The sequence below is a fragment of the Pseudomonas sp. S31 genome (assembly GCF_016648105.1).
Classification (GTDB): domain Bacteria; phylum Pseudomonadota; class Gammaproteobacteria; order Pseudomonadales; family Pseudomonadaceae; genus Aquipseudomonas.
Map to the genome: position 1 here is coordinate 1 of NZ_JACVVE010000007.1, position 111,907 is coordinate 111,907.

102 protein-coding genes and 1 pseudogene are annotated in these 111,907 nt (G+C 64.7%); 39 read left to right on the forward strand and 64 right to left on the reverse strand.

Features of this window, described 5'->3' with window-relative positions:
* The first annotated feature begins 35 nt into the window (after positions 1 to 35).
* Positions 36 to 1,232 (forward strand): MFS transporter, encoded by a 1,197-nt coding sequence (locus IAE37_RS07460; protein WP_236409849.1) that lies wholly within the window; start codon positions 36 to 38, stop codon positions 1,230 to 1,232.
* A gap of 36 nt (positions 1,233 to 1,268) precedes the next feature.
* Here IAE37_RS07460 and IAE37_RS07465 read toward each other — a convergent pair whose 3' ends face one another.
* The 11 genes from IAE37_RS07465 to pilM form a co-directional block, all read right to left on the reverse strand.
* The gene (locus IAE37_RS07465) at positions 1,269 to 1,616 is read right to left on the reverse strand and encodes a YgiW/YdeI family stress tolerance OB fold protein (protein ID WP_201171656.1); all 348 of its coding nucleotides are present in this window, start codon (positions 1,614 to 1,616) and stop codon (positions 1,269 to 1,271) included.
* A gap of 117 nt (positions 1,617 to 1,733) precedes the next feature.
* Positions 1,734 to 2,798, reverse strand: a complete 1,065-nt coding sequence (hemE, locus tag IAE37_RS07470) for a uroporphyrinogen decarboxylase (RefSeq protein WP_201171659.1) — start codon at positions 2,796 to 2,798, stop codon at positions 1,734 to 1,736.
* Positions 2,799 to 2,990: 192 nt separating this feature from the next.
* Positions 2,991 to 4,409 (reverse strand): FAD-dependent oxidoreductase, encoded by a 1,419-nt coding sequence (locus IAE37_RS07475; RefSeq protein WP_201171662.1) that lies wholly within the window; start codon positions 4,407 to 4,409, stop codon positions 2,991 to 2,993.
* Positions 4,410 to 4,532: 123 nt separating this feature from the next.
* The gene (gene gltB, locus IAE37_RS07480; RefSeq protein WP_201171665.1) at positions 4,533 to 8,978 is read right to left on the reverse strand and encodes a glutamate synthase large subunit; all 4,446 of its coding nucleotides are present in this window, start codon (positions 8,976 to 8,978) and stop codon (positions 4,533 to 4,535) included.
* A gap of 373 nt (positions 8,979 to 9,351) precedes the next feature.
* Positions 9,352 to 10,950 (reverse strand): AAA family ATPase, encoded by a 1,599-nt coding sequence (locus IAE37_RS07485; RefSeq protein ID WP_201171667.1) that lies wholly within the window; start codon positions 10,948 to 10,950, stop codon positions 9,352 to 9,354.
* A gap of 15 nt (positions 10,951 to 10,965) precedes the next feature.
* Positions 10,966 to 12,063 (reverse strand): 3-dehydroquinate synthase, encoded by a 1,098-nt coding sequence (aroB, locus tag IAE37_RS07490; RefSeq protein WP_201171669.1) that lies wholly within the window; start codon positions 12,061 to 12,063, stop codon positions 10,966 to 10,968.
* Between the two features lie 90 nt (positions 12,064 to 12,153).
* Entirely contained in the window at positions 12,154 to 12,672 is a 519-nt protein-coding gene (gene aroK, locus IAE37_RS07495; RefSeq protein WP_201171680.1) for a shikimate kinase AroK, read from the reverse strand.
* Positions 12,673 to 12,676: 4 nt separating this feature from the next.
* Positions 12,677 to 13,951, reverse strand: a complete 1,275-nt coding sequence (locus IAE37_RS07500) for a type IV pilus secretin PilQ (protein ID WP_201171688.1) — start codon at positions 13,949 to 13,951, stop codon at positions 12,677 to 12,679.
* The gene (locus tag IAE37_RS29065) at positions 13,869 to 14,879 is read right to left on the reverse strand and encodes a pilus assembly protein PilP (RefSeq protein WP_201171690.1); all 1,011 of its coding nucleotides are present in this window, start codon (positions 14,877 to 14,879) and stop codon (positions 13,869 to 13,871) included. The genes IAE37_RS07500 and IAE37_RS29065 overlap by 83 nt, the downstream gene beginning before the upstream one ends.
* Complete coding sequence (locus IAE37_RS07510; RefSeq protein ID WP_236409846.1) at positions 14,879 to 15,415, reverse strand: PilN domain-containing protein; 537 nt, start codon at positions 15,413 to 15,415, stop codon at positions 14,879 to 14,881. The genes IAE37_RS29065 and IAE37_RS07510 overlap by 1 nt, the downstream gene beginning before the upstream one ends.
* Complete coding sequence (pilM, locus tag IAE37_RS07515; protein ID WP_201171692.1) at positions 15,415 to 16,254, reverse strand: type IV pilus biogenesis protein PilM; 840 nt, start codon at positions 16,252 to 16,254, stop codon at positions 15,415 to 15,417. Before pilM ends, IAE37_RS07510 begins: the two co-directional genes overlap by 1 nt.
* Positions 16,255 to 16,433: 179 nt before the next feature.
* On the opposite strand from pilM, the gene IAE37_RS07520 reads away from it, so the two are divergent.
* Complete coding sequence (locus IAE37_RS07520; RefSeq protein WP_442967780.1) at positions 16,434 to 18,887, forward strand: penicillin-binding protein 1A; 2,454 nt, start codon at positions 16,434 to 16,436, stop codon at positions 18,885 to 18,887.
* A gap of 141 nt (positions 18,888 to 19,028) precedes the next feature.
* On the opposite strand, the gene IAE37_RS07525 is transcribed toward IAE37_RS07520, so the two are convergent.
* The 3 genes from IAE37_RS07525 to rpmE all read right to left on the reverse strand — a co-directional run bounded on the left by IAE37_RS07525 (position 19,029) and on the right by rpmE (position 21,521).
* Positions 19,029 to 20,297, reverse strand: coding sequence for a malic enzyme-like NAD(P)-binding protein (locus IAE37_RS07525; protein WP_201171697.1), 1,269 nt, complete (start codon positions 20,295 to 20,297; stop codon positions 19,029 to 19,031).
* A gap of 169 nt (positions 20,298 to 20,466) precedes the next feature.
* Positions 20,467 to 21,303, reverse strand: coding sequence for a thermonuclease family protein (locus tag IAE37_RS07530; RefSeq protein WP_201171700.1), 837 nt, complete (start codon positions 21,301 to 21,303; stop codon positions 20,467 to 20,469).
* A gap of 2 nt (positions 21,304 to 21,305) precedes the next feature.
* Positions 21,306 to 21,521, reverse strand: a complete 216-nt coding sequence (gene rpmE, locus IAE37_RS07535) for a 50S ribosomal protein L31 (protein WP_201171709.1) — start codon at positions 21,519 to 21,521, stop codon at positions 21,306 to 21,308.
* A gap of 168 nt (positions 21,522 to 21,689) precedes the next feature.
* Here rpmE and IAE37_RS07540 point away from each other — a divergent pair, with 168 nt between their 5' ends.
* The 3 genes from IAE37_RS07540 to IAE37_RS07550 all read left to right on the forward strand — a co-directional run bounded on the left by IAE37_RS07540 (position 21,690) and on the right by IAE37_RS07550 (position 26,466).
* Entirely contained in the window at positions 21,690 to 23,909 is a 2,220-nt protein-coding gene (locus IAE37_RS07540; RefSeq protein WP_201172107.1) for a primosomal protein N', read from the forward strand.
* A gap of 117 nt (positions 23,910 to 24,026) precedes the next feature.
* On the forward strand, positions 24,027 to 25,763 hold the full coding sequence (argS, locus tag IAE37_RS07545) for an arginine--tRNA ligase (RefSeq protein ID WP_201171710.1): 1,737 nt from the start codon (positions 24,027 to 24,029) through the stop codon (positions 25,761 to 25,763).
* 1 nt (position 25,764) lies between these two features.
* Complete coding sequence (locus IAE37_RS07550) at positions 25,765 to 26,466, forward strand: SPOR domain-containing protein (RefSeq protein WP_201171711.1); 702 nt, start codon at positions 25,765 to 25,767, stop codon at positions 26,464 to 26,466.
* Positions 26,467 to 26,535: 69 nt separating this feature from the next.
* On the opposite strand, the gene IAE37_RS07555 is transcribed toward IAE37_RS07550, so the two are convergent.
* Positions 26,536 to 26,952: an NINE protein gene (locus IAE37_RS07555; protein ID WP_201171712.1), complete on the reverse strand. Its 417-nt coding sequence runs from the start codon at positions 26,950 to 26,952 to the stop codon at positions 26,536 to 26,538.
* Positions 26,953 to 27,118: 166 nt separating this feature from the next.
* On the opposite strand from IAE37_RS07555, the gene IAE37_RS07560 reads away from it, so the two are divergent.
* Positions 27,119 to 27,739: a C40 family peptidase gene (locus IAE37_RS07560; RefSeq protein ID WP_201171714.1), complete on the forward strand. Its 621-nt coding sequence runs from the start codon at positions 27,119 to 27,121 to the stop codon at positions 27,737 to 27,739.
* A gap of 136 nt (positions 27,740 to 27,875) precedes the next feature.
* Here the strand turns inward: IAE37_RS07560 and IAE37_RS07565 are convergent, their stop codons facing one another.
* Positions 27,876 to 28,874: a type IV pilus twitching motility protein PilT gene (locus tag IAE37_RS07565; RefSeq protein WP_201171716.1), complete on the reverse strand. Its 999-nt coding sequence runs from the start codon at positions 28,872 to 28,874 to the stop codon at positions 27,876 to 27,878.
* A gap of 66 nt (positions 28,875 to 28,940) precedes the next feature.
* On the opposite strand from IAE37_RS07565, the gene IAE37_RS07570 reads away from it, so the two are divergent.
* The 9 genes from IAE37_RS07570 (at position 28,941) to IAE37_RS07610 (ending at position 35,518) form a co-directional block, all read left to right on the forward strand.
* Positions 28,941 to 29,636 (forward strand): YggS family pyridoxal phosphate-dependent enzyme, encoded by a 696-nt coding sequence (locus IAE37_RS07570; RefSeq protein ID WP_201171718.1) that lies wholly within the window; start codon positions 28,941 to 28,943, stop codon positions 29,634 to 29,636.
* Positions 29,637 to 29,674: 38 nt separating this feature from the next.
* Positions 29,675 to 30,493 (forward strand): pyrroline-5-carboxylate reductase, encoded by an 819-nt coding sequence (gene proC, locus IAE37_RS07575; protein WP_201171720.1) that lies wholly within the window; start codon positions 29,675 to 29,677, stop codon positions 30,491 to 30,493.
* A gap of 10 nt (positions 30,494 to 30,503) precedes the next feature.
* Entirely contained in the window at positions 30,504 to 31,094 is a 591-nt protein-coding gene (locus IAE37_RS07580) for a YggT family protein (RefSeq protein WP_201171722.1), read from the forward strand.
* A gap of 98 nt (positions 31,095 to 31,192) precedes the next feature.
* A complete protein-coding gene (gene metX / locus IAE37_RS07585; protein ID WP_201171724.1) occupies positions 31,193 to 32,332 on the forward strand; it encodes a homoserine O-succinyltransferase MetX in 1,140 nt (379 codons plus the stop codon).
* A 7-nt stretch (positions 32,333 to 32,339) separates the two neighbouring features.
* Positions 32,340 to 32,960: a methionine biosynthesis protein MetW gene (metW, locus tag IAE37_RS07590; protein WP_201171726.1), complete on the forward strand. Its 621-nt coding sequence runs from the start codon at positions 32,340 to 32,342 to the stop codon at positions 32,958 to 32,960.
* Between the two features lie 22 nt (positions 32,961 to 32,982).
* Complete coding sequence (locus tag IAE37_RS07595; RefSeq protein WP_201171728.1) at positions 32,983 to 33,417, forward strand: DUF4426 domain-containing protein; 435 nt, start codon at positions 32,983 to 32,985, stop codon at positions 33,415 to 33,417.
* Positions 33,414 to 34,010 (forward strand): RdgB/HAM1 family non-canonical purine NTP pyrophosphatase, encoded by a 597-nt coding sequence (gene rdgB, locus IAE37_RS07600; RefSeq protein WP_201171736.1) that lies wholly within the window; start codon positions 33,414 to 33,416, stop codon positions 34,008 to 34,010. Before IAE37_RS07595 ends, rdgB begins: the two co-directional genes overlap by 4 nt.
* Positions 34,007 to 35,182 carry a radical SAM family heme chaperone HemW gene (hemW, locus tag IAE37_RS07605; RefSeq protein WP_201171744.1) on the forward strand — a complete coding sequence of 392 codons (1,176 nt, stop codon included), beginning with the start codon at positions 34,007 to 34,009 and terminating at the stop codon, positions 35,180 to 35,182. Before rdgB ends, hemW begins: the two co-directional genes overlap by 4 nt.
* 9 nt (positions 35,183 to 35,191) lie before the next feature.
* Positions 35,192 to 35,518 carry a DUF3392 family protein gene (locus IAE37_RS07610; RefSeq protein ID WP_023378203.1) on the forward strand — a complete coding sequence of 109 codons (327 nt, stop codon included), beginning with the start codon at positions 35,192 to 35,194 and terminating at the stop codon, positions 35,516 to 35,518.
* 625 nt (positions 35,519 to 36,143) lie between these two features.
* Here the strand turns inward: IAE37_RS07610 and trmB are convergent.
* The 4 genes from trmB to IAE37_RS07630 all read right to left on the reverse strand — a co-directional run bounded on the left by trmB (position 36,144) and on the right by IAE37_RS07630 (position 38,398).
* The gene (gene trmB / locus IAE37_RS07615; protein ID WP_201171749.1) at positions 36,144 to 36,866 is read right to left on the reverse strand and encodes a tRNA (guanosine(46)-N7)-methyltransferase TrmB; all 723 of its coding nucleotides are present in this window, start codon (positions 36,864 to 36,866) and stop codon (positions 36,144 to 36,146) included.
* 9 nt (positions 36,867 to 36,875) lie between these two features.
* Positions 36,876 to 37,670, reverse strand: coding sequence for a thiazole synthase (locus IAE37_RS07620; protein WP_008092966.1), 795 nt, complete (start codon positions 37,668 to 37,670; stop codon positions 36,876 to 36,878).
* A gap of 53 nt (positions 37,671 to 37,723) precedes the next feature.
* Positions 37,724 to 37,924: a sulfur carrier protein ThiS gene (gene thiS / locus IAE37_RS07625; RefSeq protein WP_201171751.1), complete on the reverse strand. Its 201-nt coding sequence runs from the start codon at positions 37,922 to 37,924 to the stop codon at positions 37,724 to 37,726.
* Between the two features lie 102 nt (positions 37,925 to 38,026).
* Positions 38,027 to 38,398: a DUF423 domain-containing protein gene (locus IAE37_RS07630; protein WP_201171753.1), complete on the reverse strand. Its 372-nt coding sequence runs from the start codon at positions 38,396 to 38,398 to the stop codon at positions 38,027 to 38,029.
* Between the two features lie 64 nt (positions 38,399 to 38,462).
* On the opposite strand from IAE37_RS07630, the gene mtgA reads away from it, so the two are divergent.
* The gene (gene mtgA / locus IAE37_RS07635) at positions 38,463 to 39,173 is read left to right on the forward strand and encodes a monofunctional biosynthetic peptidoglycan transglycosylase (RefSeq protein WP_201171755.1); all 711 of its coding nucleotides are present in this window, start codon (positions 38,463 to 38,465) and stop codon (positions 39,171 to 39,173) included.
* Positions 39,174 to 39,260: 87 nt separating this feature from the next.
* Here mtgA and rpoH read toward each other — a convergent pair whose 3' ends face one another.
* The 4 genes from rpoH to ftsY all read right to left on the reverse strand — a co-directional run bounded on the left by rpoH (position 39,261) and on the right by ftsY (position 43,434).
* A complete protein-coding gene (rpoH, locus tag IAE37_RS07640) occupies positions 39,261 to 40,115 on the reverse strand; it encodes an RNA polymerase sigma factor RpoH (RefSeq protein WP_201171757.1) in 855 nt (284 codons plus the stop codon).
* A gap of 120 nt (positions 40,116 to 40,235) precedes the next feature.
* Positions 40,236 to 41,264: a permease-like cell division protein FtsX gene (gene ftsX, locus IAE37_RS07645; protein ID WP_201171758.1), complete on the reverse strand. Its 1,029-nt coding sequence runs from the start codon at positions 41,262 to 41,264 to the stop codon at positions 40,236 to 40,238.
* On the reverse strand, positions 41,261 to 41,932 hold the full coding sequence (gene ftsE, locus IAE37_RS07650; protein WP_133325071.1) for a cell division ATP-binding protein FtsE: 672 nt from the start codon (positions 41,930 to 41,932) through the stop codon (positions 41,261 to 41,263). The genes ftsX and ftsE overlap by 4 nt, the downstream gene beginning before the upstream one ends.
* Positions 41,929 to 43,434 carry a signal recognition particle-docking protein FtsY gene (ftsY, locus tag IAE37_RS07655; protein ID WP_201171759.1) on the reverse strand — a complete coding sequence of 502 codons (1,506 nt, stop codon included), beginning with the start codon at positions 43,432 to 43,434 and terminating at the stop codon, positions 41,929 to 41,931. The genes ftsE and ftsY overlap by 4 nt, the downstream gene beginning before the upstream one ends.
* A 231-nt stretch (positions 43,435 to 43,665) precedes the next feature.
* Between ftsY and IAE37_RS07660 the strand changes: the two genes are divergently transcribed.
* The 4 genes and pseudogenes from IAE37_RS07660 (at position 43,666) to IAE37_RS07675 (ending at position 48,165) form a co-directional block, all read left to right on the forward strand.
* The gene (locus IAE37_RS07660; RefSeq protein WP_201171760.1) at positions 43,666 to 45,021 is read left to right on the forward strand and encodes a M16 family metallopeptidase; all 1,356 of its coding nucleotides are present in this window, start codon (positions 43,666 to 43,668) and stop codon (positions 45,019 to 45,021) included.
* Between the two features lie 124 nt (positions 45,022 to 45,145).
* Positions 45,146 to 46,498: pseudogene (locus tag IAE37_RS07665) on the forward strand (M16 family metallopeptidase); the annotation flags it as partial.
* Positions 46,498 to 47,112: a 16S rRNA (guanine(966)-N(2))-methyltransferase RsmD gene (gene rsmD / locus IAE37_RS07670; RefSeq protein ID WP_201171776.1), complete on the forward strand. Its 615-nt coding sequence runs from the start codon at positions 46,498 to 46,500 to the stop codon at positions 47,110 to 47,112. The pseudogene IAE37_RS07665 and the gene rsmD, both read left to right, overlap by 1 nt.
* Before the next feature lie 60 nt (positions 47,113 to 47,172).
* Complete coding sequence (locus IAE37_RS07675; protein WP_201171778.1) at positions 47,173 to 48,165, forward strand: hydrolase; 993 nt, start codon at positions 47,173 to 47,175, stop codon at positions 48,163 to 48,165.
* A gap of 161 nt (positions 48,166 to 48,326) precedes the next feature.
* On the opposite strand, the gene IAE37_RS07680 is transcribed toward IAE37_RS07675, so the two are convergent.
* Entirely contained in the window at positions 48,327 to 49,181 is an 855-nt protein-coding gene (locus IAE37_RS07680) for a sulfurtransferase (protein WP_201171780.1), read from the reverse strand.
* Between the two features lie 35 nt (positions 49,182 to 49,216).
* Entirely contained in the window at positions 49,217 to 49,882 is a 666-nt protein-coding gene (locus IAE37_RS07685; protein WP_201171782.1) for a TetR/AcrR family transcriptional regulator, read from the reverse strand.
* Between the two features lie 151 nt (positions 49,883 to 50,033).
* Here IAE37_RS07685 and IAE37_RS07690 point away from each other — a divergent pair, with 151 nt between their 5' ends.
* From IAE37_RS07690 to IAE37_RS07700, 3 genes are all read left to right on the forward strand, one after another.
* A complete protein-coding gene (locus IAE37_RS07690; protein ID WP_201171785.1) occupies positions 50,034 to 51,464 on the forward strand; it encodes a coniferyl aldehyde dehydrogenase in 1,431 nt (476 codons plus the stop codon).
* Between the two features lie 152 nt (positions 51,465 to 51,616).
* Positions 51,617 to 52,096: a pantetheine-phosphate adenylyltransferase gene (gene coaD / locus IAE37_RS07695; RefSeq protein ID WP_201171788.1), complete on the forward strand. Its 480-nt coding sequence runs from the start codon at positions 51,617 to 51,619 to the stop codon at positions 52,094 to 52,096.
* A 109-nt stretch (positions 52,097 to 52,205) separates the two neighbouring features.
* On the forward strand, positions 52,206 to 52,457 hold the full coding sequence (locus tag IAE37_RS07700) for a YfhL family 4Fe-4S dicluster ferredoxin (RefSeq protein WP_016489663.1): 252 nt from the start codon (positions 52,206 to 52,208) through the stop codon (positions 52,455 to 52,457).
* A 42-nt stretch (positions 52,458 to 52,499) separates the two neighbouring features.
* Here the strand turns inward: IAE37_RS07700 and mutM are convergent, their stop codons facing one another.
* Together mutM and IAE37_RS07710 are read right to left on the reverse strand one after the other, a co-directional pair.
* Positions 52,500 to 53,312, reverse strand: a complete 813-nt coding sequence (gene mutM / locus IAE37_RS07705) for a bifunctional DNA-formamidopyrimidine glycosylase/DNA-(apurinic or apyrimidinic site) lyase (protein ID WP_201171791.1) — start codon at positions 53,310 to 53,312, stop codon at positions 52,500 to 52,502.
* Positions 53,313 to 53,315: 3 nt separating this feature from the next.
* Positions 53,316 to 54,134 carry an HDOD domain-containing protein gene (locus IAE37_RS07710; protein ID WP_201172109.1) on the reverse strand — a complete coding sequence of 273 codons (819 nt, stop codon included), beginning with the start codon at positions 54,132 to 54,134 and terminating at the stop codon, positions 53,316 to 53,318.
* A 181-nt stretch (positions 54,135 to 54,315) separates the two neighbouring features.
* On the opposite strand from IAE37_RS07710, the gene IAE37_RS07715 reads away from it, so the two are divergent.
* Positions 54,316 to 55,512 carry a class I SAM-dependent rRNA methyltransferase gene (locus tag IAE37_RS07715; RefSeq protein WP_201171794.1) on the forward strand — a complete coding sequence of 399 codons (1,197 nt, stop codon included), beginning with the start codon at positions 54,316 to 54,318 and terminating at the stop codon, positions 55,510 to 55,512.
* A gap of 272 nt (positions 55,513 to 55,784) precedes the next feature.
* Positions 55,785 to 57,626, forward strand: coding sequence for a dihydroxy-acid dehydratase (ilvD, locus tag IAE37_RS07720; RefSeq protein WP_201171797.1), 1,842 nt, complete (start codon positions 55,785 to 55,787; stop codon positions 57,624 to 57,626).
* Positions 57,627 to 57,787: 161 nt separating this feature from the next.
* On the opposite strand, the gene IAE37_RS07725 is transcribed toward ilvD, so the two are convergent.
* Positions 57,788 to 58,843, reverse strand: a complete 1,056-nt coding sequence (locus IAE37_RS07725) for a haloacid dehalogenase-like hydrolase (RefSeq protein ID WP_201171799.1) — start codon at positions 58,841 to 58,843, stop codon at positions 57,788 to 57,790.
* 242 nt (positions 58,844 to 59,085) lie between these two features.
* Between IAE37_RS07725 and IAE37_RS07730 the strand changes: the two genes are divergently transcribed.
* A complete protein-coding gene (locus tag IAE37_RS07730) occupies positions 59,086 to 60,477 on the forward strand; it encodes an L-cystine transporter (protein WP_201171805.1) in 1,392 nt (463 codons plus the stop codon).
* A 34-nt stretch (positions 60,478 to 60,511) separates the two neighbouring features.
* Here the strand turns inward: IAE37_RS07730 and IAE37_RS07735 are convergent, their stop codons facing one another.
* Positions 60,512 to 61,027 (reverse strand): dihydrofolate reductase, encoded by a 516-nt coding sequence (locus tag IAE37_RS07735; RefSeq protein WP_201171806.1) that lies wholly within the window; start codon positions 61,025 to 61,027, stop codon positions 60,512 to 60,514.
* Positions 61,028 to 61,081: 54 nt separating this feature from the next.
* On the opposite strand from IAE37_RS07735, the gene IAE37_RS07740 reads away from it, so the two are divergent.
* Positions 61,082 to 62,473, forward strand: coding sequence for a DUF2868 domain-containing protein (locus tag IAE37_RS07740; protein WP_201171808.1), 1,392 nt, complete (start codon positions 61,082 to 61,084; stop codon positions 62,471 to 62,473).
* On the forward strand, positions 62,466 to 63,830 hold the full coding sequence (locus IAE37_RS07745; RefSeq protein ID WP_201171810.1) for a GTPase/DUF3482 domain-containing protein: 1,365 nt from the start codon (positions 62,466 to 62,468) through the stop codon (positions 63,828 to 63,830). The genes IAE37_RS07740 and IAE37_RS07745 overlap by 8 nt, the downstream gene beginning before the upstream one ends.
* A 39-nt stretch (positions 63,831 to 63,869) precedes the next feature.
* Here the strand turns inward: IAE37_RS07745 and IAE37_RS07750 are convergent, their stop codons facing one another.
* The 5 genes from IAE37_RS07750 to IAE37_RS07770 form a co-directional block, all read right to left on the reverse strand.
* Positions 63,870 to 64,895, reverse strand: coding sequence for a putative 2-aminoethylphosphonate ABC transporter substrate-binding protein (locus tag IAE37_RS07750; protein ID WP_201171812.1), 1,026 nt, complete (start codon positions 64,893 to 64,895; stop codon positions 63,870 to 63,872).
* A 30-nt stretch (positions 64,896 to 64,925) separates the two neighbouring features.
* Positions 64,926 to 66,650, reverse strand: a complete 1,725-nt coding sequence (locus tag IAE37_RS07755; protein WP_201171815.1) for a putative 2-aminoethylphosphonate ABC transporter permease subunit — start codon at positions 66,648 to 66,650, stop codon at positions 64,926 to 64,928.
* 1 nt (position 66,651) lies between these two features.
* On the reverse strand, positions 66,652 to 67,710 hold the full coding sequence (locus IAE37_RS07760; protein WP_201171818.1) for a putative 2-aminoethylphosphonate ABC transporter ATP-binding protein: 1,059 nt from the start codon (positions 67,708 to 67,710) through the stop codon (positions 66,652 to 66,654).
* Between the two features lie 157 nt (positions 67,711 to 67,867).
* Positions 67,868 to 68,737 (reverse strand): LysR family transcriptional regulator, encoded by an 870-nt coding sequence (locus IAE37_RS07765; protein ID WP_201171820.1) that lies wholly within the window; start codon positions 68,735 to 68,737, stop codon positions 67,868 to 67,870.
* Between the two features lie 12 nt (positions 68,738 to 68,749).
* Positions 68,750 to 70,972, reverse strand: coding sequence for a heavy metal translocating P-type ATPase (locus tag IAE37_RS07770; RefSeq protein ID WP_201171821.1), 2,223 nt, complete (start codon positions 70,970 to 70,972; stop codon positions 68,750 to 68,752).
* An 82-nt stretch (positions 70,973 to 71,054) separates the two neighbouring features.
* Between IAE37_RS07770 and cadR the strand changes: the two genes are divergently transcribed.
* Both cadR and IAE37_RS07780 read left to right on the forward strand, forming a co-directional pair.
* Positions 71,055 to 71,498, forward strand: coding sequence for a Cd(II)/Pb(II)-responsive transcriptional regulator (gene cadR / locus IAE37_RS07775; RefSeq protein ID WP_201171828.1), 444 nt, complete (start codon positions 71,055 to 71,057; stop codon positions 71,496 to 71,498).
* An 87-nt stretch (positions 71,499 to 71,585) separates the two neighbouring features.
* Complete coding sequence (locus IAE37_RS07780) at positions 71,586 to 72,572, forward strand: type II toxin-antitoxin system PemK/MazF family toxin (protein WP_201171831.1); 987 nt, start codon at positions 71,586 to 71,588, stop codon at positions 72,570 to 72,572.
* 402 nt (positions 72,573 to 72,974) lie between these two features.
* Here IAE37_RS07780 and IAE37_RS07785 read toward each other — a convergent pair whose 3' ends face one another.
* The 3 genes from IAE37_RS07785 to IAE37_RS07795 are packed head-to-tail and all read right to left on the reverse strand — an operon-like array spanning position 72,975 to position 75,603.
* The gene (locus tag IAE37_RS07785; RefSeq protein ID WP_201171834.1) at positions 72,975 to 73,946 is read right to left on the reverse strand and encodes a thymidylate synthase; all 972 of its coding nucleotides are present in this window, start codon (positions 73,944 to 73,946) and stop codon (positions 72,975 to 72,977) included.
* Between the two features lie 51 nt (positions 73,947 to 73,997).
* Positions 73,998 to 74,804, reverse strand: coding sequence for a prolipoprotein diacylglyceryl transferase (lgt, locus tag IAE37_RS07790; protein ID WP_196171317.1), 807 nt, complete (start codon positions 74,802 to 74,804; stop codon positions 73,998 to 74,000).
* A 16-nt stretch (positions 74,805 to 74,820) separates the two neighbouring features.
* The gene (locus IAE37_RS07795; protein WP_201171836.1) at positions 74,821 to 75,603 is read right to left on the reverse strand and encodes a sulfite exporter TauE/SafE family protein; all 783 of its coding nucleotides are present in this window, start codon (positions 75,601 to 75,603) and stop codon (positions 74,821 to 74,823) included.
* Between the two features lie 129 nt (positions 75,604 to 75,732).
* On the opposite strand from IAE37_RS07795, the gene IAE37_RS07800 reads away from it, so the two are divergent.
* Positions 75,733 to 76,479, forward strand: coding sequence for an NRDE family protein (locus tag IAE37_RS07800; protein ID WP_201171852.1), 747 nt, complete (start codon positions 75,733 to 75,735; stop codon positions 76,477 to 76,479).
* A gap of 100 nt (positions 76,480 to 76,579) precedes the next feature.
* On the opposite strand, the gene ptsP is transcribed toward IAE37_RS07800, so the two are convergent.
* On the reverse strand, positions 76,580 to 78,859 hold the full coding sequence (ptsP, locus tag IAE37_RS07805; RefSeq protein ID WP_201171854.1) for a phosphoenolpyruvate--protein phosphotransferase: 2,280 nt from the start codon (positions 78,857 to 78,859) through the stop codon (positions 76,580 to 76,582).
* 22 nt (positions 78,860 to 78,881) lie between these two features.
* Positions 78,882 to 79,361 carry an RNA pyrophosphohydrolase gene (locus IAE37_RS07810; protein WP_201171855.1) on the reverse strand — a complete coding sequence of 160 codons (480 nt, stop codon included), beginning with the start codon at positions 79,359 to 79,361 and terminating at the stop codon, positions 78,882 to 78,884.
* A gap of 141 nt (positions 79,362 to 79,502) precedes the next feature.
* Between IAE37_RS07810 and IAE37_RS07815 the strand changes: the two genes are divergently transcribed.
* Positions 79,503 to 80,159: an HAD family hydrolase gene (locus IAE37_RS07815; RefSeq protein ID WP_201171857.1), complete on the forward strand. Its 657-nt coding sequence runs from the start codon at positions 79,503 to 79,505 to the stop codon at positions 80,157 to 80,159.
* A gap of 130 nt (positions 80,160 to 80,289) precedes the next feature.
* Here IAE37_RS07815 and IAE37_RS07820 read toward each other — a convergent pair whose 3' ends face one another.
* A complete protein-coding gene (locus IAE37_RS07820) occupies positions 80,290 to 80,715 on the reverse strand; it encodes a DUF2269 family protein (RefSeq protein ID WP_201171859.1) in 426 nt (141 codons plus the stop codon).
* Between the two features lie 47 nt (positions 80,716 to 80,762).
* Positions 80,763 to 82,277 (reverse strand): threonine ammonia-lyase, biosynthetic, encoded by a 1,515-nt coding sequence (gene ilvA, locus IAE37_RS07825; RefSeq protein WP_201171861.1) that lies wholly within the window; start codon positions 82,275 to 82,277, stop codon positions 80,763 to 80,765.
* Between the two features lie 134 nt (positions 82,278 to 82,411).
* Here ilvA and rpiA point away from each other — a divergent pair, with 134 nt between their 5' ends.
* The gene (gene rpiA / locus IAE37_RS07830; RefSeq protein ID WP_201171864.1) at positions 82,412 to 83,086 is read left to right on the forward strand and encodes a ribose-5-phosphate isomerase RpiA; all 675 of its coding nucleotides are present in this window, start codon (positions 82,412 to 82,414) and stop codon (positions 83,084 to 83,086) included.
* Positions 83,087 to 83,121: 35 nt separating this feature from the next.
* Here the strand turns inward: rpiA and IAE37_RS07835 are convergent, their stop codons facing one another.
* The 4 genes from IAE37_RS07835 to IAE37_RS07850 all read right to left on the reverse strand — a co-directional run bounded on the left by IAE37_RS07835 (position 83,122) and on the right by IAE37_RS07850 (position 87,274).
* A complete protein-coding gene (locus IAE37_RS07835; protein ID WP_201171868.1) occupies positions 83,122 to 84,024 on the reverse strand; it encodes an SdiA-regulated domain-containing protein in 903 nt (300 codons plus the stop codon).
* Positions 84,025 to 84,112: 88 nt separating this feature from the next.
* Positions 84,113 to 85,027, reverse strand: coding sequence for an SdiA-regulated domain-containing protein (locus IAE37_RS07840; protein WP_201171871.1), 915 nt, complete (start codon positions 85,025 to 85,027; stop codon positions 84,113 to 84,115).
* A gap of 160 nt (positions 85,028 to 85,187) precedes the next feature.
* The gene (locus IAE37_RS07845) at positions 85,188 to 85,853 is read right to left on the reverse strand and encodes a fumarylacetoacetate hydrolase family protein (protein WP_201171873.1); all 666 of its coding nucleotides are present in this window, start codon (positions 85,851 to 85,853) and stop codon (positions 85,188 to 85,190) included.
* A gap of 23 nt (positions 85,854 to 85,876) precedes the next feature.
* Positions 85,877 to 87,274 (reverse strand): FAD-binding oxidoreductase, encoded by a 1,398-nt coding sequence (locus IAE37_RS07850; protein WP_201171876.1) that lies wholly within the window; start codon positions 87,272 to 87,274, stop codon positions 85,877 to 85,879.
* Positions 87,275 to 87,443: 169 nt separating this feature from the next.
* Here IAE37_RS07850 and serA point away from each other — a divergent pair, with 169 nt between their 5' ends.
* Positions 87,444 to 88,673: a phosphoglycerate dehydrogenase gene (gene serA / locus IAE37_RS07855; protein ID WP_201171879.1), complete on the forward strand. Its 1,230-nt coding sequence runs from the start codon at positions 87,444 to 87,446 to the stop codon at positions 88,671 to 88,673.
* Positions 88,674 to 88,821: 148 nt separating this feature from the next.
* On the opposite strand, the gene IAE37_RS07860 is transcribed toward serA, so the two are convergent.
* Positions 88,822 to 89,298, reverse strand: coding sequence for a DUF4399 domain-containing protein (locus tag IAE37_RS07860; RefSeq protein WP_201171882.1), 477 nt, complete (start codon positions 89,296 to 89,298; stop codon positions 88,822 to 88,824).
* 195 nt (positions 89,299 to 89,493) lie between these two features.
* Between IAE37_RS07860 and IAE37_RS07865 the strand changes: the two genes are divergently transcribed.
* The gene (locus IAE37_RS07865; protein ID WP_201171885.1) at positions 89,494 to 90,009 is read left to right on the forward strand and encodes a transporter substrate-binding domain-containing protein; all 516 of its coding nucleotides are present in this window, start codon (positions 89,494 to 89,496) and stop codon (positions 90,007 to 90,009) included.
* Here IAE37_RS07865 and IAE37_RS07870 read toward each other — a convergent pair.
* Complete coding sequence (locus IAE37_RS07870) at positions 89,942 to 90,457, reverse strand: DUF523 domain-containing protein (protein WP_201171890.1); 516 nt, start codon at positions 90,455 to 90,457, stop codon at positions 89,942 to 89,944. The genes IAE37_RS07865 and IAE37_RS07870 overlap by 68 nt on opposite strands.
* Positions 90,444 to 91,079 carry a 2OG-Fe(II) oxygenase gene (locus tag IAE37_RS07875; RefSeq protein WP_201172111.1) on the reverse strand — a complete coding sequence of 212 codons (636 nt, stop codon included), beginning with the start codon at positions 91,077 to 91,079 and terminating at the stop codon, positions 90,444 to 90,446. Before IAE37_RS07875 ends, IAE37_RS07870 begins: the two co-directional genes overlap by 14 nt.
* A 110-nt stretch (positions 91,080 to 91,189) precedes the next feature.
* Here IAE37_RS07875 and IAE37_RS07880 point away from each other — a divergent pair, with 110 nt between their 5' ends.
* Entirely contained in the window at positions 91,190 to 91,942 is a 753-nt protein-coding gene (locus IAE37_RS07880; RefSeq protein ID WP_201171892.1) for a DUF2059 domain-containing protein, read from the forward strand.
* Here IAE37_RS07880 and IAE37_RS07885 read toward each other — a convergent pair whose 3' ends face one another.
* Complete coding sequence (locus IAE37_RS07885) at positions 91,943 to 92,869, reverse strand: alpha/beta hydrolase (RefSeq protein ID WP_201171893.1); 927 nt, start codon at positions 92,867 to 92,869, stop codon at positions 91,943 to 91,945.
* 74 nt (positions 92,870 to 92,943) lie between these two features.
* Between IAE37_RS07885 and IAE37_RS07890 the strand changes: the two genes are divergently transcribed.
* The 3 genes from IAE37_RS07890 (at position 92,944) to IAE37_RS07900 (ending at position 96,856) form a co-directional block, all read left to right on the forward strand.
* On the forward strand, positions 92,944 to 93,516 hold the full coding sequence (locus tag IAE37_RS07890; protein WP_442967781.1) for a DUF6436 domain-containing protein: 573 nt from the start codon (positions 92,944 to 92,946) through the stop codon (positions 93,514 to 93,516).
* Between the two features lie 117 nt (positions 93,517 to 93,633).
* Complete coding sequence (locus IAE37_RS07895; protein WP_201171895.1) at positions 93,634 to 96,000, forward strand: penicillin acylase family protein; 2,367 nt, start codon at positions 93,634 to 93,636, stop codon at positions 95,998 to 96,000.
* 37 nt (positions 96,001 to 96,037) lie between these two features.
* Positions 96,038 to 96,856, forward strand: a complete 819-nt coding sequence (locus tag IAE37_RS07900) for an alpha/beta fold hydrolase (RefSeq protein ID WP_201171905.1) — start codon at positions 96,038 to 96,040, stop codon at positions 96,854 to 96,856.
* 254 nt (positions 96,857 to 97,110) lie between these two features.
* Here IAE37_RS07900 and IAE37_RS07905 read toward each other — a convergent pair whose 3' ends face one another.
* The 14 genes from IAE37_RS07905 to IAE37_RS07970 form a co-directional block, all read right to left on the reverse strand.
* On the reverse strand, positions 97,111 to 97,896 hold the full coding sequence (locus IAE37_RS07905) for a MetQ/NlpA family ABC transporter substrate-binding protein (protein WP_201171908.1): 786 nt from the start codon (positions 97,894 to 97,896) through the stop codon (positions 97,111 to 97,113).
* Positions 97,897 to 98,080: 184 nt separating this feature from the next.
* A complete protein-coding gene (locus IAE37_RS07910; protein WP_201171920.1) occupies positions 98,081 to 98,911 on the reverse strand; it encodes a sigma 54-interacting transcriptional regulator in 831 nt (276 codons plus the stop codon).
* 64 nt (positions 98,912 to 98,975) lie between these two features.
* Entirely contained in the window at positions 98,976 to 99,557 is a 582-nt protein-coding gene (locus IAE37_RS07915; RefSeq protein WP_201171922.1) for an alpha/beta hydrolase, read from the reverse strand.
* Between the two features lie 298 nt (positions 99,558 to 99,855).
* Positions 99,856 to 100,257, reverse strand: a complete 402-nt coding sequence (locus IAE37_RS07920) for an ExbD/TolR family protein (RefSeq protein WP_201171925.1) — start codon at positions 100,255 to 100,257, stop codon at positions 99,856 to 99,858.
* Between the two features lies 1 nt (position 100,258).
* Positions 100,259 to 100,978 carry a MotA/TolQ/ExbB proton channel family protein gene (locus tag IAE37_RS07925; protein WP_201171928.1) on the reverse strand — a complete coding sequence of 240 codons (720 nt, stop codon included), beginning with the start codon at positions 100,976 to 100,978 and terminating at the stop codon, positions 100,259 to 100,261.
* A 42-nt stretch (positions 100,979 to 101,020) separates the two neighbouring features.
* Positions 101,021 to 101,818, reverse strand: coding sequence for an energy transducer TonB (locus tag IAE37_RS07930; protein ID WP_201171931.1), 798 nt, complete (start codon positions 101,816 to 101,818; stop codon positions 101,021 to 101,023).
* Positions 101,819 to 102,119: 301 nt separating this feature from the next.
* Positions 102,120 to 103,109 carry a sulfate/molybdate ABC transporter ATP-binding protein gene (locus IAE37_RS07935; RefSeq protein WP_201171933.1) on the reverse strand — a complete coding sequence of 330 codons (990 nt, stop codon included), beginning with the start codon at positions 103,107 to 103,109 and terminating at the stop codon, positions 102,120 to 102,122.
* A gap of 3 nt (positions 103,110 to 103,112) precedes the next feature.
* On the reverse strand, positions 103,113 to 103,985 hold the full coding sequence (cysW, locus tag IAE37_RS07940; RefSeq protein WP_201171936.1) for a sulfate ABC transporter permease subunit CysW: 873 nt from the start codon (positions 103,983 to 103,985) through the stop codon (positions 103,113 to 103,115).
* Positions 103,986 to 103,996: 11 nt separating this feature from the next.
* Positions 103,997 to 104,815, reverse strand: coding sequence for a sulfate ABC transporter permease subunit CysT (gene cysT / locus IAE37_RS07945; RefSeq protein ID WP_201171937.1), 819 nt, complete (start codon positions 104,813 to 104,815; stop codon positions 103,997 to 103,999).
* Positions 104,816 to 104,999: 184 nt separating this feature from the next.
* Complete coding sequence (locus IAE37_RS07950) at positions 105,000 to 106,007, reverse strand: sulfate ABC transporter substrate-binding protein (protein WP_201171939.1); 1,008 nt, start codon at positions 106,005 to 106,007, stop codon at positions 105,000 to 105,002.
* Positions 106,008 to 106,055: 48 nt separating this feature from the next.
* Positions 106,056 to 106,238: a sulfur starvation response protein OscA gene (gene oscA / locus IAE37_RS07955; protein WP_016489716.1), complete on the reverse strand. Its 183-nt coding sequence runs from the start codon at positions 106,236 to 106,238 to the stop codon at positions 106,056 to 106,058.
* Between the two features lie 229 nt (positions 106,239 to 106,467).
* Complete coding sequence (locus IAE37_RS07960; protein ID WP_201171941.1) at positions 106,468 to 109,521, reverse strand: efflux RND transporter permease subunit; 3,054 nt, start codon at positions 109,519 to 109,521, stop codon at positions 106,468 to 106,470.
* On the reverse strand, positions 109,518 to 110,585 hold the full coding sequence (locus IAE37_RS07965) for an efflux RND transporter periplasmic adaptor subunit (protein ID WP_201171944.1): 1,068 nt from the start codon (positions 110,583 to 110,585) through the stop codon (positions 109,518 to 109,520). The genes IAE37_RS07960 and IAE37_RS07965 overlap by 4 nt, the downstream gene beginning before the upstream one ends.
* The gene (locus IAE37_RS07970; RefSeq protein WP_201171946.1) at positions 110,582 to 111,670 is read right to left on the reverse strand and encodes an efflux RND transporter periplasmic adaptor subunit; all 1,089 of its coding nucleotides are present in this window, start codon (positions 111,668 to 111,670) and stop codon (positions 110,582 to 110,584) included. The genes IAE37_RS07965 and IAE37_RS07970 overlap by 4 nt, the downstream gene beginning before the upstream one ends.
* Between the last annotated feature and the right edge of the window lie 237 nt (positions 111,671 to 111,907).

The following is a 111,907-nucleotide window of genomic DNA, read 5'->3' on the forward strand; positions in this document are numbered from 1 at the left end:
CCACCGACCCCGCCGCCGACCCCGACCCTGCCCCGCTGAACGACATCTGGATCGAAAAAGGCACGCCCGCCTTCATGAAGACCGTGCTGGCCCTGTTCAGCGGCGGCTTCGCCACCTTCGCCCTGCTGTACTGCGTGCAACCGATGATGCCGCTGCTGTCCCGGGAGTTCTCGATCAACGCCGCGCAGAGCAGCCTGGTGCTGTCGGTATCGACCGGGCTGCTGGCGTTCGGCTTGTTGGTCACCGGGCCGATCTCCGACCGCATCGGGCGCAAACCCGTGATGGTCGCCGCGCTGCTCTGCGCCGCACTTTCGACCCTGGCCAGCGCGGTGATGCCGACCTGGGAGCTGGTGCTGGCCACCCGCGCACTGGTCGGCCTGTCGCTGAGCGGCCTGGCGGCCGTGGCGATGACCTACCTGAGCGAAGAGATCCACCCACAACACATCGGCCTGGCCATGGGCCTGTACATCGGCGGCAACGCCATCGGCGGGATGAGCGGGCGGCTGATCACCGGGGTACTGATCGACTTCGTCAGCTGGCACACAGCGATGCTGGTGATCGGCGGCCTGGCCCTGGTGGCGGCGCTGGTGTTCTGGAAAGTGCTGCCTGAATCGCGTAATTTCCGCACGCAGTCGATGAACCCACGCAGCCTGCTGAATGGCTTCGTCATGCACTTCAAGGATGCCGGCCTGCCGTGGCTGTTCCTCGAGGCATTCCTGCTGATGGGCGCGTTCGTCACCTTGTTCAACTACATCGGCTATCGCCTGCTGGCCGAGCCCTACCACATGAACCAGGCGCTGGTCGGCCTGCTGTCGGTAGTCTACCTGTCGGGGATCTACAGCTCGGCGCAGGTGGGCGCCCTGGGCGACCGGCTGGGCCGGCGCCGGGTGTTCTGGGCAAGCATCCTGGTGATGGCCGCTGGCTTGCTGATGACCCTGGCCATGCCGTTGCCACTGGTGATCGTCGGCTTGCTGGTGTTCACCTTCGGCTTCTTCGGCGCGCACTCGACGGCCAGCAGCTGGATCGGCCGCCGCGCCTTCAAGGCCAAAGGGCAGGCTTCATCGCTGTACCTGTTCTGCTACTACGCAGGGTCCAGCGTGGCCGGCACTGCGGGCGGGGTGTTCTGGCACCATGCCGGGTGGAACGGCATCGGGCTGTTCATCGGCAGCCTGCTGGCGGTGGCGCTGTTGGTGGCGTTGCACCTGAGCAAGTTAGCGCCCAAATCGGTGTGAAGCATTCGCGGGTTCACCCGCGAATAGGCCCTCGGATCAGTTGATGATCTCGACGATATCCACATCCACTTCGCGGCTCATCAGGTGCTTCTCCACCTCGCCGGTCAGCTTGACCTTGGTCTTGTCGTTGAACGGCGTCGGCGGCAGGTCTTCATCGTCGATCTCGACGTTGATGGTGCCGGTATTGTCCTTGAACTCGTACTTGTCGTCGTTGTTGATCTTCTTGGTCACGTACCCCTGCAGCACCACTGGGGTGTCATCGGCCGCTTCGTTGGCGGCGGCCACGGTGGTCACGGACTGGGCACCTGGGCCGGTATAACTCGCCGCCAGAGCAGCAGTGCTGAACAGGGGGGCGAGGATCAGGGCGAGGTAGCGGGTTTTCATGGGGATGAGGTCCTGTTTCGGTTTTGATGGCCCCAGGTTAACGAAGATCGCTGAACTCAAGCTTAATCCAACAAAAAGCCCGGCACTTGGCCGGGCTTGCTGTCCTGCGTCATCCGATCACTGATGGTACTGCGCCGACAGCTCATGCACCGCATTGATGAACACGCCAGCATGCTCCGGGTCGACCTCCGGGGTGATGCCGTGGCCCAGGTTGAACACGTGGCCGCTGCCGTTACCGTAGCTGGCGAGGATGCGCGCCACTTCCTTGCGGATGGCCTCGGGCTTGGCGTACAGCACGGTCGGGTCCATGTTGCCCTGCAACGCCACTTTGTCGCCCACGCGGCGGCGGGCGTCGCCGATGTCGCAGGTCCAGTCCAGGCCCAGGGCGTCGGCACCGGCTTCGGCGATGCTTTCCAGCCACAGGCCGCCATTCTTGGTGAACAGGATCACCGGGATCTTGCGCCCTTCGTGCTCGCGGATCAGGCCGCTGACGATCTTGCGCATGTAGGCCAGGGAGAACTCCTGGTAGGCCGCCGCCGACAGGTTGCCGCCCCAGGTGTCGAAGATCTGCACGGCCTGGGCGCCGGCGAGGATCTGCCCGTTGAGGTAGCTGGTGACCGACTGGGCCAGCTTGTCCAGCAGCAGGTGCAAGGCTTGCGGATTGTCATAGGCCATGGCCTTGGTCTTGCGGAAGTCCTTCGACGAGCCGCCTTCGACCATGTAGGTGGCCAGGGTCCAGGGGCTGCCGGAGAAACCGATCAGGGGTACCCGACCATTGAGTTCGCGGCGGATGGTGCTGACCGCGTCCATCACATAGCCAAGGTCTTTCTGCGGATCAGGGATCGGCAGGGCTTCGATGTCGGCCGGAGTGCTGATGACCTTCTTGAAACGCGGCCCTTCGCCGGTTTCGAAGTACAGGCCCAGGCCCATGGCGTCGGGGATGGTGAGGATGTCCGAGAAGAGGATCGCCGCATCCAGCGGGTAGCGGTCCAGCGGCTGCAGGGTGACCTCGCAGGCGAACTGCGGGTTCATGCACAGGCTCATGAAATCGCCGGCCTTGGCGCGGCTCGCGCGGTACTCCGGGAGGTAGCGGCCAGCCTGGCGCATCATCCAGACCGGGGTGACGTCTACGGGTTGCTTGAGCAGAGCACGCAGGAAACGATCGTTCTTCAGGGCAGTCATGTCGGCATCCGGAAAAATAGTGCGGGCATTTTCTCAGACGCCAGCGCAAAAGGCACGGACGAGGCCATGCGATTTGTCTATCGGGTGCCACAGATCAAACGATTTTGTATACAAAAGCTTCGCGGGCAAGCCCGCTCCCACAGGTCCTGCACTGGACCCTGTGGGAGCGGGCTTGCCCGCGAATAGGCCGAATCAGACTTCCAGATAGTCCAGGATGCCTTCGGCGGCAACGCGGCCTTCGAAGATCGCCGTCACCACCAGGTCCGAACCGCGCACCATGTCGCCACCGGCGAACACTTTCGGGTTGCTGGTCTGGTGCTTGAACTTGCCCTTCTCCGGCGCGACAACGCGGCCCTGGCTGTCGGTCTGGATACCGAACTGCTCGAACCACGGTGCCGGGCTCGGGCGGAAGCCGAAGGCGATCACCACGGCATCGGCCGGCAGGATTTCCTCGGAACCCGGGATCGGCTCCGGGCTACGGCGGCCACGAGCATCCGGCTCGCCGAGACGGGTCTCGACCACCTTGACGCCTTCGACCTTGTCCTCGCCGACAATGGCGATAGGCTGGCGGTTGTAGAGGAACTTCACGCCTTCTTCCTTGGCGTTCTTCACCTCTTTGCGCGAACCCGGCATGTTGGCTTCGTCACGGCGATAGGCACAGGTCACCGCCTTGGCGCCCTGGCGGATGGAGGTGCGGTTGCAGTCCATCGCGGTGTCGCCACCGCCCAGCACGACAACCTTCTTGCCCTGCATGTCGACGAAGTCTTCCGGCGACTTCTCGAAGCCCAGGTTGCGGTTGACGTTGGCGATCAGGAAGTCCAGCGCGTCATGCACGCCCGGCAGGTCTTCGCCAGGGAAACCGCCCTTCATGTAGGTGTAGGTGCCCATGCCCATGAACACTGCGTCGTACTCGGCGAGCAGCTGTTCCATGGTGACGTCCTTGCCCACCTCGGTGTTCAGGCGGAACTCGATGCCCATGCCGGTGAAGACTTCGCGACGGTTGGACATCACGGTCTTTTCCAGCTTGAACTCAGGAATGCCGAAGGTCAGCAGGCCACCGATCTCGGGGTTCTTGTCGAACACCACCGGGGTCACCCCGGCACGCACCAGCACGTCGGCACAGCCCAGGCCCGCCGGGCCGGCACCGATGATGGCAACGCGCTTGCCGGTCGGCTTGACCTTGGACATGTCCGGGCGCCAGCCCATGGCGAAGGCGGTATCGGTGATGTACTTCTCCACCGAACCGATGGTCACGGCGCCGAACCCGTCGTTCAGGGTGCAGGCACCCTCGCACAGACGGTCCTGCGGGCACACGCGGCCGCAGACTTCCGGCAGGGTGTTGGTCTGGTGCGACAGTTCGGCAGCGGCCAGGATGTTGCCTTCGGAGACCAGCTTCAGCCAGTTGGGGATGAAGTTGTGGACCGGGCACTTCCATTCGCAGTATGGGTTGCCGCAGCCCAGGCAGCGGTGTGCCTGTTCGACGGACTGCTGGGGCTTGAAGGGCTCGTAGATTTCCACGAACTCTTTCTTGCGCTGGCGCAGCAGCTTCTTCTTCGGGTCCTTGCGGCCCACTTCGATGAACTGGAAGTCGTTGTTCAGACGTTCAGCCATTTTTCAAAACCTCTTTACAGCAGCTGCAAGCTACAAGCTGCAAGCCGCAAGACGATCACTTAAGCCGGGCAAACCTCGTACTGCGCTTACTTGCAGCGCGAGGCTTGCCACTTGCAGCTGTTCTTACTGCGGGTTGGCACGGGTGCTGGACAACAGTTGCTTGAGATTGGCCGCCTTCGGCTTGACCAGCCAGAAGCGCCGCACATAGTCGTCCAGGTTCTCGAAGAGCTCACGCCCCCACTCGCTGCCGGTCTCTTCCACGTACTCGCCCAGGACCCGTGCCAGGTGGCTACGGTAGGCCTCCATCGCTTCACCACTGATACGCTGGATTTCCACCAGTTCGTGGTTGAGCTTGTCGACGAAGGTATTGTCCATGTCGAGCACGTAGGCGAAGCCGCCAGTCATGCCAGAACCGAAGTTGTAACCGGTCTTGCCCAGAACGCAGACAAAGCCGCCGGTCATGTATTCACAGCAGTGATCGCCAGTACCCTCGACAACAGCGTGGGCGCCGGAGTTACGCACAGCGAAACGCTCGCCCGCGGTACCGGCGGCGAACAGCTTGCCACCGGTGGCGCCGTACAGGCAGGTGTTGCCGACGATGGCGCTGTGCTGGGTTTCGAACGGGCTGCCAGCTGGCGGCACGATGGTCAGCTTGCCACCGGTCATGCCCTTGCCGACATAGTCGTTGGCGTCGCCTTCCAGGTGCAGGTTCAGGCCACCGGCGTTCCACACACCGAAGCTCTGGCCCGCTGTGCCCTTGAAGCGGAAGGTGACCGGCGCTGCGGCCATGCCCTGGTTGCCGTGCAGCTTGGCGATTTCGCCAGAGATGCGCGCACCGATGGAGCGGTCGCAGTTGCAGATGTCGAGGCTGAACTCGCCACCGGCCTGATCGCGGATCGCCGGCAAGGCCATCTCGACCATCTTCTCGGCCAGCTCGCCCTTGTCGAACGGCGGGTTCTTGTCCACTTCGCAGAATTGCGGCTTGTCGGCCGGGATGTGCGAGCTGCCCAGCAGCGGCGACAGGTCGAGGTGGTGCTGGCGCTCGGTGTCCCCTGGCAGCACGTCGAGCAAGTCGGTACGGCCGATCAGCTCGCCCAGGCTGCGCACGCCCAGCTTGGCCAGCCACTCACGGGTTTCTTCGGCGACGAAGGTGAAGAAGTTGATCACCATGTCGACGGTGCCGATGTAGTGGTCTTTGCGCAGCTTGTCGTTCTGGGTGGCCACGCCGGTAGCGCAGTTGTTCAGGTGGCAGATGCGCAGGTACTTGCAGCCCAGGGCGATCATCGGCGCGGTGCCGAAACCGAAGCTCTCGGCGCCGAGGATGGCCGCCTTGATCACGTCCAGGCCGGTCTTCAGGCCGCCGTCGGTCTGTACCCGCACCTTGCCGCGCAGGTCGTTGCCGCGCAGGGTCTGGTGGGTTTCGGCCAGGCCCAGTTCCCACGGTGCCCCAGCGTACTTGATCGAGGTCAGCGGCGAAGCGCCGGTACCACCGTCGTAGCCGGAAATGGTGATCAGGTCGGCATAGGCCTTGGCCACGCCAGCGGCGATGGTGCCGACACCGGCTTCTGCCACCAGCTTGACCGATACCAGCGCCTGCGGGTTGACCTGCTTGAGGTCGTAGATCAGCTGCGCCAGGTCTTCGATCGAGTAGATGTCGTGGTGCGGCGGAGGCGAGATCAGGGTCACGCCCGGTACTGCATAGCGCAGCTTGGCGATCAGGCCATTGACCTTGCCGCCTGGCAGCTGGCCACCCTCGCCGGGCTTGGCGCCCTGGGCCACCTTGATCTGCAGCACTTCGGCGTTGACCAGGTATTCCGGGGTGACGCCAAAGCGGCCGGTGGCCACCTGCTTGATCTTGGAGCTACGGATGGTGCCGTAGCGCGATGGGTCTTCACCGCCCTCACCGGAGTTCGAGCGCGCGCCCAGGCGGTTCATGGCCTCGGCCAGGGCTTCGTGGGCTTCTGGCGACAGTGCGCCCAGCGAGATACCGGCGGAGTCGAAGCGCTTGAGGATGTCCTCCAACGGCTCGATCTGCTCCAGCGGCAGTGCCTGGTCGGCGACCTTGACCTTCAGCAGGTCGCGAATCATCGACACCGGGCGCTGATCGACCAGCGTGGTGTACTCCTTGAACTTGGCGTAGTCGCCCTGCTGCACGGCAGCCTGCAGGGTGTTGACCACGTCCGGGTTGTAGGCGTGGTACTCGCCACCGTGGACGAACTTCAGCAGACCGCCTTGCTGGATCGGCTTGCGCGCGCTCCAGGCTTCGGTGGCGAGCAGCTTCTGGTCGCTTTCCAGGTCGACGAAGCGCGCGCCCTTGATGCGGCTGGACACGCCCTTGAAGCTCAGGCCGACCACTTCCTCGGCCAGGCCCACGGCTTCGAACAACTGGGCGCCACGGTACGAGGCAATGGTGGAGATACCCATCTTCGACAGGATCTTCAGCAGGCCCTTGGAGATGCCCTTGCGGTAGTACTTGAACACTTCGTCCAGGTCACCGAGCACTTCGCCGGTACGGATCAGGTCGGCCAGCACTTCATAGGCCAGGTACGGGTACACGGCCGAGGCGCCGAAGCCCAGCAGCACGGCGAAGTGGTGCGGGTCGCGGGCGGTAGCGGTCTCGACCAGGATGTTGCTGTCGCACCGCAGGCCTTGCTCGGTCAGGCGGTGGTGCACGGCGCCCACGGCGAGAGAGGCATGCACCGGCAGCTTGCCCGGGGCGATGTTGCGGTCGCTCAGCACCAGCTGGGTCTTGCCGCCACGTACCGCTTCCTCGGCCTGGTCGGCGATGTTGCGAATGGCCGCTTCCAGGCCGACGCTTTCCTCGTAGTTGAGGTCGATCAGCTGGCGGTCGAAGCCTTCGCGCTCCAGGCTCATCAGCGAACGCCACTTGGCGGGCGAGATCACCGGCGAGCTGAGGATCACCCGCGAGGCGTGCTCGGGGGATTCCTGGAAGATATTGCGCTCGGCGCCAAGGCAGATTTCCAGCGACATGACGATCGCTTCGCGCAGCGGGTCGATCGGCGGGTTGGTCACCTGGGCGAACTGCTGGCGGAAGAAGTCGTACGGCGAGCGCACGCGCTGGGACAGCACGGCCATCGGCGTGTCGTCACCCATCGAGCCGACCGCCTCCTGGCCCTGCTCGCCGAGCGGGCGCAGCACCTGGTCACGCTCTTCGAAGGTGACCTGGAACATCTTCATGTACTGCTTGAGCTGGTCGCTGTCGTAGCTGGCCACGCCCTGGTCGTCGGTCAGCGTCGCCTGGATGCGGGTGGCGTGCTGACGCAGCCAGCGCTTGTACGGGTGGCGCGACTTGAGGCGGTTGTCGATGGCATCGGTGTCGAGGATCTGGCCGGTCTCGGTGTCGACGGCGAAGATCTGGCCCGGGCCGACGCGGCCCTTGGCCAGGACGTCCTCGGGCTTGTAGTCCCACACGCCGATTTCCGAGGCCAGGGTGATGTAGCCGTTCTTGGTGGTCACCCAGCGCGCCGGACGCAGGCCGTTGCGGTCGAGCAGGCACACGGCGTGGCGGCCTTCGGTCATGACGATACCGGCCGGGCCATCCCACGGCTCCATGTGCATGGAGTTGTATTCGTAGAAGGCGCGCAGGTCGGCGTCCATGGTCTCGACGTTCTGCCACGCTGGCGGTACCAGCATGCGCACGCCACGGAACAGGTCGATACCACCGGTGACCATCAGTTCGAGCATGTTGTCCATGCTCGAAGAGTCCGAACCCACGCGGTTGACCAGCGGGCCAAGCTCCTCGAGGTCAGGGATCAGGTCGTTGGAGAACTTGGTGCGACGGGCCATGGCCCAGTTGCGGTTGCCGGTGATGGTGTTGATCTCGCCGTTGTGGGCGAGGAAGCGGAACGGCTGCGCCAGCGGCCATTTCGGCAAGGTATTGGTGGAGAAGCGCTGGTGGAACACGCAGATCGCGGTCTGCAGGCGCTCGTCATCGAGGTCCGGATAGAACGCCGCGAGATCGCGCGGCATCATCAGGCCTTTGTAGATGATGGTCTTGTGCGAGAAGCTGCAGATGTAGTGGTCGGTGTCGTGGGCGTTGGCCACGGACGAGCGACGACGGGCGCTGAACAGCTTGATGGCGAATTCCTGGTCGCTCAGGCCTTCACCGCCGATGAACACCTGTTCGATCTGCGGCAGGCGCTCGAGGGCCAGGCGGCCGAGCACGCTGGTGTCGATCGGCACTTTGCGCCAGCCGACCAGCTTCAGGCCGGCGTTGACGATCTCGCGGTCCATGTTGGCGCGAGCGGCTTCGGCTTTGACCGGGTCCTGATTGAAGAACACCATGCCGACGGCGTACTGCTTGGGCAGTTCGACGGCGAAGTGCTCCTGGGCCACGGCACGCAGGAATTGATCGGGCTTCTGCATGAGCAGACCGCAACCGTCACCGGTCTTGCCGTCGGCATTGATGCCGCCGCGGTGGGTCATGCAGGTCAGTGCCTGCATGGCGGTTTGCAGAAGGTGGTGGCTCGGTTCGCCCGTCATATGGGCGATCAGGCCAAAACCACAGTTGTCCTTGAATTCTTCGGGATGGTACAGACCTGTTTTCATAGACACATTCTCACCAGGTTCACCTCTCAACGGAGGTAAATCTCTTTTTAGTACAACCACTTACCATCCACGCCGATCAAACGCCAGCTTTTTTGCGGTGGCCATGGAAAACCATTGTTGCACAGCGACAGCGACGCCCACAAATTTTCATGTCTCACCATTGAAAATTTATGTCGCAATTTTGAATGTTTTTGCGCCATGCGCCGTGATAACGGCATGACTCGAGTCTGAAGCGTTTCAGCCATGACTGCAAGTAAGGCTTGTGGCCGGCAGTCTGGGACAGAAAAGCCTGCCGCGCTCAGGCGCAGCAGGCTAGACAGTTGTCATTGGTCGCTCAGCAACTGGGCGGCGGGGTGGTGCCGCCCGGCAGGTATCAGCGGGCCGAGGCCAGCTCTTGTTGGACGCTGGCAACGGTACGTGGCCAAGGTTTACCAGCCTGGACCTTCGCTGGCAAGTTCTTGATTGCCGCAACTGCGGCGTCACGATTGGCAAAGCTACCATAAGTGACGACGTACAGTGGCTTGCCTTGCAGGTTTTTCTTGAAGTAGCGATAGTCGCCACCTTGCGCCTTGATGAACGCCTGGGCGGACGCCTCGGAACTGGTGCCGAAGATCTGCACCACGTAGTTACCAGGCTTCTGCCCGCCGTACCAGCCGCTGTTGCCACTGCCGCCGGCAGCCGGCTTGGCACTGGCGACCTGGGTCGGCTGCTGCACGGGTTTGGCAGGTGCAACCGGCTTTGGCTGCTGGGCTGCGGGCTTCTGGGCTTGCGCAACCGGCTGCGATGGGGCGGCGCTGATCGGCTGTACCGGTGCAGGCGCAGGGCCTGCCGCCACGCCCTCGGGTGGAGCCGTGGTGGTCACGGTCGGTGGGGTCGACGGCTGCAGGGCGGTATTGCCGGCTGGGCCGCCTTCCTCGCCATCGCCCATGCCGGCAGCCTGGGCCAGCGGCTCGCGCATCACCGGCTGGGATTGGCCGACCAACGGTAGCGGCATGGGCTGGGAGTTGCCCGAGAACTCGATGGCAGGGCCACCGTTGTTGGATTGCGCAGCACCTGGCTGGCCTTCACCCAATGGCAACTGGGCCTGGGCGGCCGGCGCCTCGGCGGGCGCCTTGTCGCCTTTCTTGGGCATGAGGACCGCGGCCGCTACGGCGACCACGACTACAGCGGACAGGGCGAGCACGTGTTTCTTTGGCATTTTGAACCCCATGGATGGTCGCTTGGCCGTCGAACGGGTGGCGATCATGGCTTCGATCAAGGTGTCGCGGGCGACCTGATTGATGTTGCCAGGCCAACCGTCGGACTGTTCATGGATATCGACGATCTGCTCGCGAGTGAACACGTCGATGCCCTGGCCCGCGCCCTCCAGGCGCTGCTCCAGGTACTCGCGGGTCTCGTCCTCGCTGTAGGGTGCCAGTTCGATGACATGGAAACGCTCCTCATCGGTGTGGATCGCCTCCAGCGCGGCTATCAATGACGGCTCGCCGAACAGGAACACGTGTGGACGCCCTTCCGGCACGCCAGCCGCCAGCTCCAGCAACGCTTGGAGTGCCGACTCGTCGAGTTGTTCCGCATCGTCAACCAGCAGATACACTTCCTGCCCGGTCAGCGCCAGTTGCACCACCTGAGACAGGATGGTCTGCATCTCCGGCTGGGCCACGCCCAACGACTGGGCCACCTGGCCAAGCACGCTGGCGGCATCGCTGGCGCCGCGTGCCGAAATCACCACGCTCTGCACCGACTGCTTGTTGGTACTGGCCACCAAGGCCTGGCGCAGCAGGGTCTTGCCACTGCCGACCGGGCCGCTGACCACCAGCATCAACTGGCTGTAGCGCGCCAGGTGATGCAGCTGGCCGAGCACCGGCTTGCGCTGGGCGGGGAAGAACTTGAAGCCGGGCACACGCGGCGCGAACGGATCGTGGCTCAGCTGGTAGTGGTCGAGAAACGCCTCATCGGCATGCAAACTGGTCATTGCGCTGTCACAACCTCAAAGCTGCGCCACGATCGCGCGGTAGTCCGCCGACAACGTGGCTTGAAGAATCTCTTTCGAATAGTCGTCGGTGACCACGGCCTCACCCATCTGGCGCAGCAGCACCAGGCGCAGACGGCCATCGATCACCTTCTTGTCGACCGCCATGTGCTCCATGAAGTGCGCGGGGGTCATCTCCTCGGGCGGCACGACCGGCAGGCCAGCATCGCGCAACAGGCGGATGCCGCGATCACGCGCGGCCTGGTCGATCCACCCCAGGCGCATGGACATTTCCAGGGCCATGACCGTGCCGGCCGCCACGGCTTCGCCGTGCAGCCAGACGCCGTAGCCCATGTGGGTCTCGATGGCGTGGCCGAAGGTGTGGCCCAGGTTGAGGGTCGCGCGCACGCCGGATTCACGCTCATCGGCGCCGACCACCGCCGCCTTGGCCGCACACGAGCGACGGATGGCCTCGGTCAGTGCCGCGGGTTCCAGGCCGCGCAACGCCGTCATGTTCTCTTCGAGCCAGCCGAGGAACGGTTCGTCGCAGATCAGCCCGTACTTGATCACTTCGGCAAGCCCGGCGGACAGTTCACGCGCGGGCAGGGTCTTGAGGCTGGTGGTGTCGATCAGCACCGCATTGGGCTGGTAGAACGCACCGACCATGTTCTTGCCCAGCGGGTGGTTGATACCGGTCTTGCCTCCTACCGAGGAGTCGACCTGGGACAACAGGGTGGTGGGCACCTGGATGAAGTCGACACCGCGCTGGTAGCAGGCCGCGGCGAAGCCGGCCATGTCGCCGATCACTCCGCCGCCGAGGGCGACCACGGTGGTACGGCGGTCGTGGCGGGCGCTCAGCAGGCCGTCGAAGATCAGCTGCAGGGTTTCCCAGTTCTTGTAGGCCTCGCCATCGGGGAGCACCACCGGCAGGACCGAATAGGCCCCCAAGGTCTTGCTCAGCCGTTCGAGGTAGAGCGGGGCGACGGTTTCGTTGGAGACGATGGCGACCTGTCGCCCGGCAATGTGCGGCGCCAGCAGCTCGGGCTGGTCCAGCAGGCCTTCGCCAATGTAGATCGGGTAGCTACGCTCGCCCAGGTCGACCTTTAGTGTCTGCATGTATCCCCACAATGTACTTGGGCGCGGCGCCGATCGTGCGACCCACGCGTTGAACCTCGCCTCGGCGTGGTCGCCGAGAATAGTCCCGGCTTACCGGGGCGGCAACTGCTGCAAACGCTCGAGAATATCCAGCACCACCATACGTGGCGGCCGTTCGTCGGTTTCCACCACCAGGTCGGCGATCTCCCGGTAGAGCGGGTCGCGCGCCTCCAGCAGAGCGCGCAGGGTGGCCTCCGGGTTGGCGGTGCGCAGCAGCGGGCGGTTGCGATCGCGCGCGGTACGCCCGACCTGCTGCTCTACCGACGCGTGCAGGTAGATCACCCGGCCACCGGCGTGCAGCGCGCGACGATTGGCTTCGCGCATGACCGCGCCGCCACCGGTGGCGACTACCACGCCGTCGAGCGTGCACAGTTCGGCAATCATGGCCTGCTCACGGTCACGGAAGCCCGGCTCGCCTTCCTTGTCGAAAATCCACGGGATGTTGGCGCCGGTACGCAGTTCGATTTCCTTGTCGGAATCCTTGAACAGCAGGCGCAGCTCTTTGGCCAAAAGGCGCCCAATGGTGCTTTTACCGGCACCCATGGGCCCTACAAGTATCAAATTTCGCACAGAATCAACGACTCACAGCAATCGTCTGGTCACTCATGATACGCGGAGTCAGGAAGACCAGCAGCTCGGATTTTTTCTCTTGTAATGCATCGCGTCGAAACAGCCGCCCAACATACGGCAGATCGCCGAAAAATGGCACCTTGTCGACCACTTTGTTTTGCGTGGTCGAGTACACCCCGCCGATCACGATGGTCTCGCCATCGGCCACGCGAACCTTGGCATTGACCTCGTTCTTGCGGATTGGCGGTACGTCGTTCAGGGCATTGACGTAATCCGGCTCGTCCTTGGTCACTCGCACCGCCATGATCACCTTGCCATCCAGGGTTATCTGCGGGGTGACCTCGAGCGACAACGACGCCTCGCGGAACGACACCGAGGTGGCGCCGCTCTTGCTGGTTTCCTGGTAGGGCACCTCGGTCCCCTTGAGGATCCGCGCGGTTTCCTTGTCGGCAGTGACCACCTTGGGCTGCGAGATGATCTCGCCATCACCGCTTTTTTCCATCGCGCTGAGTTCAAGGTCCAGCAGCACATCGCCACGCAGCAGGCCCAGGCCTACCCCCGAGCCGGCCCGCTCCACGCCAAGGTCGACGAACAACTCCTTGCCCAGCCGCGTGGTCTCGCCGTGCAACGACCTGCCCCAGCGCACACCCAGGCTCTTCTCGTAGTCGACATTGGCCTCGACGATCCGGGCCTCGATCGCCACCTGACGGACAGGGACGTCCAACTCAGCGACCAGCCGCCGCAATTCGGCCAGGCGCTCGGCCGGCTGGTAGGCCACCAGGGTATTGGTACGCGGATCGACGCTCAGGCTGCCACGGCCGGTGAGAATGCCATCGTCGGCCAGGGTTGCCAGCAGCAACTCGACCAATTCGCCGGCCTTGGCGTGGTGGACCGGCAGCAGTTCGCGGCGCAGCGGCTGCAAGGGCGCCACGCCAGGCAGCCCAAAACCGTTTTCGCCGGCCGGCCCGGCGAACTCACCGGCAGGTGCGACCAGCAGCACATTACCCTCCTCGCGCTTGGCCAGGCCCTTGCTGCGCAGGATCAGGTCCAGCGCTTGGTCCCAGGGCACGTCCTGCAGGCGCAAGGTGACGCTGCCCTGCACCGAGTCACCGGCCACCAGGTTGATGCCGGCATGATCCGCCAGCATCTGCAGCACAGCGCGCACCTGCACATCCTGAACGTTCAACGACAGCGATTCACCGTGGTAGGGCGTCGCTGCTGCCAGCGGAATCGGCAACGCCAGCGCCCACAGCCATTTCCAAACGGTACCCAGCTTCATCCGTGCCCCCTCTCTGCCGCCCCTGGCCCAACCTCAGAAATACGCTGTGCTCCTGCCAGCGGCCGCTGGTGAACAAGCGTTCGCGTACCTCCAGCGAAGTTTCGTCGATACCGACCACCCGCCCCTCGTTGCGCCCCAGCGCATCGCCCAGCCGCACGCGGTGCACCTGCCCACCGACCGACAGCAATACCTGGCGGTCCTCGCCCCGGAAGAGACTGCCGACCATCTGCAACTGCCCCAGCGGCACTCCAGCCAGGCCGGCCTCGCCCGGTATGACAGCCTTGGCGAAAAGATCCACTGCCGGCGCACCAGGCGCAGGCCGAGCGGGCTCGTCAGCCAGCGAGGCGGGCATGGGCGAAAGACCGTCGGCGCGGTAGGCATGCACCTGCAGGTTCAAGCGCAGTCGCTCGCCGGCCGGCTCGACGCGCGACCACTGGAAGTCACCCGTGCCCAGCAGGCGCACCTGCCCGAGCCAGTCATCGAGCCAGAGCCGTAACGCCCCGTAACGCCCCGTTACCTGCAATTGCAAGGGGGTTTGCCAATAACCCTCATGGCGGACCTCATCGAGCAGGTCCAGCTGTTCGACGAGCAGCCCGTGTACATGTGCCGACCAGGTGAGACGCTCCATCAACGCCGCCAACCCCTCCCCAGCCGAAAGCCGCCAACGTGCCGCCTGCAACCGACCCTGCGCGGCTGCCAACGCCGCTCGCACTTTGTCCAGCTCGTACATTTCAGACTGCCGTGCCTGCTCGCCTTCAGCCAGGACCTGAGCCGCTGCATCCTGCTCCTGCTGCACCCGCCAATGCTCCGGCAAGCGCCAGGCGGCGCCCATGCCAAGCACCAGCAACGCGGCGAGCGCGACCAACGCCCATCGCACGGCAGCTGCCTGGTCGGCTATCCAGTCCGCATCCACCCCAGGCCAGCGCATCACGACGCTGCAGCCGATACATGCACGGTCAAGCGGAAGTGCTCGCCGCTGGCCTGGCGCTGCATGTGCCTGAGTACGGGCTCGCGCAGCCCTGAGGCCAGCTCCAACTGCTGGATGAAGGCAACCAGAGAACCGGCGGATACCGCCAGGCCGGCAATTTGCAGCTGCGTCCCTTCGAGGGTCAGTGCGGTGAGCTCGACGCCTTCTGGCAAAGCCCGCTCAAGTTCGCCCAATAGGGTAGGCAGCCGCTGCTGCCCGGCGCGCAGAGCGGCCAGCGCCCGGGATTGCCCGTGCGTCTGTTCGAGCGCCGTACGCAGGTGGGCCAGCGGTTCCAGGTAGCTATCCAGCACCGCGATGGCCCGTGCACGCTGCTGGCTCGCGACCGCCTGCTCGTGCAAGCGCTGCCGTGCCAACTGGTCGATCAGCAGCACCAGGCCCAAGGCCAGGCACAGGCTGCCCACCAGCGCCTGCTGAAAGCGACGTACCCTGGCCAAGCGCTGGCGCTCGCGCCAAGGCAACAGGTTCAGAAGCAGCATCAGCGCAGCCCTCCCAGGGCCAGGGCATAGGCCAGGGCCATGCCGCCGTCGCCTTCTGCCAACCCCGGCAGGGGCGGCAGTGATTGGCACGGTACGCCGAATGCCTTGCTCAACAGCTCGAGCCGAGCAGGCGCCAGCACCTGACTGCCGACCACCGCCAACGCCGCAGCCGGCAGCGGCTGGACAGCGTCCCATGAGCCCGCTGGCAAGGCCAGCGCATGCCGCTGCGGCGGCTGCTCGCGGGGCCAGCAATGCAAGGTCGCGTCACTTGCCTCCAACCGCAACAGCGCCTGGTCACCCGTGGCGAACTCCGGTGCGATGCGCTGCAAGGCAATGCTGTCGACCTCGACCGCCATCAGCCGCAACCCCGCTTGCGCTGTGAGCTGTTCAAGCGGCTCCAAGGCGCTCTGCCGACAGGCGGCCACAAATACATCCTGGCACCCCTCCTGCTCGACCGAAGCGCCAAGGCCCTGAAAATCGAGCGCCAGGTCTTCGAGCGGAAAGGGGAACAGGCGCTCGGCCTCGGCAAGCAATTGCGCCTCGAGTTGCGCTGGCCCCAGGCCGCTCGGCAAGCGACAGCGCTTGCAGATCACTTGCGAGCCAGGCAACGCCAGCACGGCACCGCGCTGTCGGCTGCCACTCCGGTGCAGGGCGTTTCTCAGGGCCGAAACGACGACACCGGGGTCGTCGCTCGCCGCACCTGCGCCGAGCGGCTCCGACACGCAGGCCGTCACCCGGTGGCGCCCACGACGCCCCTGGAGTTGAATGATCCGTACCGAATCGGGGGCAATTTCAACCCCCAGCAGTGATCCGGCATCCTTGCCGAAGCGTCCAAGCATCGCTGTTCCCTTAGCTCATGGTGATAAACCTGCTCGGACGGATGGCTGCACAAGCCATGCGCCGAGGCCGGCCGCCCAGGCGGTGCCCCGGCGGGGCGAAAAATGCTTATAATGCCCAGCGTTTTTCCGGCGCTGGCCGCGTGCAATCCACTCCTCAACCTGGACACCCAAAAGCCTTGATACGCCTGCTGAAGTTCTTCTGGTGGTCTTTCGTCGCAGTCATCTGCGCGCTCGTACTCGGTGTGAGCGGTGCGTTTCTGTATCTTAGTCCCAGCCTGCCCTCCGTCGACGCTCTCAGAAGCATCCAGTTGCAGATCCCCCTGAGGGTCTATAGCAGCGACGGCAAGCTGATTGCCGAGTTTGGCGAAATGCGCCGCTCGCCGATCCGCTTCGCGGAAATCCCCCCACAGTTCATCCAGGCGCTTCTGTCAGCCGAAGACGACAATTTCCTCAATCACTACGGCGTCGACCCAGGCAGCCTGATGCGTGCCGCGACCCAATTGCTGAAGTCTGGCCATATCCAGACCGGCGGCAGCACTATCACCATGCAGGTGGCGAAGAACTTCTTCCTCACCAACGAACGCAGTTTCTCGCGCAAGACCACCGAGATTCTCCTGGCCCTGCAGATCGAACGCGAGCTGACCAAGGACGAGATCCTCGAGCTGTACGTCAACAAGATCTACCTGGGCAACCGCGCCTACGGCATCGACGCCGCCGCGCAGGTTTACTACGGCAAGTCGATCCGCGATGTGAGCCTGGCGCAGATGGCGATGATCGCCGGCCTGCCCAAGGCACCGTCGCGCTTCAATCCACTGGCCAACCCGGTGCGCGCCAAGGAGCGCCGCGACTGGATCCTCGGTCGTATGTACAAGCTCGGCAAGATCGATCAGGCCAGTTACGAAACCGCCCTGGCCGAACCGCTCAACGCCAGCTACCACGTACCGACCCCGGAAGTGAATGCGCCGTACATCGCCGAGATGGCCCGCGCCGAGATGGTAGGGCGCTACGGCAGCGACGCCTATACCGAAGGTTTCCGGGTAACCACCACGGTGCCTAGCGACATGCAGGAAATGGCCAACAGCGCCGTGCTCAACGGCCTGTCCGACTACGACGAGCGCCATGGCTACCGCGGCCCGGAGTCGCGCTTCCCAGGCAAGACCCACGCCGCCTGGCTACAGGAACTCAACAAGCAGCGGCCACTGGGCGGGCTCGAGCCGGCCATCGTCACCCAGGTCGACAAGACCGGCCTGACGGTCATGACCCGTGGTGGCCAGGAAGAGAGCGTGGCCTGGGACACCATGAAGTGGGCACGCCCCTACCTCAATACCAACGCCCAGGGCCGTGCGCCGCAATCGCCTGCGGACGTGGCCCAGGTCGGCGACCTGGTGCGCCTGCAACGCCTGGAGGACGGTTCGCTGAAGTTCAGCCAGGTGCCAGCGGCGCAGAGCGCGCTGGTCACCCTCGACCCGTACAGCGGCGCCATTCGCGCCCTGGTCGGCGGCTTCTCGTTCGAGCAGAGCAACTACAACCGCGCCATGCAGGCCAAGCGCCAACCTGGCTCGAGCTTCAAGCCCTTCGTCTACAGCGCTGCACTGGACAGTGGCTACACCGCTGCCAGCCTGGTCAACGATGCGCCGATCGTGTTCGTCGACGAGTACCTGGACAAGGTCTGGCGACCGAAGAACGACACCAATACCTTCCTCGGCCCGATCCGCATGCGCGAGGCGCTGTACAAGTCGCGCAACCTGGTGTCGATCCGCCTGCTGCAGGCCATGGGCGTGGACCGCACCATCGACTACATCGCCAAGTTCGGCTTCAACAAGCAGGACCTGCCGCGCAACCTGTCGCTGGCGCTGGGCACCGCCACGCTGACGCCGATGGAGATCGCCACCGGCTGGAGCACCTTCGCCAACGGCGGCTACAAGATCAACCCGTACCTCATCGAGCGTATCGAAAGCCGCGACGGCCAGACCCTGTTCACCGCCAACCCGGCTCGCGTGCCCCAGGGCGCCGAAGACAACGCCGGCGTGGCCGCGCCCGAGCAACCGATCAGCACCGCCGCCCCGCTGCCCGGCGAGGCGCCGTCGGCCTATGGCCAGGTCGCACCGCCGCCACAGACGCCGGCGGTGGCCGAACAGATCGTCGATGGCCGCACCACCTACATCCTCACCAGCATGCTGCAGGACGTGATCAAGCGTGGCACCGGGCGCCGCGCCCTGGCCCTGGGCCGCACCGACCTGGCAGGCAAGACCGGCACCACCAACGAGTCGAAGGACGCCTGGTTCTCCGGCTACAACGCCGACTACGTGACCTCGGTATGGGTGGGCTTCGACCAACCGGAAAGCCTGGGCCGCCGCGAATACGGTGGCACCGTGGCGCTGCCGATCTGGATGAACTTCATGGGCGCCGCGCTCAAGGACAAGCCAAACCACCCGCCGGCCGAGCCGGAAGGCATCCTCAGCCTGCGGGTCGACCCGATCAGCGGCCGCGCCGCCTCGCCGAGCACGCCGAATGCCTACTTCGAGCTGTTCAAGGCCGAAGACTCGCCACCGTCGGTGGATGAGCTGGGCAACGGCGTGGCCCCTGGCAGCCCGCTACCAGCGGACGAAGCGGCGCCGATGGATCTGTTCTGATCTTGATTCCTGAGTGATGCATAGAACGAGCGCCGCGCGGGCGGCGCTCGATATCCGCCGCGCTGCAACCATCAAGGCGAGCCCACAAAAAAAGCCCCGACTCCTACGAGCCGGGGCTTTTTCATGTCGCTACAGCGGCTATCAGCCGTTGAACACTTCATCCACGCTGTTCAGCGGGTAGTGCTTCGGATACGGCAGGGTAGCCACGCCGGATTCGATGGCAGCCTTGGCCACAGCGTCGGAAACGACGGTGATCAGACGAGCGTCCAGCGGCTTCGGAATGATGTACTCGCGACCGAACTCCAGGCCTTCAACACCGTAAGCATCGCAGACTTCCTTCGGCACTGGCAGCTTGGCCAGGTCCTTCAGGGCGATGGCGGCGGCGATTTTCATTTCTTCGTTGATGCGCTTGGCGCGAACGTCCAGGGCACCACGGAAGATGAACGGGAAGCCCAGTACGTTGTTGACCTGGTTCGGGTAGTCGGAGCGACCGGTAGCCATGATCACGTCGTTGCGAGTGGCGTGAGCCAGCTCTGGGGAGATTTCCGGATCCGGGTTGGAGCAGGCGAACACGATCGGGTTGGCAGCCATCGACTTAAGGCCTTCCGGGCTCAGCAGGTTCGGGCCGGACAGACCCACGAACACATCGGCGCCGTCCAGGGCGTCGGCCAGGGTGCGCTTGTCGGTGGCGTGGGCGAACTGGGCCTTGTACTGGTTCAGGTCGTCACGGCCAGCGTGGATCACGCCGCTGCGGTCGATCATGAAGATGTTCTCGACCTTGGCGCCCATGCTGACCAGCAGTTTCATGCAGGAGATGGCGGCAGCGCCGGCACCCAGGCAGACGATCTTCGCGTCTTCGAGCTTCTTGCCGGCGATTTCCAGGGCGTTGATCATGCCGGCCGCAGTGACGATCGCGGTACCGTGCTGGTCATCGTGGAAGACCGGGATGTCGCACTGCTCGATCAGGGTACGTTCGATCTCGAAGCACTCTGGCGCCTTGATGTCCTCGAGGTTGATGCCACCGAAGGTGATGGAGATGCGGCGCACGGTGTCGATGAAGGCCTGTGGGCTTTCCGATTCGACTTCGATGTCGAATACATCGATACCGGCGAAACGCTTGAACAGAACACCCTTGCCTTCCATGACCGGCTTGGAGGCCAGTGGGCCCAGGTCGCCCAGGCCGAGGATGGCGGTACCATCGGAAATCACCGCAACCAGGTTACCTTTGCCGGTGTATTTGTAGGCCAGCTCTGCATCGCGGCCAATCTCGCGTACCGGTTCGGCAACGCCTGGGCTGTAGGCCAGGGCGAGGTCGCGGGCAGTGGCGGTTGGCTTGGAGAGCTCGACGCTCAGTTTCCCCGGACGAGGTTGAGCGTGATATTCGAGAGCGGCGGTTTTCAGGTCTGACATGGTGGGCATTCCGCTTGTTTACTGTTCTGACGGACCGCCGAGGATACGCAAAGAGCCGGGGAGCCACAAGACTGGTCAGTCACTTGTGTCAAGGCCTTTAGCCTAAGACTTTACGCTATAACCCACGGGGCATACGCCTGACAGTGTGTACAATCCATTATCGAAATGTCTACATGTTTTGACTGGAAATACGTTCGAACATGCTCGGGTCCGTCAACGGCAGGAGCCAGCGCCGCTGGCCTGCCTTGAGCCCGCCCTTGCGGGATCGATCCAGCACCCAACCACGGGCTTCGACCTGGCGGCCCTGCAGTTCCTGGAAGAAACTGGACGGGAAGTTGCGCAGCAGACGGGCAGGCACCTGCAACACCAAGGCATTGTCCAGTTCCACCCAGACCCCGCCACGATTGCGCTCGATGCCCCGCACCGTGCCGCTCACCACGGCGAAGCCTGAGCGCTGCAGGGCATCGGCTTGCAGCACCGGCGATTGCCGCCAGAGGCCCGCGCCGGTGCTGCGCGCGGCGTGCTCGGCGCGCTGTTGACAGCCGGCCAGGCGAACATTGGGCGCCACCGCGACCCGGTAGCCCAGGCCTTCGCTGAGCAGTTGCGCTTCGAGATTGGCCCCATCGCGACCGTACAGGTGGGCCAGGGTCCGCCCGTACTTATCCTTGCCCTCGACGCCCGGCACCAGGCCAAGCAGACCATCGCTGGCCTTGACCAACGCCTGCAGACGACGCTTGGCAGCCTCGGCGAAGGGTTCGCTGGTACGCCCCTTGCGCCCGATTTCCGGGGCGTTGATGCCGATCATGCGCACGCTGCGCCCATCGCTCAGGCGCAGGGTATCGCCATCGACCACCTGACGCACCGCCACCGTCTGCGGGCTGGCTGGCAGCGGGCAGAATGCCGCAGCCGCCACCGGAAAATGCCAGATCGCGCCCACAAAAAAGGCGCCCACGAGGGGCGCCTTCTTTTGCAACAGCGCGAAGCCCGAAGGATTCGCCATGCGCATGATTACTTCTTGGTACCGAACATACCGAAGCGATCGGCGAACTTCTGTACGCGACCACCGGTGTCCAGGACTTTCTGCTTACCGGTGTAGAACGGGTGGCACAGGTTGCAAACGTCGATCGACAGGGTGTTGCCCAGGGTCGAACGGGTTTCGAATTTGTTGCCGCAGCTGCAGGTGACTGCAACTACTTCGTAGTTCGGATGAATATCTGCTTTCATGGTCACTTCCTCGAGCTGCGTGCCGCCACCCAACACCTATTGTTGAATACCGCACGTAATTAGGCGGCGAATAATACCAGAGCATGGCGCCAGCGCAAGTTGTCGCGTGTACCAGTGGTCGTCTGCTAGGCTCGCCACACCTTGAAATACCCTGCCGAGACCTTCCGCGTGTCCGACGTCATCCTGCGCCTTGCCCTGCCCTCCCCCCTGCGTCGCCTGTTCGACTACAGGGCACCGGCGAGCATGGCCCGCCAGGCCCTGACCCCAGGCATGCGCATTCGCGTGCCGTTCGGGCGGCGCGAGATGATCGGCGTGCTGGTGGAGGTCTGCGCGCAAAGCGAGGTGCCCGCCGAAAAGCTCAAGCCGGCCACGGCCCTGCTCGACCCGGTATCGCCGATCCCGGCCTCGCTGTTCAAGCTGTGCCTGTGGACCGCCCAGTACTACCAGCACAGCCTCGGTGACACCTTGAGCTGGGCCTTACCTACCCTCCTGCGCCAGGGCGAGCCGGCCGAGATGCGCCAGGAGCGCTTCTGGCACGTGACACCTGGTGCGCGCCTGGAAGACCCGCGCATCGCCCGCGCGCCGCGCCAGCGCGACGCGCTCAAGACCCTGGCCCAGCACCCCCATGGCGTGGCTCACAGCCTGTTGGGCAAACTCAACCTCAACAAGGACAGCCTTGACCTGCTACTGGCCAAGGACCTGGTCCAGGTCGAGGTGCGCCGCCACCTGCCGAGCGCCCGTCACGAGCACTGGCTGGCGCAGCCGGAGCTGCCGCTCAACGACGAGCAGCGCGAGGCCTTCGACAGCGTGCGCGAGGCCTTTGGCGGTTTCGCCGCGTTCCTCCTGGCGGGGGTCACCGGTAGCGGCAAGACCGAGGTGTACCTGCAACTGATCCGCGAAACCCTGGAAGCCGGCAAACAGGCGCTGGTGCTGATCCCAGAGATCAACCTCGGCCCACAGACCCTGGCGCGCTTCGAGCAGCGCTTCAATGCCCGCATCGCCCTGCTGCACTCGGCGGTGAGCGACCGCGAGCGCCTCGACGCCTGGCTGGCAGCGCGTGACGGCGAGGCGGACATCATCATCGGCACGCGCTCGGCGCTGTTCACGCCGATGAAGAACCCGGGCCTGATCATCATCGACGAGGAGCACGACGGCTCCTATAAACAGCAGGAAGGCCTGCGCTATCACGCCCGCGATCTGGCCCTGGTGCGCGCTCATCAGGAGAACGTGCCGATCCTGCTCGGCTCGGCCACACCGTCGCTGGAGACCCTGCACAACGCCCTGACCGGGCGTTACCGCCTGCTGCGCATGAACCAGCGTGCCGGCGGCGCACGCCCGCCGCGCATGCTGCGCCTGGACGTGAAGAGCCTGCCCCTGGACAGCGGCATCAGCGGCCCGCTGCAACAGGCCATCCGCCAGACCCTCGAAGCCGGCCAGCAGGTACTGGTGTTTCTCAATCGTCGTGGCTTCGCCCCCACCCTGCTGTGCCATGACTGCGGCTGGTTGTCGGAGTGCCCGCGCTGCGATGCGCGCATGACCGTGCACCAGCGCTCGGGCGTGCTGCGCTGCCACCACTGCGGCTATGACGAACGCCTGCCGCAGCATTGCCCCAAGTGCCAGCACGTCGATCTGCGGGCGGTCGGCGCCGGGACCGAGCGCGCCGAAGAGCGCCTCAAGGTGCTGTTCCCGGACTACCCGGTGCTACGCGTGGACCGCGACAGCACAGCGCGCAAGGACGCCATGCACAACCTGTTCAACACCATCCAGCGGGGCCAGCCGAGCATCCTCGTCGGCACCCAGATGCTGGCCAAGGGGCACCATTTCCCCCGGGTCACCTTGGTGGCCATCCTCGACGCCGATGGCGGGCTGTTCTCCGGCGACTTCCGCGCCAGCGAGCGCATGGCCCAGCTCATCGTCCAGGTGGCCGGGCGTGCCGGGCGTGCCGAAGAGCCGGGCAAGGTCATCATCCAGACCCACCTGGCCGACCACCCGCTGCTGGTGCAACTGACCGAACAGGGCTATTTCGCCTTTGCCGAGCAGGCCCTGGAAGAACGCCGCAGCGCCGGCCTGCCGCCCTACTCGCACCTCGCCCTGCTGCGGGCCGAGGCGCACAAGCCGGGCCAGGCGGAAGGTTTTCTCGACGAGGCGTGCGGCGCCGCCGAGCGACTGGTAGCTGAACAGCGCTTGCCCGGCATCGAATTGCTGGGGCCGGTACCGGCACCGATGGAGCGCCGCGCCGGGCGTTTCCGCGCGCAATTGTTGATACAGGCCAACACCCGGGCCCCCTTGCATCGACTGATCAGCGCCTGGTTGCTAGTGTTGGAGCAGATGCCGAGCGGGCGCCAGGTGCGCTGGTCGCTGGACGTCGACCCGGTCGACCTTTACTGAGCATCCCACGGGGCGTGCCGCAAAGGTTGGCAACCCGGCCCCGGCAACGGATAATGCCCAGTTTTTCCACCTGCGCATCCAGGCGCTCACCGCGCTTGCGGTCGAAAAGAGAATCCCATGAAAGACACCATTCGCCAGCTCATCCAGCAAGCCCTCACCCAACTCGCCACCGATGGTGTGCTGCCTGCAGGGCTGACGCCGGCGATCCAGGTCGAAAACGCCCGCGACAAGACCCACGGCGACTTCGCCAGCAACATCGCCATGATGCTGTCCAAGCAGGCCGGCATGAAGCCGCGCGACCTGGCGGAGAAACTCATCGATGCCCTGCCGACCAGCGACGACATCAGCAAGGTCGAGATCGCCGGCCCCGGCTTCCTGAACTTCTTCCAGAACACCGCTGCCCTGGCCGCCCGCCTGGATGCCGCCCTGGCCGATGGCCATCTGGGCGTACGCAAGGCCGGTCCGGCCGAGAAGGTAGTGATCGACATGTCGGCGCCCAACCTGGCCAAGGAAATGCACGTCGGCCACCTTCGTTCGACCATCATCGGCGACAGTGTCGCCCGGGTCCTGGAGTTCCTCGGCGACGACGTGATCCGCCAGAACCACGTGGGTGACTGGGGTACCCAGTTCGGCATGCTGATGGCCTACCTGGAAGAAAACCCGATCACCAGTGACGAGCTGTCGGACCTGGAGAACTTCTACCGCGCGGCGAAGAAACGCTTCGACGAGTCCGAAGAATTCGCCAACCGCGCCCGTGGCCTGGTGGTCAAGCTGCAGGCCGGCGATGCCGATTGCATGGCCTTGTGGACGCGCTTCAAGGACATTTCCCTGTCGCACTGCCAGAAAACCTACGAACTGCTCAACGTCAAGCTGACCATGGCCGACGTGATGGGTGAAAGCGCCTACAACGACGACCTGGCCAACGTGGTCGCCGACCTCAAGGCCAAGGGCCTGCTGGTGGAAGACCAGGGCGCCCAGTGCGTATTCCTCGACGAGTTCAAGAACAGCGAAGGCGAGCCCCTGCCCGTGATCGTGCAGAAGGCCGACGGCGGCTACCTGTACGCCACCACCGACCTTGCCGCCGTGCGCTACCGCAGCAACGTACTCAAGGCCGACCGCGCCCTGTATTTCGTCGACCAGCGCCAGGCACTGCACTTCAACCAGGTGTTCGAAGTGGCGCGCCGGGCCGGTTTCGTCGGCCACCCGATGCAGATGGAGCATATGGGCTTCGGCACCATGAACGGCGCCGATGGCCGCCCGTTCAAGACTCGCGACGGCGGGACGGTGAAGCTGATCGACCTGCTCACCGAGGCCAAGGAGCGCGCCTACGCCCTGGTCAAGGAGAAGAACCCCGGCCTGGCCGAGGACGAACTGCGCCACATCGGCGAGGTGGTTGGCATCGGCGCGGTCAAATACGCCGACCTGTCCAAGCACCGCACCAGCGACTACAGCTTCAACTTCGACCTGATGCTCAACTTCGAGGGCAACACCGCCCCTTACCTGCTGTATGCCTACACCCGCGTGGCCGGTGTGTTCCGCAAGCTGGGCAAGGGCTTCGACGAAGTCGACGGGCACATCGTGCTGCAAGCCGAGAAGGAACAGGACCTGGCCGCGCGCCTGGCCCAGTTCGGTGAAATCCTGAACAACGTTGCCGACAAAGGCACCCCGCATGTGCTGTGCAGCTACCTGTACGACCTTGCCGGCCTGTTCTCGAGCTTCTACGAAAACTGCCCGATTCTCGCCGCCGACACCGCGCAGCAACAGCAAAGCCGCTTGCGCCTGGCTGCCCTGACCGGCCGCACCCTCAAGCAGGGCCTCGAGCTGCTGGGCCTGGAAACCCTGGAGCGCATGTAAGTTGGCTGCCAAGAAAAAACCCGCTCCGAAACGCGGCGCGAGCCGCGCGCAAGCCCCCGCCAAGCAGCCGATCCCAGGATGGGTATGGCTGGCGGTCGGCCTCACCGTGGGCGCCTTCATCGTTTTCCTGATGAAGCTCGAACCCGGCGGTGGTGACATCAAGCGCGCCAAGCCCGAGCAACAGAAGCCGGAAAAGGTCGCCGAGGCCAGCAAGGGCAGCACCGCCACCACCGCGCAGCAACCGGTGAAGCCGAAGTACGACTTCTACACGCTGCTGCCGGAGTCGGAGGTCATCGTGCCGCCGGAGGCCGTACCGGAGAAGACCCCGCCGGTACCGGCGCAGCCGGTGACCCCGGTCACCCCTGCCGAAGCGGCGAAGATCGACACCGCCCGCGCCCAGGCCGCACTGCTGGGGCAGACCCCGCCACCCGCGCCACCAGTGATCAAGCCGGCCGCTACCACGCAGTTCTTCCTGCAGGCCGGCTCGTTCCGCAAGCAGGCCGATGCCGACCGGGTCCGCGCGCAGATCATCCTGCTCGGCCAGGTGGTCAAGGTCGAGTCAGGGACGGTCAAGGAAGAAACCTGGTACCGCGTGCTGGTCGGCCCGTTCAGCAACCGCGAACAGTTGACCGTGGCGCAGAAGCAGTTGGCGGGGGCGGGTTTCAGCAACCTGCTGCTGCAACAGCGGCAGACCCGGCAGTAACGCCAACGGGAACGAAAAAAGGCCTTGCCGCTCGCTGCGACAAGGCCTTTTTCATGGACAGGGGCCCCGTCAACGCTGGGCATTGGCCTCGGACACCTGGCTGTTCAGCGTCCAGAAATCGTACAGCACGCCCAGCAAGAACAACCCGCCAGTAAAGAAGTAAATGATCGCACTGATCCACTTGCCCTGATAAAGACGGTGCACACCGAAAATACCCAGGAAGGTCAGCAGAAGCCAGGCGATGTTGTAGTCGATGCGCCCGGACTGGAAGCGCAGGTCCGCTTCGCGATCCATCGACGGGATCAGGAACACGTCGATCAACCAGCCGATGCCGAACACACCGAGGGTCAGGAACCAGATCGTCCCGGTGATCGGCTTGCCGTAGTAGAAACGGTGCGAGCCGGTGAAGCCGAAGATCCACAACAGGTAGCCGATGACCTTGCTATGGGTGTCGTGATACGGCGCCCCTTGTTGATAAGTGTTCATTCATTGTCCCCCTGGGGTTATCCAAAAATTTTCTAACGGAAAATGTGACTTTTCCGGCGCAGGCCGACGTACGGCAACATGACAATCGACCAACGGATCAGAAATTGATCAAAAAGCTGTTATAAAGTTGCGCGCCCAACACACAACATTCATAAGAGCTTCATCTATGCCGCCTTTGTTCAAGACATGGCTGACCCTCTGCCTATTATTGCCCCTGGCCGCTCACGCCACCAATCGTGAGCAACGTCTTCCCAACGGGTTCACCGGCTATACCACCAATGCCGCAGTGAGACACGCACCGGCCAAGCACACCACGCTGCGTGCCCGCACGGTCGCCAGCAGCCACGGCGTGCCGGTCGCCTCGATGTCGCCGAAGCAGAGCAGCGACGTGCTGAGCCGCGCCGTCAATGTACTCGGCACCCCCTATCGCTGGGGTGGCAGCAGCCCGAAGAAGGGCTTCGATTGCAGTGGCCTGGTCAAGTACGCCTTCAATGACGTGGCCAATGTCGACCTGCCGCGCACCTCCAATGCCATGGCCCAGGGCCACGGTATCAAGGTGGCCAAGGGCGACCTCAAGCCTGGCGACCTGATCTTCTTCAACATCAAGAGCCGCCGCGTCAATCATGTGGCCATCTACCTGGGTAACGACCGCTTCATCCATGCTCCACGCCGTGGCAAGCGGGTGAGCATCGACAACCTGAACAAGCCCTACTGGCAGAAGCATTATGTCGTCGCCAAGCGCGTGCTGCCGAAGGATCAGCAGCAGTTGAACCTGGCCAAGCGCTGATCGGCGCTTTTCTGTCCCGGCCTCTTCGCGGCGGTTCGGCGCCCCGATAAACCCGCTCCTACACAGGACCGGGGGATACCCTGTAGGAGCGGGTTTATCGGGGCGCCGAACCGCCGCGAAGAGGCCGGAGCAGGTATTACGGCTCGTCGATCACCCCCCGCTCCTGCAACCTGCGCATCGCCCCCTCCATCGTCCGCATTCCCTCTGCCCCACCGGCCTGCATCACCGAACACAACTGTGCCATGCGCCCTTCACGCACCAGGTTGCGCACCGCCGGCGTGGCCACCAGCACCTCCCTGGCCGCCACCCGTCCACCGCCGACCCGTTTGACCAGCACCTGCGCCACCACCATGCGCAACGAGTCGGCCAGCATCGTCCGGACCTGGTTCTTTTCCTCGGCAGCGAAAACCTCGACCAGACGTTCGAGACTGCCGGCAGCCGAACGCGTATGCACCGTGGCCAGCACCAGGTGCCCGGTTTCCGCCGCCCGCAGCGCCAGGCGGATGGTCTCCAGGTCACGCAGCTCGCCGATCATGATCACGTCTGGATCCTGGCGCAGGGCACTGCGCAGACCTTGGGCGAAATCCCGGCAATGGCGGCCGATTTCCCGCTGATTCACCAGGCTTTGCCCATCCTTGTGGATAACCTCGATGGGATCTTCCAGCGTGATGATATGCAGCGCCCGTTCGCAATTGAGCCGGTGAAGCAAAGCAGCGAGGGTGCTGGACTTGCCGCTACCGGTCGGCCCACCGACCAGCACCAGGCCATCGGTGTACTTGGCAACAGCTAGATACACTTCTTCCAGCTCAAGTGCGGCCAGCGTCGCGATGTCGTTCGGAATCAACCGCAAGGTCGCCGCGGGCCCACGCAACTGGCGGTACAGGTTCAAGCGAAAGCGCCCAAGCTGCGGCAGCTCCAGCGCCAGGTCGAGATCTTCGCCCTGTCGCCAACGCACTGTCTGCTCGGCGTCCAGCCAGTGCTCCAGCGCATCGTCCAGCACCGCCGGCTGCAGGATAGGCAGGTCCATGCGCCGCAGCTCACCCTCGCAACGCAGCATCGGTATCTCGCCCGCAGCCAGGTGCAGGTCGCTCGCCCCTGCCTCCACGGCTCGAGCCAGCAGGTCGGTCACGTCCATGAGACTCCCCAAAGGCCTTCAAGCAGGTAGAATGCCGCAGACTCCCTGAGCCGTTGGCATCGATCCATGTCCACCATAGCAGACAACCTTTCCGCCCTCGCCGCCCGCATCGACAGCGCCGCCAAGGCTGCCGGCCGGGCCCCGGCGAGCATCCAGTTGCTGGCGGTGAGCAAGACCAAGCCCGCCAGCGCCATCCGCGAGATCCACGCCGCCGGCGTGCGCGACGTGGGGGAAAACTACCTCCAGGAAGCCCTGGCCAAGCAGCAGGAACTCAACGACCTGCCCTTGATCTGGCACTTCATCGGCCCCATCCAGTCGAACAAGACCAAAGCTATCGCCGAACATTTCGACTGGGTACATTCCGTGGACCGCCTGAAGATCGCCCAACGCCTGTCCGAACAGCGCCCTGCCGGCCTGGCACCGCTGAACATCTGCCTGCAGGTGAACGTCAGCGGCGAAGACAGCAAGTCCGGCTGCGCCCCGGCCGACCTGCCGGCACTGGCCCAGGCAGTGGCGGCCTTGCCCAACCTGCGCCTGCGCGGGTTGATGGCGATCCCCGAGCCGACCGACGACCACGTCGCCCAGCAAGCCGCCTTTGCCACCGTGCGCCAGTTGCGCGATGACCTGGGCCTTGGCCTGGATACCCTGTCGATGGGCATGAGCCACGATCTGGAGGCGGCGATCGCCCAGGGTGCGACCTGGGTCCGTATCGGTACCGCCCTGTTCGGCGCTCGCGGCCCGAACCACAGCGGGCCCGTCTGATTCCATGCTTTACTCACTCTTTCCTTCAAGGACCTGACATGAGCAAGACTCGTATCGCCTTTATCGGCGCCGGCAACATGGCCGCCAGCCTGATCGGTGGCCTGCGTGCCCAGGGCCTGGATGCCTCGCAGATTCGCGCCAGCGACCCCGGCGCCGAAACCCGCAGCCGCGTCCAGGCCGAGCACGGCATCGAAGTGTTCGAAGACAACGCCCTGGCCATCGCCGGCGCCGACGTCGTGGTGCTGGCGGTCAAGCCACAGGTCATGAAAGCCGTCTGCCAGGCCCTGCAGCCCCGCCTGCAGGAGGGCCAGCTGATCGTCTCCATCGCCGCCGGCATTACCTGCGCGAGCCTGCAAGCCTGGCTGGGCGCCCGCCCGGTGGTGCGCTGCATGCCCAACACGCCAGCCTTGCTGCGCGAGGGCGTCAGCGGCCTGTACGCCACTGGCGAAGTCTCCGACACGCAGCGCCAGCAAGCCGAGCAACTGCTGTCGGCCGTGGGCACCGCCTTGTGGCTGGACCAGGAGCAACAACTGGATGCCGTCACTGCCGTCTCCGGCAGCGGCCCGGCCTACTTCTTCCTGCTGATCGAGGCCATGACCGCAGCCGGCGAAAAACTCGGCCTGCCGCGTGAAACCGCCTCCCAGCTGACCCTGCAGACCGCCCTTGGCGCTGCGCGTATGGCCGTGGCCAGCGACGTCGACGCCGCCGAGCTGCGCCGCCGCGTGACCTCGCCCGCCGGCACCACCGAAGCGGCGATCAAGTCGTTCCAGGGCAACGCTTTTGAAGCCATCGTCGAGCAGGCGCTGCAGGCTGCGGCCACGCGCTCTGCCGAACTTGCCGAACAACTGGGCAAATAAGGAGTTCTTGATGAATGCACTGTCCGGCGCCGCGATCTTCGTGGTGCAAACCCTGGTCAGCCTGTACCTGGTGATCGTCCTGCTGCGCTTCGTGCTGCAGCTGGTCAAGGCCAACTTCTACAACCCGCTGAGCCAGTTCGCGGTGCGCGCCACCCAGCCGCTGCTCAAGCCGATCCGCCGCATCATCCCCAGCATCGGCGGCCTGGACACCTCGTCGCTGCTGCTGGCGGTGGTCATCCAGGCACTGTTGATGGCCTTCGTGCTGATGCTCACCTACGGCGTGTTCGGCGACGTGCTGCACCTGCTGCTGTGGGCCATCATCGGCGTCACCTCGCTGTTCCTGAAGATCTTCTGGGTGGCGATGATCGTCATGGTGATCGTCTCCTGGGTCGCGCCCAACAGCCATAACCCGGCTGCCGAGCTGGCCTACCAGATCAGCGAACCGGTGCTCGCGCCGTTCCGCCGCCTGGTGCCGAACCTTGGCGGGCTGGATATTTCGCCGATCTTCGCGTTCATCGCCATCCAGGTGATCCAGTCGTTCGTCATGCCACCGCTGGCCGCCTACGCCGGCATGCCACAGGAACTGTGGCGGATGATCTGACCCTGGCCAGCGCTCGTTGACCCCGGCGGCAAGCCTTTGCTTGCCGCTGCGGGTAGCGCTCTTTAGACTTACGCCTCCGTCAAGCGTGAGCAGGGTCGATGTCCACTGTCCTTCCCGAAGATTCCGTCGGTCTGGTGACCCCGCAGGTTGCCCGGTTCGACGAGCCCCTGGCCCTGGCCTGCGGCCGTTCCCTGGCCAGCTACGAGCTGGTCTATGAAACCTATGGCACCCTGAACGCCAGCGCGAGCAATGCCGTGCTGATCTGCCATGCCCTGTCCGGCCACCACCATGCCGCCGGTTACCACGCTGCCACCGACCGCAAGCCAGGCTGGTGGGACAGCTGCATCGGCCCAGGCAAGCCGATCGACACCAACCGTTTCTTCGTGGTCAGCCTGAACAACCTCGGCGGCTGCAATGGCAGCACCGGCCCGAGCAGCCTCAACCCGGCCACCGGCAAGCCCTATGGCGCCGACTTCCCGGTACTGACCGTGGAAGACTGGGTTCACAGCCAGGCGCGCCTGGCCGATCGCCTGGGTATCGGCCAATGGGCCGCCATCGTCGGCGGCAGCCTTGGTGGCATGCAGGCCCTGCAATGGACAATCACCTACCCCGAGCGTGTACGCCACTGCGTCGATATCGCCTCGGCGCCCAAGCTGTCGGCACAGAACATCGCCTTCAACGAAGTGGCGCGCCAGGCCATCCTCACCGACCCCGAATTCCACGGCGGCTCGTTCCAGGACCGGGGCGTGATTCCCAAGCGCGGCCTGATGCTGGCGCGCATGGTCGGCCACATCACCTATCTGTCCGACGACTCGATGGGCGAGAAATTCGGCCGCGAACTCAAGAGCGACAAGCTCAACTACGACTTCCACAGCGTCGAGTTCCAAGTCGAGAGCTACCTGCGCTACCAAGGCGAGGAGTTCTCCGGCCGCTTCGACGCCAACACCTACCTGCTGATGACCAAAGCCCTGGACTACTTCGACCCGGCCGCGGCCGAGGGCGGCGGCCTGGCCGCCAGCCTGGCCCACGTCAAGGCGGACTACTGCATCATGTCGTTCACTACCGACTGGCGCTTCTCACCGGCCCGCTCGCGGGAAATCGTCGACGCCCTGATGGCGGCGCGCAAGAACGTCTGCTACCTGGAAATCGACTCGCCATATGGGCACGATGCCTTCCTGATCCCCACGCCTCGCTACATGCAGGGTTTCTCGAACTACATGAACCGCATCGCCATCTGAGGACAGCATGAGAGCCGATCTGGAAATCATCCACGACTGGATCCCCGCCGGTAGCCGAGTACTCGACCTGGGCTGCGGCAGCGGCGAGCTGCTGGCTTCGCTGCGTGATCGCAAGCAGGTCAGCGGCTATGGCCTGGAAATCGACCCCGACAACATCGCCGCGTGCGTGGCCAAGGGCGTCAACGTCATCGAGCAAGACCTGGACAAGGGCCTGGGCAACTTCGCCAGCAACAGTTTCGACGTGGTGATCATGACCCAGGCCCTGCAGGCCGTCGAATATCCCGACCGGATCCTCGACGAGATGCTGCGGGTGGGGCGCCAGTGCATCATCACCTTCCCCAACTTCGGCCACTGGCGCTGCCGCTGGTACCTGGCGACCAAAGGGCGCATGCCGGTGTCGGACTTCATGCCGTATACCTGGTACAACACGCCGAACATCCACTTCTGCACCTTCGCCGATTTCGAGGAGCTGTGCCACGAACGCCATGCCAAAGTGCTCGACCGCCTGGCGGTCGACCACTTGCACCGCAATGGATGGGGCGGGCGGCTTTGGCCTAATCTTCTAGGTGAAATCGGTATCTACCGCGTCAGCAGCCCAGGCCTGCAGGAACATCAGCTCGCGGTCTGACGCCCACCGGAGGACTCGCACCATGCGTCGCCTAGCCCTGTTCCTGTTCAGCCTGTGCCTGGCCCTGCCAGCCCTGGCAGCCGACGCCACCCGCCCCGAGCGCAAGGAAGTGTTCGGCGACGTGGCGGTGCACTACAGCGCCTTCACCTCCAGCATGCTGCAGCCGGACATCGCCGCCGCCACCGGGCTGACCCGCAGCAAGAACCAGGGGGTGCTGAACATTGCCGTGATCAAGGCCGGCAAGCCGAGCACGGCGGTGGTCAGCGGCACGGTGAAGGACCTCACCGGGCGCAGCAGCCCATTGTCGTTCAAGCAGATCACCGACCGGGGCGCGGTGTACTACATCGCCCAGTTCAAGATCGAACAGGCCGAGACCCTGACCTTCGACCTGAACGTCGAAGCCGGCGGTATCAGCCATCCACTCAGTTTCAACCAGGAAGTTTTCCCAGGCGAATGATGAATTTCCAGCAACTCGTATTGGCCAGCCACAACGCCGGCAAACTCAAGGAACTCCAAGCCATGCTCGGCCAGTCCGTGCAGCTTCGCTCGATCGGTGAGTTCAGCCAGGTCGAGCCCGAGGAAACCGGCCTGTCGTTCGTCGAAAATGCCATCCTCAAGGCGCGCAATGCCGCACGTATCTCCGGTTTGCCGGCGCTGGCCGACGACTCCGGCCTGGCAGTGGACTTCCTCGGTGGTGCGCCGGGCATCTACTCGGCGCGTTATGCCGACGGCAAGGGCGATGCGGCGAACAACGCAAAGCTGCTCGAAGCCCTGAAGGACGTGCCCGAGGCCGAGCGAGGTGCCCAGTTCGTCTGCGTGCTGGCACTGGTCCGGCATGCCGATGACCCGCTGCCGATCCTCTGCGAAGGCCTGTGGCACGGGCGCATCCTGCGCCAGGCCAGCGGCGAGCATGGCTTTGGCTACGATCCGCTGTTCTGGGTGCCAGAGCGCGACTGCTCGAGCGCCGACCTGACCCCTGTGGATAAGAACCAGCTCAGCCACCGCGCCCGCGCCATGGCCCTGCTGCGTCAACGTCTGGGCCTGGCATGATCGCAACGCTGTCCCAGCCGGGCGCGGCGGGCTTCTCCAAGCTGCCGCTACTGGCGCTGTACATCCATATCCCGTGGTGCGTGCGCAAGTGCCCCTACTGCGATTTCAACTCCCACGCCGCCGGGCCTGAACTGCCGGAAGAGGCTTACGTCGACGCGCTGTTGACCGACCTCGATCTGGAGTCGCCCGCAGTGCAGGGCCGGCCGATTTCATCGATCTTCTTCGGCGGCGGTACGCCGAGCCTGTTCAGCGCCAATGCCCTGGGGCGTCTGCTGCGAGGCGTGGAGCAACGCATCCCGTTCGCTGCAGATATCGAGATCACCCTCGAAGCCAACCCTGGCACCTTCGAGCAGGACAAGTTCAAGGCCTACCGGCAGACCGGCATCAATCGCCTGTCGATCGGCGTGCAGAGCTTCCAGCCCGAGAAGTTGCAGGCGCTGGGCCGGATCCATAATGGTGACGAGGCGATCCGCGCCGCTGCCATGGCCCGCGCCGCTGGCTTCGACAACTTCAACATGGACCTGATGCACGGCCTGCCCGACCAGTCGCTGGACGACGCCCTGGGCGACCTACGCCAGGCCATTGACCTGGGTCCCACCCACCTGTCCTGGTACCAGTTGACGGTGGAACCGAACACGGTGTTCTGGAACCAGCCGCCGGAGCTGCCCGAGGACGACATACTCTGGGACATCCAGGAAGCCGGCCAGGCGTTGATGGCAGCCAACGGCTACAAGCAGTACGAGGTTTCGGCCTACGCCCAGGCCGGGCGCGCTGCGCGACACAACCTAAACTACTGGCGCTTCGGCGACTTCATCGGCATCGGTGCCGGCGCCCACGGCAAGCTGACCTTCGCCGACGGCCGCATCCTGCGCACCTGGAAGACCCGCCTGCCCAAGGATTACCTGAACCTGGCCAAGCCGTTCAAGGCCGGTGAAAAGCTGCTGCCAGTCGATGAGCTGCCGTTCGAGTTTCTGATGAACGCCCTGCGCCTGACCGAGGGCGTGGAGGCCGAGCTGTTCACCCAGCGCACCGGCCTGCCCCTGGCGCAATTGGACGAGGCACGTCGTGCGGCCGAACAAAAGGGCCTTTTGCAGGTCGAACCGGATCGGCTGGTGGCCACACCGAGGGGCCAGCTGTTCCTCAATGACCTGCTGCAGTATTTCTTGACCTAAGGATGACCCATGGATCTGGTACTCGACCTGCTCGCGACGGTTTCCCGCTGGAGCCGCAGCAACCTCTCGGAGATTTCCCTGGCCCTGGTGGGCTGTTTGCTGGTGCTGTTCGGCACCGACATCAAGGGCTGGGTGGAACAACGCCTGGGCGGCCTGGCCGGTGCGCTGCGCGTGCCGTTCATGGCGCTGCTGGTGATGATCGGCAGTGGGGCGGCGCTGATCTATGCCACGCCGTGGGTGGTGAAGGGGTTGGGGCAGTTCAACAACTACGCGCTGGCACCGGTGCTGCTGGTGGTGCTGGTGTTGATCGGCGTGGTGGCGGATCGCCGGGGGTAAGTTGCTAAAACTGCCCTGGCGAACCAGGGCAGCCCTACCACCTGACTAGCCCTTACTGGGCATCGTCGAAGTGATCACGCATGAAGTCTCGTGCGGTCTTGAGGACAATCAAGATCCGGATGAGCTTCCAGACGCGGCTCAGCGTATCAAGCAAACGCTTCATAAGCCTTGGCCTCCGTGTTGGCGGGCCAATCTTCCAGCATCTAACCGGTACTTCGATGCCTTCGAAAACAGTGGCAGTGTTTTCAGTGAAGTGGCCAGGTTGATGGCCCTTCGAGATCAGCTACCGGCACGGTTCTCAGGCCGTGTCGAAGGGGCCGGAAAGCAGAATTCTTCACCTACCCGGCCCATCACCGAATTCATCCCCACAGGAGCAGCGCGATGATACTTGGGATGCACCGCCAAAGCTGTTAACTGCCCCGACACATGTAATGCTGGGTATTTCTGATTATTGACGCGCAATACCGGGCTGCCTATGATTCGGTGACAGTGGCAGTGTTTTCGGTGATACCCAGAGCGAAGGATACTCAGTCCTATCGCTCACAAAAAAACCGCTCTTCTCAGAGCGGTTTTTTTCGCCTGCATTTCGACAGGCTCCAGCACATCGAAAGCCTCGATCAGCCGATCAATCCACCTTCTCGAACTTCAGATCCCACACCCCATGCCCCAGTCGCTCGCCACGGCGTTCGAACTTGGTGATCGGGCGTTCTTCCGGCCGCGGCACGTAGGCACCGTCTTCGGCACGGTTGCGATAGCCCGGGGCGGCGCTCATCACTTCCAGCATGTACTCGGCATACGGTTCCCAGTCGGTGGCCATGTGGAACACGCCACCGGGCTTGAGCTTGCGCCGTACCAGCTCGGCGAACTCCAGCTGAACGATACGGCGCTTGTGGTGGCGCGCCTTGTGCCATGGGTCCGGGAAGAACAGCATCAGGCGGTCGAGGCTGTTGTCGGCCACACAGCGGTTGAGCACCTCGATGGCGTCGCAGTCATACACCCGCAGGTTCTTCAGGCCTTGGGTCAGCACGCCGTTGAGCAGCGCACCGACACCCGGGCGGTGCACTTCGACACCGATGAAGTCCTGCTCCGGTGCGGCGGCAGCCATCTCCAGCAAGGAGTGGCCCATGCCGAAGCCGATCTCCAGGGTGCGTGGCGCCGAGCGGCCGAACACCTGGTCGTAGTCGACCGGGCTGTCGGCCAGCGGCAGGATGAACAGCGGGCCACCCTGGTCGAGGCCGCGTTGCTGGCCTTCGGTCATGCGCCCGGCGCGCATCACGAAGCTCTTGATGCGGCGGTGGTGGCGCTGGTCGCCGTCGGCGGAGATCGGCGTATCTTGCGAGTCAGTCATCGGGGGCTCTTACTTGATCAGACCATCCAGCGGCGAAGAAGCGCTGGCATAGAGTTTTTTCGGCATGCGGCCGGCGAGGTAGGCCATGCGCCCGGCGACGATGGCGTGCTTCATGGCTTCGGCCATCAGCACCGGCTGCTGAGCGTGGGCGATCGCCGAGTTCATCAGCACCGCCTCGCAGCCCATTTCCATGGCGATGGTGGCATCGGAGGCGGTACCCACGCCGGCATCGACCAGCACCGGCACCTTGGACTCCTCGAGGATGATCTGCAGGTTGTACGGGTTGCAGATGCCCAGGCCAGTGCCGATCAGGCCGGCCAGCGGCATCACCGCGATGCAGCCGGCTTCGGCCAACTGGCGGGCGATGATCGGATCGTCGCTGGTATAGACCATCACATCGAAACCGTCCTTGACCAGCACTTCTGCGGCCTTGAGGGTTTCGATCACGTTGGGGAACAGGGTTTTCTGGTCGGCCAGGACTTCCAGCTTGACCAGGTTGTGGCCATCGAGCAACTCACGGGCCAGGCGGCAGGTGCGCACGGCCTCGACCGCGTCATAGCAGCCGGCGGTGTTGGGCAGGATGGTGTAGCGGTCCGGCGGCAGCACGTCGAGCAGGTTCGGCTCGCCCGGGTTCTGGCCGAGATTGGTACGGCGCACGGCCACGGTGACGATTTCGGCACCCGAGGCCTCGATGGCCAGGCGGGTTTCTTCCATGTCACGGTATTTGCCGGTGCCTACCAGCAGGCGCGACTGGAAAGTACGCCCGGCCAGGGTGAAGGGCTTATCGCTGCGAACGTTGCTCATCGTGGTTCCTCGGGAAAAGGTTACGGGATTTGCGGGTGAATCGCCGGGCAGGTTCAACCGCCACCGATGGCGTGGACCACTTCGACCTGGTCGCCCTCGCTCAGCAAGGTGCTGTCGTGCTGACTACGCGGCACGATATCCAGGTTCAGCTCCACCGCCACGCGGCGCCCGACCAGCTCCAGGCGGGCCAGCAAGGCCGCGACGCTTTCGCCAGCAGGCAATTCGTAAGGTTCACCGTTAAGTTGAATGCGCATGCGCACGGCCACCATTGTGCTTTGGGGCACGCATTCTAGCCCCGATCAACCCCTGAACCCAAGGGCGCCGGGCACCATTAGTCGCGATTGTGGACCACTCGGTCAGCCCAGGCGCCAGGCTGCCAGCCCCAGGCACAACCAGCCAGCGAGGAAGCACAGGCCACCGATGGGGGTGATGATGCCCAGCTTGCCCAGGCCACTCAAGGTCAGCAGGTACAGGCTGCCGGAGAACAACAGGATACCGGCGGCGAACAGCCCACCCGACCAGGCCACCAGGCGCCCGGGCAGGTGCACCGAAAGCACCGCCAGCGCGAGGATCGCCAGGGCGTGCACCAACTGGTAGGTGACACCGGTATGGAAGATTGCCAGGTAGTCGGCACTGAGCCGGTTTTTCAGGCCATGGGCGGCGAATGCGCCGAGCGCGACACCGGTGAAGCCGAAAAACGCGGCGAGCATCAGGAAGCTGCGAAGCATGGGACGACTCCTTGGAACGGGTCTGTATAATGGCCCCTTCCACCGGTCCGGCCAAGCCATCGCCATGCTGTCATCCCTATTTCGCCGATTCGTCCGTGCCCTGCTCTGGTTTGCCGCCGCGAGCATCGTGCTGGTCCTGGTGTTTCGCTGGGTACCGCCACCCGGCACGGCGCTGATGGTCGAGCGCAAGGTGCAGTCCTGGGTCGACGGCGAGCCGATCGACCTGCAACGCGACTGGGAGCCCTGGGAGAACATCTCCGATGAGCTCAAGGTGGCCGTCATTGCCGGCGAGGACCAGAAGTTCGCCAGCCATTGGGGCTTCGACATCCCAGCCATCCAGGCGGCGCTGGCCTACAACGAACGTGGCGGCAGCATCCGCGGCGCCAGTACCCTGACCCAGCAGGTCGCCAAGAACCTGTTCCTGTGGTCGGGCCGCAGCTGGTTGCGCAAGGGCCTGGAAGCCTGGTTCACCGCCTTGCTCGAGCTGTTCTGGTCGAAGGAGCGGATCCTCGAGGTCTATCTCAATAGCGCCGAATGGGGCAAAGGCGTGTTCGGCGCCCAGGCTGCCGCCCGCTACCACTTCGGCATCGATGCCAGCCGCCTGAGCCGCCAGCAGGCCGCGCAACTGGCAGCGGTGCTGCCTAGCCCGATCAAGTGGAGCGCCAGCCGCCCGAGTGCCTACGTGGCCAGCCGTGCCGCCTGGATTCGCCGGCAGATGAGCCAGTTGGGCGGGCCGAGCTACCTGATGCAGCTCGATGCTTCGCGTAGACCCTGAACACCCTTTCGCGGGCAAATCCGTAGGAACAAAAAAGCCGCCGCCCCGTCTCCGGGCCAGCGGCTTTTCATTGCAGCCCAGGCTTGATCAGATCGTGATCAACGCCTTGACCTTGTTCATCGCATTCTTTTCCAACTGGCGAATACGTTCGGCCGAAACACTGTACTTGTCCGCCAGCTCGTGCAGCGTGGCCTTTTCCTCGGCCAGCCAACGCTGGTAGAGGATGTCGCGGCTACGCTCGTCCAGGCCTTGCAGCGCTTCGTGCAGGTTGCTGGTGGAGTTGTCGCTCCAGTCGGCATCCTCCAGCTGCGTTGCCGGGTCGTAGCGATGGTCTTCCAGGTAGTACGCCGGCGACTGGAAGGCGCTGTCGTCGTCCGCCTCGGCGGCCGGGTCGAAGGCCATGTCCTGGCCGCTCAGGCGGCTTTCCATCTCGCGCACTTCACGCGGCTCGACGCCGAGGCTTTCCGCCACGCGATGGACTTCGTCATTGTTCAGCCAGGCCAGACGCTTCTTCTGGCTGCGCAGGTTGAAGAACAGCTTGCGCTGGGCCTTGGTGGTGGCCACCTTGACGATACGCCAGTTGCGCAGGATGAATTCGTGGATTTCCGCCTTGATCCAGTGCACGGCGAACGACACCAGGCGCACGCCCATCTCCGGGTTGAAACGCTTCACGGCCTTCATCAGGCCAACGTTGCCTTCCTGGATAAGATCGGCCTGGGCCAGCCCGTAGCCGGCATAGCTGCGTGCGATGTGCACGACGAAACGCAGGTGGGCCATTACCATTTGCCGAGCGGCCTCAAGATCCTGCTCGAAATAGAGACGCTCGGCCAGTTCACGCTCCTGCTCGACCGTCAGCAGCGGGATGCTGTTGACCGTGTGCACGTAGGCTTCCAGGTTCGCACCGGGGACCAGGGCATAGGCAGGTTGCAACGAAGTGGTCATTCAAGAACCTCCGACTCACTAGACTCGTGCCTTGTGGGCACTGCCAACATTGACCGGAAACCACTGTACAAGTTCCAAGCGGTTCACAAGATGAAAAAAAGTCAATGCTGGCACAGAAAACTATCGAGGCGCCAACTCGTTCAGGTGTCGGGCGACCGCGATCCATGCACCGATATACCCTAACAAGACCGCTCCGATCAAGAGAGAAAGACCATCGGAGGCCGGCACCCCACCCAGGGCGAAGTCACTGCCATACAGCCCCGACAGCCCTACCACCGCCTCGTTCAGCCAGCTCAGGCCGAACGCCAGGATACCCCAGGCCAACACACCCGCGCCCAGGCCGTACAAGGCGCCCATGTACAGGAAGGGCCGGCGTACGTAGCTGTCGGTGCCGCCGACCAGCTTGATCACTTCGATCTCGGTGCGGCGGTTTTCGATATGTAGACGAATTGTGTTACCGATTACTAACAGCAGCGCGGAAATCAGCATCACGGCCAGGCCGAAGACGAAGCGGTCACCCAGTTTCAAGATGGCGGCCAGGCGCTCGACCCAGACCAAGTCCAGCTGCGCCACCTCGACCCGCGGCAATTCGGCCAGGCGCTGGCGCAAGGCCTCCAGGGCCGGCTTGTCGACCTCGGTGGGCGTCACCACCACCACGCCCGGCAGCGGATTGTCCGGTAGCTCGCGCAGGGCCTCGCCCAGGCCCGACTGCTGCTGGAACTCGTCCAGGGCCTGCTCGCGGCTGACATACTGGGCATCGGCCACGCCCGGCATGCCCTTGATCTCGTCCCGCAGCGCCTCGCCTTCGCGGCTGCCCGCATCGAGCTTGAGGTACAGCGAGATCTGCGCAGCCCGCTGCCAGGAGCCGCCGAGCTTCTCGACGTTTTTCAGCAGCAGCGACAGGCCCATGGGCATGCTCAGGGCAACCGCCATCACCAGGCAGGTGAAGAAGCTGCCGATCGGCTGCTTGCCCAGGCGGCGCAGGCTGTCGACCAGGCTGGCGCGATGGCTTTCCAGCCAGGCGTGCAGCAGCGTGCGGAAGTCCGGGCCGTCGTCGTCATGGTCGCCGCGCTTTTTCTTCGCCGGTTGCGGGTCGGCAGGCTTGGGCGCGACGCGTTCGGAAACCTTGGGTGTACGTGTAGTGCTCATTGCCCGGCCTCCCCATCGCCGATCAGACGACCGCGCTGCAGGGTCAGCATGCGGTGGCGCATGCGCGCAATCAGTGCCAGGTCGTGGCTGGCGATCAGAACCGTGGTGCCGAGGCGGTTGATGTCCTCGAACACGCCCATGATCTCTGCGGCCAGACGCGGGTCGAGGTTACCCGTGGGTTCGTCGGCCAGCAGCAGGGCTGGCTGGTGGACGATCGCACGGGCAATGCCGACCCGTTGCTGCTGGCCGGTGGACAGGTCGGCCGGGAACAGCTCGCCCTTGTCGGCCAGCGACACGCGCTCGAGCGCCGAATCCACACGCTTGGTGATCTCGGCCTTGGACAGGCCGAGGATCTGCAGCGGCAGGGCGATGTTGTTGAACACGGTGCGGTCGAACAGCAGTTGGTGGTTCTGGAACACCACGCCAATCTGCCGGCGCAGGAACGGGATCTGCGCGTTGCTGATCTGGCCCAGGTCCTGCCCGGCCAGCATCAGCTTGCCGCTGGTCGGGCGCTCCATGGCCAGCAGCAGGCGCAGCAAGGTGCTCTTGCCGGCGCCGGAGTGCCCGGTGACGAACAGGAATTCGCCCCGGCGCGCCCGGAAACTCAGCTCGTGCAAGCCGACGTGGCCGTTGGGGTAGCGCTTGGCAACCTGTTCGAATCGGATCATGGGTGCTCCCGCTCGGCAAACAGGGCTTTGACGAAAGGCTCGGCCTCGAACGTGCGCAGGTCGTCGATGCCCTCGCCGACGCCGATGAAGCGAATCGGCAGCTTGAACTGCTTGGCCAGGGCGAAGATCACCCCGCCCTTGGCGGTGCCGTCCAGCTTGGTCAGGGCCAGGCCGGTCAGCTCGACGCTCTGGTTGAAATACTTGGCCTGGCTGATGGCGTTCTGGCCGGTGCCGGCATCGAGTACCAGCAGCACCTCATGGGGTGCCTCGGCGTCGAGCTTGCCGATCACCCGGCGCACCTTCTTCAGTTCTTCCATCAGGTTGTCTTTGGTGTGCAGGCGACCGGCGGTGTCGGCGATCAGCACGTCGACGCCGCGGGCCTTGGCGGCCTGCACGGCATCGAAGATCACCGAAGCGGAGTCGGCACCGGTGTGCTGGGCAATCACCGGGATCTGGTTGCGCTCGCCCCAGACCTGCAACTGCTCGACAGCGGCGGCACGGAAGGTGTCGCCAGCGGCGAGCATGACCTTCTTGCCTTCGAGCTGCAGCTTCTTGGCCAGCTTGCCGATGGTGGTGGTCTTGCCGGCACCGTTCACGCCGACCACGAGGATCACGTAGGGCTTGTTCTGCGCCTCGACCTTCAGCGGCTGCTCGACCGGACGCAACAGCGCGGCCAGTTCATCCTGCAGCGACTGATACAACGCATCGGCATCGGCCAGCTGCTTGCGGGCCACCTTCTGGGTCAGGTTCTGGACGATCGCCGAGGTGGCCTCGACGCCGACGTCGGCGGTCAGCAGGCGGGTCTCGATTTCGTCGAGCAGGTCATCATCGATGACCTTCTTGCCCAGGAACAGGCTGGCCATGCCCTCGCCGATGCTGGCGCTGGTCTTCGACAGGCCCTGTTTCAGGCGAGCGAAGAAGCCGAGCTTGGATTGCTCTGCAGAGGCCGGGGCCGGGGCCGGCTCAGCGGCGGCAACGGCCACCGGCTCGGGTGCCGGGCGCTCCGGGATGGCTGGTGGGGCCTTGGGTTCGAGGTCCGGTACCAGGGCGACCGGTTCCTCGGCGACCGGCAGGACCAGGTTGCTGACGGGCGGCTCGACCAGATGGGTTTCGGCGGCTGGCGTGACGACAGCTACCGGGGCAGCCTCCGGAGGCTGGATCGGCTCAGGGGCCTCAGGCGCCGCCGGGATCTCTGGCGCAGCGTGCACCGCAGGTGCCTCGGGCGTGGCCGGAACGGGCGTAGGTACCTCGGCCACCGGTGCCGCCGGAGCAGGCACAGGCACTTCGGCCACCGGCTCGGGCGGAACAGGCGCAGGCACCTCGGCCACCGGCTCGGCTGGAGCAGGCGCAACGTGCGGCGCTACCTGCTCTGCAGGTTGCGATTCAGGGGTTTGTGGCTGTTCGGCGACAGGTTGCTGCGGCTTCTTGCGAAACCAGCTGAACAGGCCTTTTTTCTCGCCAGCCTCGGCCGGCGCTTTTTTGTCGTCGTTGGAACCAAACATGGAAGACGGCTATCTCAGGGTAGCGATGGGCCAGCATTGGCGCATCAGGAATTCTCTAAACGCAGAACAGACTATCTTGAATCCGGCTGGTTCATGCGCAATGTTTTGTCGTAGGGTCCTGTGGGCCAGAACGGCGACAGGCATGGTCGCCAGGCAACCGGATCAGTATCCTAGCACCTCCTGGCCCGCCGACGCTAAACCCAGCGGGCCGCCGAACAGGTCAAACACCGTATGAATGCTCTAGCCCGCCGCGCCGCTGGCCTGCTACTCAGCACGCTCTGCCTGCCACTGGCCGCCATCGCCGCCGATGTGCAGCCGACCCACGAATTCATCCTCGACAACGGCCTCAAGGTGGTCGTGCGCGAGGACCACCGCGCGCCGGTGGTGGTCTCGCAGATCTGGTACAAGGTCGGCTCCAGCTACGAGACGCCCGGCCAGACCGGCCTGTCCCACGCCCTGGAGCACATGATGTTCAAGGGTAGCGCCAAGGTCGGCCCCGGCGAAGCCTCGCGCATCCTGCGCGACCTGGGCGCCGAGGAAAACGCCTTCACCAGCGACGACTACACCGCCTACTACCAGGTATTGGCCCGCGACCGTCTGCCGGTTGCCCTGGAGCTCGAGGCCGACCGCCTGGCCAGCCTGCGCCTGCCGGCCGACGAATTCAGCCGCGAGATCGAAGTCATCAAGGAAGAGCGCCGCCTGCGTACCGACGACCAGCCCAGCGCCAAGGCCTTCGAGCTGTTCCGCGCCATGGCCTACCCAGCCAGTGGCTATCACACGCCGACCATCGGCTGGATGGCCGACCTCGAACGCATGAAAGTCGAGGAACTGCGCCACTGGTACGAATCCTGGTACGTGCCGAACAACGCCACCTTGGTGGTGGTCGGCGATGTCACCGCCGACGAGGTCAAGGGCCTGGCGCAGAAGTACTTCGGCGCCATCCCCAAGCGCGCCACGCCGCCAGCCAAGTTGCCACTGGAGCTGGCCGAGCCGGGCCACCGCCTGCTCACGCTGCATGTGCGCACCCAGCTGCCGAGCCTGATCTACGGCTTCAACGTGCCAGGCCTGGCTACCGCCAAGGAACCCCGTACCGTGCACGCCCTGCGCCTGATCTCGGCGCTGCTCGACGGCGGCTACAGCGCACGCATGCCGGCCCGCCTGGAACGCGACCAGGAACTGGTCGCCGGCGCCTCGTCTAGCTACAACGCCTTCACCCGCGGTGACAGCCTGTTCATGATCTCGGCCACGCCGAACGTGCAGAAGCAGAAGACCCTGGCCGATGTCGAAAAAGGCATCTGGCAACTGCTCGATGAACTCAAGACCACCCCGCCGAGCGCCGAGGAGCTCGAACGCGTTCGTGCCCAGGTGATCGCCGGCCTGGTCTTCGACCGCGACTCCATCAGCAGCCAGGCCACCACCATCGGCCAACTGGAGACGGTCGGCCTGTCCTGGAAGTTGATCGACAGCGAGCTGGACGAGCTCAAGCGCGTGACCCCGCAGGACATCCAGAACGCCGCGCGCACCTATTTCACCCGCGAACGCCTGAGCGTTGCCCATGTACTGCCCGAGGAGTCCGCTCATGAGTGATCGCAGCGCACCACGCTACACCCTGATCGGGACCGGCATCATCGCCCTCGTAGTGGCCGTGGCCGCGGTGCTGGCGCGCCCGGCCCACGCCGAGGCCCAGAGCAGCGCCGCGCGCCCGGCCAACACCCTGCAGTCGCTGGCCGAGCTGGACGGCAAGGCGCCCAGCCGGCGCCAGTTGAACATCCAGAACTGGACCACCGCCGAAGGGGCCCGCGTGCTGTTCGTCGAGGCCCGCGAACTGCCGATGTTCGACCTGCGCGTGACCTTCGCCGCCGGCAGCAGTCAGGACGGCAACACGCCGGGCCTGGCCACCCTGACCAACGCCATGCTCAACGAGGGCGTGGCCGGCAAGGACGTGACCGCCATCGCCGAAGGCTTCGAAAGCCTCGGCGCGGACTTCGGCAACGGCTCCTACCGGGACATGGCCGTGGCCTCGCTGCGCAGCCTCAGCGCCAAGGACAAGCGTGAGCCGGCGCTCAAGCTGTTCGCCGAGGTGGCCGGCAAGCCGACCTTCCCCGAGGACGCGCTCAAGCGCATCAAGAACCAACTGCTGGCCGGTTTCGAGTACGAGAAGCAGAACCCCGGCAAGATCGCCGGCAAGGCGCTGTTCGCCAAGCTCTACGGCGACCATCCTTACGCCCACCCCAGCGACGGCACCGCCGAAAGCATTCCCGGCATCACCCTGGAGCAACTGCGCGCCTTCCACGCCAAGGCCTACAGCGCCGGCAACGCGGTCATCGCGCTGGTCGGCGACCTCAGCCGCAGCGAGGCTGAGGCGGTCGCCGCCCAGGTTTCCGCCGCCCTGCCCAAGGGCCCGGCGCTGGCCGCCCCGGCCGAGCCGGCCGAACCCAAGGCGGGCATGACCCACATCGACTTCCCCAGCAAGCAGACCCACTTGATGCTCGCCGAGCTCGGCATCGACCGCCAGGACCCGGACTGGCCGGCCCTGTCGCTGGGCAACCAGATCCTCGGCGGCGGCGCGTTCGGCACCCGGCTGATGAGCGAGGTACGGGAGAAACGCGGCCTGACCTACGGCGTGTACTCGGTGTTCAGCCCGATGCAGGTGCGCGGCCCGTTCATGATCAACCTGCAGACCCGCGCCGAACTCAGCGAAGGCACTCTGAAACTGGTCCAGGGTATCCTTGGCGACTACCTGAAGAACGGCCCGACCCAGCAGGAACTCGACGACGCCAAACGTGAGCTGGCCGGCAGCTTCCCACTGTCGAACGCCAGCAATGCCAGCATCGTCGGCCAGCTGGGCGCCATCGGCTTCTACAACCTGCCACTGACCTGGCTGGAAGACTTCATGCAGCAATCCCAGGCGCTGACCGTCGAGCAGGTCAAGGCGGCAATGAACAAGCACCTGGCCGCCGACAAGCTGGTGATCGTCACCGTCGGCCCGAAAGTGCCGCAGAAACCGCTGCCGGCCCCCACTGACAAACCCGCCGAGCAGCCGCTCGGCGTACCGGAGCACTAATGCCGAGATCCACCCCTCCCGCGCGCCCGCAACCGGGCCAGAGCAAGGGCCAGGGCCACCTGCGCATCATCGCTGGCGAGTGGCGCAGCCGCCGCCTCGCGGTGCCGGATGGCGAAGGCCTGCGGCCGACGCCGGACCGCGTGCGCGAAACCCTGTTCAACTGGCTGGCCCCCTACATCGAAGGGGCCCGGGTGCTCGATGCCTTCACCGGTAGCGGCGCCCTGGTCCTGGAAGCATTGTCCCGCGGGGCCGAAGACGCTGTGGCGCTGGACAGCAATCCGGCGGCCATCGCCAACCTCAAGAACAACCTCGAGATCCTCCGCTGCCCGCGCGGGCAGATCCTCCAGAGCGACGCCTTGCGCTACCTGCAGGGCCCGGCCAAGCAGCAATTCGACCTGGTATTCCTCGACCCGCCGTTCCACCAGGACCTACTGGCCAATACCTGCACCTTGCTGGAACAGAACCAGTGGCTGCGCGACCAGGCCTGGATCTACACCGAGAGCGAGGCCGCCCCGTCGAGCCTGGCGATGCCCGGCAACTGGCGCCTGCACCGCGAGAAGAAGACCGGCCAGGTGCATTACGCCTTATGGCAACGGGCCGCTACCGACCAATAGCGCAGGTACGGCGGTGGGGTTTCGTGGCACTCTAGGCAGGCACACCGAGAGTCGCCCAACATGCCCAGCCTCACCGCCACTTTCCGTCCGGCCACCGGCCTGTCCAATCCCCACCTGCAGACCTTGTGGGGGCCGCTGTGGCGCAAGCTGCCGAAGCTCGAGCGCAACCGCGAACGCCTGTGGCTGGCCGACGGCGACTTCCTCGATCTCGACTGGCACGGCTCGCACCAGGCCGATGCACCACTGGTGCTGGTGCTGCATGGCCTTACCGGCTCGTCCCACTCACCCTATGTCAAAGGCTTGCAGCAGTCGCTGCAGGCTCGCGGCTGGGCCAGCGTCGCGCTGAACTGGCGCGGGTGCTCGGGCGAACCGAACCTGTTGCCACGCAGCTACCACTCGGGTGCCAGCGAGGACCTGGCCGAGGTGGTGGCGCATCTACGTGCCCAGCGTCCGCTGGCCCCGCTGTACGCTGTCGGGTATTCGCTGGGCGGCAACGTGTTGCTCAAGTATCTGGGTGAAAGCGCTGCTGCGAGCGGGCTGGAGGCAGCCGTGGCGGTGTCGGTACCGTTTCGCCTGGACCAATGCGCCGACCGCATCGGCCAGGGCTTTTCCAAGGTCTACCAGGCGCACTTCATGCGCGAGATGCTTGCCTACGTGCAGCTCAAGCAGCGCCACTTCCGCGACCAGGGGCATCACGAGAAGCTGGCCGCCCTCGACCGCCTGGGGCCGTTGCGCAACCTGCGCACGTTCTGGGACTTCGACGGCCGGGTGACCGCGCCGCTCAATGGCTTCAACGACGCCCAGGACTACTACCGCCGCTCATCGAGCCGCTACTTCCTGGGGCAGAACCGCACGCCGACGTTGATCATCCATTCCAGCGACGACCCATTCGTGGCCGGCCACAGCCTGCCCACGGCAAGCGAACTGGCGCCGCGGACGCAGCTGGAGTTGCACCCACGGGGCGGCCATGTTGGCTTCGTCGAGGGCAGCCTGCGCAATCCGAGCTATTACCTGGAGCGGCGGATTCCGCAATGGTTGGTGGAAGGTCAGTGATGTTACGGCGCTCGAGGCCGTAATGCTGTTCAGTTGGGGCTGCTTCGCAGCCCTTTCGCGGCACAAGGCCGCTCCTACAGGGGCCGCGTGAGCCTGTGAATGTTCGCGCGGTCGGTGTAGGAGCGGCCTTGTGCCGCGAAAGGGCCGCGAAGCGGCCCCACTTACTCGCCAGTCGCCACACCATGCTTGGGATCATTGATCCACTCGCTCCACGACCCCGCATACAACCGACCCAGCGGATACCCCGCCAGCGCCAGGGCGAACAGGTTATGACAAGCCGTCACCCCTGACCCGCAATAGGCCACCAGTTGCTCCGGCGCGCGCCCTGCCAGTTTCTCGGCAAACCGCTGCTTGAGCAGTGCTGGCGCCAGGAAGCGTCCATCGGCCCCCAGGTTGTCGGTAAAGGCCGCGCACTGGGCGCCTGGGATATGCCCGGCGACCGGGTCGATCGGCTCCACTTCGCCACGAAAACGCGGCAGGGCTCGCGCATCGAGCAGGGTCAGGTCGGCACTGCCCAGGCGCTTGGCCAGGTGGTCGGCGTCGATCAACAACTTGGCGTCCGGTTGGCCGTTGAAAGTGCCCTCGCGCTTGGCCGGCGCATCCAGGCTCAGCGGCAGGTGTGCGGCGTGCCAGGCCTTGAGGCCGCCATCGAGAATCGCCACGCCGGTGCGCTTGCCCAACCACGCCAGCAGCCACCAGGCACGGGCCGCGAAGGCGCCGGGACCATCGTCGTACAGCACCACTTCGCTGTCGTCGTCCAGGCCCCACTCGCGCAGGCGCTCGACCAGGCGGTGAGCGTCCGGCAGCGGGTGGCGCCCGGTCTTGCCCTTGCTGACCGGGCCACTCAGGTCACGCTCCAGGTCGGCGAAATGCGCCCCAGCGATGTGGCCCTCGGCATAGCTGCGTTGGCCATAGTCGGCATCTTCCAGGGCAAAACGACAATCGAGGATCACCAGCTTGGGCGAGCCCAGGCGCTCGGCCAGCTGCTGCGGGGTGATCAATTGCGCAAGGGGCATGACAATCTCCTGATCGATGACTCGATAGCCCTGGCCTAGTGCTCCAGGGCCTGATTGAACGGAACGTGGAATTCCTCGCACAGCGCGTCCACCGCGCCGCGAGCAGTGGCGGTGACGAAGCCGAGCTCCAGCACCAGTACCTGGTAGACGCCTCGCTTGAAGGCTTCTTCACCCAGATGCGCGGAATGCTCCCGCGTGGTGCTGAGAAAGCGTACCCACGAGGTCAGGACGATCCAGGCATTGATGGTCAACGATTCGATCTGCGCCGGCTCCATGGCCAGGATTCCGGCGTCGACGAAGCCGCGATAGATCGCCTGGCCCTGGCGCAGGCAGCGCTCGGAAAAGCGCCGGTAGCGGGCCGCGAGCTCCGGGTCGCTGTCGAGCAGGTGCTCCAGGTCGCGGTGCAGGAAGCGGTAGTTCCACATCCCCGCGAGCAGTGCCTTGAGGTAGAAGCGTTTGTCCTCGACCGTGGCCGCACGGCCCTGCGGCGGGCGCAGGAAACTGTCCACCAGCTCTTCGTACTGGCTGAACAGCAAGGCGATGATCGCCTGCTTGTTGGGGAAGTGGTAGTACAGGTTACCGGGCGAGATTTCCATGTGAGCGGCAATGTGGTTGGTGCTGACGCTGCGTTCACCCTGCTGGTTGAACAGCTCCAGGCTGTTGTGCACGATGCGCTCTCGGGTCTTCATGCGCGGGGCCATGCTCAGCTCCCAGTCTGCAGGCTTTCGATGATGCAGCCATATTACGGTGGATCACACTGGGAATGCACCGTTCGACTGCGTGAAAAAATTCGCGCCAACGCGACATTTAGAGTATAGGCTCTAGAAACTCACAGCCAGACGAGACGCTGCCGTGACCTCGACCCTCGCCCTGCCTGCCGTGCCATCGGATATCGACCTGGCCGCGACGTTCGCCGCTGCGCGCCAGGCATTCGCCGGCCACCCCATGCCGCCTGCAGCGCAGCGCCGGCAATGGCTGAAAAGCCTGCGCGAGGCGCTGCTGGCTGACCAACAGGTGCTGATCGCGGCCATCGACCAGGATTTCGAGGGCCGCAGCGCCGACGAAACCCTGCTGGCCGAGCTACTGCCCTCGGTGCAAGGTATCCGCCATGCCGAACGCCACCTGCACCGGTGGATGCGCCCGGCCAGGCGGCGCGTCGGCCTGGCGTTCCAGCCGGCCAGTGCGCGCGTGCTGTACCAGCCCTTGGGCGTGGTGGGCATCATCGTGCCGTGGAACTATCCGCTGTTTCTCGCCATTGGTCCCCTGACCTGCGCCCTGGCCGCTGGCAACCGGGTCATGCTCAAGCTGAGCGAGGCCACGCCGGCCACGGGCCAGGCGCTGAAGAGGCTGCTCGATCGGGTGTTCCCGCACGATCTGGTCAGCGTGGTGCTGGGCGAGGTGGAGGTCGGCCAGGCCTTCGCCAGGCTGCCCTTCGACCATCTGCTGTTCACCGGCGCCACCAGCGTCGGTCGCCACGTCATGCTGGCCGCCGCGCACAACCTCACGCCGGTGACCCTGGAGCTGGGTGGCAAGTCGCCCGCCATCGTCTCGGCCAGCGTGCCGTTGGCCACTGCCGCCGAGCGCATCGCCTTCGGCAAGACTCTCAACGCCGGCCAGACCTGCGTCGCCCCCGACTATGTGCTGGTGCCCCGTCAGCGCCTGCCGGCGTTCGCCGAGGCCTACCGCGAGGCTGTGCAACGCCTGTACCCACGCATTGCCGGCAACGCCGACTACAGCGCGATCATCAACCCCAGGCAGTTGCAGCGCCTGCAGCACTTGCTGGCCGACGCCCGCGACAAAGGCGCCGAAGTCATCGACCTGTATCCTGGGGAAGCGCCCCAAGGCCGGCGCCTGCCACCCCACCTGCTGCTGCAGGTGAACGACGACATGCAGGTGATGCAGGACGAAATCTTCGGCCCACTGCTGCCGTTGGTCCCGTACGACCATCTGGACCAGGCCCTGGACTACATCAAACGGCGCCCGCGCCCCCTGGCGCTGTACTACTTCGGCTACGACCGGGACGAGCAACGCCAGGTGCTGCAAAACAGCCATTCCGGTGGCGTGTGCCTCAACGACACCCTGCTGCATGTCGCCCAGGACGACCTGCCGTTCGGGGGCATCGGCCCTTCCGGCATGGGCCACTACCACGGCCACGATGGCTTTCAGACCTTCAGCAAGGCCAAGGCGGTGCTGGCCAAGCAACGCCTGAATGCCGCCCGGTTGATCTACCCACCCTATGGCAAGGCCTTGCAGCGCTTGGTCTACAAGCTGTTCATCCGCTGAGGCCGCAGCAATGTTGCAGTGGGCCATGGCACAGCGCATGACAACAAACCCGGCCTCTGTCTATAGTGCCTTCAGCCGGCCGTGTCACTTGGCCGCAGCGCATTCGCTGCGCTACCATCCGACTCCCGACGCACTCCAGCCAGGATGACGCGATGAACCGAGTGTTGTACCCAGGTACCTTCGACCCCATTACCAAAGGCCATGGCGACCTGGTCGAGCGCGCTTCGCGGCTGTTCGACCACGTGATCATCGCGGTGGCGGCCAGCCCGAAGAAAAACCCCCTGTTCCCCCTGGAGCAACGGGTAGCGCTGGCGCGTGAGGTCACCAAGCACCTGCCCAATGTCGAGGTCATCGGCTTCTCCTCGCTGCTGGCGCACTTCGCCAAGGAACAAGGCGCCAACGTGTTCCTGCGCGGCCTGCGCGCGGTGTCCGACTTCGAGTACGAATTCCAGCTGGCGAACATGAACCGGCAGCTGGCGCCGGAAGTCGAGAGCCTTTTCCTGACGCCCTCGGAGCGTTATTCGTTCATTTCCTCGACCCTGGTCCGGGAGATTGCGGCATTGGGCGGCGACATCACCAAGTTCGTCCACCCGGCGGTGGCCGACGCGCTGACCGAGCGCTTCAAGAAGTAGGCCTGATCGCCTGTCCATCGCGCCCGCGTGCACTGCGGGCGCGAATGCGGCACAATTGTGCCCATTGCGTTTGAACATGCCCGGGCCCAATGCCCAGGCCGGAGCCCCCATGTCTTTGATCATCACCGACGATTGCATCAACTGCGACGTCTGCGAACCCGAGTGCCCGAACGAGGCCATCTCCCAAGGCGAAGAGATCTACGTGATCGACCCCAACCTGTGCACCCAGTGCGTGGGCCACTACGACGAGCCGCAGTGCCAGCAGGTCTGCCCGGTCGACTGCATCCCGCTGGATGAAGCGCACCCGGAAACCGAAGAACAGCTGATGGCCAAGTACCGGCGTATCACCGGCAAGGACTGAGCCCCAAAGCCAGCACTGTGCTTGTTGTAGGAGCGGCCAGCCTCAGCGCTGGCAGCGCGGGCAGAACACGCTGGCTCGCTGCCCCAGCTTCACCTCGCGCAAGGTCGTGCCGCACAGCTTGCAGGGCATCCCTCCGCGCCCGTACACGAACAGCTCCTGCTGGAAGTAGCCCGGCTGCCCGTCCCCGCCGATGAAGTCGCGCAGGGTGGTACCGCCCTGCTCGATCGCCGCCGCCAACACCCGCTTGATCTCGATCGCCAGCTTCAGGTAGCGCGCACGCGAGATGCCGCCGGCTTCCCGGCGTGGGTCGATGCCAGCAGCGAACAACGCCTCGGTCGCGTAGATGTTGCCCACCCCGACCACCACCGCGTTGTCCATGATGAATGGTTTGACCGCCATCGAGCGCCCGCGTGACAGCTGGAACAAGCGCTCGCCGTCGAACAGCTCGGTCAGCGGCTCCGGGCCCAGGCGCAGCAGCAGTTCATGGTTCAGCGGGTCGAGGCTCCAGAGCATGGCGCCGAAGCGGCGTGGGTCGGTGTAGCGCAGCATGAGCCCTGACTCCAGCTCGATATCGACGTGCTCGTGCTTGGCCGCCGGCAGCCCCACCTCGACCAGGCGCAGGTTGCCCGACATGCCCAGGTGGCTGATCAGCGTGCCGACCTCGGCATTGATCAGCAGGTACTTGGCCCGCCGCTGCACGGTGACGATGCGCTGGCCCGACAGGCGCACATCCAGGTCTTCGGGGATCGGCCAGCGCAGGCGCCGGTCGCGCACCACCACGCGGCTGACCCGCTGGCCTTCCAGGTGCGGGGCGATCCCGCGCCGGGTGGTCTCGACCTCTGGCAACTCTGGCATGGCTCAGTGCCCTCCCAACTCGCGAATGTTCTGCTTGAGCTGATCGAAGTCGTAGTCCGTCAGCCCGATATAGTCCAGCACCAGCGGGCCGACCGCTGCCCACTCGTGATCGATCGCCTGGTTGCCCAGCACCCGATAGGAGGCGCAGATGTGCTCGGCCATCTTCAGCACCGCCAGCAGGTTCTTCAGTTGGGTCTGGGTATTGCGCGAGGTCTCTTCGCGGAACACCGCCAGGGCGTTGTGGTGGTTGGCGATCGCTGCACTGATGTGTTCGGGTAGGCGCCAGGACTTGGCGGTGAAGTAGCCCACCACCGAGTGATTGGTGTTGAACGCACGGTTCTCGGTGTCGACCACGCGGGTCTGCGCATCGGCCTTGGCGTAGGCCTCTTCCAGCACCCCCATGTACTCGGGGAAGCGCTTGAGCATCAGCGGCACGCCGCAGTCGTGGAACAGGCCGAGGGTGTAGGCTTCGTCTGCGGGCTGGATGCCGGTACGCTTGGCCAGGGTCAGGCAGGTCATGGCCACGTCCTGGGCGGTATCCCAGAAACGGTTGAGGGTGACGATGGTCTCGTCGCTCATCTCGCCCTTGATCGACTGGGCGTTGATCAGGTTGATGATCGAGCGGCTGCCCAGCAGGTTCACCGCGCGCTGGATCGAACCAATCTTGTTGGAAAGGCCGAAATGCGGCGAATTGACCAGCTTGAGCAAGGCGCCGGCGAGCCCGGGATCCTGGGAAATCAGCTTGGCGATGGTTTCCAGGTCTGGGTCGGGCATGTACTGCTCGAACTGCAGATCGACCATGATCTGCGGTTGCGGCGGGATGGTGATGCCTTGCAAGGCGTGCTGGATCTGTTCGGCGCTGAGTTCTTGGGACATGCGTACACACTCGTGGAGGACGGGGAATTCTACTCCCCTTGACCACCGAGCGACCAACCCATGAATCACTGTGGGAGCACAGGCAGGTGACAGGCTATAATCCCGCTCTTTTTCCCGGAGCGACGTCATGTCCCTGCCCAGCCTTCGCCTCAAAGCCAATGCCGACCGCCGCTTACGCGCCGGCCACCTGTGGGTCTACAGCAACGAAGTCGACGTTGCCAGCACCCCGCTGCAAGGCCTGCAGGCCGGCCAGCAGGCTGTTCTCGAAACTGCCAGCGGCAAGCCCCTGGGCATCGTCGCACTGAGCCCGAACAACCTCATCTGCGCCCGTCTGCTTTCGCGCGACATCAAGCTGCCGCTGGACAAATCGTTGCTGGTGCACCGCCTGAACGTCGCCCTGTCGCTGCGTGAGCGTCTGTTCGACCAGCCTTGCTACCGCCTGGTGTACGGCGACTCCGACCTGCTCCCGGGCCTGGTGGTCGACCGCTTCTTCGACATCCTCGTGGTGCAGCTGGCCTCGGCCACCATGGAAGCCCGCAAGGACGACGTGATCGCCGCCCTGGTGCAGGTGCTCAAGCCCAGCGGCATCCTGTTCAAGAACGACTCTGCCGCCCGTGATGCCGAAGGCCTCCAGCGTTACGTAGAGACCGTCTACGGCGAGGTCCCGGACTGGGTCGCACTGGAAGAGAACGGCGTCAGGTTCGAAGCCCCGGTGCGTGAGGGGCAGAAAACCGGCTGGTTCTACGACCACCGCATGAACCGTGCGCGCCTGGCGCCCTACGTCAAGGGCAAGCGCGTACTCGACCTGTTCAGCTACATCGGTGGCTGGGGCGTGCAGGCCGGCGCGTTCGGCGCCAGTGAAGTGTTCTGCGTCGATGCATCCGGCTTCGCCCTGGATGGCGTCGAGCGCAACGCCGCCCTGAACGGCATCAGCGAGAAACTCACCTGCATCGAAGGCGATGTATTCGAGGCCCTGCGCGAACTCAAGGCCGCCGAAGAGCGCTTCGACGTGATCATTGCCGACCCACCCGCCTTCATCAAGCGCAAGAAGGACCTGAAAAACGGCGAAGCGGCCTACCGCCGCCTCAACGAACAGGCCATGCGCATGCTGAACAAGGACGGCATCCTGGTCAGCGCCTCGTGCTCGATGCACCTGCCCGAGGACGACCTGCACAACATTCTGCTGACCAGCGCCCGCCACCTGGACCGCAATCTGCAGCTGCTCGAACGCGGCGGCCAGGGCCCGGACCACCCGGTGCACCCGGCCATCGCCGAGACCCGCTACATCAAGAGCATCACCTGCCGCTTGCTGCCAAACAGCTGATATCTGCCAAAAAGGGCCGCCCCGCGGCCCTTTCCTGCCGCAATCACCCCGCCAACCATCCACATCTGCATTCCTTCACCGCGCCAGCGGTGTAGAATCGGCCTATTCATCGCCAGTCATCCCCGGCGGGTTTATGAGCTCTGGCCAAGCACGCGGCGATCCCGCAGTGTCTTCGGCCCCATCCGTGCCAGTGGCAACCGGCCTGCGGCGCAAAAGGACAAGAGAAGCTCACTCCCCTATTCGTGACCTGATTAAGCCGCCAGGAGTGTTCCATGCCTGATTATCGTTCCAAGACTTCCACCCAAGGCCGCAACATGGCCGGTGCCCGCGCCCTGTGGCGCGCCACCGGGATGAAGGACGAAGACTTCAAGAAACCGATCATCGCCATCGCCAACTCGTTCACCCAGTTCGTCCCGGGCCACGTGCACCTGAAGGACCTGGGCCAGCTGGTCGCCCGCGAGATCGAACGCGCCGGTGGCGTGGCCAAGGAATTCAACACCATCGCCGTCGACGACGGCATCGCCATGGGCCACGACGGCATGCTGTACTCGCTGCCCAGCCGCGAGATCATCGCCGATGCCGTGGAATACATGGTCAACGCGCACTGCGCCGACGCCATCGTCTGCATCTCCAACTGCGACAAGATCACCCCCGGCATGCTGATGGCCGCCCTGCGCCTGAACATCCCGGTGATCTTCGTTTCCGGCGGTCCGATGGAAGCCGGCAAGACCAAGCTGGCCAGCCATGGCCTGGACCTGGTCGACGCCATGGTCATCGCCGCCGACACCTCGGCCTCCGACGAGAAGGTCGCCGAGTACGAGCGCAGCGCCTGTCCGACCTGCGGTTCGTGCTCTGGCATGTTCACCGCCAACTCGATGAACTGCCTGACCGAAGCCCTGGGCCTGGCCCTGCCGGGCAACGGTTCCACCCTGGCCACCCACGCCGACCGTGAACAGCTGTTCCTCACTGCCGGGCGCACCATCGTCGAGATGTGCAAGCGCTACTACGGTGAGAACGACGACTCGGTACTGCCGCGCAGCATCGCCAACTTCAAGGCGTTCGAGAACGCCATGATGCTCGACATCGCCATGGGCGGTTCGACCAACACCATCCTGCACCTGCTGGCCGCAGCCCAGGAAGGCGAGGTCGCCTTCGACCTGCGCGATATCGATCGCCTGTCGCGCAAGGTGCCGCAGCTGTGCAAGGTGGCGCCGAACATCCAGAAGTACCACATGGAAGACGTCCACCGCGCCGGCGGCATCTTCAGCATCCTCGGCTCGCTGGCCCGTGGCGGCCTGCTGCATACCGACCTGCCGACCGTGCACAGCCGCAGCATGGAAGAAGCCATCGCCAAATGGGACATCACCCAGACCGACGACGAAGCCGTGCACACCTTTTTCAAGGCAGGCCCGGCCGGCATCCCGACCCAGACCGCCTTCAGCCAATCGACCCGCTGGGAATCGCTCGACGACGACCGTGAGAACGGCTGCATCCGCAGCGTCGAGCACGCCTACTCGCAAGAGGGCGGCCTGGCCGTGCTGTACGGCAACATCGCCCTCGATGGCTGCGTGGTGAAAACCGCCGGCGTCGACGAGTCGATCCTGGTGTTCGAAGGCACCGCGAAGATCTTCGAAAGCCAGGACAGCGCCGTGCGCGGCATCCTCGCCGACGAAGTGAAGGCCGGCGACATCGTCATCATCCGCTACGAAGGTCCGAAAGGCGGCCCGGGCATGCAAGAAATGCTCTACCCGACCTCGTACCTGAAATCCAAGGGCCTGGGCAAGGCCTGCGCCCTGCTCACCGATGGCCGCTTCTCGGGCGGTACTTCGGGCCTGTCGATCGGCCACGCCTCGCCGGAAGCCGCTGCTGGCGGCGCTATCGGCCTGGTGCGCGATGGCGACAAGGTGCTGATCGACATCCCCAACCGTTCGATCAACCTGTTGGTCAGCGACGAAGAACTGGCCCACCGCCGCATCGAGCAGGACAAGAAAGGCTGGAAGCCTGCCGAAGTCCGCCCGCGCAAGGTGACCACCGCGCTGAAGGCCTACGCCCTGCTGGCGACCAGTGCCGACAAAGGTGCCGTGCGTAACAAGGCGATGCTCGAAGGGCTGTAAGACGCTTTGTGTGTGTGTGTGAAAGAAGAACCGGCGCCTTGAGCGCCGGTTTTTTATGCCTGGTCCGGCCCCTTCGCGGGTAAACCCGCTCCTACATCGGTACGCAATTCGTTGCAGGAGCGGGTTGACCCGCGAAAAAACCGGCGCAGGCGACATAACAACTACTGAATCTGCTCCGGCGTCACGATCACCCAGTTCTTGTCCGCCGTCACCGGCAACCCTTCCTTGGCCTGCGCCGCCGCGTTCTTGGCAATCATCCCATTCAACTGGTCCATGTACTTGGCCTTGCGGTTTATCCACAGGTGGATGCCGCCCTTGCCCACATCCACCCCATGAAACTGCATGTAACCGTCACTGGTCGGGGTATCGCCGCCCACCAGCACCGGTTTCTTCCACTCATCGATATAGGTCAGTATCGCCGCCTGCTTGCCGGCCATCCAGGTGGCCGGGGTCCACAGGTACGGGGTCAGCTCCAGCCCTTCGTTTGCCCTGGCATCGTAGTGCCCGGCGCTGATCTGCTTGCGCGCGGTAGTCAGCTGACCGCTGGCGCGGTCCTTGAGCAACAGACTCACGCCAATCACGTTCTGCGGCTTCACGTTGTAGCCGTACTTGGGGTCCGAGGCGACCATGCGCACCAGCTCTTCGGAGGCGGCAGAAATCACGTAGACCTCGATGCCGTTTTCCATCAGCTTGTTGTACAGCTCGGCCTGGCCCCTGAACACCTTGGGCGGCTGTACCTCGATGGCCTTGACCTGCTCGTTTTCGTAATAAGTGCTGGGGATCGGCTTGGTCGAAGCCATCAGCTCATCCACCTGCACCTTCAGCTCCTTGAGGGTGAAGCCGGAAAATACCTGGGCCACCCACGGATAGCAGACCATGTCGTCGATCTCGCACAACCGGTAGTAGTAGCTGAACAGGCTTTCCTTGTGCTCGGCGGTGTCCTTGAACGGTATCAGTTTCAACGAAGGGTCGATTTTTTCGCGGCTCAGCAGCCCTTTGTTTTCCATGAACGGCAGCAAGGCTTCTTCGAGGTCGTAGCGATAACTGGTGTTGTCCATGTCGAACACCGCGTAGTTACCCTTGTTGGCATTGGCGGCGATCATGCTGTCGAGCTGTTTGGCCGCGTCAGCAGGCCAATGCTTGAGCTCGGTGGCGAAGGTTTCGATACTGAACAACAGGGACAGGCCGATGGCGGCGGCTTTCACAGTAACTCTCATGTACGAAATCTCCTGAAATGACCCAGAAACGCTAGTGCAACAATCTTCGTCGGCAAGCCCCCATAACGACCTCCAGACAGCTGCAAACGGCGCGTTCATAGCAATCTGCGACACAGTGTTATTCCATAAGTGACTAAGCAAATTCCATTTAGGTATAAATTCGTTCGTTTTCAGACTGTTAGCATTTCCGTTCGCAATCGCTCACAGAAGCGACGCCCCTTCTGTTTTTCCCTGGAGCTTCAATGAACCTGCCGCTGTCTCTCAACCTGCTGGCGTTCCTGGCCCTGCTGCTGGGCTTGGCACAAACCCGCCGCACCGACTGGAGCCTGGCCAAGAAGGTCTTGCTCGGCCTGGTGCTGGGCGTGATCTTCGGCCTGGTCCTGCACACGATCTACGGCGCCGGGCACCCGGTGCTCAAGGCCACCATCGGCTGGCTGGACCTGGTAGGCAACGGCTATGTCGGCCTGCTGCAGATGATCGTCATGCCACTGATCTTCGCCTCGATCCTCAGCGCCGTGGCGCGCTTGCACAATGCTTCGATGCTCGGCCGCATCAGCGTGCTGAGCATCGGCACGCTGCTGCTGACCACGGCCATCGCCGCGCTGATCGGCATCACCCTGACCAACCTGTTCGGCCTGAGCGCCGAGGGGCTGGTGGCCGGGGTACAGGAACATGCCCGCCTGCAGGCCATCCACAGCGACTATGCCGGCAAGGTCGCCGACCTCAACGTTCCGCAACTGCTGCTGTCGTTCATCCCCAGCAATCCGATCGGCGACCTGGCCCGGGCGCGCCCCACCTCGATCATCGCCGTGGTGATCTTCGCCGTGTTCGTCGGCCTGGCCGCGCTGCAGTTGATCAAGGATGACGCCGCCCAGGGCGAGCGCGCGCTCTCGGCCATCGACACCCTGCAGGCCTGGGTCATGCGCCTGGTGCGGGTGGTCATGCGGCTCACGCCCTATGGCGTGCTGGCGTTGATGACCAAGGTGGTCGCCAGCTCGAACATGGAAGACATCCTGAAGCTCGGCAGTTTCGTCGTGGTGTCCTACATCGGGCTTGGCCTGATGTTCGTGGTGCACGGCATCATCCAGGCGGCGACCGGGGTCAATCCACTGCGCTTCCTGCGCAAGGTCTGGCCGGTACTGACCTTCGCCTTCACCAGCCGCTCCAGCGCCGCCAGTATTCCGCTGAATATCGAGGCGCAGACCCGCCGCCTGGGCGTGCCGCAGTCCATCGCCAGCTTCAGCGCTTCGTTCGGCACCACCATCGGCCAGAACGGCTGCGCCGGGCTGTATCCGGCGATGCTGGCAGTGATGGTCGCCCCGACCGTGGGCATCGACACCTTCGACCCGCTGTGGATCGCCACCCTGGTGGCCATCGTCACCCTGAGTTCGGCCGGCGTGGCTGGGGTCGGCGGTGGCGCCACTTTCGCCGCCCTGATCGTGCTGCCGGCCATGGGCCTGCCGGTCGAGCTGGTGGCGCTGCTGATTTCGGTGGAGCCATTGATCGACATGGGCCGCACGGCGTTGAACGTGAACGGCTCGATGACGGCGGGCGTGGTGACCAGCCAGTTGCTGAAAGAGACCGACAGGGATGTGCTGGGCGGCGATGAGCATGCCGAGCTGAAGCACTCCTGATCGATACCCGGGGGCGCTTTGCGCCCCTGAAGTCTTAGATCCTGTCCCACACCTCGAAGTGATACGCCGGCTTGCCATCTTCGACCTGCGCCGCGCTCGACACCCGCTGCCATTGCGCCTCATCGAACGCCGGGAACCACGCATCCCCCTCCGGCTCCAGCTCCACCCGGGTCAGGTACATCCGGCTCACCAAGCCCTTCTCCAAGGCCTGCGCGTACAACTGCGCGCCACCGATCAGCATCAGCTCAGCAACGCCCTGCTCGCGCGCCCACTGCTCGGCTCGCACCAGCGCCGCCTCCAGCGAAGCGAACACCTCGGCGCCGGCCAGCTCCAGCCCTGGCTGGCGGCTGACGACGATGTTCAGGCGCCCCGGCAACGGCCGCCCCAGCGAATCCCAGGTCTTGCGGCCCATGATGATCGGCTTGCCCAAGGTGGTGGCCTTGAAATACTTGAAATCCCCCGGCAGGTGCCAGGGCATGGAGTTGTCGATGCCGATCACGCGGTTCTCGGCATACGCCGCGATCAGGCTGAGGGGGAGTGATGTATTCATGCCGGCGAGGATAGCACCCGGCGCGTGGGTTATGCTTCTGCCCTGAACCGTGTAATGGAAGAGCTTGTGACTGCACCCACTTCACTGGATAAACGTTGGCTCACCGAAGCGGTGCGCCTACGCGAGGAACACGCCGGCCCCCTGGAAGACCAGGAAGCCAACCGCCACGCCCGCCAGCAGGGCGGCGACCTGGCCTCGCGCATCGAAACCCGGGCACTGTTCCTGGCCGAGCGCGACGGTATGGGCGCGGCCCTGCGCCGCTGGAAGCAGGGCGCGCGCCTGGCATTGCTGGCCCTGGCGCTGCTCGCCGTGCTCAGTGGCGCCGGGTTGGCCTTCGCCGCCCTGGGCGATGGCCAACGGCCGGTCAACGTGTTCTGGGCCCTGGGCAGCCTGCTGGGGCTGAACCTGCTGATGCTGCTGGGCTGGGCCCTGGGTCTCGCGCTCAGCGGCGAGCATGGCGCCAGCCTCGGGCGCCTGTGGCTGTGGCTGAGCGAACGCTTTGCCCGCGACGCCAAGGCCGCTCACCTGGCCCCCGCGCTGCTGGTGCTGCTGCAGCGCCAGCGCCTCAACCGCTGGCTGCTGGGCGTGCTGGTACATGGCCTGTGGCTGCTGGCGATGCTGGCGGCATTGGCCATGCTCCTGGCCTTGCTGGCCACGCGGCGCTATGGCTTCGTCTGGGAAACCACTTTGTTGGCGGATGAACCGTTCATCCACCTGACCCAGGCCCTGGGCGCCCTGCCCGCGTTGCTGGGCTTCGCCGTGCCGGACGAAACCATGATCCGCACCAGCGGCGCGGCCTTGCCTGCCTTGGACAGCGCCCGCCAGGCCTGGGCCAGCTGGCTGCTCGGCGTGGTCCTGGTGTACGGTCTGCTGCCACGCCTGCTGCTGGCCGGCCTGTGCCTGTGGCGCTGGCGCCAAGGCCGCGAACGCCTGACCCTGGACCTGAGCCTGCCGGGCTATGCGCAGTTGCGCGAGGCACTGATGCCACGCAGCGAACGTATCGGCGTACAGGACGTCGCCCCCGACAGCCTGCCGCAGTTCCAGGCCGGCCAACTGGAAAGCGGCAGCAGTGGCGCCCTGCTGGTCGGCCTGGAATTGGACGACCAGCGCCCCTGGCCCCCCAGGCTGCCGAAGACGGTGACCGACGCCGGCGTACTCGATAGCCGCGAGTCGCGCAACCGCCTGCTCGAACAGCTCAGCCGTTTTCCGCCGGCACGTCTGGCCATCGCCTGCGACCCTCGCCGCTCGCCCGACCGCGGCAGCCTGGCGCTGCTCGCTGAGCTGGCCCGCTACGCTGGCGCCACGCGCATCTGGTTGCTCCAGGCCGAGCCCGGCCAGGCCCTCGACGCGCAACGCCTGGGCGACTGGCATGAAGCCCTCGACCGCCTCGGCCTGCCCCAAGCCGACACCTCGCCCCTGACCTGGCTGGAGCATGGCCATGACTGAGCCGCTGAAACTGGCCGTGGTCGGCCACACCAACGTCGGCAAGACCTCGCTATTACGCACCCTGACCCGCGACACCGGTTTTGGCGAGGTTTCTCACCGGCCCAGCACCACCCGCCACGTCGAAGGCGCGCGGTTGTCGGTGGACGATGAGCCGCTGCTCGAACTCTACGACACCCCAGGCCTGGAAGACGCCATCGCCCTGCTCGACTACCTCGAGCGCCTCGAGCGCCCCGGCGAACGTCTGGACGGGCCGGCACGCCTCGCGCGCTTCCTGCAGGGCAGCGAGGCCCGCCAGCGCTTCGAACAGGAAGCCAAGGTACTGCGCCAATTGCTGGCCAGCGATGCCGGCCTGTATGTGATCGATGTCCGCGAACCAGTACTGGCCAAGTACCGAGACGAACTGGAAGTGCTGGCCAGTTGCGGCAAGCCGCTGTTGCCGGTGCTCAACTTCGTCGCCAGCAGCCAGCATCGAGAACCCGAATGGCGTGAAGCCCTTGCCCGGCTTGGGCTTCACGCGCTGGTGCGATTCGACAGCGTAGCCCCTCCAGAGGATGGTGAACGGCGCCTGTACGAGAGCCTGGCACTGCTGCTGGAGGATGCCCGCCCGGCCCTGCAACGTTTGATCGACGACCAGCAGGCCCAGCGCCTGACGCGCCAGCAGAGTGGCAAGCGGCTGATCGCCGAACTGTTGCTCGACTGCGCCGCCTGCCGGCGCAGCGTAGAAACCGAGCCAACGGCTGAAGCCCGGGCGATCGAGGCCTTGCGCCAGGATGTGCGGCAACGCGAGCAGCGTTGCGTCGAGGCACTGCTCAAGCTGTACGCCTTCCGCCGCGAGGACGCTGATGCCGGTGACTTGCCGTTGCTGGATGGGCGCTGGGGCGATGACCTGTTCAATCCCGAAACGCTGAAGCTGCTTGGCGTGCGCCTGGGCAGCGGGGTGGCGGCCGGGGCTGCTGCCGGTGCCGGCGTCGACCTGCTGGTTGGCGGCCTGACGCTCGGTGCAGCGGCACTGGCGGGAGCGATTGCCGGTGGTGCGCTGCAGACGGCGCGCAACTATGGGTCGCGACTGATGGGCAAGCTGAAGGGGCAGCGGGAGCTGACCGTGGATGATACCGTCCTGCGCCTGCTGGCCTTGCGCCAACAGCAATTGATGGCTGCTCTGGATCGCCGTGGACATGCGGCCCAGGACAGCATTCGCCTGCCTGCGTTGGAGGAAAAAGCCTGGCGTGAAGGCAAGCTGCCCGAAGCCCTGGGCAAGGCCCGGGCGCACCCGCAGTGGTCGACGCTCAATCCTGGGGCCAAGGTGAACCAAGCCGAGCGGCAAGAGCAGTTGGAAGCGCTGGTAACACAGATTTGAGCCCCAGCCCGCCCCCGTGTAGGACGTGCGTTGCCAGGATTACTGCTGCGCCACTTTCTCCGACTTGCCGTCATAGCGCTTGCGCCATTCGGCCAGAATCTGGTCGCGGTTTTTCGAGGCCCAGGCGAAGTCGTTCTTGATCAGGCGTTGCTCATAGTCGGCCGGCAGCTCGGTCTGCGGCTTGGCGATGCCTGGCGCGGCAAGCACGGCGAAGTTCTCCTTGTACAGCTCCATGGCTGCAGGGCTTGCCGAGAAGTCCGCCAGGCGCTTGGCTGCATCGGCCTTCGGCGACCCCTTGATCACTGCGGTCGCCTCGATCTCCCAACCGAGGCCCTCCTTCGGCAGCACGATATCCAGCGGCGCGCCTTGGCGCTTGAGCTGTACCGCCGGATACTCGAACGAAATGCCGATCGGGAATTCCCCCGATGCCGCCAGCTTGCACGGCTTGGAACCGGAATGAACGTACTGACCGATGTTCTGGTGCAGGTCGTCCATGTAGGTCCAGCCCTGCGGCTCGCCAAAGGTCTGCAGCCAGGCGCTGACATCGAGGAAGCCGGTGCCGGACGAGGCCGGGTTGGGCATGACGATCTTGCCCTTGTACTCAGGCTTGGTCAGGTCCTGCCAGCTCACAGGCTTGCTCAAGCCCTGCTTCTGGGCCTCGATGGTGTTGAAACAGATGGTCGCGGCCCACACGTCCATGCCGACCCAGGCCGGCGGGTTGGCGGCGTCGCGGTAGTTCGGCGAGATCTTGTCCAGATCCTTGGGCGCATAGGTTTCGAGCATGCCGTTCTGGTCGAGGATGGCCAGGCTGGAAGCAGCAAGGCCCCAGACCGCGTCGGCTTGCGGACGGTCCTTCTCGGCCAGCAGCTTGGCAGTGATGATGCCGGTGGAATCTCGCACCCATTTGATCTCGATGTCCGGGTTGGCCTTTTCGAAGGCCTGCTTGTAGCTCTTGAGCTGCTCGGCCTCCAGAGCGGTGTACACGGTCAGCTGGGTGGCTGCGGCCGAAGCCTGCAGGCTGAAGACGGCGGATACGGCAGCGGCAAGTGCAAGGGGCTTGAACATGATGCGTTTCCTATCAGTGTGGGCAGTCGGTCAATGGCCGGGCGCGCGCTGGCGCCAGGCCTGGGAGCGGCGCAGCAGGCCACGCGAGGCCGCGGCCAGCAGCAGGGAAGCCGCCGCGCTGGTGAACAGGATCAACGTCGACATGGCGGCAGCACCGCCGACGTTGCCGGCATCGTCCATGTTCAGCACGGCGACAGCGGCGAGGATGGTGTCGGGGCTGTAGAGAAAGATCGCCGCGGAGACGGTGGTCATCGCCGAGACGAACAGGTAGCGGACGATGTCCAGCAGCGCCGGCAGGCAGATCGGCACGGTGACCCGCACGAAGTGCTTGTACAGCGGCGCCTTGAGCGACAGCGCAGCGGCCTCGAACTCGCCGTCGAGCTGGCGCAGCGCCGTGGTCGCGGTCATCTGCGCGGTGGTCAGGTAGTGGGCGATGGTGCACAGCACCAAGAGCGCCATGCTGCCGTAGAACACGTGCAGCGGGTTGCCGGCGAGGTTGAAGAAGAACACGTAGCCCAGGCCCAGCACCAGGCCAGGCACCGCCATGGGGATGAAGCTGAGCAGGCGCAGGAGCTGGTTGAGCAGGCGTTGCCCCTGAGTCTTCTCCATCAGGTAGGCCCCGGTGAAAATCACCAGACTGCCGACCAGCGCGGTTCCGATGGCCATGGTCACGCTATTGCGATACGCCAGCCAGCCGCCGCCAGCGGTGTCCTCGAACAGGTAGTGCCTGAACGACAAGGTCATGTTGTATGGCCAGAAGGTCACCAGCGACGAGTACACCGCCATGCCGATCACGCCCAGCAGCACCAGGCAGACCAGCACGACCAAAGCCAGGAAGCAGGCATCGCGACAGCGCGATGGCTTGGCCTCGAACACCTGGGCGCGGCCACTCATCGCATCGCCCTGGCGCCGGCGCAGCCAGGCATCGACGGCAAAGCTCAGCAGCGCGGGTACCAGCAGCACCATGCCGATCAGCGCGCCCCGACCGAACTGTTGCTGGCCGACCACCGCCTTGTAGGCTTCCAGTGCCAGCACCTGGTAGTCGCCACCAACCACCACCGGCACGCCGAAGTCGGTGATGGTCAAGGTGAACACCAGGCAGAACGCTGCGAACACCGCCTGGCGCGTGGCCGGCCAGGTGATGCTGAAGAACGCCCGGCCGGGACCGGCGCCCATGCTCGACGCGGCGTCGAACAACCGCGCATCGGCCAGCGACAGGGCCGACAGCAGGATCATCAGCGCATGCGGGAAGGTGTAGATGGCCTCCCCGAGGACGATGCCCCAGAAGCCGTAGATGTTGTCGCTGAGCAGGCCGCGCAGCAGGCCCTGGTTGCCGAACAGGTAGACCAGGGCAATCGCCGGGAGCATCGACGGCGCCAACAGCGGCAGCAGCGAGATGCCACGCCACAGGCCCTTGGCCGGGATCAGCGTACGCTGCAGGGCATAGGCGAACAGGTAGGCCAGCGGCACCACGATGGCGGCCACAGTGAAGGCCACCGACAGGCTGTTGCCCAGCAGCCAACGGAAGTTGGCGCTGGCGAACAGCTCGCGAGCCGCCAGCAGGCCGCCGCCCTGGCCTGCGTCGCCGCTGAACCCTCGCCAGAAGATCGCCAGCAACGGCATCACCACCGCCAGCAGCAGAAGCACCAGCAGCAGGCTCTTGCCGCCGATCACGAACAGGCGGTCGCCCAAGGCGGCACCACTACGCGATGCACGCGCGGCCTGGCCGAGCGGCAAGGTCATTGGCGCGGCCATCTCAGGCAAACACCTGCAGGCTCTGTGGCGGCAAGGCCACCCAGATGTCCTGCGAGCCCAGGCGCGGCATGGCCTCCGGCGCGAGTTCGGCGAGCAGCGCATGGCCGGGCAAGGCCTTGAACTCGAAGCTCATGCGGCAACGATTGCCGAGAAAGGTGATCTCGCGAACCCTGGCCGGGAACAGGTTTTCCTCGTGCACCACCGGGTTCACGGTGATCGCCTCCGGACGGCAGAACAGCCGGCCACTGCGCGCCTGCTTGGCAGAGGGCGCCAGGCGCATGTTCATGCCGCCGACCTGGGCGTGGCTGTCACTGCTGCGCTGAAACGGCAGCCAGTTGCCCTGGCCAACGAACTCGGCAACGAACGGCGTGGCCGGCTGGTCGTAGATCTCCTGCGGGGTGGCGTACTGCTCAACCTGGCCGTTGTTCATCACCGCGATGCGGTCGGCCATGAGCATGGCCTCGTCCTGGTTGTGGGTGACCATCAGCGTGGTGATGCCGAGTTGGCGCTGCAGCTGGCGCAGTTCGGTGCACAGGTGCTCGCGAACCCGGGCATCGAGCGCCGACATCGGCTCGTCGAGCAGCAGCAACGACGGCGACGGAGCCAGGGCGCGGGCCAACGCGACCCGTTGCTGCTGGCCGCCGGACAGCTGGCCAGGGTACTTCTTCTCGCTGCCGGCCAGGCCGACCAGTTCGAGCATCTCAGCCACCCGCTGCCGGCTGGCGTCACGATTGCTGCCGGTCAGGCCATAGGCGATGTTGGCTTCGACGGTGAGGTTGGGAAACAGCGCATAGGACTGGAACAGGATGCCGTAGTCACGCGCCTGGGGCGGCAGTTCGGAGATGTCGCGCTCACCGATGTACAGCTCGCCGCGGTCCTGGCGTTCGAGGCCGGCGATGCAGCGCAGCAGGGTGGTCTTGCCACAGCCTGACGGGCCGAGCAGGCACACGAGTTCGCCAGCGGCGATGTCCAGGGAAACATCGTTGAGCGCGGTGAAGGCGCCGAAACGTTTGTGGATACCGCGCACCTTCATCTGTGCGCCTGGAGTGACAGGGTTCATGGCAGGGCCTCATCGAACAAGTGAGGGCCATGCTAGGAAGGCTGTGCGAAGGTTCTGTGGCTTTAGGGCAAAAGCGGGTGATAGTGGTATAGGCAGATTTGGGAGTGGTTGCGGGCCCTTTCGCGGGTAAACCCGCGCCTACAGGACCGACACCGGCCTAGAACTGCGACCCTGCGACCTCCTGCGCCACCCCCAGGAACGCCGCCGGCAACCTGGCCTGGCGCCGCTCCTTCAGGCAGTACAGGTACTCGTGCATCACCGGCGCGTCCTCCAGCGCCAACACGCGCAGTTCAGCGTTATGCGGCACCTCGTGGCGCGCGATGATGCTGATGCCGATATTGCGCAGCACCGCCTCGCGAATCGACTCGCGGCTGCCGATTTCCAGCAACGCCCCGGCCCTCACCCCAGCCGATGCCATCATCTGCTCGGTGAGCTTGCGCGTGGTCGAGCCCTGCTCGCGCATCAGCAGGCAGTGCCCGACCACCCCTGCGATGGACACCGACTGGCGATGCGCCAGCGGGTGATTGCGGTGCACCGCTACCACCAGCGGGTCGGTGCCCAGCACCCGTCGCACCAGCCGCGCATCCTCCACCAGTTGCGACGAGGCGGCGATATCGACGCGGTACTCTTCGAGCATTTCCACCACTTGCTGGGAGTTACCGATCTCCACCGCCACCCCCACCTGGGGCAGGCGCTCGCGAAAGACCTTCACCAGGTCGAGGATGTAGTACGGCGCCGTGGCGGCGATGCGCAGGCTGCCCTGGGCCTGGCCACTGTTGCGCAGCTCGAACTCGATGTCGGCCTCCTGCTGCAACAGCGCCTTGACCATCGGCAACAGGCGCACCCCCTCGTCGCTGAGCACCAGGCGCCGCCCGCCGCGGTAGAACAGCTCCACCGCGTAGTGGCTTTCGAGGTTGCGAATCTGCGTGGTCACGGTGGGCTGGCTGAGCCCGAGCTTCTTCGCCGCCTGGGTGATGCTGCCCAGGCGGGCCACCATGTAGAAGGCTTTGAGCTCGGCACTCAGCATTGCAGGACCTCGTTACTTGCGCAGCAGGCGCAGACCGTTGAACACCACCAGCAGGCTCACACCCATGTCGGCGAATACCGCCATCCACAGGGTGGCCATGCCGGCGAAAGTGATCGCCAGGAAAATTGCCTTGATGCCCAACGCCAGAACGATGTTCTGCATCAGGATCGCCGCACTTTGGCGCGACAGCCTGACGAACGCCGGGATTTTGCGCAAGTCGTCATCCATCAGGGCCACGTCGGCGGTCTCGATGGCGGTGTCGGTGCCGGCCGCCGCCATGGCGAAGCCGATTTCGGCACGGGCCAAGGCGGGCGCATCGTTGATGCCGTCACCGACCATGCCCACCCGATGGCCCTGAGCATACAGCTGCTCGATGCTCTGCAGCTTGTCGCCAGGCAGCAGGTTGCCCTCGGCACGGTCGATGCCGACCTGGGCTGCGATGGCCTGGGCGGTGTGCGGATTATCGCCGGTGAGCATGACCGTCTTGATACCCAGTGCATGCAGTTCGGCGACGGCCTGGCGGCTGCTGTCCTTGACCGTGTCGGCCACAGCGAAGAGAGCCAAGGGGCCTGTGCGGTCGAGTAGCAGGACCACGGTCTTGCCCTGGCGCTCCAGCGCATCCAGCTGCGCTTCCAGTGCCGGCGAGCACAGCCCCAGTTCCTCGACCAGGCGATGGTTGCCCAGGTGATAGGTTTCGCCGTCGATATCCCCGCGCACGCCACGGCCAGCCAGGGCCGCGAAGGCGCTGACCTCGCTCAGCAGCAAGCCCTGAGCCTTGGCGAACTGGGCGATGGCGGCGGAAACCGGGTGGTCCGAGCGGTTGCCAAGGCTTGCCGCCATCGCCTGGGCACGGCCCTCGAAGCGCGGCTCTAGCACCAGGGCGTCGGTCTGCACCGGCTTGCCGTGGGTGATCGTGCCGGTCTTGTCCAGGGCCAGGAAGTCCAGCTTGCGGCCGCCTTCCAGGTACACGCCGCCCTTGATCAGAATGCCCTTGCGCGCCGCCGCGGCCAGGCCGCTGACGATGGTCACCGGGGTCGAGATCACCAGCGCGCATGGGCAAGCCACCACCAGCAGCACCAAGGCACGATAGACCCAGTCGAACCAGGCGCCGGCCATGAACAGCGGTGGGATGACCGCCACCGCCAGGGCCATGGCGAACACTACCGGGGTGTAGATCCGCGAGAAACGGTCGACGAAGCGCTGGGTGGGCGCACGTGCCCCTTGCGCCTGCTCCACGGCCTTGATGATCCGCGCCAGGGTCGACTGCCCGGCAGCCGCCGTCACACGGTATTCCAGGGCGCCAGCCTGGTTGATGGTGCCGGCGAACAACTTGTCGCCGACGGTCTTCTCGACCGGCAGGCTTTCGCCGGTGATCGGTGCCTGATCGACGCTGGACTGGCCACTCAGCACTTCGCCGTCCAGGCCCACGCGCTCACCAGGACGCAGGCGCACCAGGCTGCCCACCGCCACCTCGCGCACCTCGACTTCACGCCACTGGCCGTCCGCCTGCCTGACCGTGGCCATGTCCGGTGCCAGTTGCATCAGCCCGCTGATGGCGTTGCGTGCGCGGTCCAGCGAGCGCGCCTCGATCAGCTCGGCGATGGTGAACAACACCATGACCATCGCCGCTTCCGGCCACTGGCCGATCAGCACTGCGCCAGTCACGGCGATGCTCATCAAGGCGTTGATGTTGAGGTTGCGGTTCTTCAGGGCGATCCAGCCCTTCTTGTAGGTGCCCAGGCCACAGCCAAGGATGGCCGCCAGCGCCAGTAGCGCCACCAGCCACTCGGGAGCTAGCGCGGTGAAGTGCACGATTTCGGCGGCGATCGCGGCGATACCGGACAACACCAGCGGCCACCAACGAGTGGCGTGCGGCTGTGGCGCGCTGCCGGCCGCATCATCGGCTTCGGCCAGCGGCTCGGCCTTCATGCCCAGGCTATCGATGGCGCGCTCGATCTCGGCGGTGTCGCCCAAGGTATGGCGCACGCCGAGTACCCGATTGATCAGGTTGAACTCCAGCTGCTCGATGCCCGCCAACTTGCCCAGCTTGTCCTGGATCAAGGTCTGCTCGGTCGGGCAATCCATGGCGTCGATGCGAAAACGGCTGAGCCGGGCAGCATCGCTGATCTTTTCGCTCAACTGCACCTGGGCCGGCGCGGCATGCGAGCCACAGCACGCGTGGGCGTGGCCGTGCGCGGCTTCGTGTGGGTGATCGTGGCTGACAGGCTGGTTCATGGAGTCGTCCTTAAGTGGGCCTGTTGCCAAGTGAACACCCTGTAGCCACTATAGGGTCAAGCCACCTGCTGGAGTTTCTGCCATGAAGATCGGAGAACTGGCCAAGGCCACCGACTGCCCCGTCGAGACCATCCGCTATTACGAGCGTGAGCAATTGCTACCGGAGCCCGCACGCAGCGAGGGTAATTACCGCCAGTACACCCATTCCCATGTCGAAAGGCTGACGTTCATTCGCAACTGTCGGACCCTGGACATGACCCTGGACGAGATCCGCAGCCTGTTACGCCTGCGCGACAGCCCGGAGGATGCCTGCGGCAGCGTCAATGCGCTGATCGATGAGCACATCGAGCATGTGCAGGCGCGGATCGATGGGCTGGTGGCGCTGCAGGTGCAGTTGGTGGAGCTGCGTCGACGCTGCAATGCGCAAGGGGACGAGTGCGCGATCCTGCAGCGGTTGGAAGAGAATGGCGCGGTGTCGGTGCCGGATACCGAGCATTCCCATGTGGGGCGTAGCCACGGGCATTGAGAATGCTGGGGGCTGCGTAGAGCCTGAGACCATCCAGTTATGACATATTGGTACCCTTTGAACCAACCGCTGGCACCAGGGAAAGGCATGGACACAATCGTCATACGGTACTTTGAGCAGATCAAAGACCTGGCCACAGGGACTATGAGCGTGTCCCCCTTGGGCAAAGAAACCTATGAGTCCATTTCTGAGGCGCTCATGCCCGGAAGTGGCACACACAAAATCTTCTGCATCAAGAAATTCACAGGCGTCGCAAATTACCGCTGGTACGTGGAAGGGGTTGCACCGCTCACGACTGCGGGGGTCGTTCCTGCTGAATACTCGGTTACGCTCAGTAAGATTTTCACTACAGTGCCTGAGGAATACCTGCAGCAGACCCTGAAGAAAACTGGCGCCTCCCTGAACCGGGTGCTCCAGTTCGGGACTATTGTGGAGGTCGACTATGGCTTCATTCAGACCATTGGCCGGGAAGATGGCGAGCTCCGGACGAACAAACGTTACTGCGACACCCTGCAAAAAGGCGAGATGCACAAGCGTAGGCTGGCGATCGTCGTACGAGCCAGCAGAGGAGTATGTCAGGTCGTCCCGGTGACCTCTGATTCACCAGGCGTCGCTGACAAAACGAGTTTCCAGCTTTCGCGACCGACCCTGGATCAGCTGACGTTTTGGGGCTCGAGCGGGAAGGACAGCTGGGCGATTTGCCAGATGGTGGAGTCGGTATCGGTCAACCGAATCCTGCCGCCGATCACTGAATACCAGGCACGCGGGCAAACCCGTCGAGGTCGTAACATTCACTATACGTTGCGTCTTGCCGAAGCAGAAAAGGCCCTGCTGAGGAACTCTCTGCTTCATAGCATCGGGGTCACGGACTACCAGCAGACCAAGACCAAGCTGAGCGAAACCCGCGAACAGCTTCAAGAGCTCACTGCAGCCGCAACCGACCTGGAAGCGGCAAACGCCCGCCCGTATCGCTGCGCTCGAGGCCGAACGAAAAGAGCTATTGCTGTACCAGGAGGTCGCCGTGGATTGGGGCAAAGGGTTCGGAGAAGGTCAGCTCGAAGCCGCTGTCGCTGATCTGCGAGCGCTATACGAGACGATGGCTACCGAGGGTTCGCCTGAGAAATTGACCGCCTAACTCGAATGTCAGAAGCGTCAACCTGATTGACAAGGTGATTAGCGATCAGTAATCTTTTTATCACTGGCGGGGAATGCTGGAGCAGTACCGGAACCTCGCGACGGCCTTAGGGCATATACTGCAGAAGAAAACGTTTTACAAAAAACCGCCTACTTGGCGGTTTTTTGCTTTGTGGGCTTGCACCAACCTATCCGCGTTGCTTGATCAGATCCACCAGCAACTGACCTTCCGGCATCGGAGACATCGTACGAAGGAGCCCTACGTTCTTCTGAACATGCTCTACACGCATAATCCTTTGATGGACTTGTAGGAGCGGCGCAAGGCCGCTCCTACAGAATGGATCAGACCGCCATCGGCGCCGTCATCGGCGCATGGTGCTCATACCCGTCCAGCCAGAAATCGCTTGGCTCGATCTTCTCCAGCCACTCAGGCTCGTACTTGCCAGTCTTGGCGAAGTCCGGCACACGGTCGCTGATCACCAGCTTCGGCGCCTCGAGCGGCTCGCGCTTGAGCTGCTCGTTGAGCATGTCCAGGTGGTTTTCGTACACATGGGCATCGCCGATGAAGTAGGTGAACCAGCGCGGGGTGTAGCCGGTCAGGCGGCCGAACAGCGACAGCAGCGCCGCACCTTCGGTGAGGTTGAACGGCGTGCCCAGGCCCAGGTCGTTGGAGCGGATGTAGAGGGTCAGGGAAATTTCCTTGGTCTCGACATTGGGGTGGAACTGGTACAGCAAGTGGCACGGCGGCAGGGCCATTTCATCGAGCTGCGCGCAGTTCCAGCCGTGGAACAGGATGCGCCGGCTGCCTGGGTCGTTGGCGATGGTGTCCAGGCACTGGCGCACCTGGTCGATGGCCTTGTACAGGACCACGAACGCTTCACCGTCGTCCTCGTCCTGAGCGATCTGGCGAAAGCCTGCCTGCTCGGCCATCTCGATGGCCGCCGGGTTGCTCAGCGCGATGCGCTTGTAGCCCGGCCACTGGCGCCACTGCACGCCGTAGATCTCGCCGAGGTCGTCATGGCCCTGGCGGAACGGGTTGGCCAGCCACTGGGCGTTCTCGTTGGCGTTCTGGTCCCAGACCTTGCAGCCCAGCTCGCGGAATTGCCCGGCGTTCTTCACACCGCGCAGGAAGCCGACCATTTCGCCGATCGCCGACTTGAACGCCAGCTTGCGCGTGGTGATGGCCGGGAAGCCTTTCTGCAGGTCGAAACGCAACATGGCGCCCGGCAGGCTGATGGTGCGGATACCGGTGCGGTTTTCCTGCAGCGTGCCGTTGTCGATGACGTCGCGGACCAGGTCCAGATACTGTTTCATGGCTTACCTGTAGCAAAAACGGCAGGGGGATCGCCCCTGCCGTGGGAATAATCAGGCGGGTTTCGCCGTGGGCTTGCGATTATAAGCCCACCAGATCAGGCCGAGGCCAGCCAGGATCATCGGCACGCAAAGAATCTGACCCATGGTCAGCCAACCCCAGGCCAGGTAACCCAGCTGGGCATCCGGCACGCGAACGAATTCGACGATGAAGCGGAAGATGCCGTAGAACAGCGCGAACATGCCCGATACCGCCATGGTCGGCCGCGGCTTGCGCGAGAACAGCCAGAGGATCACGAACAGCGCCACGCCTTCCAGGGCGAACTGATAGAGCTGCGAGGGGTGGCGCGGCAACTGCGCCGGGTCGCTGAACGGCGGGAAGATCATCGCCCATGGCACGTCGGTGGGCTTGCCCCACAGCTCGGCGTTGATGAAGTTGCCGATGCGTCCGGCGCCCAGGCCGATCGGCACCAGTGGCGCGACGAAGTCCATCAGTTCGAAGAACGACTTGTTGTTGCGTTTGCCGAACCACAGCGCCGCCAGCATCACGCCGATGAAGCCGCCGTGGAACGACATGCCGCCCTTCCACACCTCGAAGATCAGCGTCGGGTTGGCCAGGTAGGCATGCAGGTCGTAGAACAGCACGTAGCCCAGGCGTCCGCCGACGATCACCCCCATCGACAACCAGAACACCAGGTCGGAGAGTTTCTCGCGGGACCAGGTCGGATCGAAGCGGTTCAGCCGACGCGAGGCCAGCAGCCAGGCACCGCCGATACCGATGAGGTACATCAGGCCGTACCAATGGATTTTCAGCGGCCCGATGGCCACGGCCACGGGGTCTATCTGCGGGTAAGGCAGCATGGGGATTCCTCTTGGTTCAAATCAGAAAGCTCAGGCCCACGCAGAACAGCAGCGCGGCGAACAGGCGCTTGAGCAGGCGTGGCGACAGCTTGTGCGCCAGACGCGCGCCGAAACGGGCGAAAAACATGCTGGTCACGGCGATGCCGATCAACGCGGGCAGGTACACGAAGCCCAGGCTATGGGGTGGCAGGTGCTCCTCGTGCCAGCCCAGCAGCATGAAGCTCAGAGCACTGGCGATGGCGATCGGCAGGCCGCAGGCCGACGAAGTGGCCACCGCCTGCTGCATCGGCAGGCTGCGCCAGGTCAGGAACGGCACGGTCAGCGAGCCGCCACCGATGCCGAAGATCGCCGAGGCCCAGCCAATCACCCCGCCCATGCCCACCAGCGCCGGCTTGCCAGGTATGCCATGGCTGGCTTTGGGCTTGAGGTCGAGGGTCATCTGCGCGGCGATCACCAGGGCGAACACGCCGATGATCTTCTGCAACAGTGGGCCCTGGATCAACGAGGCGGTCTTGGCGCCGACACCGGCACCGAGCAGGATGCCGAGGGTCATCCAGGCGAAGATCGGCCACTGCACCGCGCCTTTGCGATGGTGCTCCAGCACGGCGTTGATCGAGGTGAAGACGATGGTCGCCAGCGAGGTACCGACCGCCAGGTGGGTCAGCACCGAGGCGTCGAAGCCCTGCAATGTGAAGCTGAATACCAGCACCGGCACGATGATGATGCCGCCGCCCACGCCGAACAGCCCGGCCAGCACCCCGGCGCAGGCGCCCAAAAGCAGATAGAGTACGAACTCCATTCGTCGTCCCCGAGAAATCGATGCGGCATGGTAACGGAAGGCGGCCCTGCGGCTCTAGTGAACTCTGTGACAGGATGGATCGCCGTGACCGCGCTCGCTACAGTGGGGAAAAACACAGGGGCCACACCTATGTGCCTGATCGTATTCGCCTGGCGGCCGGGGCATGCCCTGCCGCTGATCGTGGCGGCCAACCGCGACGAGTTCTATGCCCGCCCCACCCAGGCGCTGGGCGCGTGGGAAGATGCGCCCGGCGTGCATGCCGGGCGCGACCTGGAGGCCGGCGGCACCTGGCTCGGCATCGGCCCGCAGGGGCGCTTTGCCGCACTGACCAACATTCGTGACCCAGGGCAGCCGCTGGGGCCGCGCTCGCGTGGCGAGCTGGTGGCGGCCTACCTGCAAGGCGAACTGGGGGTCGAAGCGTATCTCGACCACGTGGCCGGGCGCAGCTCGCAATATTCTGGATTCAACCTGCTGGTCGGGGATACCCATCAGTTAGGCTACCTGAATGCCCGCGAGCCTGTGCCACGGCTGCTGGAGCCCGGTGTATATGGGTTGTCCAATGCCGGGCTGGATACGCCTTGGCCGAAGCTGGTGAAGGCCCGGCGAGGGCTGGAGGGCTTGCTGGAATCGGCCGACCCGCAGCAACTGCTGGGGTTGCTGGCCGATGGCGAAACCGCGGCCGAGGCCGACTTGCCGGAGACTGGGGTGGGTTTAGCGACGGAGAAGCTGCTGTCGAGCGTGTTCATTGCCAGCCAGAACTATGGGACGCGGGCGAGTACGGTGCTGATCGTGGATGATCAGGGGAGAAGGCGGCTGGTGGAGCGCAGTTTCGGGCCGTTTGGTGGGCATCTGGGGGAGGTTGCCCTGGAAGTCTGAGGTTTTCTGGACTGGCCCTTTCGCGGGTAAACCCGCTCCTACAGGTGCGCTACTGCTGTCTGTAGGAGCGGGTTTACCCGCGAATGGGCCAGCGTCGATCTCAGAGCGCCTTGTCGGCCCCAGGCCCGATCATCCGCGCCAGCCCCAGGTTCTTCAGGGCCAGTTGCAGCGAGCTGTGGATAACCTGCGGGTTGTCGTGGCTCATGGCCTCGGCCAGCAGCTCCTTGGCCTTGGACATGTTCACCTGGCGCAGCATCCACTTGACCTTGGGCAGGTTGGTCGCGTTCATCGACAGGCTGTCGAAGCCCATCGCCATCAACAGGATCGCCGCCGCCGGATCACCGGCCATTTCACCACAGATACTCACCGGCTTACCTTCGCCATGGGAGTCGCGCACCACGGTATTCAGGGCCTGTAACACCGCCGGGTGCAGGTAGTCGTAAAGGTCGGCGACCCGTGGGTTGTTGCGGTCGACCGCCAGCAGGTACTGGGTCAGGTCGTTGGAGCCGACCGAGAGGAAGTCCACCTGGCGCGCCAGTTCCTTGGTCTGGTAGACCGCCGCGGGGATCTCCACCATCACCCCCACCGGCGGCATCGGCACGTCGGTGCCTTCGTCGCGCACCTCGCCCCAGGCACGGTGGATCAGGTGCAGCGCCTCTTCCAGCTCGTGGATACCGGAGATCATCGGCAGCAGGATGCGCAGGTTGTTCAAGCCCTCGCTGGCCTTGAGCATGGCGCGGGTCTGCACCAGGAAAATTTCCGGGTGGTCGAGGGTGACGCGGATACCGCGCCAGCCGAGGAACGGATTGTCTTCCTTGATCGGGAAGTAGGACAGCGCCTTGTCGCCGCCGATGTCGAGCGTGCGCATAGTCACCGGCAGCGGGTGGAAGGCCGCCAGCTGCTCGCGGTAGATCGCCAACTGCTCCTTCTCGCTGGGGAAGCGCTGATTGATCATGAACGGCACTTCGGTACGGTACAGGCCCACTCCTTCGGCGCCACGCTGCTGGGCACGGGCGACGTCGGCGAGCAGGCCGGTGTTGACCCACAACGGCATGCGGTGGCCATCGGGCGTCACGCAGGGCAGCTCGCGCAGCGCATCCAGGCCCTGGGCCAACTGGCGTTCTTCCTCGACCACTTCGCTGTACTGCTTGCGCAGCACCTCGCTGGGGTTGGTGAACACCTCGCCCTTGTAGCCGTCGACGATCAGTTCGATACCGTCGACCTTGGAGTACGGCAGGTCGACCAGGCCCATGACCGTGGGAATCCCCATGGCCCGGGCGAGGATGGCGACGTGGGAGTTGCCCGAACCCAATACCGAGACCAGGCCGACCAGCTTGCCCTCGGGCACCTCGCCGAGCATGGCCGGGGTCAGCTCCTCGCTGACCAGGATGGTGTTGTCGGCGTACACCAGCGACTGCGAACGGGCTTCCTGCAGGTAGGCGAGCAGGCGGCGGCCGAGGTCCTTGACGTCGGAGGCGCGCTCGCGCAGGTAGTCGTCGTCCATCAGCTCGAAGCGGTTTACGTGCTCGCCCACCACCTGGCGCAGGGCGCCCTGGGCCCATTGGCCGGTCTTGATGACCTCGGTCACCTCGCCACCCAGGGCAGCGTCCTCGAGCATCATCAGATACACATCGAACAGCGCCCGCTCTTCGGGGCGCAGCTGGGTGGCCAGCTTGGCCGACAGCTTGCGCATGTCGGCGCGCACGCCTTCGAGGGCGTTCTGGAACAACCTGAGTTCGCCGTCGATGTCCTCGACGGTCTTGTCCGGCACCACTTCCAGGTCGGCCGGCGGCAGCATGACCACGGCGCGACCCACTGCAGCCCCCGGCGAACCCGGCACGCCGACGAAGCGCGCTTCCTGGATGCCCTTGCCCTGGCGGCCCAGGCCGCGGATGGAACCGGTGGCCTCGGCGTGGGCGATGACCCCGGCGAGCTGGGCGCTCATGGTGACGAGGAACGCCTCCTCGCCTTCGTCGAACTGACGGCGCTCCTTCTGCTGGATGACCAAGACCCCGACCACGCGGCGGTGGTGGATGATCGGCGCGCCCAGGAAGGAGGCGAAGCGCTCTTCACCGGTCTCGGCGAAGTAGCGATAACGCGGGTGGTCGGCGGCGTTTTCCAGGTTCAGTGGCTCTTCCCGGGTACCGACCAGGCCGACCAGGCCTTCGTTGGGGGCCATGCTGACCTTGCCGATGGACCGCTTGTTCAAGCCTTCGGTGGCCATCAGCACGAAGCGGTTGGACTCCGGATCGAGCAGGTAGACCGAGCAGACCTGGCTGCCCATGGCCTCCTTCACGCGCAAGACAATGATCCCCAACGCCGTCTTGAGATCTTTGGCGGAGTTCACTTCCTGGACGATCTTGCGCAGCGTATTGAGCATGGCTCGGGGTCGAACTCCGTCGTCAGTCGCGCGTCAGCAGACGCGGTGCAAGCTCTTTCAGGGCGCGGCGGTACACTTCACGCTTGAATGTCACCACCTGGCCCAGCGGGTACCAATAACTGACCCAGCGCCAGCCGTCGAACTCGGGCTTGCCGGTCAGGTCCATCCGCACCCGCTGTTCGTTGCTCACCAGGCGCAACAGGAACCACTTCTGCTTCTGCCCGATGCACAGCGGTTGGCTGTGGGTACGCACCAGGCGCTGGGGTAAACGATAACGCAACCAGCCGCGGGTGCAGGCAAGAATTTCCACATCGGCGCGTTCAAGGCCAACTTCTTCGTTCAGCTCGCGGTACAGGGCATCTTCCGGCGTCTCGTCAGGGTTGATACCACCCTGGGGGAACTGCCAGGCATCCTGGTTGATCCGTCGAGCCCATAGCACCTGCCCGGCATCATTCGTAAGAATGATCCCAACATTGGGGCGAAAACCATCCGGGTCGATCACGGCAGCAACCTCGCAAACGCATGTCACCGCATTGTTCCACAAAGCCTGCGAGCGCAGCAACGCGCCCGCCAAGCTTATGTGCAGCGAGGTGAAAACTCCGTATTCTGCGGGCCTATCCCGTAGCTGATGCGAGTGACCGCGATGCGCCTGGCTTTATTCGATCTGGACAATACCCTCCTCGGTGGCGACAGCGACCATGCCTGGGGCGACTACCTGTGCGAACGCGGCATCCTTGACCCGATCGCCTACAAGCGGCGCAACGACGCTTTCTACCAGGACTACCTGAACGGTACCCTCGACCTGCAGGCCTACCTGGCCTTTTCCATGGAAATCCTCGCCGCGACCGAGCCTGCGCAACTCGACGAGTGGCACCGCGACTTCATGCGCGACTGCATCGAGCCGATCGTCCTGCCCAAGGCCCTGGCCTTGCTGCAACGCCACCGCGAAGCCGGCGACCAACTGCTGATCATCACCGCCACCAACCGCTTCGTCACCGCTCCCATCGCCCGCCGCCTGGGCGTACGTACCCTGCTGGCGACCGAGTGCGAGCAGGTGGACGGCCGCTATACCGGGCGTAGTACCGATATACCGTGCTTCCGTGAAGGCAAGGTGACGAGGCTGGAGCGTTGGATGATGGAGAACGGCTTCGACCTGGAGGACAGCTACTTCTATAGCGACTCGATGAACGATCTACCGCTGTTGCAGCGGGTGGCGCATCCGGTGGCGGTGGATCCCGACCCGAACTTGCGCGCCGAGGCGGAGCGGCGGGGGTGGCCGGTGGTTTCCCTGCGCGAATGAGTCACTCCTGATCTGGCCCCTTCGCGGGGCAAGCCCGCTCCCACAGAGGCATCACAGGCCTGAGCCCTGTGCAAGACCTGTGGGAGCGGGCTTGCCCCGCGAAGGGGCCGGCATCAACAACACCAACCTGTCAGACCGGCTTGGCCCCCATCAGCCCGGCGATCGACAGGAAACAAACCCCACTGAACACCGCCAATGCCAAGGTAAACCGCAGCCCCACCACCTCCGCCTTGCGCAGCCGGTTCAGCCGCGCCACCAGCCACCACACGGCAAACGCGCCAACGGTATAAATGATGCTGGAAGCCAGCACCCAGGTCTGCCCCAGCGGCCAGCCAACCAGGTGCACCAGCCACCAGCCACTGAATGGCATGCTCACCAGGCACACGCCCATCAGCAGCCAGACGAACACCAGCGGCCGGCGCAGCAGCTTGGCATAAGCCTCGGCATCGCCGCGCCGGCGCGCCAGCACTGTCCACACCACCAGCCCTAGGGCGCCCAAAAGCAGGAGGGCGGTGGCGGCGATGTGTACGGCTTTCAGTGTGGTCAGGTGTTCCATGTGCAGGTTGTCCTTGTACGAGCGATCATCAGCCCAAGCTTAGCCGCTTAACCCAGGAACAACCGGTAAGCGGGATTCTCGGTCTCATCCCAGTACGGGTAGCCGATCTTGGCCAGGGCCGCCGGCACCAGGTGGCGCTCGTCTTCCGGCACCTGCAAACCGGCCACCACGCGCCCGTCGGCGGCACCATGGTTGCGGTAGTGGAACATCGAGATGTTCCAGCGCCCGCCCAGCTTGGTCAGGAAGTTGAACAACGCGCCCGGCCGCTCGGGGAACTCGAAGCGCAGCACGATCTCGTCGCTGGCACCTGCCGAGTGGCCGCCGACCATATGCCGGATATGCAGCTTGGCCAGTTCGTTGTCGGTCAGGTCGGCGACCGGGAAGCCCTGGTCGATCAGGTGCTGCACCAGCGCGGCACGCGGGTCGTTCTCGGGGTGGGTCTGCACGCCGACGAAGATGTGCGCCTCGTCGGAGGTATGCTTGCGGTAGTTGAATTCGGTGATCTGGCGCTTGCCGATGGCCTCGCAGAACGCCTTGAAGCTGCCAGGGCGCTCGGGGATGGTCACGGCGATGATCGCCTCGCGTTTCTCGCCCAGCTCGGCCCGCTCGGCCACATGGCGCAGGCGGTCGAAATTGACGTTGGCGCCGGAGTCGATCGCCACCAGAGTCTGCCCGGTCACGCCCTTGAGCTCGACGTACTTCTTGATGCCGGCAACGCCAAGTGCGCCGGCAGGTTCGGTGATCGAGCGGGTATCGTCGTAGATATCCTTGATCGCGGCGCAGATTTCATCGGTGCTGACGGTAATCACCTCATCCACGTAGCGGCGGCAGATGTCGAAGGTGTGCTGGCCGATCTGCGCCACTGCCACACCGTCGGCGAACAGCCCGACCTGCGGCAGAATCACCCGCTCGCCTGCGGCCATCGCCGCCTGCAGGCAGTTGGAATCGTCGGGTTCGACGCCGATCACCTTCACTTCCGGGCGCAGGTACTTCACATAGGCGGCGATACCGGCGATCAGCCCACCGCCACCGACCGGCACGAAGATCGCGTCCAGCTGCCCCGGGTGCTGGCGGAGGATTTCCATGGCCACGGTGCCCTGGCCGGCAATGGTGTGCGGGTCGTCGTAGGGGTGGATGTAGACGTAGCCCTTTTCATCCACCAGCTTCAGCGAATAGGCCAGCGCCTCCGGGAACGAGTCGCCATGCAACACCACCTTGCCGCCCCGCGAACGCACGCCCTCGACCTTGATCTCGGGGGTGGTCTTGGGCATCACGATGGTCGCCTTGATACCCAGCTCGCGGGCCGCCAGGGCCACGCCCTGGGCATGGTTGCCGGCGGATGCGGTGACCACGCCACGGGCCAGTTCCTCGGGGCTCAGTTGCGCCAACTTGTTGTACGCGCCGCGGATCTTGAACGAGAACACCGGCTGCAGGTCCTCGCGCTTGAGCAGCACCTGGTTGCCGAGGCGCTTGCTCAGTTGCCCGGCGCTGTGCAACGGGGTTTCTACCGCAACGTCGTAAACGCGCGAGGTGAGGATCTTCTTGACGTACTGTTCGAGCATCGGGAAAGCATCACTGGGCCGCGGGACAAGGCCTGGAAGTCTACCCCAGCGCTACGTCGGGCGACCACAGCAAAGCCGCGCGAGCCGTTATACTAGCCCCCTTGAAAACCTCCCCCGCCCCTTTCGGAGCCCGCATGACCCAGGACCAACTCAAACAGGCCGTCGCCCAGGCCGCTGTCGACTTCATTCTGCCCAAGCTGGATGAAAAGAGCGTCGTCGGCGTCGGCACCGGTTCGACCGCCAACTTCTTCATCGACGCCCTGGCCCAGCACAAGAGCGCCTTCGACGGCGCGGTCGCCAGCTCCGAGGCCACTGCTGCGCGCCTGAAGGGCCATGGCATCCCGGTCTATGAGCTGAACAGCGTCAACGAGCTGGAGTTCTATGTCGACGGCGCCGACGAAAGCGACGCTCACCTGAACCTGATCAAGGGCGGCGGCGCGGCGCTGACCCGCGAGAAGATCGTCGCGGCAGTGGCCAAGACCTTCATCTGCATCGCCGATGGCAGCAAGCTGGTCCCGGTCCTGGGCGCCTTCCCGCTGCCGGTCGAGGTGATCCCGATGGCCCGCAGCCACGTGGCACGCCAGCTGGTCAAGCTCGGCGGCGACCCTGTGTACCGCGAGGGCGTGCTGACCGACAACGGCAACGTCATCCTCGACGTGCACAACCTGCAGATCACCAACCCGGTGGAGCTCGAGGCGCAGATCAACGCCATCGTCGGCGTGGTCACCAACGGCCTGTTCGCCGCGCGCCCGGCCGACCTGCTGCTGCTGGGCACCTCGGAAGGCGTCAAGAGCCTCAAGGCCGAGTGATATCGATCGTGTGTAGGAGCGCCGCGAGGCCGCTCCTACAACGGCGGCTTGAACACATAGAACAGGTTCGGCTCGCTGACCAGGTAGATGGTCCCGGCCTCGTCCATCGCAATGCCCTCCGCCTGCGGCACCGTCCGCTGCAACCCCTGGAACCCTTTGCGCAGCGATAGGGTACTCAGCGGCCTGCCCTTCACATCCAACTCCAGCACCAGCCGTGATTCATCCGACAGCGCCAGCAGGTGTCCGCTGCGCTCGTCGAACTGCAGGCTGGACAGGTCACGCACGAACAACCGCGCATCGCGCTTACGGTCCTGCACCACATGCACCGCATAGGGTCGCTCGGGGTTTTCGTGGGGGAAGCCGTGTACCTCGTAGATCAGCATCGGGTCGCGCTCCTTGGCCACGAACAGGCGCTTGCCCGCCGAGTCGTAGGCCAGGCCCTCGAAGCCCTTGTTGCCATTGAGGCCGATACCCAGAGTCAGCTGCTCGGCATCGCCGGCATCGAGAAACCGTGTGTCGTCATCCAGCCGCACCCGAATCAACCGCTGCTGGCGCTCGTCGGTGATCACGTAGCTGTTGGCGCCGACATACTCCACCGCCTCGGGGTCGCCGAAGCCGGTCAACGGCACGCGCCGCAGGATGCGACCGTCGAGCGAGAGCTCGATCAGCTCGGGGCGCTTGTTGGTGACGGTGAACAGAGTCTTGCGGTCGGGGTCGTAGGTCAACGCAGAAATATCGGCATCCAGCCCCGCGATGGCCTGCGCCTCGACCACCACTTGGTAGCGGTCCAGCCCGGCCCCCTGCGCCGCGGGCTGCCACCAGGCCTTGAGGTTGAACCAGGCCCGTTCGAACAGGCGAAATTCCTGGGCAGCTACGCCGCCGACCAACAGCAGGCCGGCCAGGCCAAGGATGAACAACGAGCGAGCGGGACGACGCATGGTAGATAGGCCCTACATTGGGAAGGCCCATCTAACCATGCGCAACTGAAATAAATCTTAAAACCCGCGTCTGAAAAAACCGAAGGGCCTACTGGGTTTTCTTGAATCGATAGAACAGGTTGGGTTCACTGACCATGTACAGGTTGCCCTGGTCGTCCACGGCTACGCCTTCGGCGCGCGGAATGGTATCGGAAAGGCCGTTGAAACCGCCGAGCAGGGTCATGAAGCTGACCTGCTGGCCTTGCTCGTCCAGTTCCAACAGCATGTTCGAGTCGGCCGACAGCAGCAGCAGGTGGCCAGTACGCGGATCGACGTTCAACGCCGAGAGGTTGCGCAGGTCGAGCTCGTCGTTGGCCAGTGCTTGCTTGTCGCCAGTGAGCGGGCTGCGGCCATCGGTGCTCCAGGTGAACAGCCGTGGCGGGCGTTCCTCGCCGATCACCAGGCGCTTGCGCTGGGCATCCCAGGCCGCGGCCTCGAAGCCCTTGTTGCTCTTGACCGACTCACCCAGGTCGTAACTTTTGAAATCTGCGCGATTGAGCGTGGAGGTGGTGGCGTCGACCTTGACCAGGGTCAGATCGTGGTGCCGCTCGTCGACGATGGCCAGTTGGTCGTCCTCCAGTACTGCCACGCCTTCGGGGTTTTCCCAGCCCACCAGGGGGATCTTGCGCAGCATGTCGCCGTCCAGGCTGAGCTCCACCAGGAACGGGTTCTTGCCCATCACCGCGAACAGCGTCCGGGTACGCGGGTTGAACGCCAGGTCCGAGGCTTCGTCGTCCTCATCGCCAAAGGCCTTGCCGTCGATGTCCACCCGGTACGCCGGCAGCCACACGCTCTCGCGCTGTTCACCCTTGCTCTCGAAGTGTTCCTTGACCCACAGCACGCCTCGGTCGTCCCAGTGCATGGCGATTGCCACGCCATAGGCGATCACCGCCACGACGGCCAGGGTGAAGGGCCAGCGCAGAAAAAAACGGCGCTTGGTGGTTACCGGGGCACTTGAGGGCATGCAGAGTTCCTAGACATGGGCGTAGATCCGCGCATTATCCAGAAAAGGTGTGAAAAAAACGCCAAATCCTACCGATACACGGGCCCGTAGGAGCGGCCTTGCGCCGCGAAGGGCCGCAAAGCGGCCCCAGCAATGTCCGCGATCGACAGAGCGGCTTGACTCAGAGCACCTGGCTTTCGAAGCGGCTGACACCTGGCAGCTCCAGCACCAGCTTGTCGCCGACATTGAACGCGCCAACGCCTGCCGGCGTACCGGTCAGGATCACGTCGCCGGCCTGCAGCGAGAAATGCGCGGCCATGTACTGGATCATCGGCACGATCGGGTTGAGCATCATCGCGCTGTTGCCATCCTGGCGAACCTCGCCGTTGATGGTCAGGCGCACCGGGATGTCGGTGACGTCCTCGAAGCTGGCAGCGCTGACGAACGGCGGCAGCACACAAGCGCCGTCGAAGCTCTTGGCCAGTTCCCACGGCAGGCCTTTCTCCTTGAGTTTGCTCTGTACGTCGCGCAGGGTCAGGTCCAGAGCCGGGGCATAGCCGGAAATGGCATCGAGCACTTCTTCCTCGGTGGCCTTGGAGGACAGCGGCTTGCCCAGCAGCACGGCGATTTCCGCCTCGTAGTGCACCGAACCACGCTCGGTCGGGATCTTGAACCCGCCTTCCAGCGGCACCACGCAACTGCCAGGCTTGATGAACAGCAGCGGCTCGCTGGGGATGGGGTTGTTCAGTTCCTTGGCATGCTCGGCATAGTTGCGGCCAATGCAGACCACCTTGCCGATCGGAAAGTGGATGCGCGTGCCGTCTACGTACTGATGCTGGTAACTCATGGCCGACTCCTTTGGTACTGCTTTTATACGGGAGCGAAGATCTTACCCGGATTCATGATGCCGTTAGGGTCGAACACGGCCTTTATCGCCTTCATGCAGGCAATTTCCTCGGCCGAGCGGCTGTAGTGCAGGTAGTCGCGCTTGGTCATGCCCACGCCGTGCTCGGCGGAGATGGAGCCGTTGTAGCGCTCGACGATCTCGAACACCCACTTGTTGACCTTGGTGCACGAGGCGAAGAAGTCATCCTTGCTCATGTGCTCGGGTTTGAGGATGTTCAGGTGCAGGTTGCCGTCACCGATATGGCCATACCAGACCACCTCGTAGTCCGGGTAATGCTCGCTGACGATGGCGTCGATGTCGCGCAGGAACGCCGGCACCTTGGAAACGGTGACGGAGATGTCGTTCTTGTAGGGTGTCCAGTGGGAGATGGTCTCGGACAGGTACTCGCGCAGCTTCCACAGGTTCTTCAGCTGGGTCTCGCTCTGGCTCATCACCCCATCCAGCACCCAGCCCTGCGCCACGCAGTGCTCGAAGGTGGCCAGCGCCTCGTTGGCCACGTCTTCGTTGCTGGCCTCGAATTCGAGCAGGGCATAGAACGGGCAGGCGGTCTCGAACGGCGCCGGCACATCGCCGCGCGCCATGATCTTGGCCAGGCCCTTGTCGGAAAAGAACTCGAACGCTGTGAGGTCGAGGCGGCCCTGGAAGGCGTGCAGCACCGGCATGATCGAGTCGAAATCAGGCGTGCCCAGCACCATCGCGGTCAGGTTGCGCGGGGCGCGGTCCAGGCGCATGGTCGCCTCGACGACGAAGCCCAGGGTGCCCTCGGCACCGATGAACAACTGGCGCAGGTCGTAGCCGGTGGCGTTCTTGATCAGGTCCTTGTTCAATTCCAGCAGTTCACCCTTGCCGGTCACCACCTTCAGGCCGGCCACCCAGTTGCGGGTCATGCCGTAGCGGATCACCTTGATGCCACCGGCATTGGTGCCGATGTTGCCGCCGATCTGGCTGGAACCACTCGAGGCGAAATCCACCGGGTAGTAGAGGCCCTGCTCCTCGGCGAATGCCTGCAACTGGCGGGTGATGACGCCCGGCTGGCAGACCACGGTGCGGTCGAAGGCATCGAAGTCAAGGATGCGGTTCATAAGGTCGAAGGAAACCACCACCTCGCCGTTGGCCGCCACGGCCCCCGCCGAGAGACCGGTGCGCCCGCCGGACGGCACCAGGGCCACCTGATGGCGATTGGCCCAGGCGACGATCGCCTGCACCTGCTCGATGCTGCGCGGCAGCACGATGGCCGACGGCGCTGGCGGGTAATGCTTGGTCCAATCCTTGCCGTAGGCTTCCAGTGACGCGGCGTCGGTCAGGACCTTGCCAGGGTCTACAAGGGTCATCAGCTCATCAATTACCGCGGGGTGGGTCATCGCAGGAACTCTCGACTTATTCATAGTCACCCTGAGCACTCTTCACCTGTCGGGATAAGCTCAGATTGTGTCGCGTATGCTAGCATAGCCCTCCCGCTGTTCATGCTAAGGCAGCCCCCGCCTAGCACCAGTCCTCGCCATTTTTTCTCCGGGATACAGGTTTACGCAGATGAGCAAGACTTCTCTCGACAAGAGCAAGATCCGGTTCCTTCTTCTTGAAGGTGTGCACCAGAACGCGGTCGATACCCTCAAGGCCGCCGGCTACACCAACATCGAATACCTCACTGGTTCGTTGCCGGAAGCCGAGCTGAAGGAAAAGATCGCCGATGCCCACTTCATCGGCATCCGCTCGCGCACCCAACTGACCGAAGAGATCTTCGACTGTGCGAAGAAACTGGTAGCCGTCGGCTGCTTCTGCATCGGCACCAACCAGGTCGACCTGGAAGCTGCCCGCGAGCGCGGTATCGCCGTGTTCAACGCGCCATACTCCAACACCCGCTCGGTCGCCGAGCTGGTACTGGCCGAAGCCATCCTGCTGCTGCGCGGCATCCCTGAGAAAAACGCCTCCTGCCACCGTGGCGGCTGGATCAAGAGCGCGGCCAACTCGTTCGAGATCCGCGGCAAGAAGCTCGGCATCGTCGGCTACGGCTCGATCGGGACCCAGCTGTCGGTCCTGGCCGAGAACCTGGGCATGCAGGTGTACTTCTACGACCCGCTGACCAAGCTGCCGCTGGGCAACGCGGTACAGGTCACCAGCCTGAACGAACTGCTCGGCCTGGCCGACATCGTCTCGCTGCACGTGCCTGAGCTGCCGTCCACCCAGTGGATGATCGGCGAGAAGGAAATCCGCGCGATGAAGAAAGGCGCGATCCTGATCAACGCCGCCCGTGGCACCGTGGTCGAGCTGGACCACCTGGCCGCCGCGATCAAGGACAAGCGCCTGATCGGCGCCGCCATCGACGTGTTCCCGGTCGAGCCACGTTCCAACGACGAAGAGTTCGAAAGCCCGCTGCGCGGCCTGGACAACGTGATCCTGACCCCGCACATCGGTGGCTCCACCGCCGAGGCCCAAGCCAACATCGGCCTGGAAGTGGCCGAGAAGCTGGTCAAGTACAGCGACAATGGTACTTCGGTATCGTCGGTCAACTTCCCGGAAGTCGCCCTGCCGGCGCACCCGGGCAAGCACCGTCTGCTGCACATCCACGAGAACATCCCGGGCGTGCTCAGCGAGATCAACAAGGTCTTCGCCGAAAACGGTATCAACATCTCCGGTCAGTTCCTGCAGACCAACGAGAAAGTCGGTTACGTGGTGATCGACGTCGATGCCGAGTACTCGGACCTGGCGCAAGAGAAGCTGCAACACGTAAAGGGCACCATCCGCTCGCGCGTACTGTTCTGAGCTTGATGGCTGCATGAAGAGGGAGGCCCTGGTGGCCTCCCTTTTTTTGCCTGCAGAATCGGTGTCGCCCGCTCCCACCGGTACTGCACAGCCCTTGAAGATTGTGCCCACCCTGTGGGAGCGGGCTTGCCCGCGAAAAATCCAGCGGTTATTTCACGTCGACAGTGATCTTCTTCGACTCGACGCTCGGCTTGAACGGCACGTGGTACTGGTCGCCCAGCACCAGCTGCAAGGTATGCTTGCCCGGCGTCAGGGTGATGCTGGTCTCGGTCTGCGCCTTGCCGAAGTGCAGTACCTGCGGGCCCGCCGGCAGCGCCGTACCGGCCTCCGGCATCAGGCTGGTCGGCAGTGGCATGTCGGCCACAGGCTCCTTGTCCACGTCCACCAGCAGGTGGTGATGGCCGGTGTGCGGGGTCTGGTCACCGGCCGGCTTGAGTTGCATGCCCTCGATGCCGAACTTGACGGTGAAGGTCTTCTCGACCGTGGCGCCGTCGGCGGGGGAGACGATGACGACCTTGGCATCCTTGGGCGGCTCCTGGCTTTTCAGGGCATCCGCAGCGCTGGCCATCAGCGAAGCTCCCATCAGCAAACCGGCTACGGCAGCACGCGAAAATAGGCTGTTCATTCACTTCTCCTGTCATCCGTTTATTGACCGCAGCCGGTACGAGAGCGGCTTCGGTTGTTCACCATAGCCCACACGAAGAAATATTTCAGTTAGGGTTAAACATCGCCGAGGCTGCAATGTCTCAGGCTGCGCTCGACCGCGACGAGGAATAAAGACGCGGCGAAGTTATTCATCTGCAAAGGACAAGGGGCACTCATGCGTTCGACCATTGGCGTACTGTTGGCAGTACTGGTCACTCCACTGGCCCAGGCCGAACTGATAGACGAAATCGCCGATCGCGGCGAATTGCGCATTGCCGTACAGGCCGACAATGCGCCGTATACCTTCAAGGAAAACGACCACCTGACCGGTTTCGAGGTCGAGCTCGGCCAGGCGCTTGCCAAGGAACTGGACCTGCGCGCCGAGTTCATCGAGGCACCTGCCGGCGAGGCGCTGGAAGGGGTGGAGAACGGCAAGTACGACATCAGCCTGAACCAGGCCAAGGGCAAGCCCGGCGAGCAGTTGGACGTGAGTCAGCCCTACAGCACCCAGCAGCTGGTGATTCCGTTCCAGAAGGACAACCCGGCGTTCGAAAGCGCGGTCAACAATGCCCTGCAACGCATCAAGGATGACGGGCGCATGGCCGCGCTGGAGCAGAAGTGGCTCAAAGGCGCCCAAGAGGCGGCAGCCCTGCCAGCGCCTGCTGCGCTTGCTCCAGCTCCAGCTCGCTGAACACCAGCACCCCCTCGCGGCGCAGCAACGCCGTGGTCACCCCCTCCCCCGGCACCTTCACCCCGCTGAAGCTGCCGTCATAGGTCAGGCGGTTGCCGCACGAGGGGCTGCCAGCCTTCAACACCGCCACCCGGATGCCATGCTGGCGCACCAGCGCCAGGGCCTGCCGGGCACCGGCGAGAAACGCAGCGCTGACATCCTCACCGCCCACCGTCACTACCCTGGCCGCCCCGTCGAGTACCTCGCCGCCCTGGCCGCCGGGAATTTCCGCGGGCGGCCGTGGGGTCGGCAGGCCGCCAGCCACCTCGGGGCACAACGGCACCACCCGGCCTTCGGCCTGCCACCGCTGCAACAGGTCGGGGTGGCCGCTGGCGCGACCGTCATAGCGCACCGGCTGGCCCAGCAGGCAGGCGCTGACCAGTACCTTGGGCAGGTCAGAACGGGTCATTGCCACGGCGCCGGAACCAACCGGTCAACGACAGTCGCTCGCGCCCGGCAGGCAGCACCTCGTGGGGAATCTCGCCAGACAGGAACACCGCCAGGCAGCCGGCCTGCGGCTGCACGTCGTAAGCCTCGTCGCCGGCCAGGAACATGCGCAGCTGGCCGCCGTCCTCGGGCTGCCAGTCTTCGTTGAGGTAGAACACCGCCGAAACCATGCGCCGGTCATCGTCGCGGAAGCGATCCAGGTGGCGGCGATAGAACGCCCCAGGCGGGTACAGGGCGAAATGGCACTCGAAATCCTCGAGACCGAGGAATAGCCCTTGGTTGATGGCCTGGCGCAGCGCGTCCATGGCCTCCAGGTACTGGTCGCAGGCCTCGGCCTGGCCGGGGTCGATCCACTGGATCTGGTCGCCGCGAATCGCCTCGCGCACCTCCTGGGCGGGCCCGCGGCCAACCCCGGCAGGGTTGAGCTCGCCATCGGCGTAGCGACGACGGCATTCGGCCGCCAGAGTGCGCGCCAGGGCCGCAGGCAGGAACAGCGCCTGCTGGGACCAGCCACGGGTGGCCAGGTCATCGACCACGGCCGACAGCATCGGGTTTTCAAGGGAGGTGTGCATGGCGCGCATCATATCCATTCGCCCTGCACTCGCACAGCGCCACTTGGCCGAGAAGCGTTTCGGTATCTCGACAAACCGGCGCCGAGCCACGGACAATAGCCTCCTGCCGACAGGAGTCCTGAATGCGCCGTCTGTTTTCCCTGCTTCTGCTGATGATCTGCACCATGCCTGTCTGGGCAGACACCCTCGACCAGCTGTACAAGGCCGCCGGCTGGCCCGACCAGCGCGCCCACTTCAGCGATGCGCTGGGCGCGGCCCAGCAGCGCTATCGCAACAGCTTGCCGCCGGCGGTCTACCAGGCGCTGGTCAGCAACAGCAACCAACGCTTCCAGGCCCAGGCCATGGACCGCCGCGCCCAGGCGCAGCTGCGCGCCACCCTGCCCGACCCCGCGCCGGCCCTGGCCTTCTTCCAGTCGCCCCTGGGGCGCAAGATCGTCGCCGCCGAGCTGCTGGCAACGCGCAAGGACCAACTGGCCAAGAACGCCAAGGGCCTGCCCAAGATCGAAGCCAGCGACAACCGCCTGCTGGTCATCGGCCACCTGGCCCAGGCCCTGCCGGCGCGCGAAGCCGGGGCCGAGGTCAGCCTGGCCATCGCCGGCGTGGCCGCCGACAGCCTCAGCTCGATGCTTCCCGGGTTGTTTGGCGGCGGCCAGGCCCAGGGCCTGCTCGATGGCCAGCGCCAGCGTCTGATGCAGCAGATAGGCGAAGACCTCGACAACACCTTGTTGTATGTCTACCGCGACCTGTCCGACGCCGAGCTGGAAGAATTCGCCACCTTCGCCGAGTCGCCGGAGGGCAAGGCCTACTACCAGGCCGCGGTGGCCGCGGTGCGCGCCGGCCTGGCGGTTGGCCAGAGCGCGGCCGACCTCAAGTAGTCAGCCCAGACGCTGGTCGAGGAACTCGAAGTACCGCTGGCGGATGCCTGGCAGCTCGTTGGCCAGGTGATGACGCGCCTCGGGCAGCATGAGGATCTGCGGTTCGTCGAACTTGGCCTTGAGTACCTCCAGGTTATACGGCCAATCCACCGTACCATCGGCCTCACCCTGCACGATCAATGGTCGCCGGGCGCTGTGCGGGGCGGCCTGGATGCGCGTGACCCAGGCCATCAAGGCCCCCACCCAGGCCGTCGGCAGGCGCCGTGGTTGCAAGGGGTCGGCTTCGAGAAACGGCAGGAAGGCCGGGTCGTTGGTGTTTTCGCTGAAGCGCCGCTCGATGCCTTTGACGAAGTGGCGCAACACCCGGTAACTGAGCTTCGACCACTTCCAGGCACGGGGGCGTACCAGCGGTGCCAGGAGGATCACCTGGCCGTCGATTGGGCTCTGCGCGCCCTTGTGCAGCAAATGGTCGACGGCGATGGCGCCACCGGTGCTCTGCCCACAGAGGTGCCATGGGCGCGGCAAGGCCAGAGCACCAGCCTGTTCGAACAAGGCATCGAGCACCTGCTGGTATTGGCCAAAGTCACTGATGCTGGCGCGCTCGCCACTGGACAGCCCGTGGCCCGGCAGGTCGCAGCTGATCACCGCGTAACCGCGCGCCAACGCCCAGGCGATCACATGCCGGTAGAGGCCCATGTGGTCGTAGTAGCCATGCAGCAGGAACAACGTCGCGCTCGCCTGCTCCGGGAGCCAGACCTGCCCGACCACGTCGAACCCCGCTACCTGGAACCGGCCCAGCCAGCTCTGCGCAGGCAGGTCGAGGCCGTAGAACTGCTGATAGGCCCGCGCCTGCTCGTTCAGCGGCTGGCGCGCGGCGAGAGGCGCCAGGCTGGCGCGCAGGAGGTCTGGGTGAAAAGCAGCGGGCATCAGGCAAATCCACAATGCAACGAGAATTGAGTGCGATAGGATATCACCGCTCCCCTGCAGGAAACGTCGTGAAGATCGCCATCATCAAACCCCTATGCACAGCCGTTGCCGTGACGTTCTGCGCCGCCATTCTCTGGCAGGCCTACAGCAGTTTCCAGGCCCGTTACCTGCGCCCGTTCGAAAGCCAGGCCACGCTGTTCGACGGCAGCCAGCTACGCCTGCCCAGCGAACTGGCCGGGCCGGGGCCGATTCGCGTGGTGCATCTGTGGGACCCGGCCTGCCCGTGCAATGTCGGCAACCAGCAGCACCTGGGCGAACTGGTGGAGCATTTCGCAAGCAAGGGCGTTACCTTCCATGTGCTGCAAAAGCCTGGCAGCCACGGCCAGCTCCCAGCCAACCTGGCCACCCTGCACGCCATCGCCAGCCTGCCCGGCAGCGAGCACCTGCCCGCCTCACCCGCCGTGGCCATCTGGGATCGCCAGGGTAGGCTCGCCTACTTCGGCCCCTACAGCGAAGGCGCGGTGTGCAACGCCAGCAACAGCTTCGTCGAACCGATCATCAAGGCGTTGCTCGACGGGCGCCCGGTCCATGCCTCCAACACCCTGGCCGTGGGCTGTTATTGCCCCTGGGCCGGGGCGATGCGGTAGGAAGTTTCTGTTTTTATCTGAGCCAAGGGGACAGGCCCGGCGAAGGACTATGCTGCTTGCGCCAAGCCACTGAAACTCGGCCCCTGGTCATGGCGATCGAATACACAAGGAGTCTCGATGAAACGCAGCCTTACCCTGTTGGCGGTGCTGGTGGTCGTGGCCGCTGGCGTTAGCGGCTACTGGTACGTGCATGGCAAGCTGCCGGAGCGCGATGGCGAAGTCGCGATCGCCGGGCTGCAAGCGCCGGTCAGCGTGCGCTACGACGCCCGAGGCGTGCCGCACCTGCAGGCGCGTAACCAACAGGACCTGTACCGTGCCCTGGGCTACGTGCATGCCCAGGACCGCCTGTTCCAGATGGAAATCGTCCGCCGCCTGGCACGAGGCGAGCTGGCCGAGGTGCTGGGCAGCAAGCTGGTACCCAGCGACACCTTGTTCCGCAGCCTGCGCATTCGCGAGCAGGCGGCGGCGATGGTCCGCCGCCAGTCCCCCGACAGCCCCGCCTGGCAGGCCCTGCAAGCCTACCTCGAAGGTATCAACAGCTGGCAGGCCAGCCATCCCAAGCCCGTCGAATTCGACCTGATCGGCATCACGCCCCGACCGTTCACCGCCGAAGACACCCTGAGCGTCGCCGGCTACCTGGCCTACAGCTTCGCTGCGGCGTTTCGCACCGAGCCTGCGCTGACCTACGTGCGTGACCAGCTCGGCCCCGACTACCTGAAGATATTCGACCTCGACTGGCAGCCCCAAGGCCAGCTCGCCACGCCATTGGCCGCCGCCGACTGGCAAAGCCTCGAAGCCATCGCCCGGGTCAGCCATGATGCCCTGCAAGCAGCCGGCATCCCGCCATTCGAAGGCAGCAACGCCTGGGTGGTTGCCGGCAGCCGCACGCGCAGCGGCAGGCCCCTGCTGGCGGGCGACCCGCATATCGGCTTCGCCGTGCCAGCCGTGTGGTACGAAGCCGAGCTGTCGGCACCGGATTTCAACCTGTACGGCTACTTCCAGGCGCTCAACCCGTTCGCCCTGCTCGGCCACAACCGCGACTTCGGCTGGAGCCTGACCATGTTCCAGAACGACGACGTCGACCTCATCGCGGAACGGAGCAACCCAGCCAACCCCGATCAGGTGTGGGTGCATGGCCAGTGGCAGACGCTGGAAAAGACCGAGCAGACCATCGCCGTCAAAGGCGAGGCGCCGGTCACCCTCACCCTGCGCCGCTCGCCCCACGGCCCGATCGTCAACTCAGTGCTCGGCGCCACCGCTGGCAGCGCCCCACTGGCCATGTGGTGGGCGTTTCTGGAAACCGAAAACCCGGTGCTCGAAGGCTTCTACCAGATCAACCGCGCCGACACCTTGGCGAAGATGCGCGACGCTGCCGCGAAGGTCCAGGCACCGGGGCTCAACCTGGTCTGGGCCAATGCCCGGGGCGACATCGGCTGGTGGGCGGCGGCGAAGCTGCCGATTCGCCCGGACGGGGTCGATCCGACGTTCATCCTCGACGGCAGCAGCGCCGCGGCCGACAAGCTCGGTTTCTACCCCTTCAGCGTCAACCCGCAGCAGGAAAACCCCGCCAGCGGCTATATCGTCTCGGCCAACTACCAACCGCCCGCAGTGGTGCCCATCCCCGGCTACTACAACCTGCCCGACCGTGGCCGCCAGCTGGACCGACACCTGGCCGACCCGCAGGTGAAGTGGGACACCCAGAACAGCCAGGCGCTGCAGCTCGATACCCGTACCGACTATGGCCCGCGTACCCTGGCGCCCCTGTTGGCGACCTTGCGTGCCATCGCCGAAGGCGACGAGGAAAAGGAACTGGTCGAGCAGCTCGCGGCCTGGCGCGGCGACTACCCGCTGGACTCCACCAGCGCCACGCTGTTCAACCAGTTCCTCTATGAACTGGCCTACGCCGCCCTGCATGACGAGCTCGGCGACACCTGGTTCCCGGTGCTGCTCGGCACCCGCGCCATCGATGCCGCGCTGCCGCGCCTGGCGGCCGATGCCCAGTCGCCCTGGTGGAACCTGCGTGGCGCCAGCGAGCGCACCGACCGTACCGCCATCGTGCGCGTGGCCTGGCGCAAGAGCCTGGAGCACCTGCGCGCCACCCTCGGCAGCGACCCGGACAGCTGGCAATGGGGCAAGGCGCATACCCTCACTCACAACCATCCCCTGGGTATCCAGAAGCCACTGAACCTGCTGTTCAACGTTGGCCCGTTCCCCGCGCCCGGCAGCCACGAAGTACCGAACAACTTCTCGGCGAAGATCGGCCCGGCGCCCTGGGCCGTGAACTACGGCCCCTCCACCCGGCGCCTGATCGACTTCGCCGATGCCGGCCAGGCACTCACCGCCAACCCCGTCGGGCAGAGCGGCGTGCCGTTCGACAAGCACTACTCGGACCAGGCCGAGGGCTACATCCAGGGGCAGTACCAGCATGCGCAGATGGGAGTGATTCCAGCCCAGAGCACCCTGCGCCTGGTACCCGCCCACTAGGCCATCCACCCGACCTTTCCACGATCGAGACCAGTCCATGCAAAAACACTTCATCGAAATCGACGGCGCACGCATGAGCTACGTCGACCAGGGCCAGGGCTTCCCGGTGCTGCTCGGCCACAGCTACTTGTGGTCGGCCGAGATGTGGCGCCCACAGGTCGAGGCCCTGTCGCAGCATTTTCGCGTCATCGTGCCTGAGCTCTGGGGCCACGGCGATTCCGACGCGCCGCCCGCCACCACCACCGACATGAGCGCCCTGGCCCGGCAGCACCTGGCCTTGCTCGACGCGCTGGACATCCCCCAGTGCCACCTGGTCGGCCTGTCGGTGGGTGGCATGTGGGGGGCACAGCTGGCCCTCGAACATCCGCAACGGGTCGACCGCCTGGTGCTGATGGACACCTACCTCGGCGCCGAACCGGAGGCGACCCGGCTGAAGTATTTCGGCTTGCTGGATGCGGCAAGCGCGGCAGGGTTCTTCCCGGAGCCGTTGCTGGATATCGTCGTGCCGATCTTCTTCCATGCCGGCCGGCAGACGGTGCCGGAGGTGCGTGACAGCTTCCGTGCCGCACTGAAGGCCAGCAGCGCCGAGGTGATTCGCCAGAGCCTCGACCCGATGGGCCGGGTGATTTTTGGCCGCCCCGACTTGCTGGAGCGCCTGTCCGGACTGGAGGCCAGGCGCACCATCGTGATATGCGGCGACCAAGACATTCCAAGGCCGCCCGAGGAGTCGAACGAAATGGCCCGGATCATTGGCTGCCTGGCGGCGCAGATTCCATGCGCCGGGCATATCTCCAGCCTGGAGAACCCGCAAGTGATCAACGACTTCCTGCTCGATTGGCTACCCCGTAACGCATGAGCGTGCCGCACTGAAACTTTCCGTGCGCACGCGCCTCAAACAGGCTCACCTGCGTGATTGCAAGGCCATCAACCAACAAGGACGATAATGATGAACCATGCCTGCCTGAATGATCCAAGCGAACAACTGTTGTGGCTGCTGGCCCTGCGCCGGGCGCTGGGTAGCCAGCGATGACCGGGGCCTGAGAGGGTCTCTGCGCACACAAAAACGCCGACGCATTTGCGTCGGCGTTTTCACGATAGACGTTTAACCGATCAGAACGCCGGCAGTACCGCACCGTGGTACTTCTCGGCGATGAACGCCTTCACTTCCGGGCTGGTCAGGGCCTTGGCCAGTTTCTGGATGGCTTCGCTGTCCTTGTTGTCCGGACGGGCCACCAGGAAGTTCACGTAGGGCGAATCGCTGCCCTCGATCACCAGGGCATCCTTGGCCGGGTTCAGGCCGGCTTCCAGGGCGTAGTTGGTGTTGATCATGTCCAGGTCGACCTGGTCCAGCACGCGCGGCAGCATGGCCGACTCCAGCTCGCGGAACTTCAGCTTCTTCGGGTTCTCGGCGATGTCCTTGGGCGTAGCCAGGGCGTTCTTCGGATCCTTCAGGGTGATCAGGCCCGCCTTCTGCAGCAGCAGCAAAGCACGGCCGCTGTTGCTGCCCTCGTTGGGGATGGCCACGGTCGCACCTTCCTCCAGCGCATCCAGGCTCTTGACCTTCTTCGAGTAGCCACCGAACGGCTCGACGTGCACGCCGACAACGGTCTCCAGGTGGGTGCCCTTGCCTTCGTTGAAGTTCTGCAGGTAAGGCAGGGTCTGGAAGTAGTTGGCGTCCAGGCGCTTCTGGTCGACCTGCACGTTCGGCTGCACGTAGTCGGTGAAGACCTTGATCTGCAGGTCGACCCCTTCCTTGGCCAGGGTCGGCTTGATCAGCTCGAGGATTTCGGCATGCGGTACCGGGGTGGCAGCTACAACCAGTTTCTCGGCGGCAGAGGCCCAGCCCGCAAACGACAGGGTGGCGGCCAGGGCAGTGGTCAGCAGGGTCTTCTTCATCGGGGTCTCTTACTCGAACTGGGGCCATCGTCGATGGCGAAGTCAGGGTGCCCGCGGCAGGCCGGCGGGCGTGAGGCGGACGATACCGAGATTTGTTATGCCGCAACAATATCTTTTTATTAGCCGCTTATAACAAAATCAAAATGCCACCCTGGCTTTTGCTTATGAGCGGCAACGCCTGCGTCTAGCGCGGGACATTCGGCAGATCGAGGTCCTCGGGCTGGACTTCCTCACCGTCGCTGACCAACAGGGCGAAGTGGATCACGTTCTCCAGTTCCCGGGTGTTGCCTGGCCAGGAATGCGCCTCCAGTACCTGCTGCGCCGCCTCGCTGATCAGCGGCACGTCACGCTGCAGGCGTACGCTGTAGATACCGACGAAGTACTCTGCCAGCGGCAGGATATCGCCCGGCCGTTCACGCAGCGGCGGCAGTTCCAGAGCGCCTTCGCGCAGGTACAGGTAGAGCCGCTCGTTGAAGCGGCCGGCACGTACCACCCGCGCCAGGTCGATGCTGCTCGCGGCCACCAGGCGCACGTCGACAGGCTGTGGTTGCTGGGCGCCGACGCGAGTCACCTCGCGGTTTTCCAGGGCCGCCAGCAACTTGCCCTGGATGGCCAGGGGCAGGTCGGCGATTTCATCGAGGTAGAGCGTGCCGCCATTGGCCGAGCCGAACCAGCCGGCGCGGCTGCTGGCCGTGCCGCCATAGGCACCGGCGGTATAGCCGAACAGTTCGGCATCGGCGTAGGTCGGGCTGATGGCCGCGCAGTTGACCGACACGAACAACCCGCCTCGGTCACTGGCCCGGTGGATCTGCCGTGCCAGCAGCTCCTTGCCGGTGCCGGTCTCACCGCGCACCAGCACCGGCAGCGATTGCGGTGCCAGGCGCTCGAGGGCCTGGCGCAACTGCTGGGAACGCGGGTCGATGAACACCAGCGCCTTGGCGCGGATGCTCAACGGGCTCTTGTCCAGCTCAGGGAAGGTCAGCAGCGGCTGGCCGAACGGATTGTGCAACGTCATGACGAACTCCCACCCCAGGCCGCGCAGGGCCGGGTGTCAGGCAAACGGTGAACAGTAGGGACGATCAGGCGCGGCGTAGCACCCGTTGCTCGACCCGGCTTTGCAGGCGATAGAGGTAGGCGAAGCCCTGTTCCCAGCGCTCGTGCCCGGACTTGACGTTGATGTGCCCGGCGTTGCTCAGCAAGCCTGCCTCCGCCCCCCAGGCCTGGGCCAGGTACAGCGCACGCGGCACACTCACTGCTGGGTCGTTGTCGGAACTGACAACCTGGCTTGGAAACGGCAACGGCTGTTGCGGAATCGGCGCGAAGTTGCGCAGGGCCGGCGCGCAGGTTGGCCGTTCGACATCTGCCGGGGCCACCAGCAGGGCTCCACGCACGCGCCGCAGCAGCGCTGGGCTGGCCTGCTCGGCCCAGTGGGCGACGGTAACGCAGCCCAGGCTATGGGCGATCAGGATCACTGGCGAGCGCTCGGCGGCGATCGCCTGCTCCAGTGCCTGCACCCAGTCCTGACGTTGCGGGGTCAGCCAATCATGCTGCTCGACCCGAGCGCTATTGGGCAGGGTGCGCTGCCAGTGACTCTGCCAATGGTTGTCTGGCGATCCTTGCCAGCCCGGCACAATCAGGTAGCGAATCGACTCATTGCGCATGGGGACGCCTCCGTGAAGTTTGCGTGCTTGGCAACCAGTATAGGGGGCGAGTTATATTCGTAAAGGAATAAGAAGCTATTTATTAATAACCATAATTTATTTGGTTTGAGGGCCCTTTCGCGGGTAAACCCGCTCCTACAGGTTCTGCACCATATTCAGGGCGGGCGCAGAACCTGTAGGAGCGGGTTTACCCGCGAAAGGGCTCTAACAGGCAAAAAAACGGGGCCAACCCCTGCCAAGAGATTTGGCCCCCACGCACATTGCGAGAGTCTTGCCTGAAGTCTGTACCCGCCCGAACTCAGCGCGCGGTAATCACCGCCAGCTTGCTGATCCCGGCCCGCTCGATGGCCGCCATCGCCCGCGCCACCTCGCCGTAGTTCACTCCATCGTCGGCCTGCAGCTGCACCCGCAGCTCGGCGTCCTTGTCCTTGGCTGCCTTGAGGTTGGTCTCCAACAACTCGGGCTGGATCTCGTCCTTGTTGATGAACAGCTTGCCGTCGCCGTCGATGCTCACCACCAGCGGGTCCTTCTGCTCCACCGGAGCCACGGCCTCGGTCTTGGGCAGGTTGATGGGAATGGCATTGGTCAGCAGCGGCGCGGTGACGATGAACACCACCAGCAGCACCAGCATGACGTCCACCAGCGGCGTGACGTTGATTTCACTGAGGACTTCGTCGCTGTCCTGGGTCGAGAAGGCCATGTCAGGATGCCTCCTTCACCGGCTGGGTGAAGCCGGCCGGAGCCTTGTGCACGGCCGGGTGCACCAGCACGCGGAAGGCGCTCTTCTGGGCCAGGCTGTAGAAGTCATGGGCGAAGTCGTCGAGGTCGGCCGCAGTCAGCTTGAGGCGGCGCAGGAAGTAGTTGTAGACCAGCACCGCCGGCACTGCGACGGCGATACCCACACCCGTGGCGACCAACGCCGCGCCGATCGGCCCGGCGACGGTTTCCAGGCTCGCCGAGCCCGCCGCGCTGATGCCCTTGAGTGCCTCCATGATGCCCCACACGGTGCCAAACAGGCCGATGAACGGCGAGGTGCTGCCGATACTCGCGACCACCGCCAGGCCGGTCTCGAGGGAGCGGCGCTCACGCACGATCTGCTGGCGCAGGGCACGCTCGAGTCGGTCCTGGTGGTTGATGGCGTGGCTCAGGTCGCTGGCCTGGGTATCGCCGACGGCGATGGCGGCATAGCCGGACTGCGCCACGCGCGCGGCCGGGCCAGGCAGCTCATGGCTGAGCTCGGCGGCCGAGTCGAGACTCGAGGCGGCCCAGAACTGCTGGTGGAAGCGCTTGTCCTGGTTCTTCAGGCGCACGAACTGCACGATCTTGACCAGGGCCAGGCCCCAGGTGACGACAGAGAAACCGACCAGCAGCCAGATGACTGCGCTTTCCACGGATTCGAGGGGAGATGCCAACAGGCTCATGATGATGTCTTCCTATGTTCGGGCAAAAATGTTCGGGCGAAATTAACGAAGCTTGAAATCGATCGGCACGCTGACCCAGCCGGCCTGGGGCACGTCGCCTTGTTTGGCGGGCACGAAGCTCCAGCGCTTGACCGCCGCCAGTGCGGCGGCATCGAGGGCGTCGCGGCCGCTGCTTTTCTGAATCTGGATCTGCCCCGGCTTGCCGCTGGGCAGCACCTCGACACGCAGCAGCACGGTGCCTTCCCAGCCGCGGCGCTGGGCCATCTGCGGATACTCCGGCGCCGGGTTCTTCAGGTACGCGGCGTTGGCCGATGGCGGTGTGACCGGGGCCGGGGCCGGAGGCGCAGGGGGAGCCGGGGCGGCCACCGGTGCTGGTGCTGGCGGCGGCGCCTCGACCGGCTTGGGCTGCGGTTTGGGCGGCTGCTTGACGACCGGCTTGGGCACTGGCTTTGGTTTCGGCTTGGGCTTGGCGGCCAGCTCGTCGACCACCGGCGGCGGCGGGGTCTCGACCACCGGGGGTGCCGGAGCGGGTGGCGGTGGCTCCACCACCGGCGGCGCGGGCGCGGCGAACTCGATGGTCATGGGCGGAACCTGTGGTGGCACCACTGGCAGCTCAGGCGTCGGCGCCTGGCTGATCCAGTAGGCAGCGGCACCGTGCAGGGCCAGCACCAGCAGGCCCAATGCCAGCTTGTCGCGGCGCTTGAGGCCGCTGACCGGGGTTCGCTGCAGGCGCAGTTGGCCCAGCGGCAGGCGTAGCGTGCGTCCGAGGTCGACCAGATCACCCGGCGACGGATGCCACGGCTGGTCATAGGCCCTGACGGCCGACTGGACATTACCCATTGATCAAACTCCTGGGGTCTCGATTCAGGTATGTGGCTGAATCATCGGGCGCAGGGGCTTATCTCTGAAAGTAATGTTTAATAGTAAAGCTATACCTTTTGGAAATATAAAAAATGCTTGATTGGCTCTAGCCCGCGGGTTTCGCGGCGTGTGGCGGCATGGTGCCGGAGCGATGCTTTGTCGGCATATGAAATATAGGCGCAAGGCATCGACTTGCCGCAACGGCGCAGAAGCCCCAGCGGTTTCCCAGGCAAAAAAAAGCCCGGGACCATGCCCGGGCTCTTCGATCAACAGCGACGCCTCAGATATCCGCCACCTTCTGCCACACCTTCGGCCGGAAGAACAACGTCTCGCCACGCGCCAGCCCGGTCAGGCTGTCATGGTCCTTGACCACCTCTGCCTCGATCAGGTCGCTCTGGCCTTCCACTTTCAACGTCACCCGCGTGGTCGCGCCCAGTGGCCGGATATCACGCACCTCGGCGGCATGGTGCCCCTCGGTCTCATGCCGCGACAGCGACACCTCGTGCGGGCGGAACAGCACATGATGCCCCTCGCTCAGGGCCAGGCGGTTGGAGTCGCCGAGGAAGTGGTAGACGAAGTCGTTGGCCGGCTGCTCGTAGACCTCGCCCGGCGAGCCGATCTGTTCGATCACGCCCTTGTTCATCACCACGATGCGGTCGGCCACCTCCATGGCTTCTTCCTGGTCGTGGGTGACGAACACCGAGGTCAGGTTGATGTCCTCGTGCAGGCGCGCCAACCAGCGCCGCAGCTCCTTGCGCACCTTGGCGTCGAGGGCGCCGAAAGGCTCGTCGAGCAGCAGCACCTTGGGCTCCACCGCCAGGGCCCGGGCCAGCGCGATACGCTGGCGCTGGCCACCGGACAGCTGCTCGGGGTAACGGTCCGACAACCAGTCCAGCTGCACCATGTTCAGCAACTCGTGCACCTTCTCGGCGATCTTGCTCTCGCTCGGGCGCTCGCCCTTGGGCTTCATGCGCAGGCCGAAGGCGACGTTGTCGAACACGCTCATGTGGCGGAACAGCGCATAGTGCTGGAACACGAAGCCGACGTTGCGATCACGCACGTCATGCCCGGACACGTCCTCGCCATGGAACACGATATTGCCGGTGTCCGGCGTCTCCAGGCCGGCGATGATGCGCAGCAGGGTGGTCTTGCCGCAGCCGGACGGGCCCAGCAGGGCCACCAGCTCACCGCTGTTGATATCCAGGTTGATGTTGTCCAGGGCCTGGAAGCTGTTGAAGCGCTTGCTGACGTTACGAACTTCGATCGACATGAATTATTCCTCCGCTGCGCTGTGGCGCAGGCGGTTAATACGGTTCTCGCTCCACTGCTTGAGCAGCAGGATGAAGAGCGCCAGGATCAGCAACAGGCTGGCCACGCTGAAGGCCGCGACATGGTTGTACTCGTTGTAGAGGATCTCCACGTGCAACGGCAAGGTGTTGGTCACCCCGCGAATGTGGCCCGAGACCACCGACACGGCACCGAACTCACCCATGGCCCGGGCGGTGCACAGCACCACGCCATAGATCAGGCCCCATTTGATGTTCGGCAGGGTGACGTGCCAGAACATCTGCCAACCGTTGGCGCCGAGCAGGCGCGCGGCTTCTTCCTCCTGGGTGCCCTGCTCCTGCATCAGCGGGATCAGTTCGCGGGCGACGAAGGGCACAGTGACGAAGATGGTGGCCAGGACGATGCCGGGCAGGGCGAACACGATCTGGATGTCATGGTCCTGCAGCCAAGGCCCGAACAGGCCCTGGGCGCCGAACATCAGCACATAGACCAGGCCAGCGATCACCGGCGACACCGAGAACGGCAGGTCGATCAGCGTGACCAGCACGCTCTTGCCGGGGAAGGTGTACTTGCTCACGCACCAGGCGGCGCTGACGCCGAACACCAGGTTCAGCGGCACCGAGATGACCACGGCCAGCAGGGTCAGCTTCAGCGCCGAGATGGCATCGGGCTCGAAGATCGCTTCGAAGAAGGTACCGAAGCCGTTCTTCAGGGCCTGCGACACCACGATCACCAGCGGCAGCAGCAGGAACAAGGCGAAGACCAACCAGCCAAGGCCGATCAGGATACGCCGCGACGTGGCGCTGCCTCGCCGGGCGGCATTGGCGGCAGCGGTGGCGCTCAGGGACGAACTGGACATGCCGGCCTCCTTCAAGGGGTTTCGATGCGGCGCTGCAGCAGGTTGATCAGCAGCAGCAGGATGAAGGAAACCACCAGCATCAGCACGCCGATGGCGGTCGCGCCGGTGTAGTCATACTGGTCGAGCTTGACCATGATCAGCAGCGGCAGGATCTCGGTCTTCATCGGCATGTTGCCGGCAATGAAGATCACCGAGCCATACTCGCCCACACCCCGGGCGAAGGCCAGGGCGAAGCCGGTCAACCAGGCCGGCAGCAACGCTGGCGCCAGCACATGGCGGAACACCTGTAGCGGCTTGGCGCCCAGGCAGGCGGCGGCCTCCTCGACCTCACGCGGGATATCCGCGAGCACCGGTTGCACGGTGCGCACCACGAACGGCAAGGTGACGAAGGTCAGCGCCAGGGTGATGCCAAGCGGTGTATAGGCAATCTTGAAGCCCAGGTCGGTGGCGAACTGGCCGACCCAGCCTGCGGGGGCGTAAAGGGCGGTCAAGGCGATACCGGCCACGGCGGTGGGCAAGGCGAATGGCAGGTCGATCATCGCGTCGATGATCTTGCGCCCGGGGAAGGTGTAGCGCACCAGCACCCAGGCCAGCAGGGTACCGATCACGCCATTGATGATGGCGGCGAACAGGGCGGTGCCGAAACTCAGCTTGAGCGCGGCGAGTACTCGCGGCGCACTGACGATGTTCCAGAACTGCTCGAACGTCAGCTGGGAGGCATGGATGAACATGGCAGCCAGTGGTATCAGCACGATCAGGCTGAGGTACACCAAGGTGTAGCCCAGCGTCAGCCCGAAGCCGGGTATGACGGGGGAAATGCGGCGTGACATAGAAATCCCTGGTTGAACGCACGAGGCCCGGCGTAGGTGCCGGGCCGGTGCAGGCTTCTGAATCCTGGGGCTGCCTTGCAGCCCTTCGCGGCACAAGGCCGCTCCTACAGATGATCGCGTATCTCTTGTAGGAGCGGCCTTGTGCCGCGAAGGGCCGCAGAGCGGCCCCGCTTTTCCTTGGTGCTTACTGTGCCTGATAGATCTGGTCGAACACACCGCCATCATTGAAGAACTTAGGCTGTGCAGTTTTCCAGCCACCGAAGTCCTTGTCGATGGTCACCAGGTCCAGTTTCGGGAACTGCTTGCCGAACTCGGCAGCGACCTTCTCGTCCCGTGGTCGATAGAAGTTCTCGGCGGCGATCTTCTGGCCAGCCGGGCTGTACAGGTGCTTGAGGTACTCGGTGGCGATCTCGGTATTGCCTTTCTTCTCGGCGTTCTTGTCGACCACCGCGACCGGCGGCTCGGCCAGGATCGACAGCGAAGGCACGACGATGTCGAACTTGTCGGCGCCACCGTCTTCCTTCAGCGCCAGGAAGGCCTCGTTTTCCCAGGCCAGCAGCACGTCGCCCTGGCCATTGTTGACGAAGGTGATGGTCGAGCCGCGGGCACCGGTATCGAGCACCGGTACGTGCTTGAACAGCTCCTTGACGTATTCCTTGGCCTTGTCTTCGCTGCCACCGGTCTTCAGGCCGTAGGCCCAGGCGGCGAGGAAGTTCCAGCGGGCGCCGCCGGAGGTTTTCGGGTTGGGGGTGATGACCGAGACGTCCTTCTTGACCAGGTCGCCCCAGTCCTTGATGCCTTTCGGGTTGCCCTTGCGCACCAGGAACACGATGGTCGAGGTATACGGGGTGCTGGCGTCCGGCAGGCGGCTCTGCCAGTTCTCAGGCAGGGTCTTGCCGAGCTTGGCGATTTCGTCGATGTCACCGGCCAGGGCCAGGGTCACGACATCGGCGCGCAGGCCGTCGATGACGGCGCGGCCTTGCTTGCCCGAGCCACCGTGGGACTGCTGGATCTTCACCTTGTCGTCCGGGTGGGACTGCTGCCAGTGCTTGATGAATTCGGCGTTGTACTGCTGGTACAGCTCACGGGTCGGGTCATAGGACACGTTCAGCAGTTCGTAGTCCTTGGCGATGGCGGAACCGGCAAAAACCGCACTGGCCAAGGCGGCAAGCGCATAACGGCGGATGGACATGGTGAAGCTCCCGATTGGCATTTTTCTAGTTTTGGATGTGGCGCGGAATCAGCCGGACTTGTTGCCGGGCTGTTGCAGACGGAATTTCTCCTTGCGCTCGATCTGCACGACCTGAGCGTTATGCACCGTGATCTCCACCGCACCGAAGCGCAGATCGCGCAGCGCGCTCTGGATTTCACGCAGAATGGTGGCTTCGTCCTGACCGTCGATGCTGCGCAGAGATGCACTCATGCTCGTTCTCCTGTGAGTAAGGGTGCCGGGCAGAAGTTTGAAGGGGGTTTGCGCCTGGCTTGAGGGCAATAGTAGTGAGGTGGGATTATTCTTAAAAATACTGTTTAAGAATTTTTATATAACCAAAAATAAAACAGATCCTGTAGGAGCGGGGTTTACCCGCGAATGCGATGGTGTGGTCACCGACGCATTCGCGGGTAAACCCGCTCCTACAGGGGGTGTGCCGGATTCAACTCTGTTTTTGTGGCTCGCGGATCTTGTACCAGGCCACGTACAGCGCCGGCAGGAACAACAGGGTCAGCAAGGTGGCACTGATGATCCCGCCGATCATCGCGTAGGCCATCGGCCCCCAGAACACTTCCCGGGCGATCGGGATCATCCCCAGGCTGGCCGCTGCCGCCGTCAGCAGGATCGGCCTGCGCCGGTGGTTGGTGGCCTCCAGCACCGCGTCCCACGGCGCGTAGCCCTGGGCCTCGAACTCGTCGATCTGGGTCACCAGGATCACCGAGTTGCGGATGATGATCCCCGCCAGCGCCAGGATCCCGAGGATCGCCACGAAGCCCATCGGCGTGCCCGTGGGCACCAGCGCCAGCACCACGCCGATCAGCCCCAGCGGCGCCACGCTGACCACCAGGAACAGCTTCTGCACGCTGTGCAGCTGGATCATCAGGAAGGTCGCCATGAGGAACAGCATCAGCGGAATGACCTTGGCGATCGGCCCCTGGGCCTTGCCGCTTTCTTCCACCGTACCGCCGGTAGCGACCTCGTAGCCGACCGGCAGCTTGCTGGCGAAGGCGTCGATGTCGGGCTTGAGCTGGGCGACCAGGTCGGTGGGCTGGATGTCGCCATTGACCGATGCCTTGATGGTGATGGTCGGCTTGCGGTCACGCCGCCACACCAGCGGCTGCTCCAGTTCGTAGCGCACGGTGGCGAACGACAACAACGGGATCGACGTGCCGTTGGGCGTGAGGATCTGCAGGTTCTGCAAGGTATCGGGGGTGCCCCGCTCGCTGTCCTCGGCGCGGGCTATCACGTCGACCAGGTAGATGTTGTCGTTGACCTGGGTGATGGGCACGCCGCTGACGATGCTGTTCATGACATTGGCAACATCCTCGGACGATAGCCCCAGCTGGCGCGCCTTGTCCTGGGCGATCTCCACCCGCAGTACCTTGCCGGGTTCGTTCCAGTCGTAGATCATCTCGCCGATATGCGGGTTCTGGTCGAGCAGGGTCGCCAGGTCGATGGCATGCTTGCGCACCTGGTCGATGTCCTTGCCGCTGACCCGGTACTGGATCGGGCGACCCACCGGCGGGCCCATCTCCAGCGACTGGACGTTGGTACCGATGCCGACGAACTCTTCCTTGAGCAGCTTCTGCAGGCGCTCGATCATGCCCTGGCGCTCGTCGAAGCCCTTGCTCACGATCACCAACTGGGCGTAGTACGGGTTCTGCAGCTGTTGGTCCAGCGGCAGGTAGAAGCGAATCGCGCCCTGGCCGATGTAGGTGCTCCAGCGTACCAGGTCGGGGTCGTCCTTGATCTTCGCCTCGAGGCGGTCGACGACCTTGCGGGTTTCCTCGATGGAGGCATTCTGCGGCAGGTTGAGGTCGACCAGGATCTCCGGCCGGTCCGAAGACGGGAAGAACTGATTCTGCACGAAGCGCATGGCGAAGATCGACAGGGCGAACAGCACCACGGTGCCGATGATGGTCAGCCAACGATTGCGCATGCACCACAGCAGCCCGCCTTCGAAGGCCCTGCCCACCCGCCCCGGCTCTGCTGCATGGGGCTTGATCTTGCTGCTGCTGAGAATGTGCACGCCCAGCACCGGGGCGAAGAACACCGCCACGATCCACGACACCAGCAACGCCACGGCGATCACCGCGAACAGCGTGTAGGTGTACTCGCCAGCCGAACTCGCGTTGAGCCCGATCGGCACGAAACCGGCCACGGTCACCAGGGTGCCGGTGAGCATGGGGAACGCCGTCGAGGTATAGGCGAAGGTGGCCGCCTGCTCCTTGCTCTCGCCCATCTCCAGCCGGGTGACCATGACCTCGACGGTGATCATGGCGTCATCCACCAGCAGGCCCAGGGCGATGATCAAGGCGCCCAGGGAGATCCGCTGCATGGTGATGCCGCTGTACTCCATGAACACGAAGACCATGGCCAGGACCAACGGAATCGAGCAGGCCACCACCAGCCCGGCACGCATCCCCAAGCTGACGAAGCTGACCGCCAACACAATCACCACGGCTTCGAACAGCGCACTGGTGAAGCCCCCTACGGCATCCTTCACCACCACCGCCTGGTCCGACACGGTGTGCACGCCCACGCCCACCGGCAGCTCCTGCACCACCTTGTCCATCTTCTCTTTCAAGGCGGCGCCGAACACCTGGATGTTGCCGCCGGCCTTCATGCCGATGGCCAGGCCGATGGCCGTCTGGCCGTTGTAGCGGAACATGGGCGAAGGCGGGTCGACATAGCCGCGCTCGATGTCGGCGATGTCGGCCAGGCGGAAGAAGCGGTCGTTGATCTTCAGGTTGACGGTCTGCAGGTCTTTCTCCGAGGCGAACTGCCCGGTGGTGCGCACCGAGATACGCTCCGGGCCGGCCTCGATCACCCCCGCCGGGGTCACCGCGTTCTGCGCCTGCAAGGCCTGCATGACCTGGCGCTGGTCGATGCCCAGCGCGGCCAGCTTGCGGGTGGAGAAGTTCAGGTACAGCACCTCGTCCTGGGTGCCGACCATCTCGATCTTGCCGATGTTCGGCACATCGCGCACCTCGGCGCGCGCCTGTTCGACGTAGTCACGCAGCTGGCGCAGGCTCAGGCCGTCGGCGGTGAAGGCGTAGATCGAGCCGAACACGTCGCCGAACTCATCGTTGAAGCCCGGGCCTTGGATACCCGACGGGAACTGGCCGCGGATGTCGTCGATCTTCTTGCGAACCTGGTACCAGATCTGTGGAATGTCCGCCGCTTTGGTGGTATCGCGCAGGTAGACATAGACCGTGGATTCGCCCGGCCGGGTGTAGCTCTTGGTGTAGTCGAGCGAGTCGAGTTCCTCGAGCTTCTTCTCGATGCGGTCGGTGACCTGGTACAGGGTTTCGTCCTGGGTCGCACCCGGCCAGCGGGTCTGGATGACCATGGTCTTGATGGTGAAGGACGGATCTTCCTCACGGCCGAGGTTGAAGTACGAGAAGATGCCCATCAGCAGGCCGACGAACATCAGGTACCAGACGAAAGACTGGTGCTTGAGCGCCCATTCGGAGAGGTTGAAGCTTCCTTTCATTGCGCATCCTCGTCGAAGGCGACCTTCTGGCCAGGCTTGAGGCTGTTCACACCGGCCGTGACCACGCGCTCTCCTGGCTGTACGCCAGCGGTCAGGACGAAGGTTTCGTCGGTACGGTCGATCAGGGTGACGTCACGGGTGGCCACGGTCTTGCTGGCGGGGTCGATCACCCAGACCTGGTGCTTGCCATCGCGCTCGAGCAGGGCGCTGAGCGGCAGCTCGCTGCGCGGGGTGACGTCGGAGGTCAGGGTGACGCTGATGGCGGTGCCCAGGTGGAAGGCCGCCGGGGTGCTGGCCAGGGTCAGGCGGGCGCGGCGGGTGCGGGTGGTGGCGTCGGCCTGGGGTTCGAGTTCACGCAGGTTGGCGGTGGTGTTGATGCTCGGTTCCAACTGCGAGGCGACGGTGAAGGTCAGGCCCTTGCTCAATTGCTCGGCCAGGCCGATCGGCAGGTCGATCACCGCCTCCTTCACATCCGGGCGGGCCAGGGTCACCACCGCCTCGCCGGCACTGACGGTTTGCCCCGCTTCGGCCTTCCAGTCGGTGATCACGGCCGCGTGATCGCTGCTCAGGGTGGTGTAGCCGAGCTGGTCGTGAGCCTGGCTGAGCGCCGAACGGGCCTGCTCCAGCGACGCCGCGGTGGTCTTCAGGTTGGCCTGGGCGATGTCCAGCTGGGCCTGGGCGCCGACGCCCCGGTCGTACAGCTGCTGCTGGCGGCGTGCATCGGCCTGGGCGTTGATCCATTGCGCCTGGACCCGCGCCAGGTCACCCTCGGCGGCGCGCAGCTGGTTCTGCTGGTCGGTCGGGTCGAGCGTGGCCAGCGTATCGCCCGGTTTGACCTGGGCGCCGACATCCAGCCAGCGCCGAGCGATTCGCCCGGACACGCGAAAGCCCAGGGTACTTTCGAAGCGCGCCTGAATGGTGCCGGCGAACCGCCCCAACTGCGCCTTCGCCTGGGGCTCGACCTTGGTCCACAGCACCGGCCGGATCGGTTCGGGGGCTTCATCCTCACTGCTGCAGGCGGCCAACAGGGCGCCCACTGAAAGCATCAGCAGCAGGCGCTTCATAGTTCACCCCCTGGGGCATTGCCATCGATCTTCTGCACCTGCATGCCGGGGTGCAGCAACTGACCACCGTTGACCACCACGGTCTCGCCGCTTTTCAGGCCGCTGGCGATCACGATCTTGCCGGTGAGGTAACGGCTGACCTCGACCTGGCGCAACTCGACCTTGTCGCCCTCGCCCACCACCCACACCGCTGGCTCGTGCAAGGCCTTGGTCAGCGCCGACCATGGCAGCTCGATGCTCGGCCGGCCCTGGGCGTTGGTGGTGGCGGTCACTGGCGCGCCCAGTTGCATCTGCGGGGGAACATCCTTGAGCGCCACCTTCACTTCCACGGTACCGCTCTGCTCCGACACCGTCGGGGTAATTTCGCGCACATAGCCATGGGCCTGGACCTTGGGGTCGTCGAGCAGGCTGACGATCACCCCGGCATCGCTGGGCGGCGCCACCAGCAGCGATTCGTACACGTTGAACACGGCATCGCGGTCGCCGTCCTGGGCCAGGCCGAAGATCGGCATGGTCGCCTGCACCACCTGACCGACCTCGGCCTGGCGCTCGGTGATCACGCCATCGGCCTCGGACACCAGCTCGGTGTAGCTCAGTTGCTCCTTGGCGTCGGCCAGTTGCGCCTGGGCGGCCTTGAGCGCGCTCTGGTTGCTGCGCAGCGCGGCCTCGGCAGCGTCGTACTCGCTCTGGCTGGTGTAGCCCTTGGGCAGCAGTTTCTGCTGGCGGACGAAGGCCGCGCTGGTTTGCGTGACCCTGGCCTGGGCCGCCGACACCTCGGCCTTGGCCGAGTCGACGTTGTTCTGCAGGTCCTTGGGGTCGAGCCGCGCCAGCACCTGGTTGGCCTTGACGTGGTCGCCCACGTCGACGCTGCGTGAGATGATCTTGCCGCCCACGCGGAACGACAGGTCGGTCTCGACCCGCGCCTGCACGTCACCGGTCAGCGTGACCCGGGCAGCGAAGTCGGTGGCGGATACCTGCAACACGCCGACCCGGGGGAGTTGTTCGGTGGTTTCTTCCTTACCGCAGCCTGTGAGCAAGCCCGACAGCCCCAGGCAAACGACCAACAGCGGACGCATCAACGTCATGCAGGCTCCTAGCTTGCGCGCAAAAGATTCAAGGAATGCGACTGTTAGCGTAGATCAGGGTTCGATAAACAACACTGATAGGGGCCAAGCTGGCATTTTCGGTGCCTGTACCGACCCCTTCGCGGGCACGCCCGCACAGGTAGGGCGCAAGTCTTGAGAAATCCACTATCCCTGTGGGAGCGGGCGCGCCCGCGAAGAGGCCGGCACAGCCATGCATCAGCTCTTGCCACATCCAGA

What these genes read in the sequence shown, in the direction of transcription:
- IAE37_RS07465 (WP_201171656.1), bottom strand. Translation starts at nt 1,616, where the DNA reads ATGAAAACCCGCTACCTCGCCCTGATCCTCGCCCCCCTGTTCAGCACT.
- hemE (WP_201171659.1), bottom strand. Translation starts at nt 2,798, where the DNA reads ATGACTGCCCTGAAGAACGATCGTTTCCTGCGTGCTCTGCTCAAGCAA.
- IAE37_RS07475 (WP_201171662.1), bottom strand. Translation starts at nt 4,409, where the DNA reads ATGGCTGAACGTCTGAACAACGACTTCCAGTTCATCGAAGTGGGCCGC.
- gltB (WP_201171665.1), bottom strand. Translation starts at nt 8,978, where the DNA reads ATGAAAACAGGTCTGTACCATCCCGAAGAATTCAAGGACAACTGTGGT.
- IAE37_RS07485 (WP_201171667.1), bottom strand. Translation starts at nt 10,950, where the DNA reads ATGACCAGTTTGCATGCCGATGAGGCGTTTCTCGACCACTACCAGCTG.
- aroB (WP_201171669.1), bottom strand. Translation starts at nt 12,063, where the DNA reads ATGCAGACACTAAAGGTCGACCTGGGCGAGCGTAGCTACCCGATCTAC.
- IAE37_RS07500 (WP_201171688.1), bottom strand. Translation starts at nt 13,951, where the DNA reads ATGAAGCTGGGTACCGTTTGGAAATGGCTGTGGGCGCTGGCGTTGCCG.
- IAE37_RS29065 (WP_201171690.1), bottom strand. Translation starts at nt 14,879, where the DNA reads ATGCGCTGGCCTGGGGTGGATGCGGACTGGATAGCCGACCAGGCAGCT.
- IAE37_RS07510 (WP_236409846.1), bottom strand. Translation starts at nt 15,415, where the DNA reads ATGCTGCTTCTGAACCTGTTGCCTTGGCGCGAGCGCCAGCGCTTGGCC.
- pilM (WP_201171692.1), bottom strand. Translation starts at nt 16,254, where the DNA reads ATGCTTGGACGCTTCGGCAAGGATGCCGGATCACTGCTGGGGGTTGAA.
- IAE37_RS07525 (WP_201171697.1), bottom strand. Translation starts at nt 20,297, where the DNA reads ATGTCAGACCTGAAAACCGCCGCTCTCGAATATCACGCTCAACCTCGT.
- IAE37_RS07530 (WP_201171700.1), bottom strand. Translation starts at nt 21,303, where the DNA reads ATGCGCATGGCGAATCCTTCGGGCTTCGCGCTGTTGCAAAAGAAGGCG.
- rpmE (WP_201171709.1), bottom strand. Translation starts at nt 21,521, where the DNA reads ATGAAAGCAGATATTCATCCGAACTACGAAGTAGTTGCAGTCACCTGC.
- argS (WP_201171710.1), top strand. Translation starts at nt 24,027, where the DNA reads ATGAAAGACACCATTCGCCAGCTCATCCAGCAAGCCCTCACCCAACTC.
- IAE37_RS07555 (WP_201171712.1), bottom strand. Translation starts at nt 26,952, where the DNA reads ATGAACACTTATCAACAAGGGGCGCCGTATCACGACACCCATAGCAAG.
- IAE37_RS07560 (WP_201171714.1), top strand. Translation starts at nt 27,119, where the DNA reads ATGCCGCCTTTGTTCAAGACATGGCTGACCCTCTGCCTATTATTGCCC.
- IAE37_RS07565 (WP_201171716.1), bottom strand. Translation starts at nt 28,874, where the DNA reads ATGGACGTGACCGACCTGCTGGCTCGAGCCGTGGAGGCAGGGGCGAGC.
- IAE37_RS07570 (WP_201171718.1), top strand. Translation starts at nt 28,941, where the DNA reads ATGTCCACCATAGCAGACAACCTTTCCGCCCTCGCCGCCCGCATCGAC.
- proC (WP_201171720.1), top strand. Translation starts at nt 29,675, where the DNA reads ATGAGCAAGACTCGTATCGCCTTTATCGGCGCCGGCAACATGGCCGCC.
- IAE37_RS07580 (WP_201171722.1), top strand. Translation starts at nt 30,504, where the DNA reads ATGAATGCACTGTCCGGCGCCGCGATCTTCGTGGTGCAAACCCTGGTC.
- metX (WP_201171724.1), top strand. Translation starts at nt 31,193, where the DNA reads ATGTCCACTGTCCTTCCCGAAGATTCCGTCGGTCTGGTGACCCCGCAG.
- metW (WP_201171726.1), top strand. Translation starts at nt 32,340, where the DNA reads ATGAGAGCCGATCTGGAAATCATCCACGACTGGATCCCCGCCGGTAGC.
- IAE37_RS07595 (WP_201171728.1), top strand. Translation starts at nt 32,983, where the DNA reads ATGCGTCGCCTAGCCCTGTTCCTGTTCAGCCTGTGCCTGGCCCTGCCA.
- rdgB (WP_201171736.1), top strand. Translation starts at nt 33,414, where the DNA reads ATGATGAATTTCCAGCAACTCGTATTGGCCAGCCACAACGCCGGCAAA.
- hemW (WP_201171744.1), top strand. Translation starts at nt 34,007, where the DNA reads ATGATCGCAACGCTGTCCCAGCCGGGCGCGGCGGGCTTCTCCAAGCTG.
- IAE37_RS07610 (WP_023378203.1), top strand. Translation starts at nt 35,192, where the DNA reads ATGGATCTGGTACTCGACCTGCTCGCGACGGTTTCCCGCTGGAGCCGC.
- trmB (WP_201171749.1), bottom strand. Translation starts at nt 36,866, where the DNA reads ATGACTGACTCGCAAGATACGCCGATCTCCGCCGACGGCGACCAGCGC.
- IAE37_RS07620 (WP_008092966.1), bottom strand. Translation starts at nt 37,670, where the DNA reads ATGAGCAACGTTCGCAGCGATAAGCCCTTCACCCTGGCCGGGCGTACT.
- thiS (WP_201171751.1), bottom strand. Translation starts at nt 37,924, where the DNA reads ATGCGCATTCAACTTAACGGTGAACCTTACGAATTGCCTGCTGGCGAA.
- IAE37_RS07630 (WP_201171753.1), bottom strand. Translation starts at nt 38,398, where the DNA reads ATGCTTCGCAGCTTCCTGATGCTCGCCGCGTTTTTCGGCTTCACCGGT.
- mtgA (WP_201171755.1), top strand. Translation starts at nt 38,463, where the DNA reads ATGCTGTCATCCCTATTTCGCCGATTCGTCCGTGCCCTGCTCTGGTTT.
- rpoH (WP_201171757.1), bottom strand. Translation starts at nt 40,115, where the DNA reads ATGACCACTTCGTTGCAACCTGCCTATGCCCTGGTCCCCGGTGCGAAC.
- ftsX (WP_201171758.1), bottom strand. Translation starts at nt 41,264, where the DNA reads ATGAGCACTACACGTACACCCAAGGTTTCCGAACGCGTCGCGCCCAAG.
- ftsE (WP_133325071.1), bottom strand. Translation starts at nt 41,932, where the DNA reads ATGATCCGATTCGAACAGGTTGCCAAGCGCTACCCCAACGGCCACGTC.
- ftsY (WP_201171759.1), bottom strand. Translation starts at nt 43,434, where the DNA reads ATGTTTGGTTCCAACGACGACAAAAAAGCGCCGGCCGAGGCTGGCGAG.
- IAE37_RS07660 (WP_201171760.1), top strand. Translation starts at nt 43,666, where the DNA reads ATGAATGCTCTAGCCCGCCGCGCCGCTGGCCTGCTACTCAGCACGCTC.
- rsmD (WP_201171776.1), top strand. Translation starts at nt 46,498, where the DNA reads ATGCCGAGATCCACCCCTCCCGCGCGCCCGCAACCGGGCCAGAGCAAG.
- IAE37_RS07675 (WP_201171778.1), top strand. Translation starts at nt 47,173, where the DNA reads ATGCCCAGCCTCACCGCCACTTTCCGTCCGGCCACCGGCCTGTCCAAT.
- IAE37_RS07680 (WP_201171780.1), bottom strand. Translation starts at nt 49,181, where the DNA reads ATGCCCCTTGCGCAATTGATCACCCCGCAGCAGCTGGCCGAGCGCCTG.
- IAE37_RS07685 (WP_201171782.1), bottom strand. Translation starts at nt 49,882, where the DNA reads ATGGCCCCGCGCATGAAGACCCGAGAGCGCATCGTGCACAACAGCCTG.
- coaD (WP_201171788.1), top strand. Translation starts at nt 51,617, where the DNA reads ATGAACCGAGTGTTGTACCCAGGTACCTTCGACCCCATTACCAAAGGC.
- IAE37_RS07700 (WP_016489663.1), top strand. Translation starts at nt 52,206, where the DNA reads ATGTCTTTGATCATCACCGACGATTGCATCAACTGCGACGTCTGCGAA.
- mutM (WP_201171791.1), bottom strand. Translation starts at nt 53,312, where the DNA reads ATGCCAGAGTTGCCAGAGGTCGAGACCACCCGGCGCGGGATCGCCCCG.
- IAE37_RS07715 (WP_201171794.1), top strand. Translation starts at nt 54,316, where the DNA reads ATGTCCCTGCCCAGCCTTCGCCTCAAAGCCAATGCCGACCGCCGCTTA.
- ilvD (WP_201171797.1), top strand. Translation starts at nt 55,785, where the DNA reads ATGCCTGATTATCGTTCCAAGACTTCCACCCAAGGCCGCAACATGGCC.
- IAE37_RS07725 (WP_201171799.1), bottom strand. Translation starts at nt 58,843, where the DNA reads ATGAGAGTTACTGTGAAAGCCGCCGCCATCGGCCTGTCCCTGTTGTTC.
- IAE37_RS07730 (WP_201171805.1), top strand. Translation starts at nt 59,086, where the DNA reads ATGAACCTGCCGCTGTCTCTCAACCTGCTGGCGTTCCTGGCCCTGCTG.
- IAE37_RS07735 (WP_201171806.1), bottom strand. Translation starts at nt 61,027, where the DNA reads ATGAATACATCACTCCCCCTCAGCCTGATCGCGGCGTATGCCGAGAAC.
- IAE37_RS07740 (WP_201171808.1), top strand. Translation starts at nt 61,082, where the DNA reads ATGGAAGAGCTTGTGACTGCACCCACTTCACTGGATAAACGTTGGCTC.
- IAE37_RS07745 (WP_201171810.1), top strand. Translation starts at nt 62,466, where the DNA reads ATGACTGAGCCGCTGAAACTGGCCGTGGTCGGCCACACCAACGTCGGC.
- IAE37_RS07750 (WP_201171812.1), bottom strand. Translation starts at nt 64,895, where the DNA reads ATGTTCAAGCCCCTTGCACTTGCCGCTGCCGTATCCGCCGTCTTCAGC.
- IAE37_RS07755 (WP_201171815.1), bottom strand. Translation starts at nt 66,650, where the DNA reads ATGGCCGCGCCAATGACCTTGCCGCTCGGCCAGGCCGCGCGTGCATCG.
- IAE37_RS07760 (WP_201171818.1), bottom strand. Translation starts at nt 67,710, where the DNA reads ATGAACCCTGTCACTCCAGGCGCACAGATGAAGGTGCGCGGTATCCAC.
- IAE37_RS07765 (WP_201171820.1), bottom strand. Translation starts at nt 68,737, where the DNA reads ATGCTGAGTGCCGAGCTCAAAGCCTTCTACATGGTGGCCCGCCTGGGC.
- IAE37_RS07770 (WP_201171821.1), bottom strand. Translation starts at nt 70,972, where the DNA reads ATGAACCAGCCTGTCAGCCACGATCACCCACACGAAGCCGCGCACGGC.
- cadR (WP_201171828.1), top strand. Translation starts at nt 71,055, where the DNA reads ATGAAGATCGGAGAACTGGCCAAGGCCACCGACTGCCCCGTCGAGACC.
- IAE37_RS07780 (WP_201171831.1), top strand. Translation starts at nt 71,586, where the DNA reads ATGGACACAATCGTCATACGGTACTTTGAGCAGATCAAAGACCTGGCC.
- IAE37_RS07785 (WP_201171834.1), bottom strand. Translation starts at nt 73,946, where the DNA reads ATGAAACAGTATCTGGACCTGGTCCGCGACGTCATCGACAACGGCACG.
- lgt (WP_196171317.1), bottom strand. Translation starts at nt 74,804, where the DNA reads ATGCTGCCTTACCCGCAGATAGACCCCGTGGCCGTGGCCATCGGGCCG.
- IAE37_RS07795 (WP_201171836.1), bottom strand. Translation starts at nt 75,603, where the DNA reads ATGGAGTTCGTACTCTATCTGCTTTTGGGCGCCTGCGCCGGGGTGCTG.
- IAE37_RS07800 (WP_201171852.1), top strand. Translation starts at nt 75,733, where the DNA reads ATGTGCCTGATCGTATTCGCCTGGCGGCCGGGGCATGCCCTGCCGCTG.
- ptsP (WP_201171854.1), bottom strand. Translation starts at nt 78,859, where the DNA reads ATGCTCAATACGCTGCGCAAGATCGTCCAGGAAGTGAACTCCGCCAAA.
- IAE37_RS07815 (WP_201171857.1), top strand. Translation starts at nt 79,503, where the DNA reads ATGCGCCTGGCTTTATTCGATCTGGACAATACCCTCCTCGGTGGCGAC.
- IAE37_RS07820 (WP_201171859.1), bottom strand. Translation starts at nt 80,715, where the DNA reads ATGGAACACCTGACCACACTGAAAGCCGTACACATCGCCGCCACCGCC.
- ilvA (WP_201171861.1), bottom strand. Translation starts at nt 82,277, where the DNA reads ATGCTCGAACAGTACGTCAAGAAGATCCTCACCTCGCGCGTTTACGAC.
- rpiA (WP_201171864.1), top strand. Translation starts at nt 82,412, where the DNA reads ATGACCCAGGACCAACTCAAACAGGCCGTCGCCCAGGCCGCTGTCGAC.
- IAE37_RS07835 (WP_201171868.1), bottom strand. Translation starts at nt 84,024, where the DNA reads ATGCGTCGTCCCGCTCGCTCGTTGTTCATCCTTGGCCTGGCCGGCCTG.
- IAE37_RS07840 (WP_201171871.1), bottom strand. Translation starts at nt 85,027, where the DNA reads ATGCCCTCAAGTGCCCCGGTAACCACCAAGCGCCGTTTTTTTCTGCGC.
- IAE37_RS07845 (WP_201171873.1), bottom strand. Translation starts at nt 85,853, where the DNA reads ATGAGTTACCAGCATCAGTACGTAGACGGCACGCGCATCCACTTTCCG.
- IAE37_RS07850 (WP_201171876.1), bottom strand. Translation starts at nt 87,274, where the DNA reads ATGACCCACCCCGCGGTAATTGATGAGCTGATGACCCTTGTAGACCCT.
- serA (WP_201171879.1), top strand. Translation starts at nt 87,444, where the DNA reads ATGAGCAAGACTTCTCTCGACAAGAGCAAGATCCGGTTCCTTCTTCTT.
- IAE37_RS07860 (WP_201171882.1), bottom strand. Translation starts at nt 89,298, where the DNA reads ATGAACAGCCTATTTTCGCGTGCTGCCGTAGCCGGTTTGCTGATGGGA.
- IAE37_RS07865 (WP_201171885.1), top strand. Translation starts at nt 89,494, where the DNA reads ATGCGTTCGACCATTGGCGTACTGTTGGCAGTACTGGTCACTCCACTG.
- IAE37_RS07870 (WP_201171890.1), bottom strand. Translation starts at nt 90,457, where the DNA reads ATGACCCGTTCTGACCTGCCCAAGGTACTGGTCAGCGCCTGCCTGCTG.
- IAE37_RS07875 (WP_201172111.1), bottom strand. Translation starts at nt 91,079, where the DNA reads ATGATGCGCGCCATGCACACCTCCCTTGAAAACCCGATGCTGTCGGCC.
- IAE37_RS07880 (WP_201171892.1), top strand. Translation starts at nt 91,190, where the DNA reads ATGCGCCGTCTGTTTTCCCTGCTTCTGCTGATGATCTGCACCATGCCT.
- IAE37_RS07885 (WP_201171893.1), bottom strand. Translation starts at nt 92,869, where the DNA reads ATGCCCGCTGCTTTTCACCCAGACCTCCTGCGCGCCAGCCTGGCGCCT.
- IAE37_RS07895 (WP_201171895.1), top strand. Translation starts at nt 93,634, where the DNA reads ATGAAACGCAGCCTTACCCTGTTGGCGGTGCTGGTGGTCGTGGCCGCT.
- IAE37_RS07900 (WP_201171905.1), top strand. Translation starts at nt 96,038, where the DNA reads ATGCAAAAACACTTCATCGAAATCGACGGCGCACGCATGAGCTACGTC.
- IAE37_RS07905 (WP_201171908.1), bottom strand. Translation starts at nt 97,896, where the DNA reads ATGAAGAAGACCCTGCTGACCACTGCCCTGGCCGCCACCCTGTCGTTT.
- IAE37_RS07910 (WP_201171920.1), bottom strand. Translation starts at nt 98,911, where the DNA reads ATGACGTTGCACAATCCGTTCGGCCAGCCGCTGCTGACCTTCCCTGAG.
- IAE37_RS07915 (WP_201171922.1), bottom strand. Translation starts at nt 99,557, where the DNA reads ATGCGCAATGAGTCGATTCGCTACCTGATTGTGCCGGGCTGGCAAGGA.
- IAE37_RS07920 (WP_201171925.1), bottom strand. Translation starts at nt 100,257, where the DNA reads ATGGCCTTCTCGACCCAGGACAGCGACGAAGTCCTCAGTGAAATCAAC.
- IAE37_RS07925 (WP_201171928.1), bottom strand. Translation starts at nt 100,978, where the DNA reads ATGAGCCTGTTGGCATCTCCCCTCGAATCCGTGGAAAGCGCAGTCATC.
- IAE37_RS07930 (WP_201171931.1), bottom strand. Translation starts at nt 101,818, where the DNA reads ATGGGTAATGTCCAGTCGGCCGTCAGGGCCTATGACCAGCCGTGGCAT.
- IAE37_RS07935 (WP_201171933.1), bottom strand. Translation starts at nt 103,109, where the DNA reads ATGTCGATCGAAGTTCGTAACGTCAGCAAGCGCTTCAACAGCTTCCAG.
- cysW (WP_201171936.1), bottom strand. Translation starts at nt 103,985, where the DNA reads ATGTCCAGTTCGTCCCTGAGCGCCACCGCTGCCGCCAATGCCGCCCGG.
- cysT (WP_201171937.1), bottom strand. Translation starts at nt 104,815, where the DNA reads ATGTCACGCCGCATTTCCCCCGTCATACCCGGCTTCGGGCTGACGCTG.
- IAE37_RS07950 (WP_201171939.1), bottom strand. Translation starts at nt 106,007, where the DNA reads ATGTCCATCCGCCGTTATGCGCTTGCCGCCTTGGCCAGTGCGGTTTTT.
- oscA (WP_016489716.1), bottom strand. Translation starts at nt 106,238, where the DNA reads ATGAGTGCATCTCTGCGCAGCATCGACGGTCAGGACGAAGCCACCATT.
- IAE37_RS07960 (WP_201171941.1), bottom strand. Translation starts at nt 109,521, where the DNA reads ATGAAAGGAAGCTTCAACCTCTCCGAATGGGCGCTCAAGCACCAGTCT.
- IAE37_RS07965 (WP_201171944.1), bottom strand. Translation starts at nt 110,585, where the DNA reads ATGAAGCGCCTGCTGCTGATGCTTTCAGTGGGCGCCCTGTTGGCCGCC.
- IAE37_RS07970 (WP_201171946.1), bottom strand. Translation starts at nt 111,670, where the DNA reads ATGACGTTGATGCGTCCGCTGTTGGTCGTTTGCCTGGGGCTGTCGGGC.